Source organism: Kocuria subflava, from assembly GCF_012163155.1.
Classification (GTDB): Bacteria; Actinomycetota; Actinomycetes; order Actinomycetales; family Micrococcaceae; genus Kocuria; species Kocuria subflava.
The window spans coordinates 1-100,956 of record NZ_JAAVUN010000012.1 but is presented as its reverse complement, the minus strand read 5'-3'; the positions used below and the strand labels follow the sequence as shown (position 1 = coordinate 100,956).

Annotated in this window: 78 protein-coding genes, 1 tRNA gene and 1 pseudogene; 21 read left to right on the top strand and 59 right to left on the bottom strand. The window is 63.7% G+C overall.

Going from position 1 to position 100,956, the window contains the following annotated elements; translation table 11 throughout:
- Positions 1-137 precede the first annotated feature (137 nt).
- From GTW58_RS07735 to GTW58_RS07720, 4 genes are read right to left on the bottom strand one after another with little or no spacing between them, the layout of a single operon-like run.
- Positions 138-536, bottom strand: a complete 399-nt coding sequence (locus tag GTW58_RS07735; protein ID WP_047688762.1) for a type II toxin-antitoxin system VapC family toxin — start codon at positions 534-536, stop codon at positions 138-140.
- A complete protein-coding gene (locus GTW58_RS07730) occupies positions 533-769 on the bottom strand; it encodes an AbrB/MazE/SpoVT family DNA-binding domain-containing protein (RefSeq protein WP_047688764.1) in 237 nt (78 codons plus the stop codon). Before GTW58_RS07730 ends, GTW58_RS07735 begins: the two co-directional genes overlap by 4 nt.
- Before the next feature lie 56 nt (positions 770-825).
- Positions 826-1,905 (bottom strand): tartrate dehydrogenase, encoded by a 1,080-nt coding sequence (locus tag GTW58_RS07725; protein ID WP_119932822.1) that lies wholly within the window; start codon positions 1,903-1,905, stop codon positions 826-828.
- Between the two features lie 46 nt (positions 1,906-1,951).
- A complete protein-coding gene (locus tag GTW58_RS07720) occupies positions 1,952-2,905 on the bottom strand; it encodes a phosphoglycerate dehydrogenase (protein WP_119932821.1) in 954 nt (317 codons plus the stop codon).
- 86 nt (positions 2,906-2,991) lie between these two features.
- Here GTW58_RS07720 and GTW58_RS07715 point away from each other — a divergent pair, with 86 nt between their 5' ends.
- The gene (locus tag GTW58_RS07715) at positions 2,992-3,525 is read left to right on the top strand and encodes a GNAT family N-acetyltransferase (RefSeq protein WP_157980478.1); all 534 of its coding nucleotides are present in this window, start codon (positions 2,992-2,994) and stop codon (positions 3,523-3,525) included.
- A 6-nt stretch (positions 3,526-3,531) separates the two neighbouring features.
- Here GTW58_RS07715 and GTW58_RS07710 read toward each other — a convergent pair whose 3' ends face one another.
- Positions 3,532-3,906, bottom strand: coding sequence for a hypothetical protein (locus GTW58_RS07710; protein WP_047688772.1), 375 nt, complete (start codon positions 3,904-3,906; stop codon positions 3,532-3,534).
- A 349-nt stretch (positions 3,907-4,255) separates the two neighbouring features.
- Here GTW58_RS07710 and GTW58_RS07705 point away from each other — a divergent pair, with 349 nt between their 5' ends.
- The 3 genes from GTW58_RS07705 to GTW58_RS07695 all read left to right on the top strand — a co-directional run bounded on the left by GTW58_RS07705 (position 4,256) and on the right by GTW58_RS07695 (position 6,589).
- Entirely contained in the window at positions 4,256-4,723 is a 468-nt protein-coding gene (locus GTW58_RS07705; protein ID WP_157980477.1) for an NfeD family protein, read from the top strand.
- 64 nt (positions 4,724-4,787) lie between these two features.
- A complete protein-coding gene (locus GTW58_RS07700) occupies positions 4,788-5,987 on the top strand; it encodes an SPFH domain-containing protein (RefSeq protein WP_081993621.1) in 1,200 nt (399 codons plus the stop codon).
- A 266-nt stretch (positions 5,988-6,253) separates the two neighbouring features.
- Entirely contained in the window at positions 6,254-6,589 is a 336-nt protein-coding gene (locus GTW58_RS07695; RefSeq protein ID WP_047688777.1) for an RNA polymerase-binding protein RbpA, read from the top strand.
- Positions 6,590-6,686: 97 nt separating this feature from the next.
- Here the strand turns inward: GTW58_RS07695 and GTW58_RS07690 are convergent, their stop codons facing one another.
- The 12 genes from GTW58_RS07690 to GTW58_RS07635 all read right to left on the bottom strand — a co-directional run bounded on the left by GTW58_RS07690 (position 6,687) and on the right by GTW58_RS07635 (position 21,358).
- Positions 6,687-7,433 carry a polyprenol monophosphomannose synthase gene (locus GTW58_RS07690; protein ID WP_119932819.1) on the bottom strand — a complete coding sequence of 249 codons (747 nt, stop codon included), beginning with the start codon at positions 7,431-7,433 and terminating at the stop codon, positions 6,687-6,689.
- Positions 7,434-7,686: 253 nt separating this feature from the next.
- Positions 7,687-8,823, bottom strand: a complete 1,137-nt coding sequence (locus tag GTW58_RS07685) for a hypothetical protein (protein WP_119932818.1) — start codon at positions 8,821-8,823, stop codon at positions 7,687-7,689.
- Between the two features lie 5 nt (positions 8,824-8,828).
- Positions 8,829-11,831, bottom strand: coding sequence for a DEAD/DEAH box helicase (locus GTW58_RS07680; RefSeq protein ID WP_119932817.1), 3,003 nt, complete (start codon positions 11,829-11,831; stop codon positions 8,829-8,831).
- Positions 11,832-11,853: 22 nt separating this feature from the next.
- Entirely contained in the window at positions 11,854-12,870 is a 1,017-nt protein-coding gene (gene tatC / locus GTW58_RS07675; protein WP_342453300.1) for a twin-arginine translocase subunit TatC, read from the bottom strand.
- A 57-nt stretch (positions 12,871-12,927) separates the two neighbouring features.
- Positions 12,928-13,239 carry a Sec-independent protein translocase subunit TatA gene (tatA, locus tag GTW58_RS07670; protein WP_047688785.1) on the bottom strand — a complete coding sequence of 104 codons (312 nt, stop codon included), beginning with the start codon at positions 13,237-13,239 and terminating at the stop codon, positions 12,928-12,930.
- Between the two features lie 16 nt (positions 13,240-13,255).
- Positions 13,256-13,597: a hypothetical protein gene (locus GTW58_RS07665; protein ID WP_047688802.1), complete on the bottom strand. Its 342-nt coding sequence runs from the start codon at positions 13,595-13,597 to the stop codon at positions 13,256-13,258.
- 17 nt (positions 13,598-13,614) lie between these two features.
- Positions 13,615-15,849: a helix-turn-helix transcriptional regulator gene (locus GTW58_RS07660; protein ID WP_232818019.1), complete on the bottom strand. Its 2,235-nt coding sequence runs from the start codon at positions 15,847-15,849 to the stop codon at positions 13,615-13,617.
- An 8-nt stretch (positions 15,850-15,857) separates the two neighbouring features.
- Entirely contained in the window at positions 15,858-16,253 is a 396-nt protein-coding gene (locus GTW58_RS07655; protein ID WP_119932816.1) for an FKBP-type peptidyl-prolyl cis-trans isomerase, read from the bottom strand.
- A gap of 71 nt (positions 16,254-16,324) precedes the next feature.
- A complete protein-coding gene (locus GTW58_RS14605; RefSeq protein ID WP_119932815.1) occupies positions 16,325-18,034 on the bottom strand; it encodes an FKBP-type peptidyl-prolyl cis-trans isomerase in 1,710 nt (569 codons plus the stop codon).
- 119 nt (positions 18,035-18,153) lie between these two features.
- On the bottom strand, positions 18,154-19,260 hold the full coding sequence (locus tag GTW58_RS07645) for a tRNA (adenine-N1)-methyltransferase (RefSeq protein ID WP_081994482.1): 1,107 nt from the start codon (positions 19,258-19,260) through the stop codon (positions 18,154-18,156).
- A gap of 87 nt (positions 19,261-19,347) precedes the next feature.
- Positions 19,348-20,538, bottom strand: coding sequence for a site-2 protease family protein (locus tag GTW58_RS07640; protein WP_119932814.1), 1,191 nt, complete (start codon positions 20,536-20,538; stop codon positions 19,348-19,350).
- Positions 20,525-21,358: an HAD family hydrolase gene (locus GTW58_RS07635; RefSeq protein WP_157980476.1), complete on the bottom strand. Its 834-nt coding sequence runs from the start codon at positions 21,356-21,358 to the stop codon at positions 20,525-20,527. The genes GTW58_RS07640 and GTW58_RS07635 overlap by 14 nt, the downstream gene beginning before the upstream one ends.
- 54 nt (positions 21,359-21,412) lie before the next feature.
- On the opposite strand from GTW58_RS07635, the gene GTW58_RS07630 reads away from it, so the two are divergent.
- A complete protein-coding gene (locus tag GTW58_RS07630; protein ID WP_119932812.1) occupies positions 21,413-22,312 on the top strand; it encodes a PAC2 family protein in 900 nt (299 codons plus the stop codon).
- Positions 22,313-22,333: 21 nt separating this feature from the next.
- Here the strand turns inward: GTW58_RS07630 and mshC are convergent, their stop codons facing one another.
- The 3 genes from mshC to GTW58_RS07615 form a co-directional block, all read right to left on the bottom strand.
- Positions 22,334-23,677 carry a cysteine--1-D-myo-inosityl 2-amino-2-deoxy-alpha-D-glucopyranoside ligase gene (gene mshC, locus GTW58_RS07625; protein WP_119932828.1) on the bottom strand — a complete coding sequence of 448 codons (1,344 nt, stop codon included), beginning with the start codon at positions 23,675-23,677 and terminating at the stop codon, positions 22,334-22,336.
- A 48-nt stretch (positions 23,678-23,725) separates the two neighbouring features.
- Entirely contained in the window at positions 23,726-24,574 is an 849-nt protein-coding gene (locus GTW58_RS07620) for an undecaprenyl-diphosphate phosphatase (RefSeq protein WP_119932811.1), read from the bottom strand.
- 151 nt (positions 24,575-24,725) lie between these two features.
- Complete coding sequence (locus GTW58_RS07615) at positions 24,726-25,043, bottom strand: hypothetical protein (protein WP_119932810.1); 318 nt, start codon at positions 25,041-25,043, stop codon at positions 24,726-24,728.
- Between the two features lie 39 nt (positions 25,044-25,082).
- Between GTW58_RS07615 and GTW58_RS07610 the strand changes: the two genes are divergently transcribed.
- Positions 25,083-25,328 (top strand): DUF5703 family protein, encoded by a 246-nt coding sequence (locus tag GTW58_RS07610; RefSeq protein ID WP_119932809.1) that lies wholly within the window; start codon positions 25,083-25,085, stop codon positions 25,326-25,328.
- A gap of 123 nt (positions 25,329-25,451) precedes the next feature.
- On the opposite strand, the gene GTW58_RS07605 is transcribed toward GTW58_RS07610, so the two are convergent.
- Positions 25,452-26,765, bottom strand: a complete 1,314-nt coding sequence (locus GTW58_RS07605; RefSeq protein WP_119932808.1) for a M20/M25/M40 family metallo-hydrolase — start codon at positions 26,763-26,765, stop codon at positions 25,452-25,454.
- Positions 26,766-26,858: 93 nt separating this feature from the next.
- Positions 26,859-27,293 (bottom strand): hypothetical protein, encoded by a 435-nt coding sequence (locus GTW58_RS07600; protein WP_047692552.1) that lies wholly within the window; start codon positions 27,291-27,293, stop codon positions 26,859-26,861.
- 219 nt (positions 27,294-27,512) lie between these two features.
- On the opposite strand from GTW58_RS07600, the gene GTW58_RS07595 reads away from it, so the two are divergent.
- Positions 27,513-27,800 (top strand): hypothetical protein, encoded by a 288-nt coding sequence (locus GTW58_RS07595; protein ID WP_119932807.1) that lies wholly within the window; start codon positions 27,513-27,515, stop codon positions 27,798-27,800.
- 74 nt (positions 27,801-27,874) lie between these two features.
- Here the strand turns inward: GTW58_RS07595 and pafA are convergent, their stop codons facing one another.
- From pafA to arc, 4 genes are all read right to left on the bottom strand, one after another.
- Entirely contained in the window at positions 27,875-29,329 is a 1,455-nt protein-coding gene (pafA, locus tag GTW58_RS07590) for a Pup--protein ligase (RefSeq protein WP_119932806.1), read from the bottom strand.
- A 4-nt stretch (positions 29,330-29,333) separates the two neighbouring features.
- Positions 29,334-29,546, bottom strand: coding sequence for a ubiquitin-like protein Pup (locus GTW58_RS07585; protein ID WP_119932805.1), 213 nt, complete (start codon positions 29,544-29,546; stop codon positions 29,334-29,336).
- Positions 29,547-29,632: 86 nt separating this feature from the next.
- On the bottom strand, positions 29,633-31,258 hold the full coding sequence (dop, locus tag GTW58_RS07580) for a depupylase/deamidase Dop (RefSeq protein ID WP_119932804.1): 1,626 nt from the start codon (positions 31,256-31,258) through the stop codon (positions 29,633-29,635).
- Positions 31,255-32,973, bottom strand: coding sequence for a proteasome ATPase (gene arc / locus GTW58_RS07575; protein ID WP_119932803.1), 1,719 nt, complete (start codon positions 32,971-32,973; stop codon positions 31,255-31,257). Before arc ends, dop begins: the two co-directional genes overlap by 4 nt.
- A gap of 134 nt (positions 32,974-33,107) precedes the next feature.
- On the opposite strand from arc, the gene GTW58_RS07570 reads away from it, so the two are divergent.
- Both GTW58_RS07570 and GTW58_RS07565 read left to right on the top strand, forming a co-directional pair.
- Positions 33,108-34,322 carry an MFS transporter gene (locus GTW58_RS07570; RefSeq protein WP_119932802.1) on the top strand — a complete coding sequence of 405 codons (1,215 nt, stop codon included), beginning with the start codon at positions 33,108-33,110 and terminating at the stop codon, positions 34,320-34,322.
- A gap of 42 nt (positions 34,323-34,364) precedes the next feature.
- On the top strand, positions 34,365-35,444 hold the full coding sequence (locus GTW58_RS07565) for a hypothetical protein (RefSeq protein WP_119932801.1): 1,080 nt from the start codon (positions 34,365-34,367) through the stop codon (positions 35,442-35,444).
- A gap of 266 nt (positions 35,445-35,710) precedes the next feature.
- On the opposite strand, the gene GTW58_RS07560 is transcribed toward GTW58_RS07565, so the two are convergent.
- Together GTW58_RS07560 and glgA are read right to left on the bottom strand one after the other, a co-directional pair.
- A tRNA-Leu gene (locus GTW58_RS07560) sits at positions 35,711-35,796 on the bottom strand.
- Positions 35,797-36,014: 218 nt separating this feature from the next.
- A complete protein-coding gene (gene glgA, locus GTW58_RS07555; RefSeq protein WP_119932799.1) occupies positions 36,015-37,217 on the bottom strand; it encodes a glycogen synthase in 1,203 nt (400 codons plus the stop codon).
- 207 nt (positions 37,218-37,424) lie between these two features.
- Here glgA and glgC point away from each other — a divergent pair, with 207 nt between their 5' ends.
- Positions 37,425-38,675 (top strand): glucose-1-phosphate adenylyltransferase, encoded by a 1,251-nt coding sequence (gene glgC, locus GTW58_RS07550; RefSeq protein ID WP_232818017.1) that lies wholly within the window; start codon positions 37,425-37,427, stop codon positions 38,673-38,675.
- Positions 38,676-38,790: 115 nt separating this feature from the next.
- On the opposite strand, the gene GTW58_RS07545 is transcribed toward glgC, so the two are convergent.
- From GTW58_RS07545 to GTW58_RS07535, 3 genes are read right to left on the bottom strand one after another with little or no spacing between them, the layout of a single operon-like run.
- Positions 38,791-39,645, bottom strand: coding sequence for a transglutaminase family protein (locus tag GTW58_RS07545; protein ID WP_047692659.1), 855 nt, complete (start codon positions 39,643-39,645; stop codon positions 38,791-38,793).
- Positions 39,642-40,589, bottom strand: a complete 948-nt coding sequence (locus GTW58_RS07540; RefSeq protein WP_047692658.1) for an alpha-E domain-containing protein — start codon at positions 40,587-40,589, stop codon at positions 39,642-39,644. The genes GTW58_RS07545 and GTW58_RS07540 overlap by 4 nt, the downstream gene beginning before the upstream one ends.
- Before the next feature lie 3 nt (positions 40,590-40,592).
- Positions 40,593-42,182 (bottom strand): circularly permuted type 2 ATP-grasp protein, encoded by a 1,590-nt coding sequence (locus GTW58_RS07535; RefSeq protein ID WP_119932797.1) that lies wholly within the window; start codon positions 42,180-42,182, stop codon positions 40,593-40,595.
- Between the two features lie 185 nt (positions 42,183-42,367).
- Between GTW58_RS07535 and pepN the strand changes: the two genes are divergently transcribed.
- From pepN to GTW58_RS07515, 4 genes are all read left to right on the top strand, one after another.
- On the top strand, positions 42,368-44,998 hold the full coding sequence (pepN, locus tag GTW58_RS07530; RefSeq protein ID WP_119932796.1) for an aminopeptidase N: 2,631 nt from the start codon (positions 42,368-42,370) through the stop codon (positions 44,996-44,998).
- Positions 44,999-45,177: 179 nt separating this feature from the next.
- On the top strand, positions 45,178-46,449 hold the full coding sequence (locus tag GTW58_RS07525) for an HIRAN domain-containing protein (RefSeq protein WP_119932795.1): 1,272 nt from the start codon (positions 45,178-45,180) through the stop codon (positions 46,447-46,449).
- On the top strand, positions 46,446-48,140 hold the full coding sequence (locus tag GTW58_RS07520; RefSeq protein WP_119932794.1) for an ABC1 kinase family protein: 1,695 nt from the start codon (positions 46,446-46,448) through the stop codon (positions 48,138-48,140). The genes GTW58_RS07525 and GTW58_RS07520 overlap by 4 nt, the downstream gene beginning before the upstream one ends.
- A 143-nt stretch (positions 48,141-48,283) precedes the next feature.
- Complete coding sequence (locus tag GTW58_RS07515) at positions 48,284-49,081, top strand: hypothetical protein (RefSeq protein WP_047692491.1); 798 nt, start codon at positions 48,284-48,286, stop codon at positions 49,079-49,081.
- Between the two features lie 49 nt (positions 49,082-49,130).
- Here the strand turns inward: GTW58_RS07515 and GTW58_RS07510 are convergent, their stop codons facing one another.
- The 3 genes from GTW58_RS07510 to GTW58_RS07500 form a co-directional block, all read right to left on the bottom strand.
- On the bottom strand, positions 49,131-49,799 hold the full coding sequence (locus GTW58_RS07510; RefSeq protein WP_119932793.1) for a hypothetical protein: 669 nt from the start codon (positions 49,797-49,799) through the stop codon (positions 49,131-49,133).
- A gap of 187 nt (positions 49,800-49,986) precedes the next feature.
- Entirely contained in the window at positions 49,987-51,306 is a 1,320-nt protein-coding gene (locus GTW58_RS07505) for a sensor histidine kinase (RefSeq protein ID WP_157980475.1), read from the bottom strand.
- A gap of 1 nt (position 51,307) precedes the next feature.
- Positions 51,308-51,520 (bottom strand): hypothetical protein, encoded by a 213-nt coding sequence (locus tag GTW58_RS07500; protein WP_119932791.1) that lies wholly within the window; start codon positions 51,518-51,520, stop codon positions 51,308-51,310.
- Positions 51,521-51,654: 134 nt separating this feature from the next.
- On the opposite strand from GTW58_RS07500, the gene GTW58_RS07495 reads away from it, so the two are divergent.
- From GTW58_RS07495 to GTW58_RS07475, 5 genes are all read left to right on the top strand, one after another.
- Positions 51,655-52,314 carry a response regulator gene (locus tag GTW58_RS07495; RefSeq protein WP_119932790.1) on the top strand — a complete coding sequence of 220 codons (660 nt, stop codon included), beginning with the start codon at positions 51,655-51,657 and terminating at the stop codon, positions 52,312-52,314.
- A 134-nt stretch (positions 52,315-52,448) separates the two neighbouring features.
- A complete protein-coding gene (gene wecB, locus GTW58_RS07490; RefSeq protein WP_119932789.1) occupies positions 52,449-53,606 on the top strand; it encodes a non-hydrolyzing UDP-N-acetylglucosamine 2-epimerase in 1,158 nt (385 codons plus the stop codon).
- A gap of 26 nt (positions 53,607-53,632) precedes the next feature.
- On the top strand, positions 53,633-56,494 hold the full coding sequence (locus GTW58_RS07485) for a hypothetical protein (RefSeq protein ID WP_119932788.1): 2,862 nt from the start codon (positions 53,633-53,635) through the stop codon (positions 56,492-56,494).
- 57 nt (positions 56,495-56,551) lie between these two features.
- Positions 56,552-59,347, top strand: coding sequence for a hypothetical protein (locus GTW58_RS07480; protein WP_119932787.1), 2,796 nt, complete (start codon positions 56,552-56,554; stop codon positions 59,345-59,347).
- Positions 59,344-60,351, top strand: a complete 1,008-nt coding sequence (locus GTW58_RS07475; protein ID WP_119932786.1) for a polysaccharide pyruvyl transferase family protein — start codon at positions 59,344-59,346, stop codon at positions 60,349-60,351. The genes GTW58_RS07480 and GTW58_RS07475 overlap by 4 nt, the downstream gene beginning before the upstream one ends.
- On the opposite strand, the gene GTW58_RS14985 is transcribed toward GTW58_RS07475, so the two are convergent.
- The 18 genes from GTW58_RS14985 to GTW58_RS07385 all read right to left on the bottom strand — a co-directional run bounded on the left by GTW58_RS14985 (position 60,342) and on the right by GTW58_RS07385 (position 88,722).
- Positions 60,342-61,523 carry a glycosyltransferase family 4 protein gene (locus tag GTW58_RS14985; RefSeq protein WP_119932785.1) on the bottom strand — a complete coding sequence of 394 codons (1,182 nt, stop codon included), beginning with the start codon at positions 61,521-61,523 and terminating at the stop codon, positions 60,342-60,344. The two genes, GTW58_RS07475 and GTW58_RS14985, sit on opposite strands and share 10 nt — an antisense overlap.
- Positions 61,520-63,205, bottom strand: coding sequence for a glycosyltransferase family 4 protein (locus GTW58_RS07465; protein WP_168023491.1), 1,686 nt, complete (start codon positions 63,203-63,205; stop codon positions 61,520-61,522). The genes GTW58_RS14985 and GTW58_RS07465 overlap by 4 nt, the downstream gene beginning before the upstream one ends.
- 162 nt (positions 63,206-63,367) lie before the next feature.
- On the bottom strand, positions 63,368-65,089 hold the full coding sequence (locus GTW58_RS07460; protein ID WP_119932783.1) for a heparinase II/III domain-containing protein: 1,722 nt from the start codon (positions 65,087-65,089) through the stop codon (positions 63,368-63,370).
- A complete protein-coding gene (locus GTW58_RS07455) occupies positions 65,086-66,666 on the bottom strand; it encodes a hypothetical protein (protein ID WP_157980474.1) in 1,581 nt (526 codons plus the stop codon). Before GTW58_RS07455 ends, GTW58_RS07460 begins: the two co-directional genes overlap by 4 nt.
- On the bottom strand, positions 66,663-67,067 hold the full coding sequence (locus GTW58_RS07450; protein ID WP_119932781.1) for a PASTA domain-containing protein: 405 nt from the start codon (positions 67,065-67,067) through the stop codon (positions 66,663-66,665). Before GTW58_RS07450 ends, GTW58_RS07455 begins: the two co-directional genes overlap by 4 nt.
- A 76-nt stretch (positions 67,068-67,143) precedes the next feature.
- Positions 67,144-69,096: a heparinase II/III domain-containing protein gene (locus tag GTW58_RS07445; protein ID WP_119932780.1), complete on the bottom strand. Its 1,953-nt coding sequence runs from the start codon at positions 69,094-69,096 to the stop codon at positions 67,144-67,146.
- Positions 69,096-71,963: a glycosyltransferase gene (locus tag GTW58_RS07440; RefSeq protein ID WP_119932779.1), complete on the bottom strand. Its 2,868-nt coding sequence runs from the start codon at positions 71,961-71,963 to the stop codon at positions 69,096-69,098. Before GTW58_RS07440 ends, GTW58_RS07445 begins: the two co-directional genes overlap by 1 nt.
- Positions 71,963-72,340 carry a hypothetical protein gene (locus tag GTW58_RS07435; RefSeq protein ID WP_119932778.1) on the bottom strand — a complete coding sequence of 126 codons (378 nt, stop codon included), beginning with the start codon at positions 72,338-72,340 and terminating at the stop codon, positions 71,963-71,965. The genes GTW58_RS07440 and GTW58_RS07435 overlap by 1 nt, the downstream gene beginning before the upstream one ends.
- Entirely contained in the window at positions 72,337-76,758 is a 4,422-nt protein-coding gene (locus GTW58_RS07430; protein ID WP_119932777.1) for a glycosyltransferase, read from the bottom strand. The genes GTW58_RS07435 and GTW58_RS07430 overlap by 4 nt, the downstream gene beginning before the upstream one ends.
- Positions 76,759-76,772: 14 nt before the next feature.
- Complete coding sequence (wecC, locus tag GTW58_RS07425; protein ID WP_119932776.1) at positions 76,773-78,035, bottom strand: UDP-N-acetyl-D-mannosamine dehydrogenase; 1,263 nt, start codon at positions 78,033-78,035, stop codon at positions 76,773-76,775.
- A gap of 110 nt (positions 78,036-78,145) precedes the next feature.
- Positions 78,146-79,936, bottom strand: a complete 1,791-nt coding sequence (locus GTW58_RS07420; protein ID WP_342453299.1) for a glycosyltransferase family protein — start codon at positions 79,934-79,936, stop codon at positions 78,146-78,148.
- A gap of 125 nt (positions 79,937-80,061) precedes the next feature.
- On the bottom strand, positions 80,062-81,006 hold the full coding sequence (locus GTW58_RS07415; protein WP_232818016.1) for an ABC transporter ATP-binding protein: 945 nt from the start codon (positions 81,004-81,006) through the stop codon (positions 80,062-80,064).
- Positions 80,993-81,970 carry an ABC transporter permease gene (locus GTW58_RS07410; RefSeq protein ID WP_232818015.1) on the bottom strand — a complete coding sequence of 326 codons (978 nt, stop codon included), beginning with the start codon at positions 81,968-81,970 and terminating at the stop codon, positions 80,993-80,995. The genes GTW58_RS07415 and GTW58_RS07410 overlap by 14 nt, the downstream gene beginning before the upstream one ends.
- On the bottom strand, positions 81,967-83,838 hold the full coding sequence (locus tag GTW58_RS07405) for a glycosyltransferase family 4 protein (protein WP_198673425.1): 1,872 nt from the start codon (positions 83,836-83,838) through the stop codon (positions 81,967-81,969). The genes GTW58_RS07410 and GTW58_RS07405 overlap by 4 nt, the downstream gene beginning before the upstream one ends.
- Positions 83,831-85,174 (bottom strand): glycosyltransferase family 4 protein, encoded by a 1,344-nt coding sequence (locus GTW58_RS07400; protein WP_198673424.1) that lies wholly within the window; start codon positions 85,172-85,174, stop codon positions 83,831-83,833. Before GTW58_RS07400 ends, GTW58_RS07405 begins: the two co-directional genes overlap by 8 nt.
- A 60-nt stretch (positions 85,175-85,234) precedes the next feature.
- A complete protein-coding gene (locus GTW58_RS07395; protein WP_119932775.1) occupies positions 85,235-86,305 on the bottom strand; it encodes an LCP family protein in 1,071 nt (356 codons plus the stop codon).
- 122 nt (positions 86,306-86,427) lie between these two features.
- Positions 86,428-88,173: a hypothetical protein gene (locus GTW58_RS07390; RefSeq protein ID WP_157980473.1), complete on the bottom strand. Its 1,746-nt coding sequence runs from the start codon at positions 88,171-88,173 to the stop codon at positions 86,428-86,430.
- Positions 88,174-88,461: 288 nt separating this feature from the next.
- Positions 88,462-88,722: a type B 50S ribosomal protein L31 gene (locus tag GTW58_RS07385; protein WP_047688018.1), complete on the bottom strand. Its 261-nt coding sequence runs from the start codon at positions 88,720-88,722 to the stop codon at positions 88,462-88,464.
- A 279-nt stretch (positions 88,723-89,001) separates the two neighbouring features.
- Between GTW58_RS07385 and GTW58_RS07380 the strand changes: the two genes are divergently transcribed.
- Complete coding sequence (locus GTW58_RS07380; RefSeq protein ID WP_168023490.1) at positions 89,002-91,047, top strand: S8 family serine peptidase; 2,046 nt, start codon at positions 89,002-89,004, stop codon at positions 91,045-91,047.
- A 102-nt stretch (positions 91,048-91,149) separates the two neighbouring features.
- Here the strand turns inward: GTW58_RS07380 and GTW58_RS07375 are convergent.
- Positions 91,150-91,575, bottom strand: a pseudogene (locus GTW58_RS07375) (TrmH family RNA methyltransferase); the annotation flags it as partial.
- A gap of 318 nt (positions 91,576-91,893) precedes the next feature.
- Between GTW58_RS07375 and GTW58_RS07370 the strand changes: the two are divergent.
- Positions 91,894-92,199, top strand: coding sequence for a hypothetical protein (locus GTW58_RS07370; protein ID WP_119932771.1), 306 nt, complete (start codon positions 91,894-91,896; stop codon positions 92,197-92,199).
- 106 nt (positions 92,200-92,305) lie between these two features.
- Here GTW58_RS07370 and GTW58_RS07365 read toward each other — a convergent pair whose 3' ends face one another.
- The 6 genes from GTW58_RS07365 to GTW58_RS07340 all read right to left on the bottom strand — a co-directional run.
- Complete coding sequence (locus GTW58_RS07365) at positions 92,306-95,440, bottom strand: type I restriction endonuclease subunit R (RefSeq protein ID WP_119932823.1); 3,135 nt, start codon at positions 95,438-95,440, stop codon at positions 92,306-92,308.
- Positions 95,437-96,504, bottom strand: coding sequence for an ATP-binding protein (locus GTW58_RS07360; protein WP_119932770.1), 1,068 nt, complete (start codon positions 96,502-96,504; stop codon positions 95,437-95,439). The genes GTW58_RS07365 and GTW58_RS07360 overlap by 4 nt, the downstream gene beginning before the upstream one ends.
- Entirely contained in the window at positions 96,505-97,674 is a 1,170-nt protein-coding gene (locus tag GTW58_RS07355; protein WP_119932769.1) for a restriction endonuclease subunit S, read from the bottom strand.
- Positions 97,671-98,597 (bottom strand): restriction endonuclease, encoded by a 927-nt coding sequence (locus GTW58_RS07350; RefSeq protein WP_168023489.1) that lies wholly within the window; start codon positions 98,595-98,597, stop codon positions 97,671-97,673. Before GTW58_RS07350 ends, GTW58_RS07355 begins: the two co-directional genes overlap by 4 nt.
- On the bottom strand, positions 98,594-100,165 hold the full coding sequence (locus GTW58_RS07345; RefSeq protein WP_119932767.1) for a type I restriction-modification system subunit M: 1,572 nt from the start codon (positions 100,163-100,165) through the stop codon (positions 98,594-98,596). The genes GTW58_RS07350 and GTW58_RS07345 overlap by 4 nt, the downstream gene beginning before the upstream one ends.
- 94 nt (positions 100,166-100,259) lie before the next feature.
- On the bottom strand, positions 100,260-100,956 hold a 697-nt coding region (locus GTW58_RS07340), incomplete at its 5' end, for a TrmH family RNA methyltransferase (protein ID WP_245195123.1).

Here is a 100,956-nt window from a genome sequence, read left to right as displayed (position 1 = left end):
CATCATGCCGGGGCCGGCTGGTTACCTACGCCTTCATCCTCCCGGACACCGGCGTCATGAAAAAGGTAACGGGGGGCGATCCAGCGCCTGGGCGGGCGCGATCGGTGGCTAACTTTACATAATGTAGATTATCGGCTTTATGGTGCCGAAAGCAGACGTAGCCCCAAGGCGGTTGCTGCTTTGCGATCGAATGTGATGATGTCCTGTGCGCCTGCAGCGCGACATGCTTCTGCGATCAATGCGTCAGGCAAGTCTGCACCGTCGTGCGCGGCCCTGATGGCGCGCTCGATCCGGCCGTGGTTCTCCACGCGAATCTCAGCTTGATTGACCAAGGTCTCGATGGTCGCCAACACCTGCGCCTTGTCGAGTCCGTAGGCTCTGGTCAAGACCCAATACAGCTCCGCCAGAACCACGTCTGTAACAAAGCCCGGGTGCTGTGGGGTCAGGCGCCCCAGTTCTTGTTGAGCCATCAGGAACTGGGCGGGTTCGTCCTTGGTCAGAAAACGGACGATCACGTTTGTATCGAGGCCAATCACTGGTTAGCACCTTGAATGATTGCTTCCTCCATGACGTCGATCGAGACGGGTTCCCCAGGGCGGTGAAGGGTTCCCCCGAGGTCCATCAGTGAGCCCGAGGCGCGGCTCATGACGATTTCCCCGGCGTGATTGCGGGTGAATGTCACCCGCGTCCCCGGTGTCAAACCGAGAGATGCACGGATGTCCTTGGGGATGGTGATTTGTCCCTTGCTGGTCATGGTGCCAGTTGCCATGTCTAGACCTCCTTACCTAAAGGTAAGGATTACCTGGGGGTTAAGTCAAGGAATTTTCAGAGCCGCGCTGCGATCGCCCGTCCCAAGGCCTCCGTCGTCGACTTTCCGCCCAGGTCAGGGGTCAACTCCCCCGTTGCCAATTCGGCTTCGATCGCCGCCAGGACGGCTGCACCTGCTTCGATCTCCCCCAGGTGATCCAACATGAGGCCGGCACTCCAGATCTGCCCGATCGGGTTGGCAATCCCCTGGCCCGCAATGTCTGGTGCTGACCCATGCACAGGTTCGAACAGACTGGGGAACTTACCCTCAGGGTTGATGTTGGCGCTGGGTGCGATACCGATGGTTCCGGTGCATGCAGGGCCCAGATCGGAGAGAATGTCCCCGAACAGGTTGCTGGCCACCACGACGTCGAACCAATCCGGGTGCAGCACAAAGTTCGCGGTCAGGATGTCGATGTGAAAACTGTCAATGTCTACATCCGGGTAAGACTTGTGCATCTGTTCCACACGCTCATCCCAGTACGGCATGGTGATGGAGATGCCATTGCTCTTGGTGGCCGAGGTCAGGTGCTTCTTGGGGCGGTTCCGGGCGATCCCGAAGGCATATTCAAGGATCCGATCCACGCCGGTGCGAGTCATCACGGTCTCCTGGATCACGGTCTCCCGGTCCGTGCCTTCAAACATCTTGCCACCAATGGAGGAGTACTCCCCCTCCGTGTTTTCCCGCACCACCAAGAAGTCGACGTCGCCGGGCTCTCGTCCTGCCAACGGGCTTGTCACGCCGGGCATGAGCTTTACGGGTCGCAGATTCACGTACTGGTCGAAATGCCGGCGGAACTGCAGGAGACTCCCCCACAGGGAAACGTGATCCGGCACCACCGCCGGTAGCCCTACGGCTCCAAAGAACAAGGCGTCAAAGTCCTTGAGCTGATCGAACCAGTCTTCCGGCAGCATGGCACCGTGCTCCTGGAAGTACTCAGCGCACGCGAAGTCGAAATGCTCGTAGTTCAGGTTGAAACTGAACGTTTGCGCAGCGGCATCCAGTGCCCGCAGACCTTCCGGGACCACCTCCTTGCCGATTCCATCCCCTGGGATGACGGCAATGTTGTACGTGCGCTCAGTGATGTGGTTGCTCATGGTGAATCCTCTTGACGGTGCCGGGCTGAAGTGGTTACGTGCGGCGTCAGAACTTCGGGGCATTGACTGGTGCTGAGGGCTGCCGACCACCCAGGACAGCCAGCACCTGCCGGGCTGCGGACTCCCCTGCGCGCATGCGCGCTTCCTCGGTCTGTCCTGCGAGGTGGGAGACAATCACCACGTCATCACGTCCGGCCAGTGGCGAGTCGGTGGTCAGTGGTTCCCGGTCCACTACATCCAGTGCCGCTCCCCCGATGGACTTGCTCTCCAGCGCCGTGGCAAGAGCGGCTTCATCAATCAGGGAGCCTCGGGCAGTGTTGACGACGACGGCGGTGGGGTTCATGGCGGCCAAGAAATCGCCATCCACCTTGTTGCGATTTTCTGCCGTGGGTTTCACGTGCAGGGACAGGTAGTCGGACCGTGCTTGGATGGCGCCCAGTTCCACGTACTCCACTGCGCTGACCTGCAGATCAGGGTGTGCCGTGTGGACCAGGACCGTCATGCCGAATGCTGCGGCCAAAGTGGCCACGGCTCTGCCGCTGGCTCCGAATCCCAGAATGCCCAAGGTCTTGCCGCGTAGTTCCGTGCCCGCTGTGCGGGGCCACTGGCCCTGGCGAACCTGCGGAATCACGGTGTCCAGATGTTTGGCGGCGGTCAGCATCAGTGCCATGGTCATTTCCGCCACCGAATGGTGATTCACACCCGGGGCGTTGCAGACCCAAATCCCGAGCTCTTGTGCCGCGTCAGTGTCCACGGAATCGAATCCCACACCACTGCGCGCAATCACTTTGAGCCGCGCGGCTCCTGCAAGCATCTCTGCGGTGACCGGCTCACTGGCCACGATGGCTGCATCCACGTCCGCGAGGAGCCGGAGTCGTTCGTCATCGTCGCGTGTTCCACGGGCCGGCGAGTAGGTGACCGTGTGCCCGGCATCAGTGAGGATCCGATCCACGGCGTCCCCGGGGCCCAGATAATCTGTGGTGACCAGGACATGACCCATGAGTGTGTGCCTCCTTGCACGTCGCTCGCGTCATCTACCCTAGTTGGCAACGTCGCCGGCGGAGGAACGTCCGGTTGACTGTTCGTGTGACAAGTGTCGAAGGAACGGGGACTGTTGTGGACTTGCGGCGGTTGCGTCAGGCCGAGGCGCGCGATGTGCTGGGCATCTGGGAGCTGCGGCGTCAACTCGAGGAGTGGCTGCAAGTCCACGGCATCGACCAGTGGCCGCACGGGTCCCTACCGCAATCCGTGGTTGCGGCAGATGTGAACCGGGGCCTTTGGTATGCGGTTCCCGGACCCGCGGGCACGGTTCTGGCGGCATTGCGCCTGCACACGGAGGACCCTGACTTCTGGCCAGAGAGCCCACCTCAATCCGTCTTTGTGCACGGACTGATGGTGGCACGCAACCACGCCGGCGCCGATGTCGGGCGACACTTGCTGGAATGGGCAGCGCACCGAGGACGTGAGCTGGGAGCCCTGTGGCTGCGTCTGGATTGCGCAGCCGACAACGAACGGTTGAAGACGTACTACGCGGGTCTCGAGTTCGAGCTTGTCCGGGTGCAAAGTGTGACTGACACCCGTGGGTTTGAAGTGCTCTTGATGCGGCGCCCCATCGCCTGACGGCTGTCAGCGGATGGCTGGCACGTCAGCCGAGCCGAACTCCCTCCGGAAGTCCGCGGGGATGCGCTGAGCGAGTTCTGCCATGCTGCGCTGCTGCTTCTGCCCGGCATCGGTGTGCAGGCGCAGGTCGATCATCACCACGTCGTCGTGCTCGGACTCCATGACAGTGCGCCAGTGATCTGCTGGGTCCGGGCCGTCATTCGTCCGCTGCCCTGTGCAGACCAGAACCACTTTGCCTTCCAAGTCCGGTTCGGGCTTCATCAGCCACGCCATGATGGCCGGAAGCCGTGACTGGGCGGTGGACAGCGCCAGCAGTCCCCCGGCCATGCCCGTCAGGCAGGCACCAGCGGCCGTGGCCGCAATGGGTGTGAGGACGCGCATGGAGTTCACCTGGTTCTGGGTGGGGTGTGGTCACGACGACGGCGGACACCGCCCGTGATTGCCCCAGCTTAGAAAGGTGAACACCAGATGAACAGAGCATGGCGGGTGGGTTTGATCTCAATCGTTGTCCACCGGCGCATCCCCATGAGTGTCACATCTTGGTGTCACATGATCTGATGGGGCGTGTGGACGTGATCCAGCCCGCACAGGTGGCATTACAGTAGAGTTGCAGAAGTAAACGCACCTGATGCCTGCGTGGCCACGGTGACGGGTCCCCCATACCCGCCACAGACAAACCAGATGACTGAAAGTGATGGAGGGCTGAGATCCAGTGTTGGAATGGATGCTGATGAACGCTTGGGTGGTCTGGCTGATCATCGCGCTGTTGTTGGGCGTGGTGGAGATCCTGACTCTGGACCTCACGTTCTTGATGCTGGCTGGAGGTGCTGTTGCGGCCTCGATCGTCTCAGCAATTTCGGGCGGCAACCTGGTGCTTGAAGTCCTGGCATTCGTGGCCGTGGCCATTCTGCTGTTGTTCGCCATCAGGCCACGCTTGCTGCGCAAACTCCACCAGGCACCGGGGGCAGGGGCCCTGTCCAATGCGGACCGTCTGCCCGGTCAACCCTGCATGGTGCTGGAACCCGTGACCACCCAGACCGGTCTGGTGCGCCTGGACGGGGACGTCTGGACAGCCCGTTCAGCAAGTGGTGCCCAGTACCCCGTGGACCAGCAGGTGTACGTGCAGCGCGTGGACGGGGCCACGGTCGTGGTCACGGACGTGCCTCTGAAACCGGCCGGCCCAACCGTGCAGGCCTGAGGCCACCCACAACTGAACTGATTCGAAACCGCAAGAACGTGAACATCACCAGAGAGGAAACACCATGGCATTTTTGATTTTGCTGGCGGTGTTGGTCATCCTGGCGGTGGTGGTACTGCTCAAGGCAGTGCGCATCATCCCCCAGGCTCGGGCCGGCATCGTGGAACGCCTGGGCAAGTACCAGGCAACGTTGAACCCGGGGTTGCACATCCTGGTGCCCTTCATTGACCGGCTCCTGCCGCTGATCGACCTCCGTGAGCAAGTGGTGTCCTTCCCCTCCCAGTCCGTGATCACGGAGGACAACCTGGTGGTGGGGATCGACACCGTGGTGTATTTCCAGGTCACCGACCCCCGTGCCGCCACGTACGAAATCACCAACTACATTCACGCCGTGGACGAGTTGACCTCGGCCACACTGCGTAACGTGGTGGGTGGATTGAACCTGGAGGAGACCCTCACCTCGCGTGACAAGATCAACGCCGAACTGCGCGGCGTCCTGGACTCCACCACGGGCCGCTGGGGCCTGCGCGTGTCCCGCGTGGACATCAAGGAGATCACTCCCCCGCCGTCCATCCAGGACTCCATGGAGAAGCAGATGCGTGCCGAGCGTGACCGCCGTGCCGCGATCCTGACCGCTGAAGGTCAGAAGCAGTCCCAGATCCTCACCGCTGAAGGTGAGCGTCAGGCAGCTGTGCTCTCCGCCGAAGGTGATGCCAAGGCAGCGATCCTGCGTGCCGATGGTGAAGCCCAGGCCATTCAGAAGGTCTTTGATTCGATTCACCGCGCCAAGCCGACTCAGAAGCTGCTGGCTTACCAGTACATCCAGACCCTGCCCAAGGTGGCTGAGGGTTCGGCCAACAAGGTGTGGATGATTCCCGCCGAGCTCGGCGATGCCCTGCGTGGCGTGGGCGAGTTCCTGGGCAAGCCCGATCAGGGCCGCGACTGGGGTGATGTCATGGAGGAGGAGGAACAGGCCGAGGCTGAAGCCCGTGAAGCCGCCAAGGCCGATGACGGCATCGTGAAGTCAGAATCCGTGAAGGTCACGGACGAGGACCTCAAGCCCTCCACCGCTGTGGCCGATCCGGACGCCTTCACCATCCCGGAGCCGGAAACCATTGACCCCGATGCTCCGGTGGACCTGGACGCACCGGTTCCCGGTGACAACCGCCGCGCAGGCAAGGGCTCCCCCTTCACCGCGGAACACCAGCAATCCTACGGGATCGTGCCGGAGTCGGACGACGACGCCGGATCCAGCGCCCGCTGACCGCAGTCTGTTCGCAGCGCCTTCTGGGCGCAAACAGGTCTCAGTCAGCCTGCTGATTCGAACACCTCAGAGGCACTCCCAGGCACGTCATGGGAGGGCCTCTGAGGTGTTTCACCCGGTGAATGCTCACGCTCGGGAACATTCACGGGCCCATGGGTGTTGATCATCCCTGAAGCGGCGGTCCCACCCCCACGGACCTGCTCCCGGGTAGAATGGGCCGCTGATCCAAGTTTGACCGTGTTTTCCACTGACAGGAGTTGCACCTGATGAGTGACCGCAGCCTGCGAGGTATGCGCCTGGGCTCACAGTCCATGGAGTCCGAGGCCGGTGTGGAGCCGGCGCCGCGGCAGCGCGTGGAGTACCGGACCGAGGATGGCGAACAGGTTTTCGTGACCTTTGCCACCGAGGCGGAAATCCCCTCCGTGTGGGTCTCCAAGTCCGGCAAGGAAGCCGTGATCGTCAACGGTGAGAAGCCGGAGAACCCCAACGAGAAGCACCAGCGCACCCACTGGGACATGCTCATGGAGCGGCGCACCACAGAAGAGCTCGAGGAAATCTTGGAGCAGCGCCTCCAGTTCTACCGGGAGCAGCACGCGATCTGATCCTCAGCGGGCAGCACTCCCACTGAACAACGACGACGGGGCGGGAACCATCCGAAAGGTGGTTCCCGCCCCGTCGTAGTGGGTGGTCCTCAGCGGATCAGCGGCCCACCAGGTTGTTGAACTTGTCCCGCAGAACGCGCGCACGCGCGGTGGTGCCCCACTTGGCCACGTTCACGATGGCTTCCTTGGTGATGTCCCCGCTCATCTTGGACACACCTTCAGCGCGCTCCACGAACGTGATGGGAACTTCCACCACCTTCAGCCCGGCCAGTTCGGTGCGCCAGCCGAGATCGATCTGGAAGCAGTAGCCACGGGAGGTGACGGTGTCCAGGTCAATGGCCTTCAGCGTGGAGGCGCGGAACGCCCGGTAGCCGGCGGTGATGTCCTGGATGTTGGAGCCCAGGAAGAACCGGGCGTAGATGCCACCGCCGCGGGAGATGAACTGCCGGTACCAGGGCCAGTTGACGGTGGAACCACCGGGTACGTAACGCGAACCGATGGCAAGGTCAGCGCCGTCTTCCACGGCCTGGAGCAACTTGGGCAGTTCCTCCGGCTGGTGGGAGCAGTCGGCATCCATCTCCACCAGGATCTGGTAGTCGTTCTCCATGCCCCACTTGAAACCGGCAATGTAGGCCTGGCCCAGGCCGTTCTTCTCCGTGCGGTGCAGAACATGGATCTGGGGGTCAGCTGCGGCCATGGCATCGGCCATGTCACCGGTGCCGTCCGGGCTGTTGTCGTCCACCACCAGGACGTCTCCGGCCGGAACGGCGCGGCGCAGGCGGTCCATCACGGTGGGGAGGGACTCGCGCTCGTTGTAGGTGGGAATGATGATGAGGGACCGCACGCGGTTGGTTTCCTTTCGCCGACAGTGTCAGGCATGACGTGGATCAGTTGCTGCCGACACCCGCAGAACGGGCCAGGTGTCTTCGGGCCAGTCTCCGTGCACCGTGGTGTTCGGAGTATCTGTTTTCTAAGGGCACCCAGCCCGTCCGGCAGTAGACGGCCAGTCTATCCAGCAGTGATGGACTGACAAACCATTAATGGTCACTTTGCCACGGGGCGCACCAGGGGTGCGGCCACGACAGGCCGTGTTGGTGTCAGGGCCTTGGCCACACCTGTGTGCCGTTGATGGCGGTGGCCACACACACCGGTAGGGACTCTTCCTCAAGGGCGGGCAACAGGGGTGTCCGCGCGCGGGGGTCGGTGCTCCAGGACGCGGCTGTTCCGGCTGCACCTTGAACCATCAGGGCCTCCACCTGCCAGCGCCCGAACGTTGCCGGTGTGCCGGGTGCCAGTTGCCCTGCCATGGGGCCTCCGCGGCCCAGGGCCCGCCAGGCGCCACGGGTGGCAGCCGTGAAGGCAGCGCGGGCGGAAATCCGTTCCTCGGATTCAGCGTGGTTGACCAGGGCCTTGACCCCGGCCCACGGATTGGCGTCGATCTGGGCGAATCCCAGGGTCACGGGCAGCCCGCGCCGGTAGTACTCCCCTGCCAGTGCCGTCTGTTCAGGAACCAGGCACACGCTCAGGGCGTGGTCGGCAGTGGCCTCCAGCACGTCCTTGACCTCCCCGGCTGTCATGGACTCGGCGAACTCCAGGCGTAGCCCTGCGGCATTCAGCCTGCGTTGTCCCACCGCCTCGGCAACGTGGTCCACGGCAGCGACGACGGCGGCACCCTCCTGCGCACCCGGCACCACCACGGCGGGGCGAAGGTTGTGCTCCAGGCAGATCTGGAGGAACGCGCAGATCTCAGCATTCTGGGGCCCATCGGCCTGGCCGAGGTCCAGGCGTAGCCCCACCAGGGCGACGGCATCATCGGTCTTCGACCAGCTGTCCACCACGGAACGGGCCGATTCGGCCTTCTCCTGAGCGTCAAGGGTGGGCCAGTGCAAGACCTCCGGGAGGCCAGGCTGGCCATGCAGGGCGTTCGGACCCACGTCCGGTCCGGTGTGCACCACGGCCGTGAACCCTTGCTGCGCCGCAGACTGCAGGGCAGCAGCCACATCAGGGACCTGCGTCAGGTCCACCGAGCTGTTCACCACCCCTGGGGTGAGCAGGTCACCGTAAAGGTCCACCACGTTCATGCGATCGTCACGAATGGCGGTGGCGGCTTGTTCCGATCCCACCCAAACCACTTGGCCGTCCTCCACCACCATGGCGGAGGCAAACGGATCAACGGGGGTGTAGACGGAGCCGTTGTGGAACATCACGGGAGAAGAGTGAGGGGAATCAGCCATGCCCCTCAGTTTTCCGTACCAACCGGTGGGATCTGAAAATCCTGTTTGTCAGGCTCTGTGTCCTGCGGCTGCTCCTGCACGGACTGCACCACCACACCGCGGTGAATCAGTTTGACGGCACGTTGGCAGCCGGCGCGTACGTCAGGATCCAAGCTGGTCACGGAGGCGATCTGGTCCAACAGGTCAATCACCTGCTTGGCCCAGCGGACAAAGTCTCCGGCCGCCAGTTCAGTTCCGTCAAGGGTCACGTGCAAGGAGGATCCGCGGGCCCACCGGTACATGGGTGCCACCAGTCCCAGTTCAGGCTCTGCCGTGGACTTCACACGGTGCTGTTCCTCCAGATCCGTCAGATGGGACCAGTGGCGAATCATCCCGTCCACGGCACGATCCATGGCCGGGGTGGGCAGGCTGGGACGGATTCCGGCGTCCTCGCGCTTTGCCTGGTACACCAAGGCGGTCACAGTGGCAGCCAGGGCAGCCGGATCCAGGTCCTTGAGCAATCCGTCCCGCAGGGTCATGGCCAACAGCAGGTCCCGGTCACCGTAGATGTGGCGCAGTTGTTCTCCGGCAGCAGTGGGGTGCATGGTGCCGTCGTCGTCCACCTGCAGATAGTCCAGGGAGTACAGCACGCCGCAGATGCGGTCGAAGGTGACGGCCACGGCATTGGTGCGGTTCTCCAACTGCCGCAGCAGGCCGTCCGTGTCCTTGCGCAGGCGATTCCAGCGCTCCGCCCAGCGAGCGTGGTTCTCCCGGTCATTGCAGCCGTGGCAGGGATGCTCCCGCAGCGCCTTGCGCAATTGGGCGATTCGGGCCTCGGACCCGGATTCGCTGCGCACGAACTGGATGGGACCCGCCTGACGCGCACCGCGGGCGTGATCACCAGAAGCTCCGCGGGCAGGCTTGCGGTCCTGGATGGCCTGACGCATCCACGCGGTAATGCTCTTGCGGTCCTTGGTGGTCTCCGTGCGGACCTTGTTGGGCAGTTTGACAAAGCTGACGGGTTCCAGCGGACCGTCCAGGTCTTGTGCCCCCAGGCGGCGCAGATTGGAGTCAAAAGTGACGATCACAGGCCGGGGCGACTCCGCTTTGGGATCGGCAGCAATCACGACGGCGTAACCCCGGTTGCGGCCCGTGGGCACGTCCACCACGTCACCGGGCCGCAGATCCGCGAGGGAGTCAGCAGCCTGAGCGCGGCGGGCATGCGTTCGGGTCATCTCCGCGGACTTCTCCGCCTCCTTCAGTTCACGGCGCAGCGTGGCGTACTCCGTGAAATCCCCCAGATGGCAGGTCATGGCCTGTTCGTAACCGGCCAGCGTCTCCTCCTGCGAGCGCACCTTCTTGGCCAGGCCCACCACGGAGCGGTCAGCCTGGAACTGGGCAAAGGAGGACTCCAGGATGGTGCGGGAGCGTTGGGCGCCAAAGCGTGCGATCAGGTTGACGGACATGTTGTAGGTGGGCCGGAAGCTGGAGATCAGCGGGTAGGTGCGCTTGGAGGCCAGACCGGCCACCGTGTTGGGATCCAGTTCCGGGCGCCACAGCACCACGGCGTGGCCTTCGACGTCGATCCCCCGGCGACCGGCACGGCCTGTGAGCTGCGTGTATTCACCGGGGGTGATGTCCACCCGGGACTCCCCGTTGAACTTGTCCAGACGTTCCAGCACCACGGAACGGGCGGGCATGTTGATCCCCAGTGCCAGGGTCTCCGTGGCGAACACCGCCTTGACCAGCCCTTGGGCGAACAGCTGTTCCACCACTTCCTTGAACAGCGGCAGCAAACCGGCGTGGTGGGCGGCCACACCGTGCAGCAGCCCGTCACGCCACTCATAGAAACCCAGCACGTCCAGATCGGAGGCATCCAGGGCGGAGGCGGCCTCGGCCACCACGGCACGAATGGTCTGGCGCTCGGACTCGGTGGTCAGCCACAGATCGGCTGCCAGGCATTGCTTGACGGCATCGTCACAACCAACCCTGGAGAAGATGAACGTGATGGCCGGCAGCAGCCCTTCCGACTGCAGACGGCGGATCATGTGCGGCCGCGAGATCCTGTGACTGTGGCCGAAGCGCCCGCCCTGCACACGGTCACCCCCACTGCCGGCGCCGCGTGAGGAGGGCCCGTAGCTGCGTGGGCCACCTCCACCGCGCTCGCGGCGTGCCATCCGGTCCCGGGAGCGTCCACCCGGTCCGCGGCCCCCGCCACGTCCTCCGCGGTGCCCACCGGGGGCCTGTGCACGAGCCAGATACAGCAGCTCAGGATTCACCGCGGGGGCGTCGTCGTTGCCGCGCTTGCGAGCCTGACGACGCCGGTCCACCACGTGCTCCACCGTTGAATCGTCCACGAACAGGTCCATGAGCTCCGTGCCCACCTGCACGTGCTGCCACAACGGCACGGGGCGATGTTCGGAAACCACCACGTCCGTGTCTCCACGTACGGCATCCAGCCAGTCCCCGAATTCCTCGGCGTTGGACACGGTGGCGGACAGGCAGGCCATCTGGACGTGTTCGGGCAGGTGGATGATCACTTCCTCCCACACCGCACCACGGAAGCGATCGGCCAGGTAGTGGACCTCGTCCATGACCACAAAACCCAGGTGATCCAGGGTGGAGGATCCGGCGTAGAGCATGTTGCGCAGGACCTCGGTGGTCATCACCACCACGTCCGCCTCTGAGTTCACGGCGGTGTCCCCGGTCAGCAGGCCCACGCGATCTGCACCAAAGCGGCGGATGAAGTCGTGGTACTTCTGGTTGCTCAGGGCCTTGATGGGAGTGGTGTAGAACGCCTTCTGACCACGGGCAAGCGCCAGGTGGACGGCAAACTCCCCCACAATGGTCTTGCCGGCTCCGGTGGGTGCCGCCACCAGCACACCACGCCCGTCTTCCAGGGCCTTGCAGCCGTTGACCTGGAAGGAGTCCATCTGGAAGTCCAAGGACGCGGCAAATACGGCCAATTCGGTCTTGGCCTCGGCGTTGCGTTGCTTGGCGGCCGCGTAGCGCTCAGAGGGAGAAGACATGTCTCCCACCCTACGCGGTGGCTCAGCTGCCCTGGACCTTGCGCAGTTCCTCGGCGGAGGTGGCCTTGACCGTCCTGGAGGCGTAGGCAGCTTCCTGCTTGGCCTGTTTCTTCTTCCGACGGCGGTCGTTGAGCAGGCAGATCCCCACGGCCAGGAAGAACAAGGACATCAGGGGGGCCGCAATGTAGAACATGACCATCATGTCCGGACCCGGGGCCACGATTGCAGCCAGAAGCAACACCAGGATGATCACCCAGCGCCAGGCCTTCAACAATGTCCGGCCGGGCAGGATCCCCAACATGTTCAGACCCACCAGCAGCACCGGCACCATACAGGCCAAGCCGATGGTCAACACCAGTTGGAGCACAAATCGTACGTACGGCACCGCCTCGATGACGTTGCCGGTGTCCTCCGGGTTGAAGGAGGTCAGGGCAAACACGGCTGCCGGCATGGTGATGATGCCCAGGAAACAGCCACCCAGGAACAGGGGAACCGCGGCAATCACAAAGCCGTAGGCGTAGCGTTTTTCCTTCTTGTGCAGCGCGGGGGTGATGAAGGCCCACAGCTGGTAGAGCCAGATGGGGCTGGCGATGATCAGGCCCAGAATGATGGAGACCTCAACCATCACGTTGAAGGAGCCACCCACACCGCCGAAGTTCAGGAACGCCTCGCGGCTCTCCTGCTCGTTGAGCTGCCGGATGGGATCCGTCAGCCACTCCATGAACGGGTAGTACAGGAAGAAGCCACCCACCATGCCGATCACGGTGGCAATGGCGGAGATGATCAACCGGTTGCGGAACTCCCGCAGATGCTCCGTCAGAGCCATCTGTGCCTGTGGGTTCTTGCGCCGACTGCGCTTGGCCCGTGCAGCCTTGCGCTGGGCTGCCGTGGCCTTGGTGGCCGGTGTTTCGCTCCGGGACTGATCAGGAGCCAACTGGTCCTCAGGAGCAGCTGGAGAGGATGCAGCGCCCGAGGCGGGATCAGTGGATGGAGAAGAGTTCTGGCTCATCGCGTTGAGGTCTTTCTCAGGCGAACTCACCCGGCCGAGCAGAGCTCAAGACCGAGTGAGTTGCCAGTGCACAAAGGGAACGGACGATCAGCGGACGGTGCCGTCAGGATCGTTGCGCACCGCGGGGTCGGCAGCAGGGGCAGAACCGTTGGTTGAAGTGCTGGTGGAGCCGTTGGTCCCGGTGCGGGTCTCCCCCGCCGTGGTCTCCACGGACTCACCGTTGACCACGGTGCGGTCCTTGTCGTCGTCCTTCATTTCCTTGACCTCGGACTTGAAGATACGCATGGACTGGCCCAAGCTGCGTGCCATGCCCGGCAGCTTCGGGGCGCCGAAGAGCAGGACGATGACCAGCAGAATCATGATGACAACCATGGGGTTGTCGAAAAGTCGACCGAACATGATGTTCCTTTCGGTGTCACCGCGTGAGGTCGGAGACCTTTTGCGGTTGGCCCATCGCTCGGCGCCGTGCCGAACGACGTTGGGAGCGGGCCGTGCGTCGTTCCAATGTGCCACTACGGTACTGCTTCCGAGCTTCACGCCAGGGGGTGTAGACGTCGGGTCGCCTCGGATGATGGTCGGTGACTGCTGGTTCAGCCGTTGCCTGATCCAGACGCTGCGTCACGGAATCCCCGTAATCGCCCAGATCATGCAGCATGCGGGAGAACTGCCGCCACAACCGGAACAGCAGAATTGCCAGGACCGCGCCGCTGATCAGCACCAGCACCGTCCACAGCACAACCCACATCCACCAAGACATCATGAGCAGTCTAGACCTCAGTCACCCGTGCTCGAATCGGATTGATAGGCCGCCAGCGCAGTGTTCACCCATAGTTGCCCCCGAACTGCGTGTGCCTCCGGGCCCACCACGCCCACCTGGCCGCCGAATCGGGTAAGCAGGGAGAACGCCAGTTCCTCCGTGGTGAAGGAAATCTCTGCGGCCTCGAATTCCACCGGGGCCGACGACGACGCCCGCACAGCCGCCGCCCCACCCCTGCGGCGCGGTCCACGGGGCACCTTCAGGGCTGCCGTGCGGCGGGCCCTGTACTGATCGGCAACCCACCGGGCACGCCGATCCGTGACCAGCACGATCTCCTGTTCCGCTGCGGCAACAGTTGCAGCAGGCGGGCGGACGGTGGCGTCGTCGTCGTGGGTTTCGGCTTGACCCACCGCCACGGCGGAGCGGATGCGGTCCAGGCGGAAGTCCCGGAAGTCCTGGGCGCGGGCGCACCAGGCCAGGACGTACCAGTGGGAGTTGGCCGAGACCAGACGCAGGGGGTCGATCTCCCGCTGCGTGACTTCATCCCGGGAGGCCACGATGTAGCTGATGGACAACCGCTGCTTGGCGTCGATCGCGTGGCGGACGGTAGCCGCCACGGCCGAGGAGTCCTCGTGATCGGTCACGGGCGCCTGGGCCTCTTGGGCTGCCACGGCCAGAGCCACAAAGGTCTCATCCGGGCGGGCACCCACGGCTTCGGCCACCGCGGCAGGTTCACCGGCGGCCTCCGCCACTTTGCGCAGGGCGGATTCAATGGCAGGCGTGTGTTCCCCGGGAAGGGAGCGCAGAGTTTGCAGCCCCACCAGCAGGGCAGAGGCTTCTGGCTGGGTCAGGCGGACGGGTGAGGAGATCTCATCGGCATTGCCCACTGTGACTGCGCCTTCATCCCAGGACGCCTCAATCAGCTGGTCCGGGGTGTGTCCAGGGCGGCCGCAGACGAACAACGTGGTCAGATCCTCCACCACCTGTTCTGTGGAGGCCTCAACGTGTGCGGCGACGTCGTCCAGGGCAACGCCCTGATGACCGTAGACGTAGCGCACGATCTCCAACATGCGCGCCAGGCGATCGGCGCTGGAGTTGGAGGAACGCCGGGGCTTGCGGGAGGTCTTGGACCAGTCCACCTTCACACCACCCACGCGCTGCTGAAAGGCCGCTGCAGCCTCCAGACGCCGCAGGACGCTGTCCCGGACGCGCTGCTGCAAGGTGGCGGCCTCCGTGGCCTGGCCGGCACCGGCTGGTTCTGGCGCTACGGCAGGGTCTGGCTCCGAGGCGGGGCCTGGCACATCTGCAGGGGTTGGCACCACGGCGTCCGGGCCCACCGCTGCAATCTCGGCGGCAACCCGCTCGGGCTCCGTCACCGGAACTGTCAGGCGGTCAAAACCCTCTGCAGCGTCGGCAGCGCGGTGGCCGGCACCGTGGGCGGTGGCCGAAGCCATCCGCCGCAACATCTGCGCGCGCCCCGGGGCAACATCCACCGTCACCGAGCCCAACTGCGGGGCCGCCTCCATGGCGTCCAACCGCTGGTTCATGGAGAAATCAGCCGGTGGCGTGAACGTGGTGGTGGTGATCCGGACATCGGAGACGATCCGGGAGAGCCGGAAGGTGCGCTCGGCCTGGCGGTCCAGGTCCCAACCGATCACGTACCAGGACCCGAACCGGGAACCCACGCCCCACGGCTCAAGACGCCGGGTGGACAGCTCGTCCGTGGAGGCGGCCAGATAGTCAAAACCCACCTGGCGGTGCTTGAGCACAGCCTCCATCAATGGCGCAAAGGATGGTTCCTGAACGCTGATGGTGGGCTGGATCAGCGGGGCGTCGTCGTCGCCTGCGGCAGGCTCCAGAACGGGCTCCAACTTACGCAACGCACGCCGCGCCGTGCTCCCCAGCGGGGTCTGGGTCCAGGCGTTGGCCGCCAAGGAGAGCACCGCGGCTTCCTCCGCCGTGAACTGCAGCGCAGGCAGCGCAAAGGAACCGCGGGCGATCCGGTACCGGAAACCGGTCTCCTCCTCAAAGAACGCGTCCTCCGGAACCTCCTCGATGGGAAAGCCCAGAGCACGCAACTCCTGCTTGTCCCGTTCGAAGGCGCGCTCAAATGCCGCATCGGAGGGCATGGCCGTGTAATCCGGTACGGCAGCACGCAACTCCGAGCGCGTGTAACCGCGCTCGCGGTAGAGCAGCGCGAAAATCAGGTTCAGACGGCGTTCGGAAGCGCGCCGTTGCTGATCAACGGGCACTTACGGTCTCAGCGGACGTCGAGCAGATCGACCACAAAGATCAAGGACTCGTTGGGGCCGATCACCCCGCCGGCGCCGCGCGCGCCGTAGGCCATCTCTGAGGGGATCTCCAAACGACGCCGACCACCCACGCGCATGCCCAGCAGGCCTTGGTCCCAGCCCTGGATGACCTGTCCCACGCCCACGGTGAAGTCCAAGGGCTGGTTGCGGTTCCAGGAGGAGTCGAATTCCTCTCCCCCGGAGAAGGTGACGCCCACGTAGTGGCAGGAGACCTGCTGGCCGGCCTGGGCGGCAGCGCCCTTGCCTTCAATCAGGTCCAAGATCTTCAACTCCGTGGGGGCCTCCCCTTCCGGGAAGTCGACCTCGGGCTTGCTGCGGTCCAGGTTGCGCTGACCGAAAGACATGTTTTCCTCCGTGAGGGTCTGTGATGAGGGTTCAATTCCACTGGGTGCCAGTGGGTGTGTGGGGTGTCAGGTCACTCGGACGGTGACGGGCTGGCCGCAGCTGGTGACGGGCTGGCCGAGGCCGCTGCCGGGGTGTCCGTGGCGCCCAGGATGTCCACCACAAAGAGCAAATCACCTGCGGGGGCTGTTGTATTCCCGGATTCCTCAATCTCTTCCTGGGTTCCGTAGGCCTTGTCCGCCGGGATGGAGATGATCACGCGCGAGCCGACGTTCTTGCCCTCGAGACCCTCGGACCAACCGTCAATCACGCCGTCCAGCGGGAAGGCCGTAGGGGTGCCGCGTTCGTAGGAGGAGTCAAAGACCTCACCGTCCTCCCAGCGCACACCCACATAGTTGACCGCCACGGTCTGGCCGTCCTCGACCTCCGGGCCGTCACCTTCGATCAGGTATTCGGAGACCAGGTCATCCGGAGCATCGCGTTCTGGCTGGGCGATCTCCGGATCCCCGCCGTCGGTCTGGGTGACCATGGGCAGACCCTCAGGAGTGGGCTCCATGAGGCCATCCACCTCCGTGGGTATGATCTCCCGCACGGTGTAACGAGTGGTGGACTCAGAGATCTGCCCGGCACCAGCCCTGCTGGAGGTGGTGATGTCCACGGAGGTTCCCACCTTGGCGTCCTTGAGCTGGTCATAGGTGAAGGAATCCTCGTCCTTCAGGGTCTCGTCCAGGCTCATCACGGAGGGCGTGGCATCCCCGGGTTCGCCGTTGGTCACCGTGGCCCGAGTCACCAGGAGGGTGTCACCCTCATCTACCTCATCACCGTCACCTTCATTGACCACCGAGGCCGTGGGGTCCGGCAGGGGCTCAGGTTCCGGGGTGTCCACGGCAGCCAGGATGTCCACCACAAACAACAAGTCCCCTGTGGGATAGCCGGAGTCCTCCCCCAATTCCTCCGTGGTGCCGTAAGCCTTGTCCGCAGGGACGGAGAGAATCACCCGGGAGCCGACCTTCTTGCCCTCCAGACCCTCGGACCATCCGGCAATGGCATTGTCCAACGGCAGCGCAGCAGGTGCACCGGCCTCCCAGGAGGAGTCAAAGGTTTCCCCGTCCTCCCAACGGGCACCCACGTAATTCACCACCGCTGTCTGGCCTGCTTCCACCGCGTCCCCATCGCCTTCGATCAGATAGTCGGAGACCATCTCGTCCGGGGCGTCGCCATCGATCTCACCGAATTCCGGCACACGGTCGTCGTTCTCCGTGACCTCGGGCAGACCGTCCGGTGAATCGGACATCTCCCCCTCGATCTGCGTGGGGATCTCCTGGACGATCTCATAGACCTCAACCGAGGTGGAGTTGTCGCCCTCCTGCCCGGACTGCCCCGCGGTGGCCGGTGAGGAGTACGCCAAAATGCCGCCCACCTTCATCTGAGTCAGGGCATCGTAGAGCTCAGGAAGTCGTTCCTTGAGGTCAGAATCAACTTTCAGGATCTGGCCCGCACCGGAGGAGTAGGACTCCCCCACCTCCTCACCGTCAGAGCCGCGGTAGATCACGGCCTGGGCCAGCAGCACAGAACCGTCCTGGATCTCCGCGCCGTCACCCTCACGCAAGACCTTGGTCTGGTTCTCCTCCACCTCCACGGGGGTTTCAAAGGTGATCTCCGGGACGTCCCCGGCGGAGGGATCGTTGCTGAGTTCCACGGAGTTGAATCCGCCGGGGGAACAGGCTGTCAACAACAGCGCTGCCCCGATTGCGGTTCCGGTCCTCAGCAAAGCCTTACGCACGTGATCCTCCGTATCGCACGCAGTGGCGCGTGCGGCAAGTGGCGGTTGGTTGGGCGGCGTGAAGTCCACCCTCAAAGGTTTTGAGCCAGCGTAACGGGGTGATCTGGATACTTGCTGAATCAACGCACGACGTCGTCGTGGGCCTCCGTTTCGGTTCCGGTATCCGTCGCCGGGGTGCCAGCACCCTCTGCGTGGGTCTCCTGTGAGTCGTTGCGGGCGTGTGAGTCCGCAACAGCTGCCCGTTGCGCCAGGTGCTGGGCATCGCGGCTGGCGCGCCGGGCCTTCTTGTCGGAGACTTCCCGCTCCCCCAGGGCCACGGGGGTCCAGGCCTGCAGGTCCTCCTGGGTGTAATCCGATTTGGAGGCGCGGCGCTTGGGCGCCAGGCGCGGGGCGCCGTCCGCAAGCCGCCGGGCGGTGATCAGGAAGCCCGTGTGCGCCACCATGCGGTGATCGGGGCGCACCGCCAGACCCTCCACGTGCCAGCCACGGACCATGGTTTCGTGGGCATCGGGTTCCGTGAAGCGCCCGTCCGTGCGCATGGCTTCAGCGGTGCGGGAGAGCTGAGTCACGGTGGCCACGTAGCAGATCACCACACCGCCCGGTGTCAAGGCCTGGGCCACGGCGTCCAAACACTCCCACGGGGCCAGCATGTCCAGGACCACACGGTCCACGGACCCGGGTGCTTCGGCATTGCCCAGTTCCTCGGCCAGGTCCCCGATGCTCAACTGCCATGCCGGGTGGGAGCCGCCGAACATGGTGGCGATGTTGCCGGCGGCCACCTCCGCGAACTCCTCCCGGCGTTCAAAGGAGTGCACAGTGCCTTCATCTCCCACAGCCCGCAGCAGTGCGATGGTCAGAGCACCGGAGCCCACCCCGGCCTCCACCACACGCGCGCCGGGGAAGATGTCTCCCATGGTCACGATCTGGCCGGCGTCCTTGGGATAGACCACGGCCGCACCGCGGGGCATGGAGAGCACAAAGTCCTTCATCAGGGGCCGCAGCGCCTGGTACTGGATGCCCACGGAGTTCTGCACCACGGTGCCTTCCGGCTGACCGATCAACAGATCATGCGGCAGCACACCCTTGTGGGTCTGGTATTCAGCGCCCACGGTCAGCGTGATGGTGGTCAGCTTTCCGCGGTCATCCGTGAGCTGGATCCGTTCCCCTTCACGCATGGGTCCGCGTCGGTTGATGGCGCCGGTGGGCTGCGTGTGGGACTGGGTCATGGGCTCACTTTCAGGTGGTGCTACGGGGTCGGTGCGGCCCATTGTGTCATCTGCGCCGGGCTTGCCTGGTGCGGTTTTGGTGCCGCGTCACCGGAGTAGTCCGGCTTCCCGCAGCACGGTGTTCAACCGCGCCGCTCTCAGAACACCAACCGGTGTCCCGTGGCCATCGACGACGACAAACATCGGCTGGGCGCTGCGGGCCGTGGCTTCCAGCAGGTTCAGTTCCGCAAGATCAGATGGAATGACAGCGTTGCCGGTCACCGGGTCCATGACCTCGCCAAGGGCCAGGTGGGCCCGTTGGTGCGGGTCCTCAGCGGTCACCCGAGCGGGGTTGAGCATGCCAACACAGTCCTGGCCATCCATGGCCAACACCGCGACTGGGCCTGGTTTAGCCACGGTGTCCGCGGGGTTGCTGAAGGCACCCCGGAGGATGGCTTCCACGGTGGCCAGCGTGGTCTCAGCTGGAACCGCAATGGCTGGTTCCATCAGGTCCACGGCGCGTATTCCGGACATCGCGCGGGCGGCGCGGGCCCGCCGCAGGGATGAGGCGGCGCCGGCCCACAGCATCCACACCAGCAAACCGGCCAGGATCAGCAACGGAATGGAACGCCACAAGCCACTGACCAGAATCCAAGCCACCGCCAGGACGGCAATGACCCGTCCGGTCCATGCCGCCACGGCCGTTCCCACGAACTCGCGCCCAGTGATGCCCCAGACCACCGCTTCCAGGGCGCGTCCGCCGTCCAGGGGCAGGCCGGGAATCAGATTGAAGATGCCCACAAACCAGTTGGCCCAGCTGGTGAGTTCCACAAGCACCAGCACCACGTTGAACGCACCACCGGCCTCCAACGGTTGCAGTGCTGCCACCGCCACCCATCCCGCCAGACCCAGGAGGATGTTGGCCACCGGCCCGGCCACGGAAATCACCAGGGAGGCCAACCAGGAGGTCCTGGTGGCGCCAAAACTGGTGTGTCCGCCCATCAGGGACAACGTGATGTGCGTGACGGGCCACCCGAACGCTCGTGCCGTCCACGCATGGGCCCACTCGTGCAACAGGACGGAGAGCGCCAGCAGGAGACAGAAGGCCGCCGCCACGGCGTAGGACCACCCGCCGATGTTGGGCAGCACCCGCCCCAGCACAGGTGAGTACAGAAGGATGATCACCGCGGCGATCACAAACCAGGACCGGTCCAGCAGCAGCGGGAATCCACCAACCCGTCCCAGACGCAGGGACTTCCGCTTTCCTCGAGCGGGTCCAGCAGCCTCAACGGGCGGCATGGCCCTCCATCCACCCCATCAGATCCTGCACGGTCACGCCATCCAGGGAGTCCAGGACCACCGTGGCACCGTTGTTCTCCAGCGGGGCCAGATTCACCACGGCCACCGTAGTGGCACCTGCCGCCACGGCAGAGCGTACTCCGGTGGGGGAGTCCTCAATGGCAACCATCCGCTCAATGTTCAGAGGCCCGTGACCCCGCTCCCGGGCCAGTGCCGACAACCGGCGCGCCGCAAAGGTGTAGGGCGCAGGAGCGGGTTTGCCGGGCAGACCCAGATCACCGGTGACCCGAATGTCAAAGAGTTGGCCTCCGCTCCAACCGCGGTGCCGAGCTGGGCGGTTCAGTTCCTCCAGTACGGCACCTGCCAGGACGGAATCGCTGTTGGTGACCAGGGCAGTGGGGATCTCAGCCTGACGGCAGGCAACCAGCAGGTCCAACGCGCCCGGGCGCAACGGGAGATCCCGGCTTATGCCATCCCTGACCCGCGTGTTCAGACCCTCCACGATCTCCTGGGCGCTGAGGTCCAGGCCTCTGCCCTGCATGGCGGCCACCATGTCGGCTTCATTGGAGCCCACCATGTCCAAGGAGTCCTGGTGCGTCCATGGCGCACCGTGCTGTGCCATCAGATCAGCCTCGGCGGCAAACCAGTGGACCTCCGTGTCCACCAAGGTGCCGTCCATGTCCCACAGCACGGCATCAGGCGGGCCCGAATTGACGGCAGGGTCCTGCTCGGCACCAGTACGGCCTTGATTGGTGACAGCGCCGCGCCGATCATCGGCAGACCGGTTTTGGTGGTGTGGGTCCTGGGTGCGGGAATCCATGGGGTGGATCCTATCGGGCTGATCAGAGCCAACCATCCGCGTAGAGTGAGATGGGTGAACGGATTCGACGAAACCCAGCCCCATTCAGAACCGCAGGCCGGCCCCTTCGGAGTGGTCCGTGAAGCGGGTTCCCCGGAGCGCGTCAAAGTCCTGGTGGCAGCTTTTGAAGGGTGGAACGATGCCGGTGATGCCGCCACGGACACCGTCAAGATGCTCGGCGAGCACTACGGGGCTCGTGAAGTTTTTGAAGTGGCGGCTGATGAGTACTACGACTACCAGTACTCCCGCCCCCGCATGACGCGCTCAGCCACGGGTGAGCGCAAACTGGTGTGGCCCACCACCAAACTCTCCACCGCCACGGTGGACGGCACCAACCTGGATCTGGTTCTGCTGCACGGGTGGGAGCCGTCGTATCGGTGGCGCAGCTTTTGCGCAGAACTCTTGGAACAGGCCGCTGCCATGGACGTGGACTTTGTGGTCATGCTGGGCGCCTTGTTGGCTGATGTACCCCATACCCGCCCCATTCCGGTCTCCACCACCTCGGACACGGATGAGCTTCAGGATGAGCTGGAGGTCTCCGGTTCCGAGTACGAGGGGCCCACTGGGATTGTGGGAGTGCTCTCCCACCTGGCTGCAGTTTCCGGCATCCCCACGGTGAGCTTGTGGGCAGCGGTGCCGCATTACGTGGGTCAATCCCCGTCACCGAAGGCGCAGCTGGCGCTGATCCGCAAGCTCGAGGATCTGCTGAGCCTGCATCTTCCCCTGGAGGATCTGGTGGAAGACGCCGAGGCCTGGGAACGCGGGGTCAATGACCTTGCGGAGGACGACCCTGAAATTGCTGCCTACGTGGCCAAACTTGAAGAGGCCAAGGACACCACAGATCTTCCCGAGGCATCGGGAGATGCCATTGCGCAGGAGTTCGAACGCTTCTTGCGTCGTCGTGAACAGGACTGACGGGAGACAGGTGCCCTCAGGTCACAAGGTGATGCCCAGCCGGGCCTCGATGGCGGCCCGCGCCAGGGAGTCTCCCGAACCCGGGGCGCCGGCAATCGCAGCCTGAGCCCACTGGTCCACGGCGGCCAGTGCGGCTGGGGTGTCCAAATCCTGTGCCAGGGTCACGCGAACCGGCTCCAGAGCCGATTCAAAAGAACCGTCCTGCGCCAGGTCAGCGGCCTGACGCCACAGGGCCAGACGCTTGCGGGCAGAGTCCAGCAACTCATCCGTCCAGAACCAGTCCGTGCGGTAGTGCTGGGCCATGATGGCCAGGCGGATGGCGTTGGGGTCCTCACCCTGGGCGCGCAGCTTGGAGACCAACACCAGGTTGCCCAAGGACTTGGACATCTTCTCCCCGTCCAGGCCCACCATGCCGGTGTGCATGAAACTACGCGCCATGGGATGCCCGGAAATGGACCAGCTGTGACCTGCACCCATCTCGTGGTGCGGGAACACCAGGTCCGATCCTCCACCCTGCACGGTGAACGGAGCGGGCAGGTACTGCAGGGAGATCAGCGAACACTCGATGTGCCACCCGGGCCGGCCACGGCCCAGTGACGCCCCGTCCCAGGACGGCTCGCCAACACGCTCCACCCGCCACAGCAGCGGGTCCAGGGCGTCCCGCTTGCCCGGACGCTCGGGGTCTCCACCACGCTCCGCGAAGAGAGGCAGCATCTGCTCACGGGTCAGGTTGGAGATCTGCCCCAGTTCCCAGGCACCGGGGCAGGCACCCGTTCCGCCGTCGTCGGGGCCGCACGGTGTGGCCCAGGCCGACTGCGGTTCCGACGGCGCGTTGCCGTCAGCGCCCAGGGCACCCACGGCGGCGACGTCGAAGTAGACATCCCCATCAGGCTCCCCGTCCTGGCCGTTGACGCGGTACGCCAGGCCGCGGGCCATGAGCTCCTCCACAGCGGGCACAATCCAGTCAACGGATTCGGTGGCACCCGTGTAATGCGCCGGTGGCAGGACGTTCAGGGCCGTCATGTCCGTGCGGAACAGTTGGATCTGATCGGCAGCCAAGTCGCGCCAGTCAACGCCGTCGCGGTGGGCCCGTTCCAACAGCGGATCATCCACGTCCGTGACGTTCTGGACGTAGTCCACCGCCATGTCAGCATCCAGCCACGCGCGGTGCAGGACGTCAAAAGCAACGTAGGTGGCGGCATGGCCCATGTGCGTGGCGTCGTACGGGGTGATGCCACAGACGTACAGGCTGGCCCGTTCCTGCCGGGGCAACTGCTCCACCTGCTGGGTGCGGGTGTCGAAGATCGCCGGTACAGGCGCGCGGCCGGGCAGATCAGGGACGGGACGCGCGGACCAGGACTTCATGGACACCTCTCAACAGAAACGGGGGGCAGCTACAGCGGGGGGGCTGGATCAGAGCGTGACAGTGGGGATGGCAGAGATCACGCCAAAGCCCAGGAGCAGGAAGACCACCAGACCCAGTGCAATGCGGTACCACACGAACAAGGAGTAGGACCGGCTGGAGATGTAGTTCATGAACCAGCCGATGATCACGTAGGCCACCACAAAGGAGACCACGGTGGCCACCAGAGTCTGGGTCATGGAGTAGGCCGCCGGTGAGGGATCCGTGATCTCCGAGGCCAGCTTGTAGAGCCCGGAGGCGAACACGGCCGGGATGGCCAACAGGAAGGCGTAGCGGGCAGCAGCCTCACGCTTGTAACCCATCAGCAGACCGGCGGTGATGGTGCCACCGGAACGGGAAACACCGGGAATCAGGGCCAGGGCCTGAGCAAAACCGTAGAGCAGACCGTGCTTGACGCTCAGGTTCTCCAATGTGCGGACCTGCTTGCCCACCTTGTCAGCGATGCCCAGGAACACACCGAACACGATCAACATGGTGGCCGTGATCCACAAGCTGCGGAAGGAGGTGTCGATCCAGTCCTCCAACAACAGGCCCAGAACACCGATGGGCAGCGAACCCACAATGATCAACCAACCCATGCGGGCATCCGGATCCTTGCGGTCGATCCGGCCCACCAGGGACAGCGCCCAGTGCTTGACGATCCGCACGATGTCGCGCCAGAAGTAGATCACCACAGCCGTTTCCGTACCCAGCTGGGTGATGGCCGTGAAGGCCGCACCGGGGTCGGCACCGCCGGGAAGGAACTCCCCCACAATGCGCAGATGCGCTGACGAGGAGACGGGGAGGAACTCGGTGAGTCCCTGCACCAGGCCAAGAATGATTGTTGAAAGCCAGTCCACCCGGCCACCTTAGATCACGTGGATTCCACATTGCCCGTCAACAGCCTGCGTGGTCCCTCACAGTTGTGACCACACCAGACGACGGCGCCCCCGCGATCAGTTCGCGGGGGCGCCGGTGGGGGCTGTTCTCAGTCAGCGTGGGTCAGAAGACTCAGCGATCTTCAGAGGAATCCTCGTCAAGGTCGTCGTAGTCATCCTCATCCAGGGGGGAGGAGTCGTCGTCGCCTTCTTCCAGGTCATCAAACTCGTCGTCATCGTCTTCGTCGTCGTCAGCGAACACGGTCAGGGGGGTGACTTCATCAAAGTTGTCGTACAGGGCTTCTTCGTAGGAATCGAAGGCATCGGCAATGGCCACGTAAGCGGCGTCGACGGCAGGGTCCTGGTCACTGCGACGGTTGGAGAGGGCAGCCAGGTGCTCCTCAAGGGCGGAAACGAGGGACTGCAGGGCGACTCGCGGATCGGTGCTCATGGTTCAGACGTTACCCGTCCGCGGGCAGAATGGGGAGAGATGAGAGAGCAAATCGTGCACAGCACAGCCCGGATCACCATGGACGCTGATCAGCGCTTTGAATACCTGGTGCTGACCGTGGCACCTGGCGAGCGTGTTGCCGATGCCCGGATGCGCCTGAGCGAACACGCCGAGTACGGCAAATGGGAACTGACCCGATCGGTGCATCTCTACGGAGGTACCAGGAAGTTTTGGATGCGACGCCGCGTGATGCGCGTCCGCAGCACCCTCTACCCCGCCGAATAACCCCCGCCCCTCCCCCGCCGAACAGCTCCGCTCCTCCTCCGCCGAACAGGCTGTTTGATCGCCCCTGAGTGGGTCGGGGGCGATCAAAAGGCCTACTCGGCGGGTGAGGGACGAGGGTGGGGATCAGTAGTTGGTGAGCAACGTGTGGAGGACGTCGGCGCCGAACTCCAGGGAGGCGATGGGTACCCGTTCATCCACGCCGTGGAACATGGCGGGGAAGTCCAACTCCTCGGGCAGGCGCAACGGCACGAATCCGTACCCTGTGATCCCCAACGGGTCCAAGGACTTGTTGTCCGTGCCGGCCGAGAGCATGTAGGGCAACACCACGGCCTCCGGGTCATGGACCTGCAGCGCATCCACCATGGCATCCACCACGGTGCCGGAGAACGGAACCTCCAGCCCGATCTGATCGGACTCGAACTCGATGCGCACCTTTTCCCCCGCCAGTTCCTGCAGCTTGGCCAGGACCAGTTCGCGCTGTTCCGGCAGATAGCGCACGTCCAACCCGGCCTGAGCGGAGCCTGGAATCACGTTGGTCTTGTATCCCGAGCGCAACTGCGTGGGGTTGGCGGTGTTCTGCAGCGTGGCACCCACAAATCGCGCCACGGAGCCCAGTTCCGCCAGCAACTTCTGAGGGTTCTGAGGATCGAATTCGACGCCGGTCAGTTCCGTGACCGCGTCCAGGAACTGCCGAGTGGTCTTGGTCAGCTCAATGGGCCACTGCTGTTCACCAATGTTGGCGATCGCCCGGGACAACGTGGTCACGGGGTTGTCGTGGTTGACCTGGGAACCGTGACCAGCCGTGCCGTCCGCGTGCAGACGAAGCCACATCAGGCCCTTCTCCGCGGTTTGCAGCAGGTAGGCACGCTGGCCACCGATGGTGGCTGAATACCCGCCGACCTCGCTGATGGCATCCGTGACACCGTCAAAGAGCTCGGGGTGGTTGTTCACCACCCATTTGGAGCCGTACTCCATACCGGCTTCCTCATCCGCGAAGAACCCGATCACGATGTCCCGTTTGGGCTGCTGGCCGGTGCGCTGCATGTGGCGGACCACGGAGAGCATCATGGCGTCCATGTCCTTCATGTCCACCGCGCCGCGGCCCCAGATCATGCCGTCACGCACCTCAGCGGCAAAGGGGTCCACGGACCAGTCCTGGGCCATGGCAGGCACCACGTCCAGGTGACCGTGGACCAGCAGCGCGTTGGCCGATGAGTCTGATCCGGGGATGCGGGCGAACACGTTGGCACGACCGGGGGCGGCTTCCACCAGGGTGGTGCTCAATCCAACGTCTTCCAGCAGGCCAGCGGCGTATTCCGCGGCGCGCCGTTCCCCCTTGGAGTCGCCACTGCCGTAGTTGGAGGTGTCGATCCGGATCAGATTCCGTGCGATCTCCACGGCCTCGTCATGGGGGGTGGCCTGGTCCTGCTGGCTCATTGGGCTGCTCCTTGGGGGAAGCCCCGCGGCATCAGGTGGTACCGGTTGCCGTGCGGCGCATGTGCATCTGGATGGTGTCTCCAGGCTAGGCCATCAGCGCGCGGCTTTGTCCTGACCCGGGTAGCGAGCCAGTTTGAGTTCCCCACCTTCATCCACCACGCGCGCATGGTCCGTGGAGCCGTTGGCCAGATCCACCGTGACCTTGGTGCCGTCCGAGCGGGTTTCGGTGTCCTGAGAGGGGACAGACATCCCCTCAAATGTGTTGGAGCCTGCGTGCCACTGCTTCAGGTAATGCACGCAGTAGCGCGAGTCCCCGTTCATGTTCCGGTGGATGAAGTCATGGGAGAGAGTTTGGCAGGCAGTCTCCCAGTCCTGGTTCTGCATGGCGGAGACGAATTCCTGGGTGACCGCCCGGGGGCTGGGGCCGGTGAGGCCACAACCGCTCATGACCACGGTTGATGTTGCCAGCGTGACGACGGCGACGGCACGGGTCAGAACGTTGGATGTCCTGCGCGCCGTGATCGTCATGGTGTCACCTTCCTGGTCCGCGTGGATGGACTTAGGGACTGTCCCACAAGCTCCGAATTCATGCTAACGGCCAGACCTGGCGACTCTAAATGCAATCACAGCAATATGTCCCCACACTAACCCACTGATCAGTTATCATGTCCACAGTTGTTCTGCAGTTGGACATTCCCCCAATGTCATTCATCCAGTCCCCCAGCTGGTCCGTTCTCAGGAGAACCTGTGCCCGAGCACTCTGCCCCGATTCACGGCAATGGCGCCGTGATCGACCCCCTGCCTCTTCCCCCCGTGGCCGCCAGTCAATGTGTGGGCGTCCCGATCGTGGACATCAGCACCACCTGGTTTGCCAACCTGCGCCGTGTGCCCGCATGGAAGCTGACCATCCACACCGGTGACGGCCAGATGGTGACACGTCAAATGCACACGGACTACAACTCCGCCCTGGATGCAGCAGTGACCGTGTGCCGTTATCTGCGGTGGGGTCCGGAGATCATCCAGCTTGCTGCCTGAAACAGCCCCGACTGTGTGGGGCCGCCGCGGGCAGCCCCACACAAGCACTGCATCGGGTCCACCACACAGTTGACTCAAATGATGGGTGGCGCCGGTGGCTGCTCGGATCCACGGACGGCTTCACGGCGCAGAATCGCCAACATGGCTGCGGCGTCGTCGTCGTGTGTGAGGAAGGGATCGCGCAAGGTCACGATCCGCTGTGTGGCGCCGTTGATCTTGACGTTCACCCAGTCGATGGTGGTGTGTTTGCCGGCATCAATGGCCGCCTTGACCAAGGCGCCGCGAAGCTTGGCGCGTGTTTCCGGCGGAGTGGTCACAGCCGTCTGAGCCTCCGAGCCATCGGTGCCGGGCAGACGTGCTGCCATGCCCCGCTCCTCCAGCATGCGGAACAGTCCCCGGCCAGGGGCGACGTCGTGGAAGGCCAGGTCCATCTGCGCCACCCGGGGTGCTGCGTAGTCGGAGCCGTTGCGCGCCACCCACGAGTCCAGCAGCTTCTTCTTGATGGCCCAGTCGATTTCCGTGTCGATTCCGGTGAAGTCCCGACGCTGCACGGCATCCAGGGTGCGCGCCCACAGATCCAGCACCCAGTCCACGCGATCGTGGTGGGCGCCGTTGGCCTGCACAAAGCGGGTCACGGTCTCCAGGTACTCACGTTGCAGGTCCAGAGCGGAACGCTGCGTGCCGTCGGCAAGCTCCACGGGCACCGTGCCGGTGAGATCGTGGGAGATCTGGCGCAGTGCCAGAGCCGGATCCTTCAACGTGCGGTCGATCAGGGCGTTACCGGCCTCGATCATGCGCAGCATCAGGTCCGTGGCGCCCAACCGCAGTGCTGTGGTGGTGGTGGACATGGTGGAATCCCCCACAATCACGTGCAGCCGCCGGAACCGCTCAGCATCCCCGTGGGGTTCGTCGCGGGTGTTGATCAGCGGCCTGGCGCGCGTGGTGGACGACGACGAATCCTCCCAAATGTGATCCGCCCTCTGGGAAAAGGAGTAGCTGGGTTGCCCGGCGTTCTGGGAGAAGGAACGCTGGCCAAAAGCCACAGGACCCTGCGGGTGAACACGCCCCGCACCGGCAATGAGCTGGCGGGTGACCAGGAACGGGATCAGGTGAGCCACCAGGCGGGCGAACCGGGTTGAGCGGGCGATCATGTAGTTCTCGTGAGAACCAAAGGAGTTCCCGGCGGAGTCCACGTTGTTCTTGAACAGGTACACGGACCCGCCCGTGCCCTCCTCCGCCAGCTTGGCTTCCAACTGCCCGCGCATGTCATCAACGATCAACTCACCGGCGCGGTCATGGGCCACGGTGTCCTCCAGCGTGGCGCATTCGGCGGTGGCGTACTCGGGATGGGAACCCACGTCCAGGTACAGGCGAGCGCCGTTGGGCAGAAAGACGTTGGAGGACCTCCCCCATTCCACAATGGGACGGAACAGGCGCCGTGCGGTGTCATCCGGGCTCAGGGCAGCTCCGGTGGGCACGGTGTGCACAATGCCGAATTCGGTCTCCAGGCCCATGATCCTGCGGTCCATGGGGTCACTGACCGCCCTTCTGCACGAATCCCTTGACGAACTCTTCTGCGTTGGCTTCCAGCACGGCGTCAATGTCTGCCAGGAGGTCATCGGCCTGGTTGGCCTGCGCCTGGGCGGCGGCGGATGGTCCACCGGGTGCGGGGGCGGGGGCAGAATCGGGAAGGGGTGTCTCCTCTTCCCGCTTGGAGCCGGTGCTGGTGATGCGTTCCTGGGCCATGTTGTGTCCTCTTGAAGGCGTTGATGTGGTGTGTTTGGGTGCTCAGACCGCGGTGCTCAGTTTGTGAGCGCTCAGTCTGCGAGCGTTCAGTCCGTGGTAGAAGCCCACACCCAGGTGGGGTGGGCCTTTTCCATGTGTCGGACCAGGTCCTCCACGGTGTCAGCCGTCCACCAGGTGGCGGTCTGCTCCTGGGTCAGTTCCGTGGGTTCGGGCATGGTCAAACGCGCGCCGCGGTGGACGCCGTCGAACTTCACGGAGGCGGCGTCCCACCCCACGGTCACGACGTCGTCCGGGAAGGCCGCCACCAACCGCCCGCGGAAATCCGCGCGGGTCTGTGCCGGTGGGGTCCAGGTGGCGGCTCGGATCTGGTCATTCGTGAACAGGGTCTGGATGCGACCGGCAGCAGCCAGGCGGTGGTAGAGACCCTTGGCGGGGTTGACGTCGTGATACTGGAGGTCGATGGCTGCCAGCTGGGGTGCGTTCCACTCCAGGTTGCCCCGGTCCTTGTAGGTCAGCAGCAACTGGTACTTGGCCATCCAGTCCAGGCGATCGGCCAGGGCCATGGGGTTGGTCTCCAGAGTGTCCAGAACCTCGCGCCACAGGTGCAGGATCTCGGCGGTGTCGGCATCCGGGTCCGGACCTTCCAGGGCTTCGGCGGCTTCCAGGAAGAGCCGCTGGACCTGCACGCCGGTCAGCCTGCGGCCATCCCGTGTGGGCACTGTGGCCTGCAAGGTGGGGTCATGACTGATGGTGTGGATGGCCTCCACGGGATCGTAGAGCGGGATCACCGGGGCGGCTTTGTGCTCCACCAGACGCAGGACCAGGGAGGTGATGCCGAACTTCAACAGTTGGGAATGGTGGGCCAGGTTGGCGTCTCCCACAATCACGTGAAGTCTGCGGTACTTGGAGTCATCCGCGTGGGGCTCGTCCCGGGTGTTGACGATCGGCCGGCGCACGGTGGTTTCCAAACCCACCTGACGTTCAAAGAAGTCTGCACGTTGGCTGATCTGGAATCCCGGCCGGGCACCGTCCGTGCCCAGACCCACGCGGCCTGCACCACACACCACTTGACGGGAGGCGAAGAACGGCAGCAAGGCCTCGTGCAACCGGTCCAGGTTGATGTCCCGGGGAATCTGGTAGTTCTCGTGCGAACCGTAGGAAGCTGATTTGCCGTCGGTGTTGTTCTTGTAGAGGTGGATGGGCTCCAACCCGGTGGCCTCGGCCGATGCCGCCAGAACCTCCACCACGGTGGCTGCCACGGCATCCCCGGCCAGGTCATAGAGCACGGCATCACGCGGGGTGAGCACCTCCGGGGAGGAATACTCCGGGTGGGAGTGGTCCACGTAGAGCCGGGCGCCGTTGGGCAGCACCGTGTTCATCACGATCCGGGCGGCGTAGTCCTCCCACATGCCCTGTTCCGCCAGGGCTTCTGCCGCGATTTCCTCACTGGTCAGCACCGGGGCGGTGTCCGTGAGCTGGGTGGGGTGAGCCTTGGCCCGTTCCATGGCAAAGCCACGGGAATCCTGCAACGGAGTTTCCGAGCTGTAGTCAAAATCGGCCACCGTCTCCCCCACTGCACCCAGCTCACGGCGCACCAGGGCCGCATAGGCGGTGACCACCCGGGTGGAGAGCACCGTGGCGTTGGCCATCGGCTTGGCAGGTGCCAACACTCCGAACTCCGTTTCCGCCCCCATCACGCGGCGCACACTCATGCCTGACGACCCCCGGTGTTCTCCTCCGGACGCGTTCCGCGGTGCATCACGATCCGCAGATCGGCAATGGTGTCCCCGCGGCGCCCGGAGATCCGTGCCCAGTCATCAGGATCAGAGGTGTCCGGCAGGTCCTGTTGCTCCATGAACTCCTGGGCCACCGCCTGGCGCACGTGCTCCATGCTGATGCCACGTACCTGGCGGGTCAGCAGACCCTTGATGGCCTGTTTCTTTGCCCGGTCCACAATGTTGCGGATCACCGCACCGGAGGCAAAGTCGGAGAACCACAGGGTTTCGCGCTCGCCGGCCTTGTAGGTGATCTCCAGGAACCGGGTGGCATCCGTCTGGGCGTACATGGTTGCCACTCCGGCGTCGATCAGTGCCTCCACCGCAGCTTCCCGGGAGCCTGCGGCAATGATCTCTTCCTGCTGCAACGGCAGATCCGGGGTCAGGTAGAGGGCAAAGATCTCCCGGGCTCCGGCAGCATCCGGGCGATCGATCCGGATCTTGACGTCCAACCGCCCGGGGCGCAGCACGGCCGGGTCTATCATGTCCTCCCGGTTGGTGGCGCCCACAATGATCACGTTGTCCAGCTTCTCCACGCCGTCGATCTCCGTGAGCAGCTGCGGGACAATGGTGGTTTCCACATCTGAGGAGACCCCGGAGCCGCGGGTGCGGAACAGGGAGTCCATCTCGTCAAAGAACACCACCACGGGGATGCCGGCCTCGGCTTGTTCCCGGGCGCGGGTGAAGATCTGGCGGATCTGCCGCTCGGTCTCCCCCACGTACTTGTCCAGCAGCTCGGGGCCCTTGATGTTCAGGAAGTAACCCTTGGCTTGCTCCCGCCCGGACTTTTCTGCCGCACGCTCGGCAAGGGACCGTGCCACGGCTTTGGCGATCATGGTCTTGCCGTTGCCTGGCGGACCGTAGAGCAGGATGCCCTTGGGCGGGGTCAGTTTGTGCTGTCGGTACAGGTCCGGGTGGACAAACGGCAGCTCCACGGCGTCCTTGATGGCCTCGATCTCCGCACCCAGGCCACCGATGTCCTGGTAGCGCACGTTGGGCACTTCCTCTAGCACCAGCTCCTCCATGCCGGTGCGCTTGACCACCTCCAACGCAAAACCCGTACGGTGGTCGATGCTGACGGTCTGCCCCGGCTGCGGCGGGTTCTTGCGCAGGGTCCCGGACATGCGCAGCACCCGCTCCTCATCGGAACGCCCCACGGTCACCACACGGGTGCCGTCCACCACCTCGCGCACATTGGCCAGTTCGCCCGTGGCCTCGTAGCCCAACACCGCAACGACGACGGAGTGCTCATCCACCAGGATCTGACGCCCCGGCTCCAGGGCACCCTGTGGAACCAGCGGAGAAACTGCACAGCGCACGTTGCGCCCGGATACCATCACATCCGTGCTGATGTCCTTGGTGCCTGCCGAGTTCCCGGCGGGAATCACGCGGATCAACGTCCCCACGGACAGCGGCAGGGCCAGATCATGTTCCAGGGCCTTCTTGAGCTTGGTGATCTGCTCGCGGGCACCCTCCAACGCGGTGCGCAGCTTCTGGTTCTGCTGTCCGGCGGTGGCCAGTTGCCGGTCCAGGTTTCGCTTTTCCTCCCGCACGATTGCAACCTGCCGGTGGGCTGTGGCCAGCTGGGCGGCCCGCTGGTCCGTGCCGTTCTCCGCTGCCGGGTGGGATGCGTTCGATGGGGAGTCGGTCATCGTCGTCGTCAATCCTGATCCTGCCCGGGGCCGGGCATGCAGTGGTGGGTACGGGCCTACCGCCCAACTCTATGCCCTGTGCTGTGGGTGGGTCCCTGGCCGTGGGGTGCGTGGGTCTGTGTTTAGGTGAAGGGGTGTCGATTCGTACGCCCTCCCCTGGATTCCCCGCAGGCTCGCCGCAGTACCGGCGCATCCTGGGCACGCTGGGTCTGGGTGGGCTGGCGAATTTTGCGGTGATCTACTTTGTGCAGCCGCTGCTGCCGCAGTTCGCACGGTCTTTCGGCGTTGCTGAAGGTGCCACGGGAGCCGCGCTGTCTGCCACCACCCTGGCCATGATGGTGGGGCTGTTGCTGGCCGGGCCGCTGGCGGATGCCCTGGGTCGAATCTGGGTGATGTCCGGGTCCCTGGTGCTCTCCGGCCTGTTCACCCTGGGGTGTGCCCTGGCTCCGAACTGGGAAATCTTCCTGGTGCTGCGAGCGCTTTCCGGTCTGGCCCTGGCAGGCCTACCGGCCATCGCGCTGGCGTATCTGCGGGAGCAGGTGGACAACGCGGCGCATCCGGCGGCCAACGCGTTCTACATTGCCGGAACGGCCATGGGCGGGGCGCTGGGACGTCTGCTGCCGCAACCACTGTCCGAGCTGGGTGGGTGGCAGGTCTCCGCGTGGGTGCTGGGCGTGTTCTCCGTGCTGATCGGCGTGGTGGTGATGGTGGCACTGCCTGCCGATGCCCCGTCCAAGCAGCGGCTGCCGGTGCACGAGGTCTTGTTCGGCACCTTCACGGTGCTGCGTCACGCCCAGATCGTGTTGATCTGTGTTCTGGGTGGGCTGATCATGGCGGTGTTCGTGGGGGCCTACAACGCCATCGCCCTGCGCCTGGAAGCTGAGCCGTTCAACCTGGGCAACGAGGCCGCACTGGTCTACCTGGCATACCCCGTGGGGATCCTGGCGCCGGCGATCTTCCGCAGGATCGGGGCTCGGCTGGACCGGCCTGCCACCGTGGTGGCTGGGCTGCTGCTCATGGGTGTGGCCGTAGCGGTGACCTCCCCCGACCTGGTGGCCACCGCCATGTTCGGCCTGGGGCTGCTGACCTTCGCGTTCATGGGAACCCACTCCATGCTCAGCGGTTGGGTGGTGGACCGGGCGCACCGGCTGCGTCTGAGCACGGCCCGGGCATCCAGTGCCTACCTGGTGCTCTACTACGCGGGCTCCACGGTCTCCGGGACTCTGTCAACGCACCTGTGGAGCTCTTTCGGATGGATCTCCGTGATGCTGTGGTCGGCAGCCTTGGTGCTGGCCGGCCTGGTGTGCGCTGGGGCTGTGGCGGTGCTGCAGCGTCGCGACCCCGCCTGACGATGACCTAATCGACGGGGTGCTTACGGATACGGTGGGTGCATGGCCCCCGACCTCCCAGAACCACCCAAACTGCGGATCCTGCTCATCAGTGATCCCGGTCTGCCATCGCGGCGTGTGTCCAAAATTCAGGACCGTTTCCGTTCCCACCTGGTGCGGACCTACCCCCACACCGTGGATCTGCTCACCGTCACGGACACCATTCGCCTGCGCCCGGACAACACTCTGGACGTGGCCTCGGCGGCAGCCCTGGCCGCCCACTACGACGACGTCGATGCCGTCCTTCTGCTCACCGAAATCCCTCGGTACCGGGAAGATCACCCACTGGTGGCCGAGATCTTTCCGGAACACAACGTGGGTGTCATTTCCTGCCCAGCGGTGGGGGCCGTGACCACGCGGCGTCGGATCCTGAAGGTGTTGTTGGACTGCGTGGCGCGGTTGATTCCGCCGTCGGGTGCCGACTCCCCCGGTGAGCTTGGAGCAGATCCGCAGCCCCGGGTGCGCTGGACCGAGTGGTTCGCCCTGGACAGCGGGCATGTGGGGTTGCGCTCCGGGCGGTGGGTTGGATCTGTGCGCACCGTCATGGGCATGACCATGGCCAACGACCCCTGGCGCACAGCACCGCGGCTCTCCAGCGCCCTTGCGGCAGCCACTGCCACCGGTGCGTTCGGCATCTTCTACAGCTCCATCTGGCAGATGGCCGAATACCTGAGCACGGTGCGGCTGGTATCCATCGGTGTGCTGGCTGTGGCGGTGATGGTCACCTGGCTGATTGTGAGTAACGGGCTGTGGGACCGGCCGGTCAAGGACAGCCTCTCCCGCGTCATGGCGCTCTACAACCTCTCCACGATCCTCACCCTGTTGGTCTGCGTGGTGGCGCTCTACCTGCTGCTGGTGGTGTTGATTCTGCTGGGTGGGCTGATTGTGATCTCCCCGGAGTTTATGGCCACGCTCTTGGACACGGATCGGGTCCAGTTCACCAACTACTTGGACATCGCTTGGCTCAGTGCAGCCATGGGAGTGGTGGCCGGAGGGCTGGGCTCCAGCTTTGACAGCCGTACCGACCTCAAGAAGCTCACCCACGGCCAACGCGAGCGCCAGCGCCGGTATGCAGAGGACTGATCCTGCGGGTGGTGCTGTGCTGGGCGAGTTCTGCGCACTCTGGGACCCCATCAGGCGCTGATGACGGCTCAGATTGCGCAGAACTCGGGTGAGGCGACTGGCTACGTTCAAGCCGGCGGCAGTTTGGTCCCGCATGAAGGGCTGATGACGTACCAAAGTGGCACCGGCTCGGGTCTTGGCGCCGGGGACCCGCCGAACTGGCAGCCAGACACGCAAAAGGCCCCTGACCTGGTCGACAAACCCAGGTCAGGGGCCTTGCAATATTGTGCGCGGAGGGGGACTTGAACCCCCACCCTCTAATACGAGGACTAGCACCTCAAGCTAGCGCGTCTGCCTATTCCGCCACCCGCGCAGGTGACCGGGAGCCGTTTTGGGGGCACATGCACCCACTCGACCGCCGAGCAACGACGACGACTGTAGCACAATCACCGCCCTCACCCACCATCACCCGGGGGCACACCAACAAGCACCAAGACCAGCACCAACGCCAGGATGAACACCTGGTTCAACAACCACCGGGTGCGCCCGGTGAAGGTAACTCTGGCGGTGGGCAGGCCCCCACCAGGCACGTCAGTCCGTGGGCAGGACTGACCTGTAGACCTCCAGGGTGCGCTCGGCAATGGCCTCCCAGGAGAAGTGCTCCTCCGCCCGGGTCCGGCCGGCCTCACCCATGGCGCGAGCCCGCTCAGGATCGGAGAGCACCTCGGTCAGGGCGGCCGCAAAGTCGGAGACAAACTTCTCCGGATCCAACGGGGTCCCGGACCCGTCCTCGACCTGCTGGATCTCCACCAGGCGCCCGGTCTCCCCGTCCACCACAACCTCCGGGATGCCGCCGGTGGCGGTGGCCACCACGGCTGCGCCACAGGCCATGGCTTCCAGGTTGACGATGCCCAGGGGCTCGTACACGGAGGGGCAGGCGAAGGCCGTGGCGTGGGACAGGATCTGAATGACCTCACGGCGCGGGAGCATCTGCTCAATCAGCACCACGCCTTCCCGGGTGGCGCGCAACTCCTCAATGAGGCCGTTAACCTCGGCGGCCAGTTCGGGGGTGTCGGCTGCACCAGCGCACAGCACCAGCTGCACCTCGGGCGGCAGCTGCAAGGCGGCGCGCAGCAGGAACGGTACACCCTTCTGGCGGGTCACTCGGCCCACGAACACCACGGACGGCTTGGCGGGGTCGATCCCGAACTTCTCCAGGACGTCCGTGCCCTCGTCCCGGTTCCACTGGGAGACGTCAATGCCGTTGTGCACCACCTGCACCTTGTTGGCATCGATTTCCGGGTAGCAGCGCAGGATGTCCTTGCGCATGCCGTCGGACACGGCGATCACCGCGGCGGCGTTGAGGTAGGCGGTCTTTTCCACAAAGGAGGAGATGGCGTACCCACCGCCCAGCTGCTCTGCCTTCCAGGGCCGCAGCGGCTCCAGGGAGTGGGCGGAGATCACATGGGGAATCCCGTGCATCAGGGAGGCCAGGTGCCCGGCCATGTTGGCGTACCAGGTGTGGGAGTGGACCAGGTCTGCTCCCCCGATGTCACCGACCATGGCCAGGTCCGTGCCCAGGGTTTCAATGGTGGCGTTCTGCCCGGCAAGATCATCCGGGACCTTGTAGGCCTGCACTTGGGCCCCGTGGAAGTTGGGTTCGCGGGGTTCCCCGAAGCAGCGGACGTTGAGTTCAACCAGCGGCGCCAGGACCCGGGACAGCTCAGCGACGTGAACGCCGGCGCCACCGTAGATTGCGGGCGGGAACTCCTTGGACACGATGTCGATACGCACGTGACTGAGACTACATTCACCGGGGCCGCACGCCCACATCGGAGCGGGTTGATGCGCAACCTTACGGTTGCTTTGCGCAATCTGAGGTCCTCAACTTCCCACGGGACCCCCTTTCAGGGTTGAGTTGTCCCGGAACCACGGTCCTCTCCGCGGGGGGGGCCGCGTCCCGAACCCCCGTTCGGGATCACGACGACGACGTCTTGAGAGGTGCACATGGCACGCAAAAAGGTGCTGGCAATTGTTCTGGCTGGTGGTGAGGGCAAACGCCTGATGCCCTTGACCGAAGACCGGGCCAAGCCGGCTGTTCCGTTTGGCGGAACCTACCGGTTGATCGACTTTGCCCTGTCCAACCTGGTCAACTCGGGGTACCTGCAGATTGTGGTGCTCACGCAGTACAAGTCGCACTCCCTGGACCGTCACCTCTCTGAGACGTGGCGGCTGTCCACGTTGTTGGGCAACTACATTGCTTCCGTTCCGGCTCAGCAGCGTCACGGCAAGGACTGGTTCCTGGGTTCGGCCAACGCCATCTTCCAGTCCATGAACCTGATTGACGATGCCAAGCCGGACATCGTGGTGGTGGTGGGTGCCGATCACGTGTACCGCATGGACTTCTCCCAGATGGTGGATTTTCACATCGAATCCGGTGCCAAGGCCACCGTGGCCGGTGTGCGTCAGCCCTTGGACTTGGTCACGTCCTTCGGCGTCATTGAGACCGATCCGGAGGATCCCACCAAGATCACCCAGTTTGTGGAGAAGCCCGCCACCACACGTCCGTTGGATGATGACCCCACCCAGTTCCTGGCCTCCATGGGCAACTACGTTTTCAACACGGACGCCCTGGTGGAAGCCCTGCAGCAGGATGAGTCCCGTGATGACACGGACCATGACATGGGCGGGGACATCATGCCGTACTTTGCGGACCGCGGTGAGGCGGCGGTGTACGACTTCACCAACAACGATGTCCCCGGTTCCACCGACCGTGACCGTCAGTACTGGCGGGACGTGGGCACCTTGGATTCGTACTACGACTCCCACATGGACCTGCTGCGTCCCATGCCCGTGTTCAACCTCTACAACACGGCTTGGCCGCTCTACACCCATCAGGTCACCGCACCGCCGGCCAAGTTGGTGCGCGGCCCCTACCAGGAGGGTGGCGTTGCCACGGACACCATTCTGTCTCCCGGCGTGATCGTGGCCGGTGGCCGGGTCCAGGAGTCCGTGCTCTCCCCCAACGTGGTGATCGGCAACCACGCGCGGGTGGACAAGTCCGTGCTGCTGCCCAATGTGCATGTGGAGGATGACGCCGTGGTGGAGCGCTGCATCGTGGACAAGAACGTGGTCATCCCGGCAGGTACCCGCGTGGGTGTCAGCGCGGAGGAGGACCGTGCTCGCGGCCTGCACGTCACGGAGTCCGGGATCACCCTGATTCCCAAGAACTACAAGTTCGACCAGTCCTGACACGCACCGAGACCTCCGTCATGTCCTTGACCAGCGTGGATTTAGGGACATAACGGAGGTCTCGGCATGTTTGGGGGTGGGCGGATGGAGGCGAAGACGACGCCGCCCGCTCACCTCACGCGGTGCGGGTCACCTCCACGGTGACCTCCAGCGCCTGGGTGCCACCACCGCCGGTGACCACGCCCTTGAGCGGCGGAACGTCCTTGTAGTCGCGACCGTGACCCACCTTGACGTGGAGATCATCCAGGTACTTGTGGTTGGTGGGGTCATAGGCAATCCATTCGCGGTCCCACCATTCCACCCAGGCGTGGGACTCCCCCGCCACGGTCACACCAATGCCGGCGGAGTCATCCGGGTGCAGGTAGCCGGAGACGTAGCGGGCGGGAATGCCCAAGTGACGCAGCACGGCCACGGACACGTGTGCCAGGTCCTGACACACACCGCGTCCATCGGCCCAGACGGCGTCGGCGTCGGTGTGGACCCCGGTGACTCCGGATTCGTAGGTGACCTGCTCGCGGATGCGGCGGAAGACCTCCTTGACGGCTGCTGCCGGTGAGTCGGCGCCCTCACGGACCTCAGCGGCCACTGCGCGCAGGGCCTCGCCGGGGGTGGTGAGCCGGGTGGGCACCAGGTATTCGGCGTAGCTGTCCTGGTGTTGGGGGGAACCCAGGTGTTCCCAGCTCAGTCCGACTGCATCCGGGTCAACGGAGCGCCGGTGGACCTCCACCTCCGCAGAGGAACGCACTTCCAGGACGGAGTGCCGTGCGGGGACGTCAAAGTCGGCCACGCGGGTGCCAAAGTAGTCCACGTAGTTGTGGATGTGCGCGGTACCGGGCTTGACCGCCAGTTCTGCGGTGAGCACCAGCTGTTGGTCATCGGAGACCGGGGTCATGCGGGCCTCGTTGTGGGAGCGCTTGACCTTGGTGTCGTAGACGTAGCGGGTCACGTGGTTGATGGTCAGACGGGTCACAGGACGCCTCCAAACCAGGAAGATTCCTGTTCGTGGGTGAAGTACTTCTCCGTCACGGATTCGGCGGCCTGGGCCACCGCGGCCTGAACGGCGTTGAGGTGCTGGGGCAGTTCCCGGACCACGCTGGCGGTGTCCAGGTATTCCAGTTCGGCACGGGAACGGCCCACAATCCTGCGGGCGTCGTTGGTGAAGCCCATGCGTCGGGAGCCTGGGTCGAGTGCTTCCAGGATGCGTTCGGCGTGGGTCAGGGAGAAGATCACCGAACGCGGGAACAAGCGGTCAAGCAGCAGGAAGCGCACCGCGGATTCATCGTTGAAGGTCCCGTGCCGGGTGCGCAGGAAGGCCTCGTAGGCGCCGGCGCAATGCAGGATGTCCACCCAGGAGGTCTCACTGGTGGGTAGACCTGCAGCAGGCAGCCCGGAGGTGCGGGTCCACAACAAACGGGCGGTCATGTCCGCGCGTTCCAGGGTCACGCCCAAGGTGAGGAACTGCCAGGACTGGTCGTGGGACATGGTCATCTCCGCCTGCCCACGGATCATGGAGATCCGTTCCGCCGCCCACTGACACATGCGGAAGGTCCCCACCACGTCATGCCGGTGCTGGTTGAGCCCGTAGTACGTGGAGTTCACGGCCTCCCACATCTTGGAGGAGACGATCTCCCGCGCTCGCCGGGAATTTTCCCGGGCGGCGTTGACGGAACCGGCAATGGAGGTCAGGGAGTCCTTGTTCCAGGCCAGTTCGTGGATCAGGTCCCCCACATCCGGCTCGTCCTTGGAGATGGGGGCGCCCATGACCTCCATGATCCGCCGGACCTCACTGGACTGTTGAGCTTCAGGCAGCTGGGTGATGCGCTCCAGGTGGACGTCCAGGATGCGGGAGACTCCATCGGCGCGCTCCATGTAGCGTCCGATCCAGAACAGGGATTCGGCAATGCGGCTGAGCATGGCTCATGCCTCCTTTCCTGAACGGGTCTGCTGCTGTTGCTGCTGTTGGTCGTTGAGCTCGGCGTCGTCAGCCCAGTGGGAGGTCACGGGGAAGGTGGCCATGGAGGCCACCGTCTCCGCCTGCTCGGGTTGTGGCTCCACCGGGGCGGAGCGGTTGCCGATCACCCAGGTGTCCTTGGACCCGCCGCCCTGGGAGGAGTTCACAATCAAGGAGCCCTTGGTCATGGCCACACGGGTCAGGCCACCGGGCAGCACGTACATGTCCTCACCGGAGTTCACGCAGAAGGGGCGCAGGTCCACGTGACGCGGGCTGAAGCTTTCGCCGTCGAACGTGGGAACGGTGGAGAGCTGCAGAACCGGCTGGGCGATCCACCCGCGGGGATCCGCCAGGACCTTGGCCCGCAGTTCTTCCAACTCCTCCGGGGTGGCGCGTGGGCCGATCACAATGCCCTTGCCGCCGGAGCCGTCCACCGGCTTGACCACCAGCTCCTCCAGGTGGGAGAGCACGTACTCGCGCGCCTCGTCCTCCTCAAGGCGGTAGGTGTCCACATTGGGAAGGATCGGCTCCTCATCCAGGTAGTAACGGATGAGATCCGGCACGTAGGAGTAGACCAGTTTGTCGTCAGCCACGCCGTTGCCCACCGCATTGGCAATGGTCACGTTGCCGGCCCGGGCCGCGTTGACCAGTCCGGGGCAGCCCAGCACGGATTTGGGGAGGAACTGGAGGGGGTCGGTGAAGTCGTCGTCGATCCGCTTGTAGATCACGTCCACGCGCTGCTCACCTTCCGTGGTGCGCATGTAGACACGGTCACCGCGAACCACCAGGTCCCGGCCTTCCACCAGCTCCACACCCATCAGCCCTGCCAACAGCGTGTGCTCAAAATAGGCGGAGTTGAACACGCCCGGAGTCAGCACCACCACCACGGCGTCCTCCCCCGGTTCAGGGGCGGTGGCCTTCAAAGCGTGCAGCAGGTGCCGGGGATAAGAGTCCACCGCCATGATCGGCGTGGACATGAAAGCTTCCGGCAGGCCCTTCATCATGGCCCGCCGGTTCTCGATCACATAGGACACCCCGGACGGCACCCGGACGTTGTCCTCCAGCACGCGGAACACGCCGTCGTCGTCACGCACCACGTCAATGCCGGCCACATGAATCCGCACCCCACCGGCAGGCTTGAAACCCCAGACCGGGCGGTGGAAGTGGGCGGAGGAGGTGATCAGCGCTCGCGGCACAATGCCGTCCGTGATGACCCGCTGATCCCCGTAGACGTCATCCAAGAACAGCTCCAAAGCCTTGACGCGCTGCTTGACGCCGCGCTCAATGACCTCCCATTCCTGCATGGTGAGCACCCGGGGCACAATGTCCAGGGGGAAGGGGCGCTCCTCACCGGCAAAGTCAAAGGTCACGCCGCGGTCCAGGAAGGATCGGGCCATGGATTCATCCCGGGAGGTCACATCCCCCAGATCCAGTGAGCTCAGGACATCCGCAACCCGGTTGAAGGCGGGGCGGACGTCTTGGGCCTGCGTGAACATTTCGTCGTAGGCGCCTGAGCCCGCCATGTCCTGGGCATAGGTGGCGAACAGATCCGTCATGGTGGTGGATCACGTCCCTTCAGTCCTTGAAACTCTCAACCCCCGTGCGGGGTGCGATCCACACATGCGCAGATCACGTGGTGCGGGCCTGGACCCGGAGCATCCTGGCACAGACGTGTTGCAGGGAGGTGACGCAGCGCCACAGACAATCTGCTGCTGACCTCCCGTGTCCATAGGATAGTGGTGTGTCTCACCATGATCTGACCCGTGTGGATGCTGCTGCCCGAACTGCTGCCCTGACGCTGAACGCCGCGGACGTGGAACTGGACCTGACAGGCGCCTGTGACCAGCACCAGCGCACCTTTGGCGTCCACGTCACCTGGGACTTCAGCTTAAACGACGACGCCCCCACCACCAGCACGTTCCTTGACTTCATCGGGGACGTCCACGCCGTGGAGATCAACGGGGTGGCCTTGGGCCGCACTGAGTTGAGCGAGGTTGTCAGTGACGGCCGGATTGAACTGCACGGGCTGCAAGCCACCAACCGGGTGGTGGTGGAAGGTGCCGGGTACTACTCCCGATCAGGTGAAGGCTTGCACCGTTACGTGGATCCGGAGGATGGGCAGACCTACCTCTACACCCAGTACGAGCCCACGGACGCCCGGCGAGTGGTTCCCTGTTTTGACCAACCGGATCTGCGCACGGCCTGGACGTCGACGGTCCTGGCACCGGAAGGGTGGTCCGTGTCCTCCAACGCCCTGCCCGTTGGCCAGCCGGTGCGCCAGCCGGTGACCGGAGAAACCCAGGCAGGGATCCGGCACGAGTTCGCCCCCACCGCCTCCATCCCCAGCTATCTGACCACTGTGTTGGCTGGCCCGTATCACCGAGTGGACAGCACCTGGAGCAGCAAGTACGCACACCGACCCCAGCAGCTTCCCCTGACCCTGTGGTGCCGTGCCTCCATGGCGCAGTACCTCCCGGCAGAAGAACTGTTTGACCTGACCCGCACGGGGTTGGATTTCTTCACCGAACTCTTTGACCTGCCCTTCCCGTTCGACTCCTATGAGCAGGCCTTTGTGCCCGAGTACAACCTGGGTGCCATGGAGAACCCCGGGATGGTCACCCTCACGGAGGACTACCTGTTCCCGGACGGACCCACCCACCAGCAACGGGCGGGGCGGGCCAACACGGTGCTGCACGAAATGGCGCACATGTACTTTGGCGATCTTGTGACCATCCGCTGGTGGGAGGACCTGTGGCTCAAGGAGTCCTTTGCGGAGTTCATGGGCGCCTACGCCAGCGCGGAGGCCACGGAGTTCAGGAATGCCTGGGCCGGGTTTGCCGTGCGGCGCAAGGGGTGGGCCTACCGACAGGACAGTTTGAGCACCACGCACCCGATTGTGGCCGACGTCCCGGATGTGGCGGCCGCCCGCCAGAATTTTGACGGCATCACCTACGCCAAGGGGGCTGCCACACTGAAGCAGTTGGTGGCCTACGTTGGTGTGGAGGAATTCATGGCTGCGTGCCGCGTCTACTTCCGCCGCCGTGCGTGGGGCTCGGCGGACCTGCAGGATTTCTTGGCGGCTTTGGAGGAGGCATCCTCCAGGGACACGGCCGCTTGGGCCCGGGACTGGTTGGGCACGCTGGGCACCACGGTCATGGATGCTGAGGTCCACAGGTCGGAGCTTCACTTGACCCCGCAGGGCACCGTGCCGGACCCTACTTCACAGAGAGCTCACCACCTGGCCGTTGGTCTGTACCAGCCCGGTTCGGATGCGTACGGCCTGGAACGTACGCATCAAATTCCCGTGGACCTCCCGGCAGATCTCACACCAGGCACCGCAGTGGTGGTCCCCTTCCCGCCCGCAGCCGGCTCAGGGACTCCCCTGGTCCTGGTCAACGACGACGACCTCGACTTCTCCCACGTGAATCTGGACACCGCCACCACCCAGCGGCTGATGGAGGATCTGGGTGCGTTGCCGAATCCCATGGCGCGATCCGTGGCCTGGTCCCACCTGTGGTCCATGCTGCGCCGTGCCCAGCTGGACCCCGCGGATTTCCTGGGGGCTGTCACCCGTCACGTGTTTGCAGAAACCGAGTCCGTGGTGTTTGAAACCATCCTGGAACGCGCCGTGGAGACGGTGGAGGACTACGTTCCCGTGCGGCGTCGTGAAGATCAACGGCGGGTGCTCACCAACGCGGTGGTCCATCACCTGAAAGCAGCACAGCCGGGTTCGGACCGGCAGACGGCACTGGCGCGGATCCTGGGGCGCCTGGTGGACAGGGACCCGGGACCTGCCGCGTGGCTGCGGGATCTGCTCACCGGCAGGCAAACCCTGGAGGGGTTGATTCTGGGGCCGTCCTTGCGGTGGCGGTGGATGACTGGTCTGGTGGCCTCCAACCATGCCGTGGACTCCTGGGTCCGGGAGGAGCTGGAACGTGATGGTTCCCGGGTGAGTCAGATCGGGCATGCCAGGACCCAAGCGGCCCGGCCCACCCGATGGGCCAAGGACGCTGCCTGGGAGCAGATGCTGGGTGGGGACCTGTCCAATGACTTGCTCAGCGCCACAGCCGCAGGTTTCCAGTTGGCGGATGACCACCTGATCACCCCGTACCGGGACGCCTACTTTGCCATGCTGATGCAGCAGTGGGAGACCCGCTCCCTGGGCATGGCCACGCGTGTGGTGGCCGGGCTCTATCCCAGCACCTGTGACCTGGAGCCGGGTGATTCTGCGGAATCAGATTCGTTGTTGAGCCAAACTCAGCAGTGGCTGGACACCCACCCGCAGGCGCCGGCGGCCTTGCGCCGGGTGCTGACGGAACAACGCGATGAACGGTTGATCCGGCTGCGGATTCAAGCCCGTTCAACCCCGTGAACCCCGCCGGAATCACCATCTGTAGTCATGTTTGGCTCATGCAACAATCCGCCCCAGACGCATGGATTCGTGAAAGACTGTTGCGCGTCCGGTGACCCGGATGCTCGCGTGACTAGGTTGACCGGCAAGCCACGCTTCCCCACCCCCTGGCACCAGGGCCCTCCGGCAAAAGGGAGACCATGACCACCTACGCACTCAACGACCGCGGTTCTCTGGAAATTGTCACGGAGAACTTCTATGACGCTGAGATCTTGCGCGTGTTCGGTGCCCTGTCCCACAACACCGTGGAAACCTACGCCGGTACCGCTGAACTCGTGCCTGAACCGGACAACCCCTTTGACTCCCAGACCATTGCCGTGCGGGTGGGCCGGCATCAGGTGGGTCACCTGGCCAAGGACGACGCCGCCCGCTACTGGCCGGCGGTGACCCGCGTGGTGGCCTCCGGTCTGAGCCCCACCGCGCCGGTGATCATCAAGGCCTCTTTGGTGGATGCTGACGGCACGGATGAGGTGGATGCCACCGCCCGGATCCAGCTCTCCCCGCCGGATCTGCTGTTTCCCGTGAACTCTCCCCCGCAGCGTTCCACGGTGTTGCCGCAGGGGCCGTCCATCAAAGTACTGGATGAACAAGACCACGCCGCCTACCTGCACTCGATCCTGCCCAAGTCCGGGGAAGCCCGCCTGTTCCTGACCCTGGAGGTCAACCAGGTACGCACGGCCCACGGGGAGCACGTGGACATTGTGGAGGTCCTACATGAGCGCCAGGTGGTGGGCCGGCTCTCCACGCAGCTGTCCGAACAGTTCATTCCGGTCATCCGCCATGCCTTTGAACATGATCTGCTCACGGCTGTGTGGGGCACCATCCGGGGCTCAGCCTTTGAGGTCTCCCTGACGGTCCAGGCCGCTCGGCCGGAAGCGATCGAGGCCGACTGGTACCAGGAACTCCCCCGCTTGGGTGAGGAATTGGTACCTGAGTCCGACTCCTATGAGGTCCCCAACGCCTACGTGCCCACGGAGGCTGAACGCGGCAAGAACGCCAAGAAATGGCGCAGGGGAATGTCTGCCGCCGGTGCCGCACCTGCTTCCAACGGGACGGGCCGTTTCCGTTCCTTCCGTGGTTCTGGCTCCACCTCAACGTCCACCGCAGCCTCCACAGCCGCGGGCAGCGACGCCGCAGCCGGCAACCACGCGGCGGCCACCTGGACCCAGAGCAGCCGCGTGACGGCCATGGTCCTTGCCGGTGTGACCGTTGTGCTCCTGCTGGTGGCTCTGTTGATGCTGGGCCGCGAGCCGTTGGTCAGTGCGCTTGCTGTGATTGTTGCCGCTGCCACCGGAGGCATGGCACTGTACTTGCGGTCCCTGTTCGGTCCGCTGCGTTCCAGCGGTTCCGCACAGTCGGCACGCGGTACAGATGACCAACCCTCGGCAGAGACGATGACCCCCAACGGATGATCTCCCGGCGCGAAAGACTCCTTCAGATCCTTGAAGTGCTCTCCAAGCACGGCTTTGGTTTCGCCCTGGGCGGGCTCAAATCTGAGTGGCGCTCCTACCTTGGCAAAGTCCGGCTGATTGATCCGGACAAGGTGCAGCCACAACCGGAGCACCTACGCCTGGCCTTGGAGGAGTTGGGTCCAACATTTGTGAAGTTGGGCCAGCTGGCCTCCACCCGCCCGGATCTTCTGCCCCAGGCCTACGCACAAGAATTGGCGCGCCTTCAGGACTCATCCCCTCCCATTCCACCGCAGGTGGTGCGGGAGATGCTGAGCGAGCAACCGGAAACGGGTGCGGAGGAGATCCTCCAGCACATTGACCCCGTTCCGCTGGCCACAGGGTCCATCGGCCAGGCCCACGCGGCACGTCTGCGGGGTCAGGACGTGGTGGTCAAGATCCGCCGACCGGACATTGTGGATGAGGTCAACCGGGACCTGGAGATCCTGCGGGAGTTGGCGGTGCTTCTGACCCGGTACTGGCCGGGTGTGCAGTACCAGGACCTGATTGGCCTGGTGGACGAGTTCGCCTCCTCCATGCGGGATGAGATGGACTACCTGACAGAGGCCCGCAACACGGAGCGCATGCGGGAGAACTTTGCGGCTCACCCCGCGATCATCATTCCGGAGGTGTTCTGGGAGGCCACCACCACCCGGATCCTGACGATTTCACGCATGAGTGGAATGAAGATCAGTGACAACCAGGCCTTGGATGCCGCAGGCCTGGACCGTCACGAACTTGCCGTCACCGCCACGGATGCCCTGTGCAAGATGATCTTTGAGGACGGGTTCTTCCACGCGGATCCGCACCCGGGCAACTTGTTTGTCCAACCAGATGGCTCGATCGCCATGATCGACTTTGGCATGGTGGGGACCCTGTCTGAGGAGTTCCGCGATTCCTTGGTGACCTTGATGATGGGGGTGGTCCAGGGTAACGTCCGCCGTGCCACCAGTGGCATGTTGGCCCTGACGGACACCTCCGGTCAGGACCTGGACCGTGCCAAGCTGGAGCGGGACATTGAGGCCATGGGGCGGCGTTACGCCAACCGGCCGCTGTCTGAGGTCCGGATCGGGTCCCTGATGGGTGATCTGGTGTCCACATTGCGCCGCCACCGGCTGCGTCTGCCGCGCCAGTCGGCGCTGTTCCTGCGCATGGTGCTGACGGCACAGGCCATTGGCACCGGCCTGGATCCGGATTTTGACCTGGTCTCCGTGATGCAGCCCTACGCGCAGCGTTTGGTGCTCAAACGCCTCTCCCCGGAGGCACTGGTGGGGCGTGTGCGGGACCTGGTTCAGGATGCCGTGCAGATGGGCGCGGAAGCCCCGGAAGCCATGCGGCGGGTGCTGGCCGTCCTGGAACACGGTGGCTTTGACGTTCACCTGCGCGGTGATGAACTCCAACCGCTGCTGAACCAGACGGAGAAGATCGGCCACCAACTGATTGCCGGAGCGGTGATAGCCGCCACCATCAACGGGATGTCCCACGTGGTGGCATCAGATGCGGAGCGGTTCTCCAAGCTGCGGCTGCCCATTCTGGTGGGTGGTACGGGCATGGTGGGGGCACTGTCCGGTTACCTGGCCGTTTCCACGGCAGCTCCGCGCACGCGTCGACTGGTCTCCGGGCTCAGGGCACGACGCCGCAGCACCTCCCGCTGATCCTGACAACGGCGCCCCACGCGGGTCCAGTCATAAGAATGCAACTGTCCGCCAGGGTACGTACAATCTTGGTGATTCATACAGGATGCTCCCCACAAATGCTCAGTGGTGGGCAGTCGTGCCGTTGAGAGGGCAGGTGACAGGTGGCCGCGGACAAGAAGGGGCCCCAGCAGGTGCCGGGTGGTTCCATCCTGGCTCAGGTGCTGGGTGAGGTGCGTCTGGAAAGTGAAACTGACGGATTCGATCCCCCTGGCCACGTTCTGGAGGCCACCTACGGCGGAATGCTGCAGGTGCTGCGCCACGTCAGCTACTCCGTGGCCCGCTCTCACGGGTACCCCAAGGAGCTACCAGATTTCCAGCTGCACTATTCGCAACAGCAGCCGGGTCACTACCTGGTGGACCTGCGCGTGGTGGATCAGCGCCCGGCCTGGGTTCGCATGGTCAATCCCAAATCCGCGGCGTGCCGCGAACGGTACCGGGTGCTGTTGCGGTGGGTTGCGGAGCTGATGTCCACCACCGTGCAGTTGGTCCCACCCATCACCATGGCGGAGGACATCAAGATCAGTGCCGCCGGTGACCAGGAGGGCTTTGGCACCTTGATGCTGGACAACCGCCGCACTTATCGGGTGCCGCTGGTGATGATGGGCATTTTTGAGAACAACCCCGCCCTGGTGGATGCACTCACCGGCATGATGTCTGTTCTGCTGTTGCCGGAGGTCAAGGCCCTGGTGATTGTCCGCGACCCGTTGGAATCCAAGCAACGGGATGAGGTGGTGATTCCGCTGTCAGAGACCTTCCACCGGAAGATCATCCATGAGACTTACCACTCCTTGGCAGGCAAGGTGCAGGCGCAGGATGCTCCGCTGAGTTCTGTGCTGACTCGTCATGAACGCCGTCAGGACTTCCCCACCGGCATCTCCGGGCTGGATCCCAGCGCCTGAGAACCATGGGCATGGTGGGGTGCTCACGGGGGTGGGTCAACCGGGTAGCTCACCGGAGGAGGTCGCCACCTGCCTGGAACTCCACAAACACGTCCGTGGCCGGGATGACACATTCATTGCGGGACTCAGGTGTGTGCGGGTCAGAGCCCACCACAATGGATCCCACACCCTCCTCACTGACCGCCGACCACAACTCCCTCAGATGGGCCTGAACGGCGGCATCCATCAAACCATGAACCACCTGGACCGGTAGGCGCAGGCGCTGGGAGTCCGTGGTGGAAACAAGATCCACCAGATTCCCGTGACCGGCTGCGTGCGTGGTGGTACCGCCGACCTCCAGGGAGAAAGCTGCAGCCTTGATGAGCAGCATGGTGTTCTGCAGGGCAGTTTGGGCCCGGTTGGCTTCACCATTGGTGGGCACATGACGCCAGAGATCACTGAGGCGTCGTCGTCGAACCACGGGCGGGGCGGGGCGCTGGTCAGCAATGAAGGTGACCAAGCCGTCCTGGCTCTCCGTGAAGGAGATGGACAGCAACCCTTCGGCATCCGGGGTGGTGTCCGGCGAACCGTTGGCGTGGCGGTAGAAGTACTGACCGATGGCCTTGATGGCTCCGTAGGTCCGCCGCAGGATGTCCCGGTTCAGCAGGAGGTTCTGGCCGCGGGAATCCTGGACTTTGAACTGAAGGGCGGCGTGTCCTGCAGCGGGGTCACGCTTCATGGCGCCATCACCTCAAACGGATACGGTCGGTGTGCCAGCAGCGCAGCACGCTGCTGGATCAGGAATCACCGCGCGGAGCGCGGCTCTGTTCCGACCTTACCGCGAGGTAATATGCGGTTGAGATATATTTCAGATCTTGTCGTTGCATGTCGCCCGGGCGAGTCCGCACAGAGAACAACGGCGCGGTTCAGCGCAGATCGATCTCCTGCAGCGGCAGCCGCGCCCGAACAATCCACTGTCCCGCCTGCGGGCCGCTGCTGAGTTCGCCGCCGAACACGGACACCCGTTCCCGCAGCCCCAGCAGCCCGAATCCCCCGGCGCTCAACACCGCTTCAGGTGTGGTGTTCTCCCGACGCCGCGACTGGGCCAACTTGTTGGTGACCTCCACCTCCGCGTGGCCCTGGGCGCCGTCGTGAGCAAGGATCTCCACCCGAATGAACACCGGGCCATCCGTGGCTCCGTGGCGAATGATGTTGGTGCAGGCCTCCTGCACCACCCGCTGACACGTGCTGCGCACAGAGGTGGTCAGGTACTCCCATCCCGGGCCGTCCTGGATGCGAATGTCCCGGAACCCCGAATCCTTCAGACTCTGGACGCTGTGTTGCAGCACGTCAGACATGGTGGGAGTGGGAGGGGCAAGGTTGCCGGAGGTGGTGGATTCGTGGGCGGTTTCAGACAGCGGCGTCCGGGTGGCCGAAATACCCACCGGCTCCTCCCGCAGGATGTTCACCAGACGGCGCAGGTCAGCAATGGTTCCGCTGGCGCTGTCTGCAATGTCTTTCAAGGCAGTGCGTTGGAAACTTTGGTCCTGGGAGAGCAATCCGGCATTGGCGCGCAGGGCGGTGGCAGTGACGTCATGGGCCACAAGGTCGTGCAGTTCCCGTGCCAGGTCTTGGCGTTCGGCGGCACGGACCAGGCCGGCCTCATGCTCCAGGCGCGCAATTTTGCGGGCGGAGAGCAGGCTGCGGCACCGGAAGAATCGGATGGTGGCGCCCAGGGCTGCGGCCATGGAGATCAGCAGGATCAGGGCCACGACTTCTGACCAGGTGGTGGGTTCGCGGACAAAGATGCCAAAGCTCACGGCCGCAAGGACCTGGGCGCCCACCACGGTCATGCCCACGCTCCAGCGCAACCACATGACAAGGATCAGGGTGCACATGACCCCGGGGACAAACATGACAAACACGGATTCGGTCAGCAGGGCCGCAGCGTAGGCAAAGGCCAGGGTGACGGCACCAAACCGTGGACCCACCAGCGTGCCCAGCAGCGGCAGGTAGGAAGCGCCGGCAAGTGCCAGGACCTCCACCAGCGTGGAGTCCGTTCCCTGGGTGCCCGGATGGGCCGTGGTCAGCAGACGAATCACGTCAAAGGCAGCCACGCCTGCCACCAGGATTCCCACGATGATCCGCAGGAACATGGGCAGTGGAAGCGGGTCCGTGATCCGCAGTTCCGGCCACCGGCCGGAGATTGCGGTCCACGGACCCGCTGTAGAAGTCAGAGGACGCACGTTACCTGGAGCAACGTCCGTAGTACTGGCAGAGCAGGCTCACAAAAACGGCGGGCTCGGCCTTGACCGGGCCGGCCGCCACTGAGTTGGACGACGACGGCGCTGCCGCCAGGCCCGGGAGCAGAGCTGCTGAGGCCATGCCGCCACTGAGCAGCATGGAACCGGCAACGGCCGCTGCAGCAGCGGCCTTCCGGGAACGGGTGAACAAAGCCATGGGTACTCCTGATGGGTTTGGGAGGTGTTGGTCACGCGGATTGCCACGGTGCCGTTGTTGCTGGTCAGCACACATCCACGCGTCCCAGGATATTCTGATTCCGCAAAAACGCATCTAGGAGTGCAACCGCAGTCATGACCACCCCTGCAAAATACCGAGTCCTGATCGCCGACGACGAGTCCGTGGTGCGGGAAACACTGTCCGTGTACGTGGGCAGTGCCGGGGACATGGAAGTGGTGGGAACGGCAGCTGATGGCCGCTCTGCCGTGCAGGTGGCGGTGAACCTGCGCCCGGACATTGTGCTGATGGACATCCAGATGCCGCGCGTGGACGGTGTTGAGGCCACTGCTGAACTGTTGCGGGCCCTGCCCGCCACCAAGGTGGTCATGATCACCACGTTCACCACGGCGGACGCCGTCGTCCCAGCGTTGCGCGCCGGCGCCCTGGGGTACGTGTTGAAATCCGATCCCCCTGAGCGGATTCTGAGCACGGTGCGCCGTGCCCTGACGGGAAGAACGCAGCTCTCCCCCACCGCGCTGGATGCTGTTGTGGGTCACTTGAGGGACGGGGACAAACGCAATGGACTGCCGCCGGCTGTGACCCTGACCAGCCGCGAATCCGAGGTGCTGAAGTATCTGGCCACCGGTTGCAGCAACAAAGAGGTGGCCGATGGCATGGGGATCTCAGAGAAATCGGTCAAGTTGCACGTGACCCACCTGGTCAGCAAATTTGGCGTACGGGACCGCCTGCAACTGGTGATTGCGGCCCACAAGGCGGGCATGGTGGAGCTGTAACCGACCGGCGCCGGTATGTGATTCACCAGATGGCGGTGGTGAAACTCCGGTTACCGGCGGGTTGTCTCCCGTATGCTTGCTGTCGTTCCGCAAGTCCACCAAACAGCTGACTCCAGCAGCGGGGAGAAAACGCGATGACCCTGACCATCATGCCGATCTACGGGACGCGCCCGGAGGCCATCAAGATGGCGCCGATCGTCAAAGCGCTCCAAGAGTCCCCGCAATTCGAATGTGTGGTCACCGTCACCGGGCAGCACCGGGAAATGCTGGATCAGGTCAATCAGATCTTTGACATCACACCGGATCATGACCTGAACATCATTCAGCCGCGTCAGACACTCAACGGTGTCCTGACCCGCACGGTGGAAGGTCTGGATGCCATTTTTGAGGAGTCCGCGCCGGATGCCGTGATTGTCCAGGGCGACACCACAACCTCCACTGCCGGTGCCATCGCGGCCTTCTACCGCGGTATTCCGGTGATTCACGCGGAAGCCGGCCTGCGTTCCTTCAATCTGTTCTCCCCGTTCCCGGAGGAAGCCAACCGGAAGCTGACCTCTCAGATCACCAGCCTCCACCTGGCGCCCACGGACATCTCCAAGCGCAACCTGCTGGCCGAATCCATTGACGGCGAGCACATTGTGGTCACCGGCAACACCGTGATTGACGCCCTGCACCACACCGTGGCCAAGGCTCTGCCCTTCTCAGACCCACAGGTGGAGGAGATCGCGCAGCGCTCCGGCAAAACCCTGTTGGTCACCACGCACCGCCGGGAGAACCAGGGCGAAGCCATGCGGGGTGTGGGCCGCGCACTGGCTCGAATTGCTGATGCCGAGCCTGATCTGACCATCGTTCTGCCGGCCCACCGCAACCCCGTGGTGCGCGAAGCCGTGTTGCCGGCCATTGAATCCAAGCCCAACGTGCATGTCACTGAACCCATGGCCTACGGCGAGTTCACCCGCATGTTGGCCGTGGCCGACGTCGTGCTCACTGACTCCGGCGGTGTGCAGGAGGAGGCGCCGTCGTTGGGCAAGCCGGTCCTGGTGATGCGCGAGAACACCGAACGCCCGGAGGCCGTGACCGCCGGCACCGTGAAGTTGATCGGTACCGAAGAGGAGCGAATCGTGGAGGAGGTCAACACGCTGCTGCACAACCACGCGATTTACCAGGCCATGGCCAACGCCGTGAATCCCTACGGTGACGGTCATGCCGCGGCACGCACGGTTGCTGCGATCGAGCAGATGTTCGGTATCGGTGAACGAATCGCGGATTTCGATCCGGGTGTCGAGGCCTGACCCGCAGCGTAACCCAGGACTCCCCCATGGCTGCCGAGCATCCCTTTCCCCGCGGTTTCCTGCTGAGCCGCAGACACGGCGTAACCGGCGAGGACCGCGATCGGGTGGACATTGCCGAGTGGGCCAGCGTTGACCTCGGTGACAGCGGCTGGGTTTTCACCCACGACCCCCTGATTTTGCCGTCCCGATCCGTCAGTTCCGATGGCCGACGGTGGGTGCTGGCATTCGGGTTGTTCCTCTACGCGGGCGACGACGACGCGGACATCCCTGCGGCCGACCGTCTCATGACGGGCTGGGACCGATCCGCCGCGGGCGCCCTAGATGGTTTCCTGGATGTGCTTGATGCCTACGGGGGCCGTCACCTGGTGTTGCGCGGTGATGGCGACCGCGTGTGGCTGTACCAGGACGCCACGGGCATGCGCACGGTGTATTTCTCAGAATCGGCCGAGTTGGTCGCAAGCCACCTCAACTTGATTCAGGAACTTGTTCCGCACCGTGAACGGAGCCTGGCCGAGGGCCGGGCGGGGTTCATGACCGCGTGGGGCAGGACACCGCGGGTGGGCATCGAGGCCATGCTGCCCAACCACTCCGTGGAATTGGGCACCTGGGAGATTCAGCGGTTCTATCCGCGTAAACCCAACACCTACACGGATCTTTCCGTCCAAGAACGGGTGGAGCTCTTCGCTCGGCGCTGGGAGCGGATGATGGGGGATCTGGTGAAGACCGATTCCCAGCTCATCCTGTCCCTGACCGGTGGCTGGGACAGCAGGACCAGTATGGCCCTGAGCCGGGCGCATCTGGATCGCATCCACATGTTCACCTACAGCTCCTCCCGGCCGGATGCGGACCTGCGCAAGGGGATGATTGCCCGGGACGAAGCGGTGGTGGCAAAGCTGCTGGAGCACGTGCCCAACGCTGGTCACACCACCTACTACATCGAAGAGCGCCACGTGCAACTCCCGCCACACCAGCAGGCTCTGCTGGAACGCAACACCGTGGGCAATCACTTCAAGTGGCTCCTGCCCCACTACTTGAAGAGTTTCCCGAGCCCCAACGTGATTCACATTCGGGGCAATGCCAGCGCGGTGGGAAAGAGTTCGTGGACGGATCTGGGATCATCCGGCACACGGCAGGATATGCAGGCGTACTGGTTGCGGCGCACCGCCAAAGACGCCCCTCACATGAGCCAACGCGATCGAGTTCGCGAATTCGAGGCCGGGTACCGCACGTGGGGTTACGACGACGAGCTCTACGACACACACCGCCGCGACCTCTTCTACTGGGAGATCCGGCTGGGACGCTGGTCGGCGGAGATCTGCAATGAAACCGATTTGGCGTTCGAGACCATGGCCGCCATGAACGTTCGATCTCTGTTGGAAATGACGCTGTCTTTCCCGATCGAACAGCGCAAGGCGTCGTTCTTCTTCGCCGAATTGATCAACCACGTCTTCCCGATCCTGAACTTCGTGGGCGTCAATGACGAACGAAATCTGTATGAACTCCATCGGGACCAACGGTTGGAGTCCGCCCCCGCCGTCGGCGCTGCGGGTGTCGATTCCGCCGGAGCCTCTGCAGTCCCTGCCGCAGGCCCCGCCACAGACCCGCCACCGGCACTCAGCGATGGACTGGAGATCCTGCACGACGGCCGTACGGTGGCCCGTTGCCCGATTCAGGACGAACTGGCCGTGATCCCGGCCGAACACTTCAAGACGGGCACGCTGGTCAAACGCTCGTTCTCACCCGTCACCACCGCCGGAACCCTGAAGTTCACCGTGCACAGCCGCTATGGACACGATCAAGGCGGAGGCAACTGGCGCTACCAGGTGTGGGTCAACCAGGACATGCATTCGTCCTGGGACGGAGGGATCTGCCGGGAACCAGTTCACGTGACCGTGGCCGGGTTGCAACCGCACGATGTTGTGGCAGTCGTCGGGGTCCCTGGCCGTGACCACGACCGTGAGTCCTGGCAACGGGCAAGCCGAATCTGGCTGCATGATGCCCAGTTCGCCCCAGGTCCGGCGCTTGGCGGTATCCGGGTCACGACCAACGCACCCGGCGGGTTCCACCGCCGCGGAGCACACGAGCTTCATCTGGACCTGGGCGATCTGGCGGTTTTGACGCGCGAGGATTTTCCGGTGGACCGTCCCGTTCGCCTGGATGTGGAGATCGGTGCGGATCTTCTGCCCATGCTGGTGGTCCGGCGCACGGGAGAACGAGCGGTCAGCTTCTACGACGGGCCGGTTGATGTCACCAAGACTCACGGGGCCCCTGCGTTCCAACGCGCAGCGTGGTGGCCGGAGATCGACCGGCATCAAGTCCACGTGGCGGATCCGGCATCCGTGGGGCATGCGGCTCTGAAGACGTCTTGGGGGCAGTTGCATCCGCAGCGCTCTGCTGTTCCGGACGCGGTCAAAGCCATTCGTGGGGTCACCGCCATCCTGGGGGTACCCGATGCACGGCACCGGACCCACTTCGGATCATCGTCCGGGGGTTTCTGGGCTTGGAACGCAGCCCTGCTGGATCCGGGCTCCCGCGCGGTGGTCAGCAATCCGCAGATCGACTGGACCACCTGGTCCACCACCGCCACCGCGGCGCTGCTGGAGCAGCGACTGAGCGGGGTCACGGTCCAGGACTTCCGGCGTCGTCATCCCGGACGGTGCAATGTCCTGGAGGCCTGGCGCACGGCGCACCATCCGGCTCGAGTGGACTACTGGGCCAACACGGCCACCCCCTACGAGGCCAATGTTGAACTCCCCCGACTGCGTGGCTTTCAGCACCAGCATCCGGAACTGACCACCAATCTCAGGGTGCACGACTACCACGACGAACGCGCCGTCCACGCGCCTTTGGACCGTCAGCGTGCGGTCTCTGCCATTCTGGAATCCTGACCGTTTGAAGGCCCACCCCGTAGAGCATCCTGGGTGAGCCGTAAAGGAAGGTGGCACGTGCCCATCCCCCATCCGTTCCCCCGCGGATTCGTCGTTCATCGCGGCGGTCACGACCTTCCGCTGCCGCCCGAGTGGGTCCGCATGGACCTGGGCGCCTCCGGTTGGACCTTCACCCACGATCCCTTGGAGCCGGCCCACCTGGCCGCTGACGACGACGGACGGTGGGTCCTGGTCCACGGCCTGTGCCTGTACGCCGGTGAGGATCCGCGGACCATGTTGCCCGGTGAGCGGCTGCTGGAGGCCTGGGCGGAATCGGAGCACCGGTTCTTGGAGACCCTGGATGTGCTGGGCGGACGCCATGTGGTTCTGGCCGGGGAAAATGAGGATGTCTGGCTTTACCAGGACGCGTTGGGGATGCGTTCGGTCTACTTCTCCGAAGGGGCCGATCTGGCCGCCAGTCACCTTCATCTGCTCAACAGTCTTGTGGAGCATCAGCCTCGCTCCGATGAAGAGGGGGCGCAGAACACGGCGGCAGCCTGGAGCCGCACCCCACTGCTGGGCGTCGATGCCATGTTGCCCAACCACAGATTGCTGCTGGGCAGGTGGGCTGTGGAGCGCTTCTTCCCGCGTGAGGCCAACGCTTTCACGGGCCTGTCGGTCCAGGAACGCGTGGAATTGGTGCGCACCATGTGGGGCCGGCAGATGAGCGACTTGGTACAGCAGGACGTTCGACTGGTGATGTCCTTGACCGGTGGTGCGGACAGCCGCACCAATCTGGCACTGTGCTGGCAGCACCGCCAACAGATGGAGATGTTCACCTACACCACAAAGACCTCCGGCAAGTCCAAGTTCCTGAAGTCATACGCTCGGGACAAGGCGATAGTGGACCGGTTGTTGGACTTGGTGCCCGGTGCCAAGCACAAGTATTTCTATCTGGAGGACAGGAATGCGGCTCTGAATCCTGAGCTCCAGGAGGTTGTTCGGTCCAACACCACCGTGAATCACGGTGCATGGTTGCTGCCCCACTACATCCGAGAGTTCGACTCCCCCAATTACGTGCATTTGCGTGGATTCGGCTACGAGGTCGGGCGTGCGTACTGGTCTGTCACGGAGGACAACAACACCGTCGAATCCTTGCGCCGCCTTTTCTTGCAGCGCATGGAACGCGTGAAGTCGCCCGAGCCCGAGGACCAGCGAGTGGCGTACTTCGATCAAGGCCTGGGGCGCTGGGAGTACGACGGGGACCTGCACGATTACCACAAACGTGACCTGTACTACTGGGAAATGCGCATGGGCCGCTGGGGCAGCGAAGTCATGAATGAAACGGACGTCGCTTTCCAAACCTGCGTGGGTTTCAACGTCCGCCGCATGCTGGAATTGAGTCTGTCCTTCCCTGTGGCCGACCGGAAATCGGGGTTCTTCTTTGCCGAGTTGATCAACGCCGCGCACCCCGTCTTGAACTTCCTGGGGAAGAATGACGTCCGGAATTTGTACGAGATCATGCGCGATGAACGCCGTAATGCTGCCAGGGCGACTGCAGCTCGGGAACGCGCCCGCGTTGCCCTCGACGACGACCTGGTCATCAGTCGGATGGGCGCAAGCGCTGCCCTGCTGCCCACCAGCGGGCAACAGGTGGAGATTCCCCAGGAGTGGTTCCTTCCCGCAGTGACCTGCGGTCGGCGTTTTGCACCCCTGGAGCGCGACGGCGACCTTCGGTTCACCGTGACCTCGACCTACGGCCATGTCTCCGCGAAGGACTACTGGCGTATGCAGGTCTGGGTCAACGGGCGCCTGCAACTGTCCTGGGACGGTGGCGGCGCCAAACGGCCGGTACACGTGAGCGCCACTGGGCTTCGCGCTGGTGATGTGGTGGAGGTGGCCGCAATGGCCCTCACCGACCAGACGCTCAGCCCATCTTGGTCAAAGGCCAGCCGGGCCCAGATCGAAGACGTTCAGTTCGATCCTCAGCCGGCTGCGGGACCCGTGGCCGTTGGTGCCGATCACCCCGGTGTCACCCGGCCCCACTTTGGTTCCACGCCGCGGATGAGCCCTTACGATGTTTCATCCTTGACGCTTGAGGACTTTCCGGTGGACCGCCCCGCGCGGGTGGACATCGATCTGGGCGACACCGTTGTGCCGCTGCTGGTGGTGCGACGCCACGGATCGGATCAGGTGCTGACGTTGTTCAACGGAGCCGTGGATCTCGATCGCTCCCACGGAGCTCCCGTGTTTCAGCGTTCCTCCTGGTGGGAAGAGTTCCCCTGCTCCCAGATCTATGTGGCCGACCCAGGCAGTGTCGGGGAGCATGCACTGAGCCTGTCCTGGGGGCAGGTCTCTGAGACGTTGAGCGCGATTCCCGGTGCCATGTGGGCCTTGCGCGGACTGGCCGGAATCCTCGGCGCCACTGAGCCGGCCGACCGCCTGTATTTCGGGTCCTCGGCCGGGGGCTTCTGGGCCTGGTCCTGCGCCGTGTTGGACCACGGTGCCCGTGCCGTGGTCAACAACGCCCAGATCGACTGGACACGGTGGATGGCGGCAGCCGTCAACGAATTGCGGTCCGCACGGTTCCAGAACCAGCTGCCCGCCGATCTGCGCACGGCCTACCCCACGCGGACCAACGTGTTGAAGGCTTGGGAGGCGCAGGGCTTCCCCACCGAGGTGACCTATTGGGTCAATGTCTCCTCCGGGCATGACCGGGTGGTGGATCTGCCACAGGTGGAGGCCTTCGCAATGTCCCACCCAGAATTGACCCGCAACTTGAGCATTCGCCGATATGAGGATGAATCCAGCGGTCACAACCCGATGGGACGTTCCAACACTGTGGCCGCCATCTGCGAAAGTTTGAACCGATGACACTGCGCGTCGGCCTGGTGGGATTCTTCGGCTGGGGCAATTACGGTGACGAACTCATGCGCAGCATCTGGGAAAAGCAGCTGCCATTCGACACCCGAGTGGTCCACGACTTGTTGGACAAGCCGTATTTTTCCAAGCAGGCGCGGGAAATGATCGCGGACTATGACGCCATCCTCATCGGCGGTGGCGACCTGATCATCCCGAGGCAAGTTTCACCGCTGTACTGGAATACAGCACTCGTGAACAGGCCGTGCCTGGTTTCTGGAATCGGGGCAGGGCTGGAGGACTCGATTGTTCGTACACACGTTGACGCCCACGTGATCAACTTCCTCAACCATCCTCGCGTGGACCGAGTATCCGTACGCGACGACGGAACTGCGTCCTGGATCAAGGATCACGGTGGACCCGAAAATGTTCTGATCACTCCCGATCTCGGTTTCGCATACCCCCTCGACACGCACCCTCTAATTCCTCGAGACGCGAATTGCGGGTGCGGTTCTGTGGGCATCGTGGTGCGCAAGAAGCTGAGTTCCGACATGGCCCCCGCCGTCGATCGTGTGCTGCGTTGGGCCAAGGACCGGGGGTCCTCCGTCGAGTTTCTTGTGGCCGCCACAGGGCGTGAGGCCTTTGATGAGGCAGCCACCGTCCAAAAGCAGTGGCCGGATCTGCCCGTTCGGACGGAATCCAGCATCCAAGGTGTCACGGATGCCCTGTCCGATTACTCGGTGGTGGCCTCAGGGAAGTTTCATGTCTCGCTCATGTGTCTGCGTATGGGCATTGCAAACCTGACGCTGCGTGGTACACACAAGATCGAACAGTTGGCACAGCAGGTGCAGGACTCGGGCCTGTCCACCGTGATCCAGCCCCAGCACTCGGACGATGCCATAGAAGACTTGGCATATCGGCCCGTTCCGAAAGATCGCGTGACCCATCTGGAACGCGGCGCGGTGGCCGAGATTGCCGCGGTGCACGACTGCCTGACGGAAATAGCCTCTCAGTGTTGACGCAGCCCCAGCCGCGACCGCAGGTCTTGGGCGAAAGTTGAACTGACCGCTGAAGGATCCAGGTGGGCAATTCCATCCAATACGTCAGTCTGTGTGGTGCTACGTGCCAGTGCCCGGAGTGCCTTCAACTGTGCGGCGTATTCGTCAACCGCAGCGTTCGCGTCCAAGAAAAGGGCCGTGTGCGGCGGCAAAGTCTCCCGCAGGACGGGAGTGTCCGTTGCCAGGACCGGGAGACCGAAACTCTGATACAACAACGCCGCACCGCTGTTCAGCGAACGGGTGTAGGTGACCAGTCCCGCGTCTGCGGCGCGCAAGAAGTACTGAGCCTTGGATCCTGGAATCTTGGAAGGCTCCATCAGGACCCGATCGTGCAGCAGACCCCGGCTGATGAACTCTTGCACGTCGGGGTGATCGTCGGCGCCACCGGCCACCAACAGACGGTAGCGGCCCGAAGGGTCCTGGTCCAGAAGCTGATCGAAGGCCTCCAAAGTGCGCAGCAGACCCTTGTATTCCTTGAGCGCGCCGAAGACCAAGAACACGGTTTCGTCGTCGTCGATGCCCAGCACCGCGCGGGCTTCTGCCCGTGAGGTGACGTCCTCATAGGCGCCTCGATAGTGCGGATGAGGCGCCACCAGGACCTTTTGCGCATCCACGTTCGTGTACTCGGCCAGGGCCGCCGTGGTTGATGCAGCCATGGTGTGGATGACATCGGAACGGTCGGCGATGCCCTGCTGCAGCGCCAACTCGGCCTCCAGATGAGCTGCATCATGGGGGTAGACGTTGTGGGCGGTCCACACCAATTTGCCGCCCAACTGCTTGAAGCGGTCGATACGCCCCAGAATTCCGCTGACCTTCGTTTGTGCACGTTGTGCATCCGGCTCACCGGCCAGCACCCAGTTCACCCAGTGCAAATGCAGAGTGATGGAACTGGCACGGGATTTGTGCAGCATGAGATCGCGCAACTCGAATGGCTTCAGCAACGGAGCCACCGCGAATCCGTGATCAGGGAAACTCCGGTAAAGAAGTGCTTGATAAGGATTCATGCGCGCAACGGAGGTGTAAGCCAAGACATCCGGTTTGCCGTTGCGGTGATCGGCTGCTTTCAGGGCTTGGTGAACTTCAAGGTACGGGCTGACCTCAGAAGCTTGGAAGCCCGTGTAGTTGACCTTCACAGGATGTGCCCCCCTTCTGCGGTCCCCATGTGGTGTGTGGCCTGGCCGGTCTCAGTGACTTTAGCGAAAGCCGCAGCGTAACGTGGTCCGTTCGAGGTCCAGCTGCGCTCCGTCGAAGCCCACCTGTGACCTGCATCGGCCAGTATTAGCCGTCTTGCAGGATCGTTCTCCAAATCGTGGAGCACGGATGCCAGTGCTTCCGCATCGCCCGGCGGAAATGTCAGGCCGCGCTCAGGTGCCGCCACAATCTCTCGCAAGGCGGGCAAATCCGATGCGATCACCGGCCGCCCGGTCGCCATGGCCTCGAACGGTTTGAGCGGCGTGACATAGGTGGCTGCTCGTTCATTGATGCGCGGTACCACGAATAGATCGATCAGCGAATAGTACGCGGGAATCCGTTCATGCTGGACGCGGCCGATGAAGTGAACGCGGTCAGTCACCCCGAGTTCTTCGGCCAGACCCTCCACCACAGCTCGGCGGGGACCGTCGCCCACAAGCACACAGTGCAGTTCACTGCCGCGCTCACGCAGAACTGCGGCGGCCTCCACCAGGGTCTCCTGTGATTCGCGATAGTGGTCCATGTTGGAGACGTAGCCAAAGGTGGGAACGCCGGCCAGGCCAAGTGACGAGGCCAGTTCCTCGTCGCGATCCTGACGGGTGAATATTTCGGTGTCCACACCGTTGGGAATGATGTCGATCTTCTCTTGGGCAATGCCGCGGGCGACCAAGTCGTCGCGCATGGCTTCCCCGATGGTCAGGACGCGATCCGCCTCCTGCATGCACAGCAGTTCCGTGGCCATCCGACGTTCGTAGGTCTCCCCGGTTGCTTCGCGTTCATTCTCGGCGGTCCAGTTGGCTTCGAAAAATGACCTGACTTCGTAGACGAATGGCAGGCCGGTCTTGCGCTTGAGCGCCAGTCCCACCAAAGCCGTTTCGTAGCCTCGGCGTCCGGAGCTGGCGTGAATGAGCGCAGGCTTGATGATCTTCACCTTTTGGAACGCCAACTCGGCCCAGATCTCCAACATCTGGTCGGCAGGTATGTCCTTGGCCGCAACGCCTCCGAGATCGAAGTGATAGTGCCCGATTCCATCGAGGCGCATCTCCGAGCGAGCCTCCCGGTTCGCCTCCGTGTTCCACGGGAAGCCGGGTTCCGTGAGCACGACCGGCTTCAGACCGGCCGCGAGCTCGGCCTTGAAATTGTAGTGACTCCGGGAGCAGAAGCCGTTGGAAAGGTACGGTGCTGATTCTTTGACCAGATGCACCACGGTGTCTGCCGATGACGGCGTGATGGTTTCAGGCTCGCCGCTGATCCGGGGAACCCATCCGGAGATTTCGCGAATGCGCCCCTCCAGCATCCGCACCGAGGCCGCGCTGGCCTGACGCAGTTGCATCAACTGGTAGCTGGCCTCCAGGCTGCCACTGATACTCCCCCGTTTGGCATCAATCGAGCGCGACAGCTTTAGATAGCTGGATTCCTTGTCCCGAACGCGGGAATCCACCACATCTCGAACCCGCGCCGCCTGGTCGAAGGCGTGTTGGCTGAACAGCCAGGTAGCGGAGCGAATGAGTTGCTCCGGGGCAGGCTCTGGGTCCAACGCCAACAACTCGTCCACGTAAGCCCGGAACTTGGCGTCGGTCGAGGTTCTGGACGTTCCTGTTTCGGGTCCAATGTTCGATCTCACGGTCACAGGGAAACCTCCGAAATGTCTTTTATACACGTGCTTTGGACCGAATGGCATACAGAATCAAACAGCTCCAATACCATAACCAGGGCAACACTCATCGTGCATCTGGGTGGGCGGTGTTCATGGGCTTGATGTACATGCGGGTCACCTAATCCTCGATCATTTAATGGTAGTGGTCAGATCTAGCGTCAGCCCTTTTGTCCGCAACGACAGAACTGACCCTGGTGTTGCCTGGCCAAATTTGGGAAAGCGTATCGAGCGAGGTGGACTTTCGGCCCCACCACTGAGAACCCTGGGTTCGATGTTGCTTGCACTGGACCACTCCATGGTGATGACGGGAATGCCATTCTTGGTGAACTGAGCGGTGGTCCCGGACGGCAGTTCAATGGCGATGCCGGGCCCCGCATGCCATAGTACTTCGAGGTGATGTTCGCGATTGTCATGAAATGTCACTCGATCCGTCACCTCAGTCGTAACGGTTTGTGGGTCAGTGGACCAGTCTTCAGCCACGGTGACGGATCTGCTGTGAAGCCATTGTGATGATCGAGAGTTGTACCCTTGCACGTCCATGACCACCCGAGGCCGTCCGGTGTGAATGGTCCTGTCGCGAAAAGCAATCCCGCCGGGTTTCGGATCCACCCGCGGAAGGGAGCGTCCATCCACGACGATGTTGTTGTGCGCCCATTGGCTGAATGCATAGGTGGTCAAGGGGTCCGAGTGCTCGTATCCATACGGGCCTGCCTCCGACAGCACGAGATCGCCGCCCTTGTAGTAGAGCAAAGACAGGTCGTCGCAGTGATGATGGTAGTTGGCCCTGTACCCGGCCTTGAACATGATCCAAATGGCATTGGTGTCTGGCCAGCGCGAACGATAGTAGGCGTATCCGGCCTCGGGAAAAATGCCTACTCGCCTTGAGGGGGAGGTCCCGTAGCGCCCCCCTGTCATGGAAGATCTGAACTCATTGCCCGTGAACGTATCGGAATGATTGGAGGACCAAACCCTGAACTGCTTGGTGTCGCTCAAGGGTGGCAGTCGGCCGTTGGGGAGGATTGAGTGGACGGCGTATTGCTCGGCGCGGCTGTAGACCTCAGCCAAAGGCGCCCACTGGGCAGGCTCAACATGTTGGACGATTGGCAGCGCATCGCGCAGTGATCTTGCAGCCATGAGGTGGTACCCGGGGCTGTTCTCCTTGTGGACGCCGTCTTCGGTGAATGATGCCGTGAAATATGCCGCCAGGCGTTTAATCGCAAGGTGCGCATAGCCGCTGACCTCGGCCGGTGCCAGTGAATCCGTTATCTCTCCGGCCAGAGAGAGGGCAAGAAGGGAGAAGTCCTGGAACATGCCGTGATTGTTCTCACCGGCGTGGAACCAATCGGCGGCCAGCAGCTGCGCATGCTCACGCAGCATCCGTTGCGGCTGCGGCCGTGCGCCCGGGCCGATGCGATCCCAGTGCTCGATGATCAGTCGGCTCAGGTGCAGGCTGCGCTGCGCCGTGGTCTCATCGTGGAAGGCCATGGCGGACTGTGCATCGTCGGCACCTGCCAAGGCTTCCGGGCCTGCGGGCGTCGGGTGCCCGTCGGCCCAGGTCACGAACATCTGCGCGCAGGTTGTCACGGCATCGTTGCGGTCCGGCAAGACGGTCGCGTGCCAGTCGGCCAGGAACAGGAAACCGTGGACGTAGCGCAGATTGGTGCGTCCGGTCACCGTTGCCCACGTCAGGGTGGGGTCGGCCGGGATTGGTCCCAGGTGGGGATGCTCCAGGCGACCATCATCCAGCAACGCTTCGGCCCGACGTCGTGCCACGTCCGCGGCGTGCTCAGGCACCAGGGCCAAAATCGCCTGGGTGACGGGTTCCAATCGCACCGGAGCCGGGTCAGTCACGGTGCTCCCGTCAGAGGGGGTGTGGACAAGGTCTGCCTGGAATCCCCTTCCTTGACGAAGAATCGGAAACGAGACTGTCTGCCTGCCGCCAATGCAAACGTGAGGGTCCGACTGTCCGGGCTGTACGGCACCTTGTGCGCGGCATTACCGTCCTGAACCAGGTAGACGGCCGCAGGGGTCCGGGGGTTTGCCGGGGACACCATTTGCAGCTCGACCTGCCCACCGGTGACGGACGTGATGAACTGCCATCCCTCGAGTTCGTACGTGGATACATCGGAGACCCCGATGGCGTTGCGCAGTAGCTGCGGCATGAGTTGGCGGAACGGCGTTCCAATCCCCGCGTGATCAATGCCCGGCAGCGTTACCACCCGCGGTGCCGGTGCCCCCGTCCCATGGACCATGTCTTGCAGTACCGGTAGGTGATCGCGGAAGTGGTGATCTTTGTCCCCGATGACCACCGTCACCTGAGTGGAATCGCCCAGCCGGGCAATGTAGGGACGCAAGATGTCATCGGCCCAGGCAATGTCCTCTTGAGAAGTCCCGCCCGTCATGAACTTCAGAATGTTGGGATGTGGTGAACTCAAGAAGGAACCGATCTTGATCTGGGGTGCGCCCGCAATCACGGTGGCGGCCCCTAGCTCGGCAGCGAACATCAGTGCCGCCGTCCCACCCTTGGAGGAACCCACCGTGTGCGTGTGATCCGGCTGTGTTCCCAGGTCCAGCAGCGCTGCTTGAAGCGCAGCAAGCACGGACCTGTGGATGCCCAGATGCCGATGGTGACTGTGGAAATAGGCTCCTTGGTCGCCAAAGTCGTCCAGCACGTAGATCTTGTGGGCCGGAAGCGCGTCCAGCGAGCGCTTGTAGTTGTACGTGAAACTACCTTTCGGGCCCAACGCTGAGAACACCACAACCGCGTGTTCGGCGCCGGGCACCGGATCCACGTAATAGTTGACCGGAACTTCACCCAGGAAGCGCCTCCAGCCTGTGGCCTCCGGAGTGAGACCCCAATCCTGGTAGAGGAATTCCCTCGAACGGATTTCCGTGCGGATTTCATACACGTCAGGTGCGCCGTCTTCCGTCACCGCTGCCGAGTCTGCCGTGTCTGTGGTCTCTGCCGGGTTGGCCGACTCGGCAGTGGCTGCAGAGTCCAGAACCGTGATCTCCACACAGCCGTGGGCGAAGGCAGGATTGGGCAGCCCACCGGGAGGTGGCCCGACGGGGTCGTGCCAGGTGACTGACAGCGGTGCCGTGGACTGCCAGGTCAGTTCCAGGGACTTGGTTCCGTCTCGGAAAACCTCGATGCCGGAACCGCGTAGCAACCACTGCTCACCCTCGGCGCAGGACCAAGTGACAGTGGGTGCTTGAGCATTTTCACCTGCGGCAACGAATCGATCAGTCACCGCCACACCGGTGGCGGTGCCCTCATGTTCGATCGCGGCGACCTGGCGCAGGTGTTCGCACGGTCCCGGGCCCTTGCGGTGCCGCAGCGGCCGCGGGGCTTCACTGTCCAGATGCTCGGGCAGCGGTAAGTGAAGCCCCGGGACCAGGCTCATCAGGCGCTGAGCAGTTGGTGTCACTGCTGTTCTACGGTCAGAATCAGCACGTCACGCGGTGCGAACTCTGTTCCAGGTTCCGGATCTTGATCCGTAACGGTGACTTCGCGGGTGTTTTCGATGTCACCGATTTCAGCTCCGTCCAGCTCATAGCTGAGGTCGTTCTCTCGGGCGAAGACGATGGCATCGTAGAGGGACCCCTCCGTGAAGTCGGGAACGGTGCCGTCCTCGGGTGGTGACGACTCAGCGGAGGACTCTGCGGTGGCCTCCGAGGTGGATTCCGTGGTCTCCGTGGCTTGAGAGGAGCTTTCCTCGTCCGCGGTGTCCTCTGCGCCGCCACATCCGGCAAGGGCAAGTCCGGCGGTCAGAGCGATGGCGGAGAGCAAGGCAGGACGGCGCAGTTGTCGGGGGGAATTGAACAACATCAGGCAGGTTCCTTTCGGATTTTTCTTGTGGGGGTTCATGGCAAGTGGTGAAAAACGTCCCGGGCACGGATCAGCTTCAGCGGGCGGGTGAGCCAACATCCAGCGTGATGTGCTGCCGGTCCTCCGGGGTTGTCCGGTGTCTCACTCGGATTCGGGGGTGTGCAAGTCCTGCCAGGGAGGTGGTGAATTCCCCGCGCCCGATCCACGGTCCAGCGGCAACCAGATGGGTCCCGTCAAAGACATCGAATCCGAAGTAGCGATGGGGCCCATCGGCAATCACGCGCGCAAGCCCCGGCGCCACGATCTCGGCCTCCGCCAGCAGCTCCGCAGGCTTCTGACGGGAAGCAGGTTTCAGGGCACCGGGCCAGGGAGACTCGAGCAGTGCGTGAGGGATCAGGTGGTCCAAGTCGGCATCGACCGCGGGTTCCGTCTTGAGGGCCTGCTGCAGCAGATCCACCGCCGGTGGGCACCAGGTACCCAGCAAGGAGGCGAACTGCAAGTCCGTGCCAGCATCGTAGGTGGTGGCCACATCGACTGCGGCGCGTTTCCGCCACCCGGCTGAAGTCCAGCCGATCATCGGCGACTCTTGGCCGTTGCGGATGTCCCGCCGGGTTTGTGGAGTCAAGGCGGCCACGTGAAAGTCAGCGGATTCACTGAACAGCGCGAAGCCCAGGGACAGCGCCTTGGCACTGATCCCTCGTCCACAGTGCCACCTCTGTTCCGCTTCCACGGGCTCATCAGCTTGGACGGCATCCAGCACAAGGGTCAGATCCCAGTGCCGCAGGTACACCACACGACGTCGGATGGTGACGTCGTCGTAACTGGGATCGGTGAGCAGGAAATCGACGGCGGCCTCCGTTTCCCGGAAATGCTCCAAGGTCACCGTTCGGGTTTTGCGGGGTGACTTGCCGGGCAACACGACCAAGTTGTGGGCAGCACGGGAAACCACGTAACGCCGGGTGGCATCCCGGCCGTAGTGGAAGCGTCCCTGATCATCCAACCACTGCACGCCGTTGGTCGCGTAGGTGAGGCTGGTGCCGTCGGCGTGCCCGTGCTGTTTATTCTGGGCCCCGAACAGAACCGTCAAGTAGGTCTCGTCCTGAAAAGCTCGTTCGCCGGTGCCCCATCCGCTGCGCACGTAGGCGTAGCCGGCGTCATACACCGCGGTGGTGCTGCTCGGATGGGCCCCACGCTTGCCCTGCGAGGTGACGAAGTCCGTGAAGGGGTGATCCACGACCGACGGGGAAGAACCATCCGTGTCACCAACGCGCGCGAATCGCCCCAACGGCGTGGTTTCGTGCGCCAGGATCTCCGGCACCAGTGCCAGCCGCTCGGCTGCCGGTGGCCGTTTGATGCCCTCAAGATCCAGACGTTTGAGGGTGTCCTCCCACCAGGTCAAGTTCTGCCGGTGATAGGTGATCGCACCTTCGGCGTTCATGCCTTGGTGATCCCACGCGGCTTCCAGGAACTGCTGAATGCCGTCCAGTGCGCGCTGGAGGAATTCTTGGTCCTCCAAGACCGCGCCCACCACGAACAGGCCGTTGAGCTGGTGCATGCCGTGGTTGCCGGGCTGTAAGTGCTCTGGATCCGCCAGCCACTGCCCGTGCTGACGGACAGATTCCACCAACCACGCCTGCTCCCCCACCAGAGCCAGGCCGAAGCACAGTTCTTGGGCGCGGATGCCGTCGGTCATGTCAATCCAGGCCCACTTGGATTCACTGGCACCGGGCGGGTTGGCCGCGATCCAAGACCGGGCATAGCGCTGCCACATCTCCGTGGCCTGGTGATTGCCGTTGAGACCTTCCCGACGCAGCGGATCCATCCAACGCAGCATGTGGAACTGGAACTGCCAGTTGAAATCGTCGAACGGGTCCTCGGTCCACGTGGGCTCGGCCGGTAATGACCACGCCTTGTGCGGCGTCATGACCAGCTTTCCGGCCAACAGGGACCGCACCAGCTTGGGATCTTTCGGCTTGGCCTGGAAATTGGAGCCAATCACCTGCCGCCGCGCCGCGTCGAGATTGACCATCAGGGTCCCGCCCGTTCGGCATCCTCGGCCAGGGCCGTGCCCGGGTCTTCCATCGGTCGGTCGATCTCCACGTTTGGATCAATTTCCACATCGGGATCAATTTCCACATTGGGATCAATGTCCACACCAGGATCGGTGACGACGTCGGGCACCTCCTTGATGGCCAGGATCGAGTGACCGTCGTCGTCGGTGATCTCCTCCAACTCGATTTCATAGAACGCAGCCAATTGATGCACCAGGTCACGGCATTCGGCCAGGTCTTGGAGCGCCACGTCCCGGTTGAGTTTGCCGAGGATCCATCCGGCCAGGAAAGGGCGGGCCCTGTTGGCACAGTAGGCCTGGTAGAGCCCCTGTTCCTTGAGCCATTCGGAGCGGGCCTGCTCCATGGGCAGGTACTTCCGGAAAAACCCGGGCCCCACGGTGTTGACCATCGAATTGGACACCGCGCCGTAATAGACGTGGATGGTCTCCCCGGCCAATGCAATGCGTCGTGCGCCGTGCAACATCTGTTGGAAGGCATAAGAATCCTGCCCCAGCGCGCCCAAGGGTTGGTGCATCCCGATGGAGCGCAGCCACCCGGTTTGAGCAACCAGAGCTTGAATGGACATGGGCTGGAAGTTGATCAACTCCAGCGCGTCGGCCGGTGAGCTGAGGCCACCCTCCCGGGACACCGGGAGGTGCTTGCTCAAGTGCCCGGTGTTGTCCACGCGCCACCGGCGGGTGGAGAGCTTGAGCATGTTGCCGATGGCAAAGTCGACTCCGGTGCGTTTGGCGATGTCCAGGAGGTTGGCGAAACCATCGCCCAGGGCCTCGTTGTCAGGATCCAAGTAGGTGACGAACGGTGCTGAGGCCATCTCCAGACCCTGGTTGCGGGCCCGCGAGGCGCTGCCGGACCCGCCACGGGGATTGGCGTAGGCCTTGACCTGATCGGGGTGGCGCTGTGCCAGGTTGCGCACGATCTGTGGGGTGACCCCGTCCGTGGAGCCGTCGTCGATCAGCAAGATCTCCATGCGGTCAAAAGCTGAAGACCGGGCCAAGGAGCGGAAGCACTTGTGTTCCAGGAACCGACCGTTGTTGTACACCGGCACGATCACGGTCAGTTCCGGATCGCCTGGCTTCATGGCGGGTACGGATTCGTGTGCGCGGACCCGCTCCACCCCGTCGGTGGCCGGGGTCGCCAATTCGATGGACTCGGTGGGGGCGATGTCCACGCTGAAGGGATCAATGGCGTAGGCCGCACCGCTCACGGAGCCATCGGCGAGCAGGCGTTGGCCCGCTTCCGAATCCAGCCACACAGCGCTGCGCCCGGCATCCAGTGACGCGTGTTCTACGAACTCGTAGGCTTCGGCGTGCTCCGTGGTGCCGCCACGTTGTGCACCCAATCGAGTCACGGTCTGCGCGTTCGTGTATGCGAACCCGTTAACCAACTCTTGAATGTGGTCCGGCCCGTAGGCGTAGTCCGGATCCAGGGTCACCGCAACGTCGAACTCGTCCCGGCGTTGGCCCAGTTGATCGTGATCCAGCACCGTGACAGGCAGCGATTGCTGATCGGCCAGCCGGCGCAGTTGCCTGGTCACCACCGGTGCGGTGACCGCCACCCGCGGCTGCGCCGGGTGGACATCGAATCCGGCAGAGCCCAGGATGTCGGCCATTCGAGCGTGAGCGGTGTGCTCCGTGAAAGCCCGGCGGATACCGGAGACCTGAGCGCGGTAGCGTTCCTCGCCCGAGACAGCCTCGAGTGTGGCACCGACATCGCGGGCGTTGTCGATGATCTGCACTTCGGGGAACAGATCATTGACCGCCATGGAGTAGTTGGAGACCACCAGCCCACCCATGGCCAGTAGTTCCACCACACGGTTGGCGAACATGGTGGGGCTGTAGTTGACCGAGTTCAGGTTCAGATGCACATCCACGGTCCGCTGCAGGCGCATCAAGTCGTCGTGGTCAATCCCCGGGCCCATGTAGGGCAGGTATTGGTCCGGGAAGTGGTAGCGCTCATCCCCCAGCCGGCTGTTGCGATCCACGATCAACAGGTCTCGCCCGGAGCCCAAGATCCCTTCGAACAACTGGCGCGCAGCCTGCTGGCGCTTGGGGTACTTGTGGTTCAGCCAAGAGCCCGCGAACAGCACACGCTGGTCCCGGATGCGGCGCGAACCCGTGGGGTTGTGTAGTGCCGGGTTCACCCCGAACGTGGTGGAGACGACGTTGCGGGCCTGCGGGCACTCGGCGATGTACTCGGGGATCTTGAGATCGTCCGAGGTCACGATGAAATCCGCCTCACGCGCCACGGGCAGGAACTTGGCGTAATTCGGCGGGTCCTCCTTGGAATAGAAGATCACCGGGATCTCCCGTCCGCGGGCGTGAGGGATGACCTCCGCACGTAGGAGATTGTTGGCACCGATGGTCCCGTGCCAGTCCTCGAACCGGCCACGCCAGGTGGAGGCCACCAGCAACGTGTCTGCCCAGTCGATGGTTTCCCGCCAGTTCTGCGGGGTCACGTAACGGATCTCCGCCGTGCCGTCCAAGGAATCGAAGAGCAACGCATCGCAAATCAACGCCACTTTGACGTTGTGCGGGATCAACGAACGGCTGCCCGTGAAGCTCGGCAGATCAGCGGCCGCGGCAACCATCTGCTCGACTTCAGTGTCCCGGGCGACTGCGGCGCGGCGTCGTTGGTATTCATCAACCGTGCGTGACGGGCTCCAGGCCACGGCCTCCGGTTTGGTGGCCAACGTGGTGCGGAAGCCCACCGAGGAGTAGTACTGGGCATCGGCCACAGCTTGGGTCTTGAGGGACTTCAGCTGTGCCACGCGCTCCTTGAGATTCGCCTGGCGTTTCAGCGCTTGATTGACATCGAGCTTGGCCATCAGCGCACCTTCGATCGCAGGCTCCAGTAGGCTCTTTGAGCCTTACCCAGCGGTGACGCCTGCAGGGCAGCCAGGCGCTTGGTCAAATATTCGTTCTTCTCACGCTCTGCAGCCAATGCGTCCTTGTGCCGATTCAGCTCTGATTCCAGCCACCAGATCTTCTTCTGCTGGGGGTCGTGCTTCTGCCTGTAGGCCTTGTTCTTGGCCTTGAGCTTCTTGATCTCCTGGTCGCGGCTCATCAGGCCGCTGAGAAACCCGATCTCCTTCTCATAGCTGCTGGCCAGCTCGCCGGCCAGGGAGGAAACATCGTGGGATTGGGTGCGCAGCACCTCGCGCAGTTGTTGCTGTTGGGGGGTCAATTCCTGAGCTTCGCTCATGCCGGATCCTTCCCTTGCTCTCCCGTCAGGGCATTGTCCAGGTCTTGGAATACTGTCGGCTCGGCCATGGTGTTGTCCACAAAAGCGAACGCAGTGGTCAGCAATTCCCTGCGGGCATCGGGATTGGCCTGCAACATGGCGATCCGCTCACTCATGTCTTGGAGCGAGGACACCAGCCAGTCCCGGGGGTATATCCGATCAGCCCCCGGCCACGCCAGGGACACCGGTACGGCTCCCGAGGCAGCACCGTCGGGCAGGGTCAGGTGGAAGGACTCCAGATCACTCACGGACAGTGCGTAGCCGATCCCTTGGAACCACTGCGCCATGTCGTCCCCGTGTGGATCGAACACAACGACGTCGTCGCGTCCCACCCGCTGTTTGAGCGCCTCGATTCGGGCGTAGCACTGGTTGTACCAGGCCATTTCGTCTTCGCGACGCAGCATCCAGGCGTAGTCCTCGGGGCGTTTGCCTTTGATCCGCAGCCGCCACCGGCAATCGCGCTGGGCAAGATCCTCGATCACGGTCACGGCGCGATCCAGCCTCTTGATCTGGGGAACGATACCCACCAGACCCAGGGTGAATTCGGCCTCCTCCGACTTGGGCGCCGCCAGTTCTTTGGCCCGCACGAAGTTGGGGATCACACACGCCTTGGATCGTGGCACGCCGTGAGAACGGATGGCTGCTTCCCGCATCAGTTCCCCCACGAACACGTACTGATCCACGGCCTGGTGATTGATCTGGCTCAGATACGGGCGACGGAGTTCTTGGGCGTGCACCCGCACCACCAAGCGTTGCCCGGGGCGGACGCGCTGTGAGTACCACACAGCGTTGCCCAGACCCCATTCGCAGAACACGGTGTCGGCCTGGGCCAACAGCTCCTGAGAGCGGGCGGGATCGTGCTCCACGTGGTTCTCCCACTGGTCGATCAGCACTCGGTGACCCTGCCCCTGAAGGTGATCGATCCACGGTTGAGCAAATTTGAGATCGTGACCTGCGATCAGGACGGCTCCGGCATCCTTGCGGTTTTCGACCTGCTCGCGGATTGCGTCGTCACCTGCGACTGCGTGCTGGGAGGAGGCGCGGGGAACGGTGAGATTCACCGGGTTCTGAGCGGCCGCCATGGCCTGGCCCACCGCCCCCGGACCCGATTCCGTGCCGAGCAGCTGCCTGCAAAGCACCATGCCACCGGACCGATCTTGCGCGGCGGGACCCGGCACCGCGATCTTGCGACCGTCTGCCGCATCTGTGCCACGGTGCCGGGAGACCAGAGCGTCCCAGGACCCCCACAAGCTCGCGTAGAGCAGGTCCTCGGCCCAAGTGCGTCCGGCATCCGCGGGGATCTCGGCCCACCACGTGACCGTCTCCGGTATCGGCTGCCCTGCATCCAGCACGGTCACCCCACGTGCCCTGGCCAAGGCCCGGTGGTGCTCGGATGCGCCGTCGGCACGGACCGCGGTGGGAGGTACGGACTGGTTGAGCACGCGTTCGAAGTCACCAGCCAAGGCGTCGGATCCCCAGGCAGGCAGCTGGATTCCGGCCACGCGTACACCGGCCGTCCGAGCCATCAGGATCAACGCCGATGACACGGTGTGGCTGCGCAGCACGGCACGCATCTGCATCCAGGCTTCGGCCAGGTGCTCGTCGGGGTCGTTGGCCCACCCGCCCAGGAAAGCCCGCCAATACATGGGGTTGTTCGTGTTGGGAATTTGACCGTCAAACACCTCGGTGATGGCCCGCGACCAGGCGGAGATCAGAACCCCGCCACTGGCGGCGATCTCCACCACACGTCGGGAAAACATGGTGGGTGAATCCGCCACGGAGTTCACGTTGAGATTCGCCATGTGGGATTTGTAGCTGTCCAGGACCTGGTCGTAGGGCAGGGCACCGTGGACGTCGTCGGCGAACTCCGGTGGGAATCGGTAGGGCGAATCCGGGATGGCCAACTGACGGTCATAGATCACCAGCCCGTGCTCCTTGGCTGCGCGCAGCAACTCCGTGAGCTGAGCGGAGCGTTGCGCGTAGCGCTCGCCGTAGAACGTCCCCGCGTAGGCCACGGTGTCTTCGTACGGGCGGTTGCTGGGCAGCGGGTTGTGCACGGCGGGGTCGGCGTAAAACGGCAACGACGACGCCGTGACCGCTGCCCCGTCCGCTCGGGTGTGCGCCTCGGCCAAGTAGCGCGTGATCATCTCCGCATCGGTGGTGAACACATGGTCCACGCGCGCTCCCGTGGCCCGGAACCTTTCGATGTGTACCGGGTCCTCCTTGTTCCAGAACACCGTGGGAACACCACGGTCACGGCACAGCGCCAACAACTCACGCAAGGATGCGTCCTCGTCCTCCGAATAGTACCCCACCCCCCGGTGCCACTGACCGTCGTTGCCGCTCCAGGCTGATTCGATCAGCACCAGGTCCAGTTGGCCGTCGATCTGGTCCCGGAAACCACCGCGGTCCAGAGGCACGATCGTGGCGGCGCGCTGCAGCGTTTTTGTGGTGAACTCATCTGCAATGAGACCGATCCGCAGCTGATCCACGGAACGTGCCACACCGGCGTCGTCGGCGTGGTGCCGCCGAGCCTGTTCATGGAAGCCGCGCACCGTGGTGCCAAGCCTCGACCATTGCCGTTCATCCACGGCCCAGAGTCGGCCGGCACGCCCCTTGGCCGTGCGGAGTTCGGGATCCGTGAGAAGCCTCTGCAAGGCATCGGCCAAGGCTTTGGGATTACCCGCTGCCGCAAGTTCACCGCGCTCCTGCCCCGCTCCCACCAACACCCGATGCGGGGAAACATCGGAGAGCACCACGGGCTTGGATGCTGCGAAAGCCTCCAAGGGCTTCAACGGGGAGACCATTTCCGTGACGGGCAGGGACTTGCGCGGACAGGCCACGATGTCCACGCAGGAAAGCAGCTGGGGAATTTCACCCGATGGACGACGGCCCACAAAACGTACTCGGGACCCCAACTTGTGGGCTGTCTTGTAGGCCTTGAGCTGTTCGTAAACGCCCCCGCTGCCGGCAATGACCATCTGGAAATCCAGTTTGCGGCCGCGCAAGATGTTGGCGGCCTGGACCAGGGCGTCCAGGCCCTCGTAATCCACCAGAGATCCTGCGAATCCGATCACGGGCACATCCAGGGAGATCCCGTGCTTCTTGGCGTAAGCCTCATCGCGCGGCAACGGTAGGAAGGACTCGGTGTCCACGCCATTGGGCAGCAGCTCGATGCGTTCCGCGGGCACTCCGCGCCGGACAAGCTCATCCTCTGTTTCTTGGGTGATGGCCAGGACCTGATCGGCCTGGGAGGCCACAAAAGCCTCCATCCGGGCCTGCCACGCATAGCGGTCGGTCTGCTCCCAGCCCTCTTTGGCCGAAGCTTCCGTGACCTCCCACAAGCCGCGGACCTCGTAGACGAACGGCACACCCAAGCGCCTGGCGGCGATCAAGGCCGGTAGACCGTTGAGGAAGTTGGACGCGGCCTGGATCAAAGTCGGGCGGCGCAGGCGCGCCTCCCGAACGAACGCATCCGCGGCCACCTGGACGTAATCATCCGGGCGCAAAGTGTTGAGATCGCCTTCGGGCAGGTGGACGTACTCCACCCCGTCCATGGACTGCACTTCACGACGACGTCGGGTGGGCTTGTCGGCGGCCGAACTCATGTCCCACGGGTAGCCGGCACGTGCCGTGACGAACACATCCGCGCCGGCTGCCCGTAACCCGTGGACCACCCCGCGGGTACGGATGCTGTAGCCGTTGGAGTGATAGACGGGGGTTGAGTACGCGCAGTACATCACCCTGTCGGCCTCCGGCACATAGGCGGGACCGGGGGACCTCTGCGCAACGATTCGGTCGAGGACTTCTTCAAGTCGCGCGGTGCCGCGAATCTTGCCCACCAGTTGGGCCTGCCCTGCCGTCATCTCCGGTAGCAGCTCAGTGTGGCAATCGATCAGTTCCAGGCAGTCTCGAATCCTGCCCTCCCGGTACCACATCCGGTTGAGCACGGCCGCCAGCCACGTGGAACTGGGCTGGGTCTCCAGCAGGTTCATCAGGGCCGAGAGATCCAACTCCGCAGGTGGGGTGTTCGGCTCCGGGGTGGCTGGGCCGGCTTCTGCGCTGGATTCTCCGGTGGTTTCTGCGCGACCGTGGGCCGCTGTCTCGGAGGGTTCGGGGTCCGTGCCCGTTGAACCGGATTGCCCAGCCGTTCCGGGGGACTTCTTCTCTTCACGCTCCTTGAGTTGCCTGCTCAGCTTGCCCTTGGCGACGGTTTCGGCCTTCAATGCCGTCTGCAGTTGTCTGACCTGGGCCGTGAGGTGCCGCACCCGTGCCTGCTGGGACTCCAACTGGGCAAGGGTGTCTTCGGGTGAGCGTTGAACCTGTGTCCTCAGCAGGCGCCGGGTGTGCCGGGGACTGCGGCGTTCGTCGTCGTGCACTGGCGATCCTGGGCTCAGCGCCACAGGCCCTTGGTGTCCACAACTTCCTTGCCGGCCAGTGCGGTGGCGGGCAGATCCTTGAACTCGTCGTGATCCACCAGCAGCAGCACCACGTCGGCGCGGTCGATCGCCTCACGGTATTGGGCGAATTCGATGTTGGCCACACCCTCCAGGGACTTGGGCAGGCTGGTGACATTGGGCTCGACGGCCAGCACCGTGGCGTTCGGAGCCGAGGCGGCCAGTTGTTTGGTGATGTTCACGGCAGGTGATTCGCGCAGATCATCGATGTTGGCCTTGAACGCCAGACCAAGAGCAGCGATCACGGGGGATTCCTTGTGTGATGCGGCTTCCTTGACCTTGTTGATCACCCAGTGCGGCTTGCCGTCATTGACCTCGCGCGCCGTGCGAATGAGGTTCGAGTTCTCCCGGTCGGAGGAGACGATGAACCACGGGTCCACCGCAATGCAGTGTCCGCCAACGCCGGGCCCGGGCTGCAAGATGTTCACGCGCGGATGGTGATTGGCCAGTTCGATCAGTTCCCAGACGTCGATCCCGAGCTTGTCGGAAATCAGCGACAGCTCATTGGCGAAGGCGATGTTGACGTCACGGAAAGAGTTCTCCGTGAGCTTGGCCATCTCGGCGGTGACGTCGTCGGTCTCCAGCAGTTCGCCCTTGCAGAACGTCTCATAGACCGCCCGACCGCGCTTGGCGGCCTCCGGGGTCATGCCGCCGATGATGCGATCGTTGGTGATCAACTCCTCCATGGCACGGCCGGGCAGGATGCGCTCGGGGCAGTAGGCCAGGTGGATCAGCTTCTTCTGTCCTGCCGCCGCTTCCTCGGGATCAACGGTCAGATCCGGGCGAGCTGCGATCAGAACCTCCGCCAGCTTGCGGGTGGTCAGCGGCGGTGAGGTGGACTCCAGGATCACCAGCTCGTCGCCCTCCAGCAGCGGCGCGATATTGGCCGCTGCGGCCTCAATGTAGGAGGTGTCGCCTTCGTAGTTCTCCTTGAACGGAGTGGGCACCGCAATCACATAGGCGTCACCGGACTGCATCTCGGTGTGGGCCGTCAGGTTGCCTGAGTCGACGGCCTTCTTGAGCTCCTCCTCCAGCCCCGGCTCCACAATGGTGACTTCGCCGCGGGAGACCCGCTCCACCACGGATGTGTTGACGTCAACGCCGCGGACCTGAACGCCGCTGTTGGCCAGGGTCACAGCAGTGGGTAGGCCGATGTAGCCCAGGCCGACGAACACGACGGTTTGCTGATTGTGCGCCATGGAGGGGGTTTCCTTCGCGATAGGGATCAGTTGGGTGGCGGACCGCCGCGGTGGTGGGCGACCACATTTGAGGTGACAGATCTGGGGGGGAGGCCAAGTTGGTTAGGTCATCATATCCGCACGTGATCCAACCAGTCCCCCATTGAGGTGACAACACCGGTGGACACGATGTGTTGGTCCGTCACATTCCAGGTGTGACCGTGTCCACCACGGAACTGACGGAAGTTGAATCGGTCCGATGCGTAGACCCGGTATCCGTGGTCGATCACCTCGGCCAGGAAAGTGCTGTCCTCACCCGTGGTGCGGTGCTGGAACGGGTGGGCCTCGAACAGCTCCCGGCGGCCCAGAATCGTGGGTCCCATGACGAAATCCGTCCACCGATGCTCACGTTCGGCAAAGCGCAGCAAGGTCAGATCGTAGGACTCCACGTACAGGTAGCTGGCCTGCTTGCCCACCACATCGGCGCCGGTCACGCGCATGACGGCCAGTTGATCGCGCAAATAGTTGGGTCCGTACCAGTCGTCGTCGTCCATCTTGGCGATCACCGCACCGTGGGACACGGAGACACCCGCGTTGAAGCACTCCCCCAAGGACCACTCCTGCGGCGCCGTGACAACCTCAACCTCGGGGATCCCGAAGGCCCGCGCCTGATCGGAGAGCGAATGTTGATCCGGATCGAAACCGTGGCAGACCACCACGAGTTCCAACTCCACCTCCACCTGGGAGCCGATGGTCTGGATGGCCTGGGTCAGGTTCTGCGGGCGATTGGTGCACAAGATCGCTGAAACCGTGGGCTTGGCGGGCAGCCACGGGGTGCCGTCGTCGCGCGGGCCCAAAGCGACCTCCAGCACGGTGGCCGCGCGGTGGGTGTAGGTGTGCTCATCCCAGATGCGCCGTTGTGCCTTGCGCACGGTGCGATCGGCCAGTTCCGGGCTACGTACCAGAGTGCGTACGACGTCGGCCGCCGCGGCCCGGTCCGCCACCACCGGCAGCTCATCCTGTGGGAAGTACTCCCCCACGGCCGCCGACGGCGTTGAAACCACCGGTGTTCCGCGGGAGATGATTTCAAAAATGCGTCGGGCACACATGGAGGGTGAATCCACCACGGAGTTCACGTTCAGGAACACCTTGTAGGCCTGGTAGGCGGTGAGCATTTGCCGGTAATTGAGGGAGCCCACGACGTGTTTGTTCAGCGGCGACGGGAATTGATAGCGGTCATCGTCTCCTAGATAGCGGGAGAAGATCTCCAGTCCACGGCGCATCTTGGGTGAAACATCCGCGGCGCCCCCCAACAAGAGGTCCATCTGTTCGCGGCGTTCCGGGAACTTGTGAGCGAAGTACATGCCGCCAAAGGCGACGTCGCGATCGTGGAAGCCATGGGCGGGGCGCGCGGGTGAATGCACGGCCGGCTGTGCTGCGAATGCCAGAACTCCTACCCGGTCATGACCCAGGTCGCGCCGGTAGTGCTCCACGCGATTGACGTCAGAGGTGAACACGTGGTCGAACAGCCCGGCGCATTCCAGGAAATCCGCGTAATGCGGAGGGTCTTCCTTGTTCCAGAACACGGTGGGAATGCCCCGGTCCTTGCAAGCCTGGATCAGGTCGCGGAAGGGCTGTTTGACGCCGGAGGCACCCGTTAGCTGGTACTGCCATTGGTCGTCGTTGCCGTGCCACGCGGATTCCACGAACAAAAGGTCGGGCCGGTGGGCGTCCAACTGCTCCTGCCACCCCTCCCGGCGCAGCGGGATCTGATTCCACTCGTGCCCGAATGCCTGGGCGGAGAAGTCGTCCAGAATCGTGGCCACGGCCACGTGCGGATAAGGACGTTTCCACTCGATGGGCAGCTTGGCCTCGGCAAACGTGACACGCCCCGCCGTCGTCGTGGTGGACGAGGCGGTCACTGCGGGTAAGTTCCTCCGCCGGAGATACTTGCGCACTTGAGCCGGTCCTCCTCGGCGCAGGTGCCAGACGGCAGTGCGGGTCTCATCCAGGTAGTCGCGTGCCATGGCTGTCAGGGATCGGTTGCTCACAGGGAACCACCCATCCACGCCAGGGGCCGGTACTGGCCTGCGCATTCGTCACGGAAAGCACGCGCGCTGAGCAGATTGCCATCGGCCAGCAAACCCATGTACTTGTCGTACCGGTCCACCACGTCCTTGGTGTCACCGTCCATGACCACGTGGCCGTCGTCGATCCACACCACCCGCGTGCACAGGTTGCGGATCTCGCTCATGGAGTGGGAGACGAACATGACGCAGCCCGCGTTCTTGCGGATCTCCTGCATGCGGGCCTGACCGCGGGCCTGGAACTGGGCGTCGCCGGTGCTCAAGGCCTCGTCCAGGATCAACACGTGAGGGTTCGTGGCGGTGGCCACCGCGAAGCGCAGGCGCGCGGCCATTCCGGAGGAGTAGGCCTTCATGGGCCAGTACAGCGCCTTGCCCAGGGCCGCGATCTCCACGAGTTCATCGAATACCTCGTCCACTTCACCCGGCGTCATACCTTGGGCCAGGCACCCGAGCCGAATGTTGCGATCACCCGACAGCGCCGGGACCAAGGCCACGTTGACTCCCAACTTGGCGGGTCGATCCACCGCCCAGACCCGACCGTTGGTGGGGTTCATCTGCCCGGCCACGATGTTCATCAAGGTCGACTTGCCTGACCCGTTGCGCCCGATGAAGCCCACGAACTCGCCTTGTTCGATCAGCAGCCGCACGCCCGTGAGCGCATGGTTCTTCACGATCGGTGGTCGACCGAGTGCTCGGCGGGCCAGGCGACGGGCACCGTGGACCTGGTCCTCTTCCTCCGAGCCCGTGCTGGTCACCGTGTAAACCATGGAAACGTCGTCGATCACCACGGCGGGGCGGATCGCCGCTGCCTGAGGTTGGCCGGAGTGCCGGTCTCCGGGCCGTGGACGCGGGGTCTCCGGGGTGGAGGCCTTGGGGTCTTCGAAGAGTGAGTCAGCGGCGTTCATTGGCATAGCTCTCCTCGTTGCGCCAAAAGGCGATGAGTCCCAACAGCCAGACCCCACCGGCCCAGACCACCAGCAGGGACCACTGCTCCATCGACGGCAAGGTGTCGTAGAGCATCACACCGCGCGTCATCTGCAGGATCTGATAGAGCGGGTTGAGGTGGAACAGCGCCAGGATCGTGGCATTGTCCGTGAAACGGGAGGGTTCATAGAACAGTCCCGAGGAATACATCCATAGGCGTGTGACCACCGCCATGATGTTGCCGACGTCCGGGATCTTGTGCACCAGCGGGGCGAACAGCATGCCCAGGCCCCAGTTGAAAACGGTTTGGAGCAGGAAGATGGGGATCACCAGCAACCAGTGCAGACCGACCCTTTCGGACGGTGGAACCACCAGCACCAGCGCAAACATGGCGGCAAGGACGTACAACTGGCTCAGTGCCTGACGCACGTTGATCGCCAGCGGCAGGGCCGCCCGTGGAAAGGAGAAGCCACGGATCAGGTTCTGGCCGTTGGCGATCGATCGCGCCCCCGCCACGAAAGACCGGGTGGTGTAGAAGAACATCATGAAGCCGATGATGATGAACCCGGTGAAGTTCTCGATCCCCCTGTTGGTCTGCAGCAGCAGCCCGAAGATCAGGTAGAACGTGAACCCGAACAGGATTGGGTTGAGCACCAACCACACCTTGCCCAACACGGTGTGGTCCTGGCTCACGGCCAGGCGCACGCGGGCGTCATAGATCACGAAATGCCGAGCACCCCACAAGCTGACCAAATAGTCCAGAAGGGGTGGGCGTGCGCCGACGGGTTTGAGGTCGGAGGAGTCGAAGGCCACCCGCCCGGGGGCGTCACCGATCACGGTCTGAGGTCCTGCACTCCAGGGGGCGTCTTGGGCGGTGGAACGCGAGCCCCCGCGCGAGGAGGACCGCGTGGTGCGCTCAGATTCGTCACCATGCCGTGCACTCACGCTGTTCTCCTAGGTGTCGTCCCCGAAATGGCGTCCGTTGATGTGGCACGAGTGAGCCGCAGGTACTGGGCGAGGGTGCCCGCAGCCACAGCCGACCAGGTTCGATGCTCCAGGACCGCCTTCCGGCCAGCTTGACCGAGTCTAAGCGCCAGCCCCCTATCCGCCCACAATTTCATGATTGCGTCGGCCAGCGCACCAGGGTTCTCGGCGGGCACCAGCAGTCCCGTCACCCGATCCTGGACCGACTCGGCGATCGCGGGTAAATCCGATGCGATCACGGGCACCGCACTGGCACTGGCTTCCACGATCTTCAGCGGAGTCACGGCACGGGTCACGGCGCGATCCCTGCGCGGAACCACAAAGACATCCAGCGCCCGTTGCCACTGGCGGGCCTCCGACCTGGACACTCGGCCCACGAATGCCACACGCTGGGCCACCCCGAGCCCGCGGGCCAGTTCCTGCAAACCGGGCCGCGCGCTGCCTTCGCCCACAATCACCGCGGTGATCCCGGGCGGTAGATCAACCATGGCCCGAATCAGATCGTCCAGGCCTTCGTAGTCCACCACGCTGGTGACGGAGCCGACCAGGAAGGATTCGCCACTGATCCCCCACCGGTCGAGATCGAGCCGGGCGCGAACCCCGGCCACCGTCTCCGGTTCGGGTTCGTAGTCCGCACCCACGGCGTTGGGCACCAGACGGACGCTGCCGGAGTCCACTGCACCTTGGGTGATCTCCTGGATCCGGTTGGCCATGGCACCACCCAAAGCGGCGACGTCGTCGGCTTGGCGAGCCGCCTCCGCCTCCCGTGAGGTGAAGCAGCGGTAGCGTTCCGAAGAAGCTGCCACGGCCGGGCGCCGTGAAGCCCAGGTGTCGGCCAACTGTCCACGGACCTCGTAGACCCACGGGATGCCGAGCACCTCAGCCACCTCGCGTACCACCAGAGCGTTGACGAAATGCGTGGTGGTGTGCAGCACGGCCGGTCGGGTCAGGAGGCACAGCGCCAGCAGGTCGCGGGCGAACAGTTCCAGCCGACCCGTGGCGGTAGTGGGAAGCGTGGGCGGATTGATGCGGTGGTATGTCACGCCGTCGATCACGTCGTAGACCGCCGCGCCCAGCTTGCCCACCTGAACCGGATATCCGGGGCGGGTCACCGCGTGAACACGCCACCCCTGTTTCGCCTGGGCGCTCAGCAACGAATGCGATCGCAGTGCGTATCCGCTGGAGGTGTGCGGAACGGAGTTGGTCAGCACATGAACAACGGTTTGCTCCCGGGGCCGGTAGGTGGTCGTCACCATTGGCAGGTCCTCGCCCAAGAGCCCGGCCAACCTGGGGCGCGCGCCGTGAAACTGGGCGCGTTCATCGACCAGGCGCTCCAATTGCCGGCGTTCCCCGGCAGTGGCGCGCCCCGTGAGCCATGCCCGCTGCAGTTCGACGACGGCGGAGCTCATCTCCCCCAGGTACCAGTCACGGCGAGCCCTGGTACCGGCTGCCCCGCGCAACTTCTGTGGGACCTGGCTGGTCAGACGAAAGGCGTGGTCCACGGAGTCCACCGCCAGCGCCACCTCGGCCAGCCGTCGCAGACCACGCCGCTGGCGAGCGGTACGCGGCTGAACCCGGGACGCGGCATCGAACAGGTCTTCCAACTGCTGCTCACGCCCCGTGATGTGAAGTCCCACGGCCCCGATCGCCGGGGTCCAAGCGGTGGTGCGGCTCAGCGGGCGGGCTATGCGTTGTGCCACGGGGGTGGGCAGGCGCCGCGAGACCTGCAGGGCGAATACCACGGGGTCCGTTCCCGTGTGCTCCCACACGGTTGAGAGGACCAGTCGCAGATGCGCGCCCCAAGGGATTCTCCCGTGATGATCAGCCACGGGTAGGGTCCCTTCGCTCGGCGAACTCGGGGATTGCGCCTTGAGCAGGTGGCGCGTGGTCAGCCTGCGTAGCCCCTGCAGCCACTGTCGCCCCGGCAGCCCCTGTAGCCCCGGCGGCCTCGGCAGGCTTTGCAGTCGACGCGCTTGGCGCAACACGGGACAGCAACCCGCGCAACAGCGCGTCATACTGCCCGGCCAGATCTTTGTAGTCGGCGTGGTTGGCAACCCACAGTCGTCCGGAGTCCTTGACGTCCAGAAGGGTGCGGTCTGCAGCCAGTTGCCGCCACACCCTGGCAATGTCCTCGGCGGTGCCGTTGGCAATGTGGCCGGCCCCCGAGTCTTCGAGCACCCGTGCCGCCTCTCCCTTGACCACACCGGTGACATGGCGGCCAACGGCCAGGACCTCGTAGGTCTTGGAGGGGATCGTCGCCTCAAAGGACTTCCAGTCGTCGCGTAGCGAGATCACCAAGGAGTCGGCCTGCTCGTACAAGGCGAAGACGTCCTTGCGGAACACAGGGTCCAGGAATCGGACCGGCACCCCGGTGCGGGCGGCGTGGGCCACAAGGGAAGCCTTCTGGGACCCTTGCCCCACCATCGTCAGGTGCATGCTGCTGCCCACCAGACCCGCCGCGTCGATCAACCGCTCCAGGCGCTGGCTTTCGCCGTGGTTGCCCAGGTACAAAACCTCAAGGTGAGCACGTGGCGGGACCGGTGGCAGCAGTGGTGTGCGCGACAGTTGCACCCCGTTGCGCACGGTGACCACGCTCCCCACACCGCGCTCCCGGAGGGTCTCGGCAAACCCTTCGGTCACGGTGACCACCGTGTCGGCCTGGTTCTGGACAAACTCCACAGCCCGGTTGATCACCTTTTGGGCCAGGCCCAGCGCCACCCCGGAGTCGGTGACAAGGTTCGGCCACGCGTCACGCATCTCCACCACCAGGGGCACCCGCCACAGCTTGGCCGCACACCATCCCGCGGCAAGCAGGGGCAGCGACGGTGCGGTGACGACGACGACGTCTGGGCGCGGCGTCGTGACTGCTCGCAGTCCGCTGCCTGTAGCGGTGAACACTTGGTCCACCAGCTTGCTGAATCGGTCATCGCCTCCGGTGAGGTACGGCACCCGTCGAATCCGTTCCCCGAGGGGCCCGAGCTGGGTTCCCCACACCCGACCGCGAGTGCTGCGGGTGTAGTCGGGACCGTGGCTGTAGTGGGCCACGGGTGTCACCACCGTGACCTGCCAGCCTCGGGTGCGCAGGTGGCGGATCAGGGACTGCCAGCGCCGTTGCGGAGGGGAATGCTCTGGCCAGTAGGAGTGGGTGAGGAGGAGGACATTCATGGGGGTGGTCCTGGGTGACTCGGGCAGACCCGTGGGGGCAGAGGATCTGCTCGGCGAGTCCTAGAGGCCGCTCCCGTCATCATCGCTGTGCTGGGCGTAGTAGTCATCCAACGTGCCGTCGTCGATGGCTTCACCCACTTGCTGCATGGCCTCCTGATCGGCAATCACGATGGACTGTCCGTCTGCGGAGGTACCCACACCGTTGGTGGGAACCGTGAACATGTGGATGTCCGAGTTGGTGGTGCCCACCAGATCCGGGACGAGTCCTCGGATGTACCCGGAGTCCATGCCCTCGGACACCGTGAGGTAAGGGGAGATGGTTTCCACGACGTCGGAGATCTTGCCGGGATTGGCCAACGTGGACGGCTCCAAGAACCGGTCAAGCACGGCCCGGATGTAGGCCCGCTGATTCTCCACGCGGGTGTAGTCGCTGTCCGTGAATGCGTGGCGTTCGCGCACGAAGGTCAGCGCCGTGGCCCCGTCCATGGTGGTGGGCCCTGCGGTGAACTGCGTGCCGTCATCGGCGGTGAAGGATTCGGGGACATCAACGGTGACCCCGTCCAGTGCATCGGTCATGCCTTCGAACCCGGCGAAGTCCACGGCCATCACCTCATCGATGTGCGTCCCGAACAGACCCTCAAGGGTCTCGACCATCAGCGGCATCCCGCCGTTCTGGTAGGCGGCATTGATCTTGGCCTCGCCGACTCCGGGGATGTCCACCCAGGTGTCGCGCATGATGGACATCACGTACACCTCGCCGCCGTCAGCGGGGATGTTCAGCAGCATGATGGAGTCCGCGCGTTCGCCCTCTCGGCCACCTTCCCCACCGCCTTCGGGCCGGGCATCCGATCCGAGCAGAAGGATCGTGGTGCCTTCGGTGTCTTCGGGCCGGTCTCCTTCCGGAAAGGCGGAGGCGGAAGGCACGGCCGTGACGTTGTCGTCGTAGCTACGGCTCAGGGAGTTGACGTAGATGAAGATCGCTGCCACCACGCCGATCACGACCACCAAGAAAAAGATCAAGAACCCCAGCAGGACCTTCCGCCCGGTGCGCTTGGGGCGTTCGTTGCGGGTGTCATCCGCCGCGTTCTGCGATGAGTCGCCGAACAGATCATCTTGGATGTCGCGGGCCATGGGCACGTCCTCCGGTTCGTGGGACAGTGTGGGTGGGGATTAGGTGAGGTCACCCTAACCCACGGCAGGAGACAGTGTCGGCCAAGTGGTGGACACCTTCCTGCTCAGCGGTGATTGTTCCATCATATGGGTCTGGTCGAAATCACTGACACGCTGCCGGGCTCGATCGTGGTGTGGATGACGCTGTCACCCTCTGCCACCCCGCTGACCTCGCTCTGGATGTCCGGAGGCATCAGCGGCAGGCCGTAACCGTCCACCGACGGCGCGCCGTCGGGTACCGCAGTTATCGCCCCGCGCACATCCAGCGCCACCCCGTCGGCATCCTCGGTTGTGGGACTTTCGGCCGATGGGTGACCGTCGAACAACGTGGTCTCCGGGTAGTTGTCGCGAAGATCGGATCCGCCGAAGGTGGTTTGCCGCGCCCCGGCGACCCCGTGCGGAAGATTCAACGTGACAGCTTGGGCCTGGGCCTGCTCGGGGTCACGGAAGTCCACCAGGATCACCGAGGTGGAACCGTCGTCGTGAGCGATCGCGTAGGTCACAACATCGCGAGCCTGCGCGCCGGGACCCGATTCCCCGCCGTCGGCCGGCGTGACCGTGGTGTTGCGGAACTCACCGGTGGGTAGTGAGCCCACCACCGCCAACGCCAGTCCGTTGGTCCGTGGAACAAGAGCATCGCCCGGGTTCTGAACGGTCCCTGAGGCGCAGATCACCGACATCGGCGGTCCGCCCTTGCACGGCAGCAAGGACGAGTGAAAGTCCACCCGGTCCACCCCGAGCAACTGGGCGCGCAGTACGTAGTCCGCCGTGTAGAGCCCGGCCGCAAGCGTTTCGGTCAGTTCATTGGACCCGGAACAGGAGGAGGCCGAGGTCTCCGTGACCCACGTGTCCATCTGAGCCCGGTCGGCCAACTCCACCGCCCGGCCCAGCAAGGTGTCCACTCGATCGCGGGTCTGCTGGGACACGGTGTTCTCGATGGTCGGCTCACTGCCCGACTGGAAACCCGTGTCATCCGGATCGCCGCACTCGGACAGCGGATACTGGTGCACCGCCAGGACCGTGTCCCTGACACCGGCCTCCGTCACCGTGCGCCACCATTCGGCGTCATAGGCACCGGGACCCACGATCGTCGTTTCCGGGACCTCGGCCCGGATGGCCTGGACGTAGGAACGCCACTGACTGCGGAACTGATCGGTGTCCCAGTCAGCGTCCTTGATGCTCAGGGGATTGTCCTCACCCAAGGCGTAACCGTTGGGTTCATTACCGATCATCACACCCACCAGACGGTCTCCCAGGGCCGTGTGGGCGTGACCGACCATGGATGCGGCACGTTCGGGATCGCCGTCGGCCAGATTGACGCTGAGGATCACATGAGCGTCGGTGGCCTGTGCCAGTTCCGCCAGGCGGGCAAGGTCCTCCGGGGTCACCGTGGTGATGCGCTCGCCGGAGCGTAGGGGCCAATCCTGGGGAGCAGTTTCCTGGGAGTCGGTGAAGAAGAGTCGCCGGTCCACCGAATTGCCACCGAACCGTAGTGTCGGCTGGTCCAGTTGCTTCAGGATGCGCACCAGGTCCGGGTTCTCGGCGCTGAGCCGATCATCGGCAAGATCGGTGGCCTCGAAGGATATTCCCGCGCCTGCAGCCGTGTACTGGGTGCCCGTGCCGGCACCGCCGATCCCAACCGTCAGTGCGTCGTCGTCAACCGACCCCGTGGTTGAGGCGGTGGCCGTTGCGGGATCGCGTTGCTCGGCGATCCAGGCCATGGGGTCATCAGGGGGCGGGCTCAACGGCCACGGATCCCCGGGCTGCGGGGATGCAGGCTCCTGGGGCTGTTCGGAGCCGCAGCCGACCAGCAGGAGCAGCGTAACCAAGCCGAGAGCCGTGCCGGCCCGGACCCTGCGGGAGACGGGTGCGTGCGATCGGACGGGCGTTGCGGGCAAGAGACGGCGCGTTGGTGTGGACAGATGTGGGGGGTGCATCACATGCAGCCTAGCGGGACAGGCGGGAGAGCCGGCCCGTTGTCGCCGATCCTGGCACGAACGCGGCGGTGGTCACCGCAGAATCGCAGTTACCACCGCCGTGGTGGGAGCAAGCCCCCCGTTCGTCGTGTGGCCACCCGGGGTGGGTCCGAAACCCTTGCCCTGGGTGGCGGGAACGGATCAGTTGGAGGGCTTGCCGAAGTTCTTGAAGCGAGCGTTGAAGCGCTCCACGCGGCCGGCGGAGTCCATGATCCGCTGCTTGCCGGTGTAGAACGGGTGAGACTCGGAGGAGATCTCAACCTCGATCAACGGGTACTCGTTGCCGTCCTCCCACTGCTCGGTCTTGGCCGAGGTGGCGGTGGAGCGGGTCAGGAAAGTCTTGCCGGATGCCAGATCGCGGAACAGAACCGGGTGGTAATCCGGGTGGATGTCGTTCTTCATGAGCGTGAATTCCTTGGCTCTTGGGTGACTGGATTCTGCCAGGCACGATGACGCTGGGTTGCGGGTGTCACGGAGGACACCAGCCGAAAAGTCTACACCAGGGGTCTCCGGGGACTCAGGGGTCCGCGCACGGCGCGGGCAAGATCACAAAAACATCACGTCAAAGCCTGCGATCTGCGGGTTCATTTCGTAAGGTGGTCTGGGTCAGTTGACTTTGCATCATCTGACAGGACTTCCCCCGGTCCCAGTTCCCCCCAGTTCCCAAGGATGCATCTCCCCATGCCATTGCCTTCTCGGTTCCCCCACGCCCTCTTACGCCCCAGCGCCGCCCTGAGTTTGACCGTGGCACTGGTGGCAGCACCTCTGATCGGTGCCACCGCAGCCACGGCCACAGAAGGTGGTGCACCGGACGGCGTCGTCGAATCCCCCGCACCGAATGCCCTGGACGGTAAGCTCACGGAAGAGCGCGAGTCCGATGCCATTGCGGCCGTCACGGCCGAGGCCACCGATGTTCAGGGGCCCACCTCCCCGGATGAGCTCCCCCAGGACACGGACCGCCTGATGGTCAAGTTCCACGAACCCGCCACGGACGATTCCCTCAAGGAGGACGTGGTGGCCGAAGCCGCTGACTCCGCTGGTGTGGCCCAGGAAGCCGGGCTGAGTGAGTCGGAAACCCCGGAAACCATCAACACCCTGGATGACGGCACTGACGTCATGGCCTTCCAGGACACCCTGGATCCACAGGCCCAGGAGGAGCTGATCACGGAGCTGGAAGCGGACCCGCGTGTGGACTACGCCGAACCGGACCGCCTGGCCCTGGCTGCTGCCACCAATGACCCCCTGTTGAACCTGCAGTACAACGTGCTGGGCCGCAACGTTCCTGCCGCATGGTCCGGGGCCACGGGGCGCGGCCAGGTGATTGCCGTGGTGGACACCGGAATCTCCAGCCACCCGGACATCAACGGCAAAGTGGTCCAGGGCCGTGACATGACCACCAACTACGGCGGCACGTTCGCCATTGACGGTGACGGCCGTGACTCCGATCCCACCGATCCAGGCGACCGGTACGAGATCTCCGGATGCAATGCCACCTGGCACGGCACACACGTGGCAGGCATTGCCGCAGCCAACACCAACAACGCTCAAGGTGTGGCAGGCGTGGCACGCGATGCCCGCATCATGCCCGTTCGAGTCCTGGGCTCCTGCACCTACGGTTACGAATCAGACATCGTGGCCGGGGTCCGCTGGGCCGCCGGTGCCACGATCGACGGTGTCACTGCGCCCACGCCCGCCACGGTCATCAACATGTCCCTGAATCTGCTGGGCGCATGCAGCACCACCATGCAGTCCGCGATTGACTACGCCTACAACCGCAACGTTCCCGTGGTGGTTTCTGCAGGCAACGCCAACCGGGACGCAGCCAACTACCCGCCGGCCAACTGCGCACGCACCATTGTGGTGGGTGCAGCAGATCAGAACGGGGCACGGGCTTCCTACTCTAACTGGGGGCCTTCCGTTGACGTCCTGGCACCGGGTGGCACCCAGACTGCGCCCATTGTTTCCACCATGAACTCCGGTACCCGCACCTACGGCACGCCCATGTACGGCTACAAGTACGGGACCTCCATGGCCGCCCCCTTTGTGGCAGGCACCGTGGCCATGATGAAGGAGGCCAACCCGTCCCTGAGCGTGGATCAGATCGAGCGCACGCTGAAGACCACCTCCACCGGACAACTCGGCGTTCTGCAGGTGGCACCGAATCGGGCGGTGGCCTCCGTGGCTGCCTCCGGCGCCCCGTTTGCTGACGTGTCAGCCAACAATCAGTTCGCCCGGGAAATCACGTGGGTCCGTGACAACCGCTACCTCAACGGCTGGCCGGATGGCACCTTCCGCCCGCTGAACAAGATCGACCGGGACGCCATGGCCGCCGTGGCCTACCGTGTCTCCGGTTCACCGGCCTTCACTCCCCCGGCGCGTTCCCCCTACACGGACATCTCCACCTCACACCCGTTCTACAAGGAGATCACCTGGGCCCGGAGTGCGGGCATCATGCAGGGCTGGTCCGATGGCACGTTCCGCCCCAACAACAACGTGACCCGGGATGCCACCTCTGCGATCTTCTACCGCTTGGCAGGGTCCCCGGCCTACACGGCACCGGTGAACTCCCGGTTCTCTGACGTGCGGCCCGGGCAGCAGTTCTACCGGGAGATCCACTGGCTGGCAGACCGCGGCGTCACCACCGGGTGGGCTGACGGCACGTTCCGTCCGTTGAACACCACTAACCGGGACGCCATGGCGGCGTTCATCTACCGCTCCTACCGGTAAGGGCCGCGTCTGTCAGGGAAATGACCCGCTGCGCTCACCGCAGCGGGTCATTTCCCTGACAATCGCATGACTACGACGACGACGCCGCGGGTCATCTCCCGCTCATGGCCGCGTCTCCCAGAACGCCACGGCTGAGGCCGCAGCCACGTTCAGCGAATCCACGCCGTGGGACATGGGGATCTTCACCGTCACATCCGCGTGATGGATGGTGGCCTCCCCCAGGCCGTTGCCTTCCGTGCCCAGGATTAACGCCAGCTTCTCCCCGGAGCCACGGACTCGAGCACCCAGTTGGTCCAAGGTCAAGGAGTCATCCTTCAGGGCCATGGCGGCGGTCAGGAACCCGGCGTCCTTGACGGTCTGCAGATCCGCTGTCCAGTGCTCCAACCGCACCCACGGGACCTGGAACACGGTGCCCATGGACACCCGGATGGCCCGCCGGTACAGAGGATCCGCACAGCGCGGGGTCACCAACACTGCATCCACGTCCAGGGCGGCCGCCGATCGGAAGATCGCGCCCACGTTGATGTGGTGTCCGGCTACGATCGGCTGCAAGGAAACCGCGCCTGACCAGGAACAACGGCATAAGCGCTTATCGCATGAGCAATTGGATAGATCATACCGATAGCGACGACTCTGGCTTTTGTATCGCAGTGAGTGAGGATGCCGAAGCGCCGAACTGCGATGAGATCGAGACGGCTCCGGCACTTGTCCAGGTGGCGTGCTGACGGGGATGCGGGCGGTCCTGCAATGTAGGTTGGAACGTCGGACACACCGAGCGAGGTGGTGGTTTCGCCGAACGGTGCCACACTGCGAGATCGCCGAGCATTCGAGGAAGGAGGGGCATTGATGATCAGCAGCCCGTTCAACACGAGCGCGTCCAACTTCGGCAACGCGGCGATGCAGACGGCCGACGTCCCGTGGGACACTCCTGTGAAGATGCGGCTGGGAGCCGACGGGCCCGGTGAGACCGGCGCGTACATCGAGGTCAGCACCACTCGTGGATCCGCCAAGCGGATCCCGATCGACGAGGCACGCTTGTCCGAGTGCCGGCAAGAGCAGGACGGTGCGGCCGGGATCGCGCTGTGCCAGCAACTCGTCGACGACCTGGCCGCGCGGATCAAGACGGCCGTGGCCGAGGCGGTGCGCGGTTGAACGGCCAGGCCGAGATGCTCGAACATGCCGCACCCCTACGTGCCTGGCTGAATGCGCAGATTGTGGCGCGTGAGCGGCTGTGCCGCCAGCGCCCTTCGTGCTGCCCTCAGTCCCTAGACTCTTCATCCCCCGAGGCAAGTCCGCGGAACCGCTCGAAGAATCTGGAGAGCGCTTCGATGACCCGCTTCTTCTTGTCGCCGTGGTTGGACTCGCGGTTGAACCGTGACACTGGCGGCAAGATGCGGGTGATCTCAGTTCCCGCCGTGCGCAGCTGTCCGTCCCGGAACGCCTCATCCACGAACGACTGCGTCTCCTCCAGCTTGAGCTTGTGCGCTTCGATGAGCTCCTGAAGCTCAGCCTCGCGCTTCGCGGAGATATACGACTGCCACTGCTCATCGACCGCGCCCTGCAGCGACACCGACTCGACGAAGTCCTCGACGAGGTCGCGCTTGCTTCGCAGGGTCGGGCTCGCATCGACAGCGCGCGTGATCTCGGCACGGACTTCCTTGTCGTCGCCGTCGCCCTTCTCGGCGCGGAGCTTCTCGACGAGCATAAGGATGTAGTCGACGTTGATCTCGACCTGTTTGACGAGCTCGATTTCGAACACGACGTCGTCGTTGATGACTTCTCTGTCGCTGTCGCGGTCGCGCGTGTACTCGTCGCGGAGCCGCAGGTAGATGCTGGTGTAGTCCTGCCGCTGTCGCTCGGTGAGTGGATCGTTGCCGTCGAAGTCGTCGAACGATGTGAGGATGTTCTGCAGCCGCAGGATCGCGCCGAACAGCTGGATGAAGTCCTTCTGCGCCTGCTCCCCCACGATCTGCTGCCCGATCGGGAAGTGCGTGAGCAGCTCCGTGACCTTGTCGACGTACTCGCCGTAGTAGTCGCCGTACGGTTTCAGCAGGACGACGCCGCGGGCATCCTTGTTGCCGAACAGCTCCAACGCGGCGTTGGTCTCCTCCTCGAGATCGCGGAAGGCGACGATGTTGCCATAGGTCTTCACCGAGTTGAGGATGCGGTTCGTGCGCGAGTACGCCTGGATCAGTCCGTGGGCGCGCAGGTTCTTGTCGACGAACAGCGTGTTCAGCGTCGTCGCGTCGAAGCCGGTGAGGAACATGTTCACCACGATGACCAGGTCGATCTCGCGGTTCTTCATCCGCTGCGACAGGTCCTTGTAGTAGTTCTGGAACCGGTCGGCGCTCGTGTCGTAGCTGGTCCCGAACATGTCGTTGTAGTCCTGGATCGCGTCCTCCAGGAACGAGCGCGTGTCACGGTCGAGCGCATCGGTGTCGAACGCTTCATCATCGAGGATGCCGTCGGCTTCGGCCTCGTTCGCACCGTAGCTGAAGATCAAGCCGACCTTCAGCCGCTTGTCCGGTGGCAGCTCCTCCATCTGCAGTTGGAACTGGTTGTAGTAACGGCGCGCGGCGTCGATCGACGCGGTAGCGAACAGCGCGTTGAATCCGCGAACTCGTTTCCGCTCCTTGAGTGCCTCCGCCTGACGCCGGCCCCGCACCGAGTCGGCGACGTTCGTCACGACTGCGTGTTCGTAGCTGGATGAGCGCTTCGTTTTCTGATCGAAGTGCTCCAGGGTGTATGCCACGACGTCCCGGATCCGACGAACGTCAAGAAGCGCTCGCTCACGGTCGATCGCTGACACCTGTGAGTCGTCGGGGTTCCCGACCTTGATGGTGTTGATGTAGTCGATCCGGAACGGCAACACGTTCTTGTCTGTGATGGCGTCGACGATCGTGTACGTGTGCAACTTATCGCCGAACGCCTGCTCGGTCGTGCGCAGCTGAGGGTTCCCGCCGCTGCCGGCGTTCGCGGCGAAGATCGGCGTGCCGGTGAACCCGAACAGGTTGTACCGCTTGAAGGCGCGTGTGATGTCGGTGTGCATGTCGCCGAACTGCGACCGGTGGCACTCATCGAAGATGATCACCGCGTGGCCCGAGAACACCTCGTGGCCCTTGTTCGCCTTGATGAACGTCGACAGCTTCTGGATCGTCGTGATGATGATCCGCGCGCCGGGGTCCTCGAGCTGCTTCTTCAGGATCGCCGTCGAAGCGTTCGAATTCGCCGCGCCCTTCTCGAACCGGTCGTACTCACGCATCGTCTGGTAGTCGAGGTCCTTGCGGTCGACGACGAACAGCACCTTGTCGACACTCGGCATCTTTGATGCGAGCTGCGCTGCCTTGAACGATGTGAGCGTCTTGCCCGATCCGGTCGTGTGCCAGACGTACCCTCCAGCCTTGACGGTGCCGAGCGTCTTGGAGTTCGTCGAGATCTGGATCTTCTGCAGGATCCGCTCCGTGGCGACGATCTGGTACGGCCGCATCACCAGCAGGTCCCGATCCGCGGTGAGCACGCAGTATTTCGTCAGGATGTTCAACAGCGAGTGCTTCGCGAAGAACGTCTTCACGAACGCCGTCAGCTCGGTGATCGGCTTGTTGCTGGCATCGGCCCACCAGGAGGTGAACTCGAACGAGTTGCTGGACTTCTTCGACCTGCTCGCTCCCGCCTGCTTCTGGCTGTCCTTGAGGTGTTTCGCTCGGGTGCTGTTGGAGTAGTACTTCGTGAGCGTGCCGTTGCTGATCACAAACAACTGCACGTACTCGAACAGACCCGAGCTGGCCCAGAAACTGTCGCGCTGGTACCGGTTGATCTGGTTGAAGGCCTCCCGGATATCCACGCCGCGACGCTTCAACTCGATGTGCACCATCGGCAGCCCGTTGACGAGCACGGTCACGTCGTAGCGGTTGGCGTACTTCGCACCACCGTCGCCGGCGTCACCGTCGCCGCGGCCGATCTCGTACTGGTTGATGACCTGCAGCTGATTGTTGTGGATGTTCGTCTTGTCGATCAGCGCGATGTTCTTCGTCGTCCCGTCATCGCGCCTGAGGATCTGAACGTGATCCTCCTGCACACGCACCGTCTTCTCGATGATGCCGTCGTTGGCACCTGCGACCTTCGTCGTGAAGAACTGCTCCCACTCGGCATCCGAAAAGGTCATCTTGTTGACCTTCTCGAGCTGCACGCGAAGGTTCGCGACCAACTCCGCGTCGGAGGTGATCGGCAGGTAGTCGTATGCCTGCTCCTGAAGGAGTCGGATCATCTCCTTTTCGAGCGCGGACTCCGTCTGATACGCATCGGCCTGCGACAGGTCGTGAACATACTCAGCGACAACCGTGCTCTCCGACGAGACAGCAATCGGATCGTACGTACGCGCCGGTGCATCGCTCACGACGCAGCCGCCCATCTGAACGCCTTCAGAAACTCTTGAAACTCGCTCCTAAAAGCATCCTTGTACTCTTCGGCCACCTCGAAGGTATCGATGTCAGCGAATCGGTCATGACTGTAAAGATTAAGCACCTTCGTCACCAAAGCGGCATCTGGCCCGGTCAGCAGGTCGCCCCACCCGCCCGTATGCCCAAGAAAATTGGCTGTCTTCTCAAGCAGTGCTCTGAACTGATTGAAATGAACACGCGCGATCGAATCTTCTGATATCGCCTCTTTAATTTCTTTGATTATTCCGAGATGGTAACTGAAGGGCGAATCCTTTGACTGCTTCGACAGCATCCATCCAGCGACTGGATCCCGCGAAAGAATATACGCACTGTTACTCTTTCGACGAAGCGAGTTGAATAGTACGTTAAAGAAGAGAGCGTGGTGGGTGGCGATAATAAATCTCAAGTCCAATTCTGAGGCCCTTTTGATGAGCGCCGACAACGCGAGAGCCACGGATACGATTCGCACGTCATCCATGGATGATACCGGGTCGTCTATGACGGCCAGCGTTAGCAGATCGTAGTTATCCGTGGAACGCATGTCAGGACTGTCGCGAAGTGTCTCAATGGCTTCGCTCAAAACAGCATAATAGACGCTCCAAATAAATATGCTCTCCTCGGCGCGAGATATCTTGATGCCGTCCGTAGAACTATCATCCCCCTTGTGAATACCAAAGTTGACCTCTCCACTCTCGAGATCAATCCTTGGTTCAATTCTGCCGCTCGTGAAATCTTGAAAGTTATCGACGATTGCACTGTCGAGGCCCTGGGTAACGATAGTTTCCAATAGCTCAGACTCTGGGTTCATTTTGAGCACGACTCGGTCGTTGTCCCAGGTGAACACGTCCTCCACGAAGGAGTTATAGAGAACCACGCTCTCCGGGGCGCGCTCTTTTAGATGCTGAGCTAGCCGAGTCTTACCGATCGTGTTCGGCGCGTAGATCAGGGCAGTGCGCGACTCGGCTAGGCCGTTCAGCACCTCGTCAGCCAAGCCCGCGACCGTTAAATGCACGCCCGCCATCTATATAGCCTCCTTGAAAGACAGTAGATGGTCGCGATAGTACTCGTACTGCTTGCGACGTGCCGTGAGTTCGGCTGGGAGACCGATGCTGATGTCGTTGACTAGAGCGTCGAGCTTGTCGAGCACTTCTCCATCACGACGCTGGTCATCGACCGGGACGTACTGAGCTTCGACTTGCTTGACGCGTCCAACAGCGAGCCCAGGCTGCGCAGACTTCGTCTTGTACTGATTGAGGTCCATTTCGGTGAGCTTGTGGAACGCCCAAGACATGTCGACCGCCACCTTCGGGGTCACAACGACCGCGTGCTCGGTCGCATAGGTCTTGCCCTCGGCACGGTGCACGTTGCCGCAGAGCGCCCCTTGGCGGCCAACGAAGATAACGCTCTCGTCGTAGTTGTACGAGCTCACATATCCGCGAAGGCCGTTCCCGCCATAGCAAGGGTACGGTTTCTCTTCGGTCGGCTCATCAGAAATCTCTGCCGCCTTGATGTGCGTGCCAGCGCGCATCTCGAAGATCTCCCCCAACGGAATCATTCGGCCACTCGCGGCATCACCACCACTCAGCAATTCTCGCCGATAGTGCGCGTACTGGGCGCGCCGAGCTTCCAGCTCCGCTTCCAGCTCCGCTTCCAGCTGGGTGAACTTATCCAATACTCGCACAATCTCGCGCTGCACCTCGAGAGGCGGCACGGGGATCCGGATCTTCTCCAACGAAGCACCAGACACGCGGCGCACCTTCGTCCCAGAGATGAAGCGCCGTTTCTGATATTGAAATGACGATGACTGGAAGAAATACGCCATGTACTTCGGATCAAGCTCGTGGCGATAGATGTAGGCGTCGCCACCGAGGACGACATCAGAGTCCCCGAGCCATGCCGTCGCCTTCGCGACCGCATCGTCATCCTCGCTCGTTGTAGCGATCAGCAGGTCGCCAGGCTGCGCATGACGAAGCTTCGCTGCGATCACTGGATCGGTGAAAGACTTCGTCTCAGTCGCGTAGACACCGTAGAAGGTGTGGATCTGCCCATAGTGAACAGCGGGGACACCTTCTTCACGAAGGTCGGCCTTCTGAAGGCCGCTCCCACGAATAAACTTCCCGGCCCCACCGAGAGTCTTGTGCTCCACCCCGTCCGGGCACAACTCCTGAATTAGGTCATCGATGCGGCTCATGCGAAGAAGTCCTCGTCGATCTCGACGACCCTATAGGTCTCTTTCACTTGCACGCCGACGCCGTACCGGATCATGAGGCTGGTGAGGCGCTTGCCGTCGATCAGGATGATGCGGGTCGGCACATTCTCGGCGTAGGTACGTGCGCCGTCCGAGAAGCGGCTGGTCGTGATGAAGACGCCGCTGTCGGCTTTGCCGCTGAGTGCTCCAACGAACGCCTGGAGGTCGGGGCGTCCGACAGTGTTGCCGTCTTGGTAACGCTTGGCCTGGACGTAGACGCGGTTGAGGCCGAGGATGTCCTGGTCGATGACACCGTCTATGCCTCCGTCGTTGGTGAGCTGGGTGACGCTGCCGGCCCCGGTGGTGCCGCCGTAGCCCATTGACAGCAGGAGATCGACAACCGCCTGCTCGAACAAGCCTGGTTCTTTGTCCTGCAGCCGAGTGAGCAGCTCGACCGCGATCTCATCGTGGATTCGCTCGACGCCGCTCTGCACCTGCTCGGTAGGAGTCATCGACGACTCTTCGGTCGGAGCGGTCGTTGCAGACTCGCTCGTCTTGCGGGTCGTGGTCGCCACGTACTCGCGGATCGGCGAGCTGGGATCTGCACCGAGCGCCTTGATGTCACGTTCCTTGGCACCATTCGGAAACAGCTCGATGAGCTGCTTGCCGGCATCAGTGATCTGGTAGTGACCACGCTTCGGACGCCTGAGCGCGCCGACGTTCGTCAAGAACGAGACGCCCCAGCCGATGCGGTTCTCATACTTGAGCGCGCTCCCGGACGGAAGCATCTCCTTCCTCTGTTCATCGGTGAGCTGCGCCTGATCAGCTACGAGAGGCTGAAACTCGCGCCAGTGGCGAATGATGCCATCGCTCATCACCTTGAGCGTCGGGATCATGAAGCCTTCCCAGTTGGGCATGTCCGTCATGACCGCGCGCCCTCCAGATCCGCCACGATCTCGTCGATCGCCGAGCGGAGCTCAGCCTGGCGCGCCACGATGCGCGCGATCTCGGCGTTCAGCTCCGTAATGTCGACTTCCTCGCGAGTGTCCTCGGCCTCGACGTACGACGACACCGCGATGTTGTAGTCATTCGCGGCGATGTCCTCGTTGCCCACGATGGTGGCGAAGTGGTCCTGGGGCTCGCGCGTTGTGAATGCGTCGAGGATCCTCGTTCGGTGCTCTTCGAGCAGCTTGTTCTTGTTGCCGAGGCGTTTGAACTCGGCCGATGCGTCGATAAACAGCACGTCACTGGTCTTCTTCGACTTCTTCAGCACGAGGATGCAGGTCGCGATCGTCGTGCCGAAGAAGAGGTCCGTCGGCAGCTGGATGACCGCGTCGACGTAGTTGTTGTCGATCAGGTACTGGCGGATCTTCTTCTCCGCACCGCCGCGATACAGCACTCCGGGAAACTGGACAATCGCCGCAGTGCCGTTGACCGCCAGCCAGCTGAGCATGTGCATCGTGAAGGCGAGATCCGCCTTCGACTTTGGCGCGAGCACTCCTGCCGGTGCGAACCGCTCGTCGTTGATAAGCAGTGCGTCGTCGTCTCCTTTCCATCTGGTCGAGTAAGGCGGGTTGGAGACGATCGCCTCGAACGGCTCGTCGTCCCAATGCTCCGGTTCGATCAGGGTGTCGCCGTGGGCGAGGTTGAAGTCGGCGTAGTTGACGTCGTGCAGGAACATGTTGATCCGCGCAAGGTTGTACGTGGTCAGATTGATCTCCTGACCGTAGAACCCCTTACGGACGTTGTTCTTGCCGAGCACCTTGTCGAACTTCAGCAGCAGCGATCCGGAGCCGACCGCTGGGTCGTAGACCTTGTTGACCTGCTTCTTGCCGACCACCGTGATGCGCGCCAGCAGTTCGGAGACCTCCTGCGGCGTGTAGTACTCACCGCCGGACTTGCCGGCGTTGGCCGCGTACATCTGCATCAGGTACTCGTAGGCATCGCCGAACAGGTCGATCGAATTGTCTTCCCACCGCCCCAACGGCAGATCACCGATCGCGTCGAGCAACTTCGCCAGCTTCTGGTTGCGCTTGGCAACCGTCGAGCCGAGCTTGTTGCTGTTGACATCCAGGTCGTCGAACAGCCCCTTGATGTCTTCCTCACTGTCCGAACCCAGCGCCGACGCCTCGATGTTCTTGAAGACCCGCTCGAGCGTCTCGTTGAGGTTCTCATCCCGCGCCGCACGCTTGCGAACGTTAGCGAACAGGTCGGACGGCAGGATGAAGAAGCCCTTCTCGGCGACGACCTCGTCGCGCGCGAAGTCCGCCTGCGAGTCCGGCATCTGCGCGTAGTCGAACGACGCGTCACCAGCCTCGTGCTCGCCCTTGTTGATGTAGGCCGTCAGGTTCTCGGAGATGAACCGGTAGAAGAGCATGCCCAGCACGTAGGTCTTGAAGTCCCACCCATCGACGCTGCCGCGAAGATCGTTCGCGATCCGCCAGATGGTCTTGTGAAGCTCAGCACGCTGCGCCTCTTTGGTGGTCGGTGCCATAGGTTTGTCTCCTCCGCGCCACTGCGCAATCACGGTGCTGGGTTGTTCGTTCACAGGCTATCGGCGGCCACTGACGCTCGGGGCTCCAGCAGCATCAGCGCGTCGCGTAGAACGCCACGGCTGCTGATGCCGTCACGTTCAACGAGTCGACTCCGCCCATCATCGGTATCGTGACCCGGCGATCGAGTAGAGCATCAGTTTCCCGCGTGATGCCGTGGCCTTCGGTGCCGAACACGAGAGCGAGCTTCTCGTGATCCTCGGCCACCAGCTCGTCGAGGGTAATCGCGCCTTCCCCCAACGTCATGCCGGCCAGGACATAGCCAGCCGCCTTAAGCTCCGCAATGCCCTCTGTCCAATCGGGGATCCGTGTCCACGGCACTTGGAAAACCGTGCCCATCGAGACCCGTACCGAGCGCCGGTACAGCGGGTCAGCGCAGGTCGGAGACACCAGCACCGCATCAAGGCCCAAGGCGGCTGCATTACGGAAGGCGCTGCCGACGTTGGTATGGTCAACGAGCCCCTCCAGCACCGCGATCCGACTGCGTCTGCGAGGCTCGGCGGCGGGTTCCGGATGGGCTAGTTTGGGACCACACACGTTGGTGTGATCAACAATGTCCTCAATGATCGCCACCCGCCGGGCATCCGCCACCACGGACTCCAGGGCCAACGGGGCGGGCCGGTGCATGGCGGCCAGAGCACCGCGGTGCAGATGGAACCCGGTGAATCTCCTATGTATGTCAAGCAGCCGCCGCAGGTGTGATCGTGGCGTTGAGTTGCCTGTAGATCTGACG

Coding starts and splice junctions, on each gene's coding strand:
- GTW58_RS07730 (WP_047688764.1), bottom strand. CDS start 769: ATGGCAACTGGCACCATGACCAGCAAGGGACAAATCACCATCCCCAAG.
- GTW58_RS07725 (WP_119932822.1), bottom strand. CDS start 1,905: ATGAGCAACCACATCACTGAGCGCACGTACAACATTGCCGTCATCCCA.
- GTW58_RS07720 (WP_119932821.1), bottom strand. CDS start 2,905: ATGGGTCATGTCCTGGTCACCACAGATTATCTGGGCCCCGGGGACGCC.
- GTW58_RS07710 (WP_047688772.1), bottom strand. CDS start 3,906: ATGCGCGTCCTCACACCCATTGCGGCCACGGCCGCTGGTGCCTGCCTG.
- GTW58_RS07705 (WP_157980477.1), top strand. CDS start 4,256: ATGAACGCTTGGGTGGTCTGGCTGATCATCGCGCTGTTGTTGGGCGTG.
- GTW58_RS07700 (WP_081993621.1), top strand. CDS start 4,788: ATGGCATTTTTGATTTTGCTGGCGGTGTTGGTCATCCTGGCGGTGGTG.
- GTW58_RS07695 (WP_047688777.1), top strand. CDS start 6,254: ATGAGTGACCGCAGCCTGCGAGGTATGCGCCTGGGCTCACAGTCCATG.
- GTW58_RS07685 (WP_119932818.1), bottom strand. CDS start 8,823: ATGGCTGATTCCCCTCACTCTTCTCCCGTGATGTTCCACAACGGCTCC.
- GTW58_RS07680 (WP_119932817.1), bottom strand. CDS start 11,831: ATGTCTTCTCCCTCTGAGCGCTACGCGGCCGCCAAGCAACGCAACGCC.
- tatA (WP_047688785.1), bottom strand. CDS start 13,239: ATGTTCGGTCGACTTTTCGACAACCCCATGGTTGTCATCATGATTCTG.
- GTW58_RS07665 (WP_047688802.1), bottom strand. CDS start 13,597: ATGTCTTGGTGGATGTGGGTTGTGCTGTGGACGGTGCTGGTGCTGATC.
- GTW58_RS07655 (WP_119932816.1), bottom strand. CDS start 16,253: ATGTCTTTCGGTCAGCGCAACCTGGACCGCAGCAAGCCCGAGGTCGAC.
- GTW58_RS07645 (WP_081994482.1), bottom strand. CDS start 19,260: ATGACCCAGTCCCACACGCAGCCCACCGGCGCCATCAACCGACGCGGA.
- GTW58_RS07640 (WP_119932814.1), bottom strand. CDS start 20,538: ATGCCGCCCGTTGAGGCTGCTGGACCCGCTCGAGGAAAGCGGAAGTCC.
- GTW58_RS07635 (WP_157980476.1), bottom strand. CDS start 21,358: ATGGATTCCCGCACCCAGGACCCACACCACCAAAACCGGTCTGCCGAT.
- mshC (WP_119932828.1), bottom strand. CDS start 23,677: ATGAAGTCCTGGTCCGCGCGTCCCGTCCCTGATCTGCCCGGCCGCGCG.
- GTW58_RS07615 (WP_119932810.1), bottom strand. CDS start 25,043: ATGAGCACCGATCCGCGAGTCGCCCTGCAGTCCCTCGTTTCCGCCCTT.
- GTW58_RS07610 (WP_119932809.1), top strand. CDS start 25,083: ATGAGAGAGCAAATCGTGCACAGCACAGCCCGGATCACCATGGACGCT.
- GTW58_RS07605 (WP_119932808.1), bottom strand. CDS start 26,765: ATGAGCCAGCAGGACCAGGCCACCCCCCATGACGAGGCCGTGGAGATC.
- GTW58_RS07600 (WP_047692552.1), bottom strand. CDS start 27,293: ATGACGATCACGGCGCGCAGGACATCCAACGTTCTGACCCGTGCCGTC.
- pafA (WP_119932806.1), bottom strand. CDS start 29,329: ATGGACCGCAGGATCATGGGCCTGGAGACCGAATTCGGCATTGTGCAC.
- GTW58_RS07585 (WP_119932805.1), bottom strand. CDS start 29,546: ATGGCCCAGGAACGCATCACCAGCACCGGCTCCAAGCGGGAAGAGGAG.
- dop (WP_119932804.1), bottom strand. CDS start 31,258: ATGAGTGTGCGCCGCGTGATGGGGGCGGAAACGGAGTTCGGAGTGTTG.
- arc (WP_119932803.1), bottom strand. CDS start 32,973: ATGACCGACTCCCCATCGAACGCATCCCACCCGGCAGCGGAGAACGGC.
- GTW58_RS07565 (WP_119932801.1), top strand. CDS start 34,365: ATGGCCCCCGACCTCCCAGAACCACCCAAACTGCGGATCCTGCTCATC.
- GTW58_RS07540 (WP_047692658.1), bottom strand. CDS start 40,589: ATGCTCAGCCGCATTGCCGAATCCCTGTTCTGGATCGGACGCTACATG.
- GTW58_RS07535 (WP_119932797.1), bottom strand. CDS start 42,182: ATGACGGATCTGTTCGCCACCTATGCCCAGGACATGGCGGGCTCAGGC.
- GTW58_RS07525 (WP_119932795.1), top strand. CDS start 45,178: ATGACCACCTACGCACTCAACGACCGCGGTTCTCTGGAAATTGTCACG.
- GTW58_RS07520 (WP_119932794.1), top strand. CDS start 46,446: ATGATCTCCCGGCGCGAAAGACTCCTTCAGATCCTTGAAGTGCTCTCC.
- GTW58_RS07510 (WP_119932793.1), bottom strand. CDS start 49,799: ATGAAGCGTGACCCCGCTGCAGGACACGCCGCCCTTCAGTTCAAAGTC.
- GTW58_RS07500 (WP_119932791.1), bottom strand. CDS start 51,520: ATGGCTTTGTTCACCCGTTCCCGGAAGGCCGCTGCTGCAGCGGCCGTT.
- GTW58_RS07495 (WP_119932790.1), top strand. CDS start 51,655: ATGACCACCCCTGCAAAATACCGAGTCCTGATCGCCGACGACGAGTCC.
- wecB (WP_119932789.1), top strand. CDS start 52,449: ATGACCCTGACCATCATGCCGATCTACGGGACGCGCCCGGAGGCCATC.
- GTW58_RS07485 (WP_119932788.1), top strand. CDS start 53,633: ATGGCTGCCGAGCATCCCTTTCCCCGCGGTTTCCTGCTGAGCCGCAGA.
- GTW58_RS07475 (WP_119932786.1), top strand. CDS start 59,344: ATGACACTGCGCGTCGGCCTGGTGGGATTCTTCGGCTGGGGCAATTAC.
- GTW58_RS07450 (WP_119932781.1), bottom strand. CDS start 67,067: ATGTTGTTCAATTCCCCCCGACAACTGCGCCGTCCTGCCTTGCTCTCC.
- GTW58_RS07445 (WP_119932780.1), bottom strand. CDS start 69,096: ATGGTCAATCTCGACGCGGCGCGGCGGCAGGTGATTGGCTCCAATTTC.
- GTW58_RS07440 (WP_119932779.1), bottom strand. CDS start 71,963: ATGGCCAAGCTCGATGTCAATCAAGCGCTGAAACGCCAGGCGAATCTC.
- GTW58_RS07435 (WP_119932778.1), bottom strand. CDS start 72,340: ATGAGCGAAGCTCAGGAATTGACCCCCCAACAGCAACAACTGCGCGAG.
- wecC (WP_119932776.1), bottom strand. CDS start 78,035: ATGGCGCACAATCAGCAAACCGTCGTGTTCGTCGGCCTGGGCTACATC.
- GTW58_RS07415 (WP_232818016.1), bottom strand. CDS start 81,006: ATGAACGCCGCTGACTCACTCTTCGAAGACCCCAAGGCCTCCACCCCG.
- GTW58_RS07400 (WP_198673424.1), bottom strand. CDS start 85,174: ATGAATGTCCTCCTCCTCACCCACTCCTACTGGCCAGAGCATTCCCCT.
- GTW58_RS07395 (WP_119932775.1), bottom strand. CDS start 86,305: ATGGCCCGCGACATCCAAGATGATCTGTTCGGCGACTCATCGCAGAAC.
- GTW58_RS07385 (WP_047688018.1), bottom strand. CDS start 88,722: ATGAAGAACGACATCCACCCGGATTACCACCCGGTTCTGTTCCGCGAT.
- GTW58_RS07380 (WP_168023490.1), top strand. CDS start 89,002: ATGCCATTGCCTTCTCGGTTCCCCCACGCCCTCTTACGCCCCAGCGCC.
- GTW58_RS07370 (WP_119932771.1), top strand. CDS start 91,894: ATGATCAGCAGCCCGTTCAACACGAGCGCGTCCAACTTCGGCAACGCG.
- GTW58_RS07360 (WP_119932770.1), bottom strand. CDS start 96,504: ATGGCGGGCGTGCATTTAACGGTCGCGGGCTTGGCTGACGAGGTGCTG.
- GTW58_RS07355 (WP_119932769.1), bottom strand. CDS start 97,674: ATGAGCCGCATCGATGACCTAATTCAGGAGTTGTGCCCGGACGGGGTG.
- GTW58_RS07350 (WP_168023489.1), bottom strand. CDS start 98,597: ATGACGGACATGCCCAACTGGGAAGGCTTCATGATCCCGACGCTCAAG.
- GTW58_RS07345 (WP_119932767.1), bottom strand. CDS start 100,165: ATGGCACCGACCACCAAAGAGGCGCAGCGTGCTGAGCTTCACAAGACC.